Annotated in this window: 88 protein-coding genes, 1 pseudogene and 1 riboswitch (1 of these 90 running past the window's edge); of the genes and pseudogenes, 29 read left to right on the plus strand and 60 right to left on the minus strand. The window is 54.8% G+C overall.

The window, feature by feature from the left end:
* Nucleotides 1-381 precede the first annotated feature (381 nt).
* Complete coding sequence (locus DFP98_RS27890; protein WP_246016798.1) at nt 382-1,497, minus strand: chitinase; 1,116 nt, start codon at nt 1,495-1,497, stop codon at nt 382-384.
* Nucleotides 1,498-1,755: 258 nt separating this feature from the next.
* Between DFP98_RS27890 and DFP98_RS27895 the strand changes: the two genes are divergently transcribed.
* From DFP98_RS27895 to DFP98_RS27915, 5 genes are all read left to right on the plus strand, one after another.
* Nucleotides 1,756-3,579, plus strand: a complete 1,824-nt coding sequence (locus tag DFP98_RS27895; RefSeq protein ID WP_181917983.1) for a sensor histidine kinase — start codon at nt 1,756-1,758, stop codon at nt 3,577-3,579.
* Nucleotides 3,554-5,158, plus strand: a complete 1,605-nt coding sequence (locus DFP98_RS27900) for a response regulator transcription factor (protein WP_116063927.1) — start codon at nt 3,554-3,556, stop codon at nt 5,156-5,158. The genes DFP98_RS27895 and DFP98_RS27900 overlap by 26 nt, the downstream gene beginning before the upstream one ends.
* A 137-nt stretch (nt 5,159-5,295) precedes the next feature.
* Nucleotides 5,296-6,807, plus strand: coding sequence for an ABC transporter substrate-binding protein (locus DFP98_RS27905; protein WP_116063928.1), 1,512 nt, complete (start codon nt 5,296-5,298; stop codon nt 6,805-6,807).
* Between the two features lie 93 nt (nt 6,808-6,900).
* Nucleotides 6,901-7,782, plus strand: coding sequence for a carbohydrate ABC transporter permease (locus DFP98_RS27910; RefSeq protein WP_209074096.1), 882 nt, complete (start codon nt 6,901-6,903; stop codon nt 7,780-7,782).
* A gap of 19 nt (nt 7,783-7,801) precedes the next feature.
* Nucleotides 7,802-8,629: a carbohydrate ABC transporter permease gene (locus DFP98_RS27915; RefSeq protein WP_116063929.1), complete on the plus strand. Its 828-nt coding sequence runs from the start codon at nt 7,802-7,804 to the stop codon at nt 8,627-8,629.
* A gap of 150 nt (nt 8,630-8,779) precedes the next feature.
* Here the strand turns inward: DFP98_RS27915 and DFP98_RS27920 are convergent, their stop codons facing one another.
* The 8 genes from DFP98_RS27920 to DFP98_RS27955 all read right to left on the minus strand — a co-directional run bounded on the left by DFP98_RS27920 (nt 8,780) and on the right by DFP98_RS27955 (nt 20,625).
* Nucleotides 8,780-11,278, minus strand: a complete 2,499-nt coding sequence (locus DFP98_RS27920) for a discoidin domain-containing protein (RefSeq protein WP_220377181.1) — start codon at nt 11,276-11,278, stop codon at nt 8,780-8,782.
* 84 nt (nt 11,279-11,362) lie between these two features.
* On the minus strand, nt 11,363-12,439 hold the full coding sequence (locus DFP98_RS27925; protein WP_116063930.1) for a peptidyl-prolyl cis-trans isomerase: 1,077 nt from the start codon (nt 12,437-12,439) through the stop codon (nt 11,363-11,365).
* Entirely contained in the window at nt 12,424-13,698 is a 1,275-nt protein-coding gene (locus DFP98_RS27930) for a Gfo/Idh/MocA family protein (RefSeq protein ID WP_116063931.1), read from the minus strand. The genes DFP98_RS27925 and DFP98_RS27930 overlap by 16 nt, the downstream gene beginning before the upstream one ends.
* Before the next feature lie 32 nt (nt 13,699-13,730).
* On the minus strand, nt 13,731-14,621 hold the full coding sequence (locus tag DFP98_RS27935; protein WP_116063932.1) for a carbohydrate ABC transporter permease: 891 nt from the start codon (nt 14,619-14,621) through the stop codon (nt 13,731-13,733).
* 66 nt (nt 14,622-14,687) lie between these two features.
* Entirely contained in the window at nt 14,688-15,542 is an 855-nt protein-coding gene (locus DFP98_RS27940) for an ABC transporter permease (RefSeq protein WP_371822882.1), read from the minus strand.
* Between the two features lie 117 nt (nt 15,543-15,659).
* Nucleotides 15,660-17,420, minus strand: coding sequence for an extracellular solute-binding protein (locus DFP98_RS27945; RefSeq protein WP_116063934.1), 1,761 nt, complete (start codon nt 17,418-17,420; stop codon nt 15,660-15,662).
* A gap of 115 nt (nt 17,421-17,535) precedes the next feature.
* Nucleotides 17,536-18,879 (minus strand): response regulator transcription factor, encoded by a 1,344-nt coding sequence (locus DFP98_RS27950; RefSeq protein WP_116063935.1) that lies wholly within the window; start codon nt 18,877-18,879, stop codon nt 17,536-17,538.
* A 6-nt stretch (nt 18,880-18,885) separates the two neighbouring features.
* A complete protein-coding gene (locus DFP98_RS27955) occupies nt 18,886-20,625 on the minus strand; it encodes a sensor histidine kinase (RefSeq protein ID WP_116063936.1) in 1,740 nt (579 codons plus the stop codon).
* 199 nt (nt 20,626-20,824) lie between these two features.
* Between DFP98_RS27955 and DFP98_RS27960 the strand changes: the two genes are divergently transcribed.
* Entirely contained in the window at nt 20,825-21,886 is a 1,062-nt protein-coding gene (locus DFP98_RS27960; protein WP_281275167.1) for a LacI family DNA-binding transcriptional regulator, read from the plus strand.
* Between the two features lie 236 nt (nt 21,887-22,122).
* Here the strand turns inward: DFP98_RS27960 and DFP98_RS27965 are convergent, their stop codons facing one another.
* A complete protein-coding gene (locus DFP98_RS27965) occupies nt 22,123-24,267 on the minus strand; it encodes a DUF6259 domain-containing protein (RefSeq protein ID WP_116063937.1) in 2,145 nt (714 codons plus the stop codon).
* Between the two features lie 392 nt (nt 24,268-24,659).
* On the opposite strand from DFP98_RS27965, the gene DFP98_RS27970 reads away from it, so the two are divergent.
* The 4 genes from DFP98_RS27970 (at nt 24,660) to DFP98_RS27985 (ending at nt 28,945) form a co-directional block, all read left to right on the plus strand.
* Complete coding sequence (locus tag DFP98_RS27970; RefSeq protein ID WP_116063938.1) at nt 24,660-25,979, plus strand: ABC transporter substrate-binding protein; 1,320 nt, start codon at nt 24,660-24,662, stop codon at nt 25,977-25,979.
* Between the two features lie 72 nt (nt 25,980-26,051).
* The gene (locus tag DFP98_RS27975) at nt 26,052-26,960 is read left to right on the plus strand and encodes a carbohydrate ABC transporter permease (RefSeq protein ID WP_116063939.1); all 909 of its coding nucleotides are present in this window, start codon (nt 26,052-26,054) and stop codon (nt 26,958-26,960) included.
* A 9-nt stretch (nt 26,961-26,969) separates the two neighbouring features.
* Nucleotides 26,970-27,815, plus strand: a complete 846-nt coding sequence (locus tag DFP98_RS27980) for a carbohydrate ABC transporter permease (RefSeq protein WP_246016800.1) — start codon at nt 26,970-26,972, stop codon at nt 27,813-27,815.
* A 47-nt stretch (nt 27,816-27,862) separates the two neighbouring features.
* Nucleotides 27,863-28,945, plus strand: a complete 1,083-nt coding sequence (locus DFP98_RS27985) for a glycoside hydrolase family 172 protein (protein ID WP_116063940.1) — start codon at nt 27,863-27,865, stop codon at nt 28,943-28,945.
* A gap of 332 nt (nt 28,946-29,277) precedes the next feature.
* Here DFP98_RS27985 and DFP98_RS27990 read toward each other — a convergent pair whose 3' ends face one another.
* On the minus strand, nt 29,278-29,748 hold the full coding sequence (locus tag DFP98_RS27990; protein WP_116063941.1) for a hypothetical protein: 471 nt from the start codon (nt 29,746-29,748) through the stop codon (nt 29,278-29,280).
* A 15-nt stretch (nt 29,749-29,763) separates the two neighbouring features.
* Nucleotides 29,764-31,650 carry a peptidoglycan-binding domain-containing protein gene (locus tag DFP98_RS27995; RefSeq protein WP_116063942.1) on the minus strand — a complete coding sequence of 629 codons (1,887 nt, stop codon included), beginning with the start codon at nt 31,648-31,650 and terminating at the stop codon, nt 29,764-29,766.
* A gap of 20 nt (nt 31,651-31,670) precedes the next feature.
* On the opposite strand from DFP98_RS27995, the gene DFP98_RS40055 reads away from it, so the two are divergent.
* From DFP98_RS40055 to DFP98_RS38750, 3 genes are read left to right on the plus strand one after another with little or no spacing between them, the layout of a single operon-like run.
* Complete coding sequence (locus tag DFP98_RS40055) at nt 31,671-31,871, plus strand: hypothetical protein (protein ID WP_181917986.1); 201 nt, start codon at nt 31,671-31,673, stop codon at nt 31,869-31,871.
* A gap of 18 nt (nt 31,872-31,889) precedes the next feature.
* A complete protein-coding gene (locus DFP98_RS39265) occupies nt 31,890-32,057 on the plus strand; it encodes a hypothetical protein (protein WP_181917987.1) in 168 nt (55 codons plus the stop codon).
* Complete coding sequence (locus DFP98_RS38750) at nt 32,018-32,575, plus strand: hypothetical protein (protein WP_147310287.1); 558 nt, start codon at nt 32,018-32,020, stop codon at nt 32,573-32,575. The genes DFP98_RS39265 and DFP98_RS38750 overlap by 40 nt, the downstream gene beginning before the upstream one ends.
* A 27-nt stretch (nt 32,576-32,602) precedes the next feature.
* On the opposite strand, the gene DFP98_RS28010 is transcribed toward DFP98_RS38750, so the two are convergent.
* Complete coding sequence (locus DFP98_RS28010; RefSeq protein WP_116063945.1) at nt 32,603-33,433, minus strand: 2OG-Fe(II) oxygenase; 831 nt, start codon at nt 33,431-33,433, stop codon at nt 32,603-32,605.
* Nucleotides 33,434-33,636: 203 nt separating this feature from the next.
* Nucleotides 33,637-34,140: a YwhD family protein gene (locus DFP98_RS28015; RefSeq protein ID WP_116063946.1), complete on the minus strand. Its 504-nt coding sequence runs from the start codon at nt 34,138-34,140 to the stop codon at nt 33,637-33,639.
* Between the two features lie 396 nt (nt 34,141-34,536).
* Between DFP98_RS28015 and DFP98_RS28020 the strand changes: the two genes are divergently transcribed.
* Nucleotides 34,537-36,630, plus strand: a complete 2,094-nt coding sequence (locus DFP98_RS28020; protein WP_116063947.1) for a HelD family protein — start codon at nt 34,537-34,539, stop codon at nt 36,628-36,630.
* Between the two features lie 6 nt (nt 36,631-36,636).
* Here DFP98_RS28020 and DFP98_RS28025 read toward each other — a convergent pair whose 3' ends face one another.
* The gene (locus DFP98_RS28025) at nt 36,637-38,301 is read right to left on the minus strand and encodes a glycoside hydrolase family 13 protein (RefSeq protein WP_116063948.1); all 1,665 of its coding nucleotides are present in this window, start codon (nt 38,299-38,301) and stop codon (nt 36,637-36,639) included.
* A 200-nt stretch (nt 38,302-38,501) separates the two neighbouring features.
* Here DFP98_RS28025 and DFP98_RS28030 point away from each other — a divergent pair, with 200 nt between their 5' ends.
* The 3 genes from DFP98_RS28030 to DFP98_RS28040 all read left to right on the plus strand — a co-directional run bounded on the left by DFP98_RS28030 (nt 38,502) and on the right by DFP98_RS28040 (nt 42,189).
* Nucleotides 38,502-40,502, plus strand: coding sequence for a M1 family metallopeptidase (locus DFP98_RS28030; protein ID WP_116063949.1), 2,001 nt, complete (start codon nt 38,502-38,504; stop codon nt 40,500-40,502).
* A 16-nt stretch (nt 40,503-40,518) separates the two neighbouring features.
* Nucleotides 40,519-41,334, plus strand: a complete 816-nt coding sequence (locus tag DFP98_RS28035; protein ID WP_116063950.1) for a hypothetical protein — start codon at nt 40,519-40,521, stop codon at nt 41,332-41,334.
* 216 nt (nt 41,335-41,550) lie between these two features.
* Nucleotides 41,551-41,690, plus strand: a riboswitch (cyclic di-AMP (ydaO/yuaA leader).
* Nucleotides 41,691-41,694: 4 nt separating this feature from the next.
* Complete coding sequence (locus tag DFP98_RS28040) at nt 41,695-42,189, plus strand: C40 family peptidase (RefSeq protein ID WP_116063951.1); 495 nt, start codon at nt 41,695-41,697, stop codon at nt 42,187-42,189.
* 65 nt (nt 42,190-42,254) lie between these two features.
* Here DFP98_RS28040 and DFP98_RS28045 read toward each other — a convergent pair whose 3' ends face one another.
* The 7 genes from DFP98_RS28045 to DFP98_RS28075 all read right to left on the minus strand — a co-directional run bounded on the left by DFP98_RS28045 (nt 42,255) and on the right by DFP98_RS28075 (nt 53,133).
* Nucleotides 42,255-44,672 (minus strand): glycosyl hydrolase family 28-related protein, encoded by a 2,418-nt coding sequence (locus tag DFP98_RS28045; protein WP_116063952.1) that lies wholly within the window; start codon nt 44,670-44,672, stop codon nt 42,255-42,257.
* 27 nt (nt 44,673-44,699) lie between these two features.
* Nucleotides 44,700-45,581, minus strand: coding sequence for a carbohydrate ABC transporter permease (locus DFP98_RS28050; protein ID WP_116063953.1), 882 nt, complete (start codon nt 45,579-45,581; stop codon nt 44,700-44,702).
* An 11-nt stretch (nt 45,582-45,592) separates the two neighbouring features.
* Nucleotides 45,593-46,498 carry an ABC transporter permease gene (locus DFP98_RS28055; protein ID WP_181917988.1) on the minus strand — a complete coding sequence of 302 codons (906 nt, stop codon included), beginning with the start codon at nt 46,496-46,498 and terminating at the stop codon, nt 45,593-45,595.
* A 69-nt stretch (nt 46,499-46,567) separates the two neighbouring features.
* Nucleotides 46,568-48,277, minus strand: coding sequence for an extracellular solute-binding protein (locus DFP98_RS28060; RefSeq protein WP_116063954.1), 1,710 nt, complete (start codon nt 48,275-48,277; stop codon nt 46,568-46,570).
* Nucleotides 48,278-48,371: 94 nt separating this feature from the next.
* The gene (locus DFP98_RS28065; protein WP_116063955.1) at nt 48,372-50,045 is read right to left on the minus strand and encodes a response regulator transcription factor; all 1,674 of its coding nucleotides are present in this window, start codon (nt 50,043-50,045) and stop codon (nt 48,372-48,374) included.
* Nucleotides 50,017-51,792, minus strand: coding sequence for a sensor histidine kinase (locus DFP98_RS28070; protein ID WP_116063956.1), 1,776 nt, complete (start codon nt 51,790-51,792; stop codon nt 50,017-50,019). Before DFP98_RS28070 ends, DFP98_RS28065 begins: the two co-directional genes overlap by 29 nt.
* A 315-nt stretch (nt 51,793-52,107) precedes the next feature.
* Entirely contained in the window at nt 52,108-53,133 is a 1,026-nt protein-coding gene (locus DFP98_RS28075) for an RpnC/YadD family protein (RefSeq protein ID WP_116063957.1), read from the minus strand.
* Between the two features lie 237 nt (nt 53,134-53,370).
* Here DFP98_RS28075 and spoIIP point away from each other — a divergent pair, with 237 nt between their 5' ends.
* Together spoIIP and DFP98_RS28085 are read left to right on the plus strand one after the other, a co-directional pair.
* Nucleotides 53,371-54,555, plus strand: coding sequence for a stage II sporulation protein P (spoIIP, locus tag DFP98_RS28080; RefSeq protein ID WP_116063958.1), 1,185 nt, complete (start codon nt 53,371-53,373; stop codon nt 54,553-54,555).
* 63 nt (nt 54,556-54,618) lie between these two features.
* The gene (locus DFP98_RS28085) at nt 54,619-55,884 is read left to right on the plus strand and encodes an outer membrane protein assembly factor BamB family protein (protein WP_116063959.1); all 1,266 of its coding nucleotides are present in this window, start codon (nt 54,619-54,621) and stop codon (nt 55,882-55,884) included.
* 67 nt (nt 55,885-55,951) lie between these two features.
* On the opposite strand, the gene DFP98_RS28090 is transcribed toward DFP98_RS28085, so the two are convergent.
* The 8 genes from DFP98_RS28090 to DFP98_RS28125 all read right to left on the minus strand — a co-directional run bounded on the left by DFP98_RS28090 (nt 55,952) and on the right by DFP98_RS28125 (nt 66,992).
* Nucleotides 55,952-57,400 carry an alpha-L-fucosidase gene (locus tag DFP98_RS28090; protein ID WP_116063960.1) on the minus strand — a complete coding sequence of 483 codons (1,449 nt, stop codon included), beginning with the start codon at nt 57,398-57,400 and terminating at the stop codon, nt 55,952-55,954.
* A 21-nt stretch (nt 57,401-57,421) separates the two neighbouring features.
* Nucleotides 57,422-59,170, minus strand: coding sequence for a glycoside hydrolase family 35 protein (locus DFP98_RS28095; RefSeq protein WP_116063961.1), 1,749 nt, complete (start codon nt 59,168-59,170; stop codon nt 57,422-57,424).
* A gap of 81 nt (nt 59,171-59,251) precedes the next feature.
* Complete coding sequence (locus DFP98_RS28100; RefSeq protein WP_116063962.1) at nt 59,252-60,121, minus strand: carbohydrate ABC transporter permease; 870 nt, start codon at nt 60,119-60,121, stop codon at nt 59,252-59,254.
* Nucleotide 60,122: 1 nt separating this feature from the next.
* The gene (locus tag DFP98_RS28105; RefSeq protein ID WP_116063963.1) at nt 60,123-61,007 is read right to left on the minus strand and encodes a carbohydrate ABC transporter permease; all 885 of its coding nucleotides are present in this window, start codon (nt 61,005-61,007) and stop codon (nt 60,123-60,125) included.
* 98 nt (nt 61,008-61,105) lie between these two features.
* On the minus strand, nt 61,106-62,524 hold the full coding sequence (locus DFP98_RS28110; protein WP_116063964.1) for a carbohydrate ABC transporter substrate-binding protein: 1,419 nt from the start codon (nt 62,522-62,524) through the stop codon (nt 61,106-61,108).
* Between the two features lie 182 nt (nt 62,525-62,706).
* Complete coding sequence (locus DFP98_RS28115) at nt 62,707-64,281, minus strand: response regulator transcription factor (RefSeq protein ID WP_181917989.1); 1,575 nt, start codon at nt 64,279-64,281, stop codon at nt 62,707-62,709.
* A complete protein-coding gene (locus DFP98_RS28120; protein WP_116063966.1) occupies nt 64,274-66,088 on the minus strand; it encodes a sensor histidine kinase in 1,815 nt (604 codons plus the stop codon). The genes DFP98_RS28115 and DFP98_RS28120 overlap by 8 nt, the downstream gene beginning before the upstream one ends.
* Nucleotides 66,089-66,188: 100 nt before the next feature.
* Complete coding sequence (locus tag DFP98_RS28125) at nt 66,189-66,992, minus strand: alkaline phosphatase family protein (RefSeq protein WP_116063967.1); 804 nt, start codon at nt 66,990-66,992, stop codon at nt 66,189-66,191.
* Nucleotides 66,993-67,167: 175 nt separating this feature from the next.
* On the opposite strand from DFP98_RS28125, the gene DFP98_RS28130 reads away from it, so the two are divergent.
* Nucleotides 67,168-69,315: an ABC transporter transmembrane domain-containing protein gene (locus tag DFP98_RS28130; RefSeq protein ID WP_116063968.1), complete on the plus strand. Its 2,148-nt coding sequence runs from the start codon at nt 67,168-67,170 to the stop codon at nt 69,313-69,315.
* A 158-nt stretch (nt 69,316-69,473) separates the two neighbouring features.
* Here the strand turns inward: DFP98_RS28130 and DFP98_RS28135 are convergent, their stop codons facing one another.
* The 17 genes and pseudogenes from DFP98_RS28135 to DFP98_RS28210 all read right to left on the minus strand — a co-directional run bounded on the left by DFP98_RS28135 (nt 69,474) and on the right by DFP98_RS28210 (nt 90,912).
* Nucleotides 69,474-70,979: a sulfatase family protein gene (locus DFP98_RS28135; protein ID WP_116063969.1), complete on the minus strand. Its 1,506-nt coding sequence runs from the start codon at nt 70,977-70,979 to the stop codon at nt 69,474-69,476.
* Between the two features lie 80 nt (nt 70,980-71,059).
* A complete protein-coding gene (locus DFP98_RS28140; RefSeq protein WP_116063970.1) occupies nt 71,060-72,340 on the minus strand; it encodes a glycoside hydrolase family 125 protein in 1,281 nt (426 codons plus the stop codon).
* Nucleotides 72,337-73,752, minus strand: coding sequence for a sulfatase family protein (locus DFP98_RS28145; RefSeq protein WP_116063971.1), 1,416 nt, complete (start codon nt 73,750-73,752; stop codon nt 72,337-72,339). Before DFP98_RS28145 ends, DFP98_RS28140 begins: the two co-directional genes overlap by 4 nt.
* Complete coding sequence (locus DFP98_RS28150) at nt 73,752-74,609, minus strand: carbohydrate ABC transporter permease (protein ID WP_116064030.1); 858 nt, start codon at nt 74,607-74,609, stop codon at nt 73,752-73,754. Before DFP98_RS28150 ends, DFP98_RS28145 begins: the two co-directional genes overlap by 1 nt.
* Nucleotides 74,610-74,614: 5 nt before the next feature.
* Nucleotides 74,615-75,526 (minus strand): ABC transporter permease, encoded by a 912-nt coding sequence (locus DFP98_RS28155; protein ID WP_116063972.1) that lies wholly within the window; start codon nt 75,524-75,526, stop codon nt 74,615-74,617.
* 57 nt (nt 75,527-75,583) lie between these two features.
* Nucleotides 75,584-77,116 carry an extracellular solute-binding protein gene (locus DFP98_RS28160; RefSeq protein ID WP_116063973.1) on the minus strand — a complete coding sequence of 511 codons (1,533 nt, stop codon included), beginning with the start codon at nt 77,114-77,116 and terminating at the stop codon, nt 75,584-75,586.
* Between the two features lie 97 nt (nt 77,117-77,213).
* Complete coding sequence (locus DFP98_RS28165) at nt 77,214-79,025, minus strand: cache domain-containing sensor histidine kinase (protein ID WP_116063974.1); 1,812 nt, start codon at nt 79,023-79,025, stop codon at nt 77,214-77,216.
* On the minus strand, nt 79,022-80,044 hold the full coding sequence (locus DFP98_RS28170) for a response regulator transcription factor (RefSeq protein WP_181917990.1): 1,023 nt from the start codon (nt 80,042-80,044) through the stop codon (nt 79,022-79,024). The genes DFP98_RS28165 and DFP98_RS28170 overlap by 4 nt, the downstream gene beginning before the upstream one ends.
* A gap of 830 nt (nt 80,045-80,874) precedes the next feature.
* Nucleotides 80,875-82,149 carry a hypothetical protein gene (locus tag DFP98_RS28175; RefSeq protein WP_116063976.1) on the minus strand — a complete coding sequence of 425 codons (1,275 nt, stop codon included), beginning with the start codon at nt 82,147-82,149 and terminating at the stop codon, nt 80,875-80,877.
* On the minus strand, nt 82,146-83,246 hold the full coding sequence (locus DFP98_RS28180) for a DUF58 domain-containing protein (protein WP_116063977.1): 1,101 nt from the start codon (nt 83,244-83,246) through the stop codon (nt 82,146-82,148). Before DFP98_RS28180 ends, DFP98_RS28175 begins: the two co-directional genes overlap by 4 nt.
* 2 nt (nt 83,247-83,248) lie before the next feature.
* Nucleotides 83,249-84,211 carry an AAA family ATPase gene (locus DFP98_RS28185; protein WP_116063978.1) on the minus strand — a complete coding sequence of 321 codons (963 nt, stop codon included), beginning with the start codon at nt 84,209-84,211 and terminating at the stop codon, nt 83,249-83,251.
* A gap of 86 nt (nt 84,212-84,297) precedes the next feature.
* Nucleotides 84,298-85,155 carry an ABC transporter ATP-binding protein gene (locus DFP98_RS28190; protein WP_116063979.1) on the minus strand — a complete coding sequence of 286 codons (858 nt, stop codon included), beginning with the start codon at nt 85,153-85,155 and terminating at the stop codon, nt 84,298-84,300.
* A gap of 618 nt (nt 85,156-85,773) precedes the next feature.
* Nucleotides 85,774-86,814 carry a DUF2628 domain-containing protein gene (locus DFP98_RS28195; protein WP_246016803.1) on the minus strand — a complete coding sequence of 347 codons (1,041 nt, stop codon included), beginning with the start codon at nt 86,812-86,814 and terminating at the stop codon, nt 85,774-85,776.
* Between the two features lie 12 nt (nt 86,815-86,826).
* Nucleotides 86,827-86,889, minus strand: a pseudogene (locus DFP98_RS40325) (zinc-ribbon domain-containing protein); the annotation flags it as partial.
* Nucleotides 86,890-87,165: 276 nt separating this feature from the next.
* Entirely contained in the window at nt 87,166-87,507 is a 342-nt protein-coding gene (locus DFP98_RS28200) for a TFIIB-type zinc ribbon-containing protein (RefSeq protein WP_116063981.1), read from the minus strand.
* A gap of 86 nt (nt 87,508-87,593) precedes the next feature.
* Nucleotides 87,594-89,966, minus strand: coding sequence for an S-layer homology domain-containing protein (locus DFP98_RS28205; protein WP_116063982.1), 2,373 nt, complete (start codon nt 89,964-89,966; stop codon nt 87,594-87,596).
* Nucleotides 89,967-90,126: 160 nt separating this feature from the next.
* Nucleotides 90,127-90,912, minus strand: a complete 786-nt coding sequence (locus DFP98_RS28210) for a YheC/YheD family protein (protein WP_116063983.1) — start codon at nt 90,910-90,912, stop codon at nt 90,127-90,129.
* 173 nt (nt 90,913-91,085) lie between these two features.
* Between DFP98_RS28210 and DFP98_RS28215 the strand changes: the two genes are divergently transcribed.
* The 4 genes from DFP98_RS28215 (at nt 91,086) to DFP98_RS28230 (ending at nt 94,853) form a co-directional block, all read left to right on the plus strand.
* Entirely contained in the window at nt 91,086-92,318 is a 1,233-nt protein-coding gene (locus DFP98_RS28215; RefSeq protein ID WP_116063984.1) for a phenylacetate--CoA ligase family protein, read from the plus strand.
* Between the two features lie 58 nt (nt 92,319-92,376).
* Nucleotides 92,377-93,378, plus strand: a complete 1,002-nt coding sequence (gene sbnA, locus DFP98_RS28220; RefSeq protein ID WP_246016805.1) for a 2,3-diaminopropionate biosynthesis protein SbnA — start codon at nt 92,377-92,379, stop codon at nt 93,376-93,378.
* Nucleotides 93,379-93,414: 36 nt separating this feature from the next.
* A complete protein-coding gene (locus DFP98_RS28225) occupies nt 93,415-94,383 on the plus strand; it encodes a 2,3-diaminopropionate biosynthesis protein SbnB (protein ID WP_116063985.1) in 969 nt (322 codons plus the stop codon).
* 104 nt (nt 94,384-94,487) lie between these two features.
* Entirely contained in the window at nt 94,488-94,853 is a 366-nt protein-coding gene (locus tag DFP98_RS28230) for an antibiotic biosynthesis monooxygenase (protein ID WP_116063986.1), read from the plus strand.
* 796 nt (nt 94,854-95,649) lie between these two features.
* Here the strand turns inward: DFP98_RS28230 and DFP98_RS28240 are convergent.
* Nucleotides 95,650-97,599, minus strand: a complete 1,950-nt coding sequence (locus DFP98_RS28240; protein ID WP_116063988.1) for an ABC-F family ATP-binding cassette domain-containing protein — start codon at nt 97,597-97,599, stop codon at nt 95,650-95,652.
* A gap of 265 nt (nt 97,600-97,864) precedes the next feature.
* Here DFP98_RS28240 and DFP98_RS28245 point away from each other — a divergent pair, with 265 nt between their 5' ends.
* Nucleotides 97,865-98,296 carry a universal stress protein gene (locus DFP98_RS28245; RefSeq protein WP_181917992.1) on the plus strand — a complete coding sequence of 144 codons (432 nt, stop codon included), beginning with the start codon at nt 97,865-97,867 and terminating at the stop codon, nt 98,294-98,296.
* Nucleotides 98,297-98,302: 6 nt separating this feature from the next.
* Here DFP98_RS28245 and DFP98_RS28250 read toward each other — a convergent pair whose 3' ends face one another.
* From DFP98_RS28250 to DFP98_RS28260, 3 genes are read right to left on the minus strand one after another with little or no spacing between them, the layout of a single operon-like run.
* Nucleotides 98,303-99,823: a cellulase family glycosylhydrolase gene (locus DFP98_RS28250; protein WP_116063990.1), complete on the minus strand. Its 1,521-nt coding sequence runs from the start codon at nt 99,821-99,823 to the stop codon at nt 98,303-98,305.
* A 14-nt stretch (nt 99,824-99,837) separates the two neighbouring features.
* Nucleotides 99,838-100,665 carry a MerR family transcriptional regulator gene (locus tag DFP98_RS28255; protein ID WP_116063991.1) on the minus strand — a complete coding sequence of 276 codons (828 nt, stop codon included), beginning with the start codon at nt 100,663-100,665 and terminating at the stop codon, nt 99,838-99,840.
* Nucleotides 100,666-102,090 (minus strand): MFS transporter, encoded by a 1,425-nt coding sequence (locus DFP98_RS28260; RefSeq protein WP_116063992.1) that lies wholly within the window; start codon nt 102,088-102,090, stop codon nt 100,666-100,668.
* A gap of 148 nt (nt 102,091-102,238) precedes the next feature.
* Here DFP98_RS28260 and DFP98_RS28265 point away from each other — a divergent pair, with 148 nt between their 5' ends.
* Nucleotides 102,239-103,141, plus strand: coding sequence for an aminoglycoside 6-adenylyltransferase (locus DFP98_RS28265; protein ID WP_116063993.1), 903 nt, complete (start codon nt 102,239-102,241; stop codon nt 103,139-103,141).
* Between the two features lie 45 nt (nt 103,142-103,186).
* Here DFP98_RS28265 and DFP98_RS28270 read toward each other — a convergent pair whose 3' ends face one another.
* The 5 genes from DFP98_RS28270 to argH all read right to left on the minus strand — a co-directional run bounded on the left by DFP98_RS28270 (nt 103,187) and on the right by argH (nt 108,922).
* On the minus strand, nt 103,187-104,050 hold the full coding sequence (locus tag DFP98_RS28270) for a carbohydrate ABC transporter permease (protein ID WP_246016807.1): 864 nt from the start codon (nt 104,048-104,050) through the stop codon (nt 103,187-103,189).
* A gap of 31 nt (nt 104,051-104,081) precedes the next feature.
* On the minus strand, nt 104,082-105,014 hold the full coding sequence (locus tag DFP98_RS28275; RefSeq protein ID WP_116063994.1) for a carbohydrate ABC transporter permease: 933 nt from the start codon (nt 105,012-105,014) through the stop codon (nt 104,082-104,084).
* 65 nt (nt 105,015-105,079) lie between these two features.
* Complete coding sequence (locus tag DFP98_RS28280) at nt 105,080-106,453, minus strand: sugar ABC transporter substrate-binding protein (protein WP_116063995.1); 1,374 nt, start codon at nt 106,451-106,453, stop codon at nt 105,080-105,082.
* Nucleotides 106,450-107,400 carry an amidohydrolase family protein gene (locus DFP98_RS28285; RefSeq protein WP_116063996.1) on the minus strand — a complete coding sequence of 317 codons (951 nt, stop codon included), beginning with the start codon at nt 107,398-107,400 and terminating at the stop codon, nt 106,450-106,452. Before DFP98_RS28285 ends, DFP98_RS28280 begins: the two co-directional genes overlap by 4 nt.
* Nucleotides 107,401-107,416: 16 nt before the next feature.
* A complete protein-coding gene (gene argH / locus DFP98_RS28290) occupies nt 107,417-108,922 on the minus strand; it encodes an argininosuccinate lyase (protein WP_116063997.1) in 1,506 nt (501 codons plus the stop codon).
* Nucleotides 108,923-109,198: 276 nt separating this feature from the next.
* Between argH and DFP98_RS28295 the strand changes: the two genes are divergently transcribed.
* The 3 genes from DFP98_RS28295 to DFP98_RS28305 all read left to right on the plus strand — a co-directional run bounded on the left by DFP98_RS28295 (nt 109,199) and on the right by DFP98_RS28305 (nt 111,979).
* Nucleotides 109,199-110,329, plus strand: a complete 1,131-nt coding sequence (locus DFP98_RS28295) for a winged helix DNA-binding domain-containing protein (RefSeq protein ID WP_116063998.1) — start codon at nt 109,199-109,201, stop codon at nt 110,327-110,329.
* Between the two features lie 178 nt (nt 110,330-110,507).
* Nucleotides 110,508-111,290, plus strand: a complete 783-nt coding sequence (locus DFP98_RS28300; RefSeq protein WP_116063999.1) for a hypothetical protein — start codon at nt 110,508-110,510, stop codon at nt 111,288-111,290.
* Between the two features lie 17 nt (nt 111,291-111,307).
* A complete protein-coding gene (locus DFP98_RS28305) occupies nt 111,308-111,979 on the plus strand; it encodes a hypothetical protein (RefSeq protein WP_116064000.1) in 672 nt (223 codons plus the stop codon).
* A 37-nt stretch (nt 111,980-112,016) separates the two neighbouring features.
* Here the strand turns inward: DFP98_RS28305 and DFP98_RS28310 are convergent, their stop codons facing one another.
* From DFP98_RS28310 to DFP98_RS28325, 4 genes are all read right to left on the minus strand, one after another.
* Entirely contained in the window at nt 112,017-112,442 is a 426-nt protein-coding gene (locus DFP98_RS28310) for a DUF6157 family protein (protein ID WP_116064033.1), read from the minus strand.
* Between the two features lie 63 nt (nt 112,443-112,505).
* Entirely contained in the window at nt 112,506-113,075 is a 570-nt protein-coding gene (locus tag DFP98_RS28315) for a 5' nucleotidase, NT5C type (RefSeq protein WP_116064001.1), read from the minus strand.
* Nucleotides 113,076-113,186: 111 nt separating this feature from the next.
* Nucleotides 113,187-114,086 carry an alpha/beta hydrolase fold domain-containing protein gene (locus tag DFP98_RS28320; protein WP_116064002.1) on the minus strand — a complete coding sequence of 300 codons (900 nt, stop codon included), beginning with the start codon at nt 114,084-114,086 and terminating at the stop codon, nt 113,187-113,189.
* A gap of 239 nt (nt 114,087-114,325) precedes the next feature.
* A protein-coding gene (locus DFP98_RS28325; RefSeq protein ID WP_116064003.1) for a trans-sulfuration enzyme family protein crosses the window boundary here: on the minus strand, nt 114,326-115,343 show its 3' portion. The gene runs 173 nt beyond the window's last position; the window shows 1,018 of its 1,191 coding nt (coding positions 174-1,191); its start codon lies beyond the right edge, outside the window; it ends in the stop codon at nt 114,326-114,328.

Raw genomic sequence — 115,343 nt, forward strand, 5'->3', positions numbered from 1 at the left:
CAGAAGACGGATAGAGTCAAGCTTGTCGAGGAGAATCAGCGCGTCATACTACGTTAGGCAAAGATAAATGAATATCCAATTTTGTGGAAAATCGCATCTCCTGTTCCTGCTCTGATTTTTTGGCTTACTGGGAAGAAAATCAAATGGAAAAATATGAAACCAAATCACAATATTGGATTAGGCCTCACCCTTCGGCTATTATGTCAGGTTTGATGCATGACTAGTGCATAAAAGTGCCTCCACACCACTCCAGCCGCGGGCGAAGGCCATAAAAGTGCCTCCACGCCAACCAAGCGCGGAGCGAAGGCCAAAAATGTGCCATAATGGCCCGCGGGGGGCGCGTGTAGTGCGCATGGTTTCGGCGCTTCTCCCCCCTTCCAATCAGAACGGCCGCATGCCCAACGTATTCACTTTCTCGCCTTCGATTGAAACTCCCATCTGCGCAGCGATCTCCCGATAGAAAGCTACGCGGCGAGCGATGCGCCGATCGCTTTCGTCCAGATTGCCCTCCAGATTGCCGTTAATGATCATAATGGTAATCCCGAAGCCCGCCGGCGTTAGCCCCTTGGCCTTATTCGCTTCGGAAGGCGTCCAGTTGCCGACCATCACATCGTGAGCCGAAGGCTTCGGCGACTGGGGGGTCATCCAGAACAGAATAGCCGTCATAAAGCCCAGCTTGCCGTCTTCCACAATCAATTCGGGCTGTTGGAGCAGCGGATCCTTAGAGCCGTAAATAATTGCGCTGATCAATCCGTAATTGTAGTTCCAGCTCAGTTGGATCGGTCCGCGCCCGTGATAGGATTTCCCCTGAACCGGAGGGAAATGGTCGTTCTCCTCTACATATTTGGATCCGGTTGCGTTCCTGTAGGCGATCTCCTCATTCCAGTACAATCCCCATGCCCTCAGATCCCCCGACGACGTCGCCGTTCCTTCGCCCGTTTCGTGCGAAATATTCGCCAGGAACGCTGCCAGCTCGCGCTTGCGCTGCAAATCGGAGCCTTCCTTAATAAAGGAGCCGAAATCGACGGTCTGAGATACGATCGCCGCGATCGACGTCGTCGTGCCGGATGAAGAATAGAAATCGGCGGCTTGATAGATAAGCGTTTCCGTCCGGGCCTGTTTGTCCAATCGAAATATGCGCTTGCTTTCGGAATTGTCCTGCCTGTACTCCACCTTGTACTTGATGTTGGCGACCTCGGCCACGGCAGCCAGCAAGTTGGCGTAGGAATAATAATCGGTTTGATCTATTCTATAGTGGGACAAATGGACGGAAAATTCGTGCCACCCCTCCGACCCGATCCGATTAGGAAACAACCGCTCGTATTCGTCTTGCGGCAAGACGCTTTGAACGGCGTCTACGGCACGATCAGGCGCAAACAGCGGATCGATTCCCCCCCACAACGATTCGATGTCGGCATTGGTAAGCACTCGGCTTTGACCTACAGCCGGAGTCTTTGCTGTTTCGAACTTCGCCTCGAGCTTCTCTTCGCGTTCCATCCCGTTCTCCCCTTCTGATTGTTGTTCGAATGAAGCCTGCAATTCCAATTGTATTAGGCGCCGAAACGGTTTTCTATAGGAGGAAACCACGATTTTGTTATACAAAAGCCTGCAAAATAGCTTCGCCGGCTCGGAAGCCATCGCCTGAAGCTCCGGGAGAAACCGCTGTCATCGCCGCCATGTTCTGTTACAATGAACCTATCTGCCTGTCTGATAGATTCAGCTGCTATTGCCACTACCGGAAAAAGGATGGAGCCGATGAATCGATTTCTGACCTTTAAGCAAAAGCTCATTCTAACGTATATGGTTTTTATCGTGCTGCCCATGTCCGTTCTTGGATTAGGAGCCTACGGGCTGTATAGCGACGCTATGGAAAAAAAGGTGAGCGACTTTGCCCAGCAAGTCGCCGTCAGCACGGCCTCGAACATCGAGATGTATATCCGCGAGCTGGAGCAATTTACGCTGATGCCTTATTATGGCCGCGATTTTCAAGACACGCTGACCGACGACAGAGGAGCGGACCCCCTGTTAAGCATCGAGGTTAAAGAAACAATCGAGAAAAACTTCAGCTTCTGGCAGTCCCAGAGAGGCAGCGTCGAGAATATTTCCTACTTCAGCAAGCCCGGAGTCGGACAAGAGCGCATCTACAGTCTCGGTTATCTTCCTCCCGACCTGGAAGTCGGCAAGCTGCCTTGGTTCGAAACGTTCAGCGGCTCGGATGAAATCGTTACCTATCTCAGCCTGCATCAGCCCGCCTCGACCGACTTGATTCAGAACACGCCTCCGCCAAAAGTGTTTTCCCTGATTCGTAAAATTTATAAATCGTCCACTATTCTGATTACTTCGGGTTTCTTTCAGGTCGATTTCACGTTGGAAGACATCGAAAGAATCATGAGTCGAGTCAATCGCGAGAAGAACGGCTCCTTCCTGCTGATCGACCGGGATGGACAGATCGTCTATTCCGGCGATCCGGTAAACGAACAACTGCTGGCCCATATCGCCGAGCCGCCCTCGGATGGCCAAGATCGGCAAATCGTCAGTATGGGGAGCCAAAAAAACATCGTCGTCCATCATCCCGTGGGCAAAATGGGTTGGACGGTTGTCGGTTACGTCCCGGTTTCGCAGATCGTATCCGGAATTATGCAGGTGCGCAACTCCATGATTTTGATCGGAGTCGTCTGCATCGTGCTTGCACTTATCGTTTCCACAGGCATTTCCTATCAAATTACTAAACCGATCTATAAGCTGATCTCGCTGATCAAACGCGTCGAAACGGAAGACTTTCAAATTCAATACGACAATCCGCCACGCAACGAAATCGGACAGTTGATTCGCAGCTTCATCCGGATGAGCCGCAGATTGGACGAGACGATTCGCAATCTGTATCAGGCGGAAATCGTTCGCCAGGAAAGTGAGCTTCAGGCGCTCAAGTCGCAAATCAACCCTCATTTTCTCTTCAATACATTGGAAACGATCAAGATGAAGGCGGAGATCGATGAGGCCGACGCTACAGTCGATATGATCACTGCATTGGGCAAGCTGGTCAAAACGTCGCTGCATGCAGGCAACGACTTCAATACTTTTCGAGAGGAAAGAGAGTACCTCAACAATTATTTTTACATTCAAGATAATCGCTATGCTTCCCGATTCGATATGACGATTGACGTGGAAGAAGAGCTGATGGAGTGGTATATTCCCAAGCTGCTTATTCAACCGCTCGTCGAGAACGCCTTCTACCACGGGCTGGAGATGAAGCAGGGAAAAGGAAAGCTGAGCGTCGCAATCGGCAGGGAGGAATCGCATGTGAAGGTCGTCGTAACGGATGACGGGTTGGGCATGTCGCCGGAACGGCTGCTGCGCCTGCGACAAAGCCTCGACGACGGCAAACAGAGGCTCTCGCAAGACGAGAAAAGCATCGGTCTCGCAAACGTATTCGCCCGAATCGGATTGTATTTCGGCTCCCCCTACACGATGCACATCGACAGCCGTCCGGGAGAAGGTACAGAGATCGTTTTGCTGCTCCCCCCAATTAAGAGCGAAAGCGAGGTTAACATTTATGTTTCGCGTCATAATCGTGGATGACGAAGCCTACATTCGCCAAGGTCTTCGTAAAATATTGCAGCGTTTCGCCCCGCAATGGGAATTGGTAGGAGAAGCGGAGGATGGAGAGGCCGGACTGCGGCAAATTTTGCGACTGCAGCCGGATCTGGTCATTCTCGATTTTCGTATGCCGGGCCTGAACGGAATCGAGTGCTGCGAGCGGATTGCCGAGCGGGCTCCGCGCATTAGGCGCATTCTTCTCACCGCATATCAGGATTTTCAACTGGCGAAGCAGGCAATCAGCTGCGGCGTCACCGAGTTTATTACGAAGCCGCTGGATCGCGGAGAATTGCTAGAAACGCTTCGAAAGGTAGAGACGATGATCGAGAAGGAGCGCAACGAAGAAGCGCGCGTTCTTTCCCTGCAGCAGTCCGTCCAGAAAGTCGCCCCGCTTGCAACAAAGCTATATTACCAGCAATTCATCTTCGGACAGGACGACCGCGAGCTGGCGCAGTTTATCGTCGAGGCCGGCTACTCTCCCCCGCTCGACCGTGACAGCGACTCCCTCGTTCTTCTGGCGATCAGTCCCGACTGGATCGAGAACAACGCTTACAGCTCCTTCGACGTGGAACTGTTCCGGTACGCGTTGACGAAATTCGTTCAGGAGTGGTATGCGGAGCGCAACTCCGCCTATGTGCTGCAAGACCATATCGGTCAAGTAGTAGTTGTGCTGAACTACACTTCCGGAGAAGCTGCCGCTTCCCTAAGCGCTCGCGAATCGGCGAACAGACTGCAGCGGGACATCGACCGGACCTTCAAACGAACGGTCACGATCGGGCTCAGCGGCTTTCATCCATTGGCCGAGGCCTCCCAGGCCTACCAAGACGCCTCTCTTGCCGTCACCTACAGGCTGGTCTGCGGAGGAGGACAGATTCTATCCTTGCCCGCGCTGCCCGTAGATAGGAAGATATCGGCCTCGGAGCTGGAACACCTGGATGGTTCGCTTGAACAGCTGCTGCTAGGCAATGAACAAGCCGCCTTCTCGGCAATCGACAAGTTTGCCTTCTCCGAGCCCTTGATGCCCGCAGAGCTGAAGCGTTTAATCACCCATTATATTCTGCGAGTCGGCGCTCAATTGAAAATAATGGATCTGGATATGCGCCAAATTAGCGGCAAAACGCTTGAAGAGTGGCTTCATGAATTGGAGGGCATCGCTGTGCGCTCTTCCCTCATGTCCAGAATCGGCGAGCTGGTTCGGGATGTATGCCGAACCATCCGTCAGGAACGCAGCGCCCCCAATACGCCGTTGATCGAGAAGGTCAAACAGCACGTCTCGCAGGATTTAGCCGACGGCGTCAGCCTGCAGTCGGTAGCGGATCGCTTCGGTATGAACGCCAGCTATTTCAGCCGCTGGTTCAAGTTCGAAACCGGTCAGAACTTCGTCGCGTTCCTGAAGGAATGCCGGATCGAGAAAGCCCGGTCCCTTCTCTTGCAAAGCTCGCACAGCCTGCAGGAGATCAGCGAGCGGGTCGGATATGCCGACATCAAGCATTTCTGCCGGGTGTTCAAGGAATATACGTGCTATTCCCCGTCGGAGTATAAAAGAGCGCACTCCCGCTGAACCGTCAGAGCCAAGTCGCCAAAGTAAAGAAATTCATCCGAATGTAAAATCTGCCCCCCTATTGACTCCGACATTCGTGACTTAAGATAAAACAGAACCGAGGAATACGCTTACAAAAATGATTTGGGGGGATTTCAATGAGCTTCACCATGAACGCCAAAAAACTTCCCGCAATACTGCTCGGAACCGGACTTCTTCTCGGCGGCTGCAGCGGCAACAACTCCGACGGAGCTCCTTCGGAATCGGCGGCAGGCACCTCTTCCGCCAATCCAAGCGCAAGTACAAACTCCGGATGGCAGGGGACCATTACGATGTACGCTCAAGTGTACACGCCCAACTCCAAAAACATCGCCGGCTTGAAAAATCAGACGAAACTTCGCGAGGTGGCCGACGAGTACGAAGCCGCACATCCCGGCATTAAAATCGAATTCGTCGACGAAGAGTTCAAGGATTATACGCAGACAGTTCGGGTCAAGGCGGCGGCCGGAGAAATGTTCGACGTGTTCTGGGGACAATGGGCCGAACTAAACAATACGTTTCCGAAAGGCATCGCAGAGGATTTGACGGAGTACTTCAACAAGCCGAACCCTTACATTCCAGACAAAGCGACCTGGGCGGAAGCGATGAATACGACCGTCATCAGCGAGACGCGCTCCCCTGACAGCAAGAGCTATAACATTAACGGGGACTACGTCGCGACCGCCTTTTTCTACAATAAAGATTTGTTCGAGCAGGCCGGCATCGCGCAAGCGCCGACTAGCTGGTCGGAGCTGATCTCCGCCACGCAGCAATTGAAGGCGGCAGGCATTACGGCCATGTCTCAGGCTCCAGATTACGACTGGTTCCAGCGCCACTTCCTGTCGGACTTCTTCTCTAAAGAGTACGAGTCGATCTCCGCCTTCGACGAGAGCCCGGGCGTATCGTCGCTTGATCAGAGCATAGCCATTGTGAAAGGGATGCTGAATACTTCCGACGAGCGCTTTATGGGTTGGTGGCCGCTGTTCAAGTCGTTAACCGACAATTGGAAGCCCGATTACCTGTCGTCCGATCCCGGGGTTGTCGGCAGCAACGCGAGGAACGATTTCCTCGCCGGGAAAACCGCCATTTTCTACGACGGCAGCTGGTTGCCCGAGAACGCCAAGGACGCCAAAGTCACATTCGGGCTAGGCTCGTTTAACTTCCCCGTGCTTACGACGGCGGACACTCTGTACACGACCGGAGAAGACGTGTCGGGAGCGGTCGGCGGTCCGAACGCCGCCTTCCAGTTCGCCGTCTCCACCAAAGAGGCGAATGCAACCATGAAGGAGACAGGCAAGCAAGCGGCTGTTATCGATTGGCTGCAATTCCTGGGAACGCCGGCCAACGTAGAGAAAATCGTCAACGAGCACGGCACCTTCGTCCCGACCTGGCCGGATACGAAACCCGCCGAAAGCATGATCGAACTCGCCAACCAGGCTTCGAACAAGCTGAAGGCGCTCGGCGTAGGCGGATCTTCCCCGAACCTGGGCAAAAATATACAACGCATCTTCGGCCTGTACTTGAGCGGCAATATCGATTTCGACAAAGCGAAGGCCGATGTACAGAAAGAGCTCGATACGGCGATCAAGGAATACCAGTCCAAAAACAATGTCGACTTCAGTCAATACTAGAGCTGGCCGCGAATCGCATTAAAGAAGGGGGAGCCGCTGCCTCGAAGCGACTCCCCCCTTTCATTCTCCCTATCGAGAAAGGATGATCATCCGATGGCCGGCAAAGCCAAAATCAAGAGCGCGCTTACCGGGTACGGCTTTATTCTCCCTACCTTCGTCTTCCTGATCTGGTTCATGTACTACCCGGTCTATCAGGCGCTGAACGGCGCATTCACCGATTGGGACGGCTTTAACGCGCCGAACTATATCGGCTTGGACAATTTCACCCGGATGTTCAGCGACGAAGTGCTGCGGCAATCGGTCGTCAATGCCTTGATCTGGATCGCTCTGTCTATCGTGCTGGCGATCGTTCCGCCCTTCTTCGTGGCGGAGCTGATCTTCCACCTCAAAAAAGAGCGTGCCCAGTACATCTACCGAACCCTGTTCGTCGTACCGATCGTTATCCCCGGCATTGTCACTATTTTGCTATGGCGATTTCTGTATCAAGGGGACGGCGCATTAAATCAACTGTTGGACATCGTTGGACTCGGCTCCCTCAAGCAGCTTTGGCTGGGTGATCCTAATATCGCCCTGTATTCCATCATTCTGATGGGCTTTCCCTGGATCAGCGCGTTTAATCTGCTTATTTTCTATTCCGGGTTGCAGAGCATTTCTTCCGAGGTTATCGAAGCTGCCAAACTGGAAGGCGCTATCGGCTGGAAACGGGTGCGGTTGATCGACATTCCGCTGTCCGCCCCGCAATTGCGGCTAATCGTTATTCTGACGTTGATCGGGAGCTTGCAGAACATTATTCCTCCGCTGATCATGACGAACGGCGGTCCCGGATACTCCACCTACGTCCCGATTCTTCATATGTACAACGTGTCCACCGTGAACGGAGAATTCGGCTACGGCATGGCTATCGCGCTTGTCATGTTCGCCGTGATTTTGCTGCTTACGCTTATCAACATGAAGCTCATCAAATCCGAATCCTGATCCAGAGGAGGTCTCACCTATGCGTACCTTCCGGCTGCCTGGCGCGGGACAATGGTGTTTGCTGGCGCTGCTGCTGTTTAACCTGCTTCCGATCTATTTTATGTTCGAAAATTCCTTCAAGTCGCCGATCGCGTTCGCTTCCAGCACTTTGAACTTTCCGCAAGAGTTTCTGTGGAGCAATTACTCGACCGCCTGGGCTAAAATCAGCGAGCCGATTCTGAACTCCGCTCTCATTATCGCCATGAGCGTCGCAGCGATCGTGGTATTCGCCGCTATGAGCGCTTACGCGTTTTCCAGACTGCGTTTTCCGCTTCAAAACACGCTGTTCCTGCTCGTATTCGGGCTGCTGCTCATTCCCGGCTTTCTCACGCTGATCCCGCTTTACCTGCAAATCAAGAAGCTCGGCCTCTCCGACAGCTATTGGGCGCTGATCCTGCCTTATATCGCAGGGGGCCAAGCCTTCAGTATCTTCGTTCTGAAAACCTTCTTCGAGCAAATGCCCGACGAGCTCTTCGAAGCCGCTCGCATTGACGGAGCCGGGAATATCCGGATTTTCTCGACGATTGTGCTGCCGTTGTCCGTTCCCATCTGCACAACTGTCGCGATTATCAATATTACCGGCCTATGGAACGACTACTTGCTGCCTTCGCTGCTGCTGAATCGCTCCCATCAGACGGTGACGATGGCGCTTGTCTCCTTCGAAGCAGCCGCAGGTAATTACGGCCTGAGCGATTACGGAGGAATGATGGCCGCATACCTGCTCGCCTCCATCCCTCTGCTGCTCTTGTTCTCCCTATTGATGCGAAATTTCGTAGAAGGGATAGCTAGCGGCTCGATCAAAATGTAAGCAAAACGGGGCTGTTCCCTAAGGCGCGTATGCATACTCCGAGGATCGTAGATTTGGTGAAAGAAACCTCTGAGCGGGTTTGCATACACGCCCTAAGCGCTTCAAGCCGCTTTTTGGGACAGCCCCGTTTGGGCGCCTGCTAACATTCCGTCAATCCGACCAAACCTTCAGCTCGTTTATCGCAATATTGCCCCATTGACGGTTGCCGTTGTTCACCTTTAAGCGGATCGCACTGGCGGTAACCGGGTTGAACGAGATAACCCGTTCCTCCACCGTACTGTTATTTAGCGACCAGGTAATCGGCACGTTTGACGATGCTGTCGTCCATGCGGAGCCGTTGTAATATTCGACGTCGACGTTCGTAAGTCCCTGGCCGATGCCGAAATGGGTGAACAGACTGATTCTGCTCGTCGTGACGAAGCTGCCTCCGAAATCAAGCGAAACATACTGCGGGAATGCAATCGAGGTTCCGCTGGCCCACGACGTGGAAGTTTTGCCGTCGCTGATCGTGGAGATCGCGCCGGCGCTGCCCGTCGGGAACGTCGTGCTTGCCGCTGCTCCCTGCGCGGCGTTAACCGGCGCGGCGATCGGCGACTTGAACAGCTCCAGCTCGTTCACCGCGATATTGCCCCATTGGCGGTTGCCGTTGTTCACCTTCAGCCTGAGCTTGGAGAATGTCGTCTCCGCGAAGCCGACCGACTTAATCTCGTCGTCGCTAGTGTTGGAGCTCCAACTCAGCGCTATATTGGTCTGGATCGGCACCCATGACGAGCCGTCGAACGCCTCCAGATCGAAGTTCGTAATGCCCTGTCCTTGACCGAACCTTGTGTTGATTCTCAGCGTATCGGCCGTCACCGCTTCCGCTCCGAAATCGAGCGTAATGTAGTTCGGGAACGTCGGCGACTGATTGCTCGACCACGCGTATTCGTAGAAACGGTCGTTAATGTTGTCGATAACGGCCGTCGTTCCGTTCAAGGAGGCGAACGTCGTGCTGACCGCGGCACGCGGAGCCAGATCGCCCGTCGGCGATTGCGGAATCTGCGGATACGGAACTGCTGCCTTATTGGTAGAAGGAGGCACCGTGCCCTCGTATTCGTGAGCGCCGATGTCGGGATCGCCATTGTACAGCGCGTTGCCGTAATAGTCGCGGCCTCCGTGGTCGGCAATCGGAATCCCTGCGCCGATCAGCGGAGAACCCGCTTGCAGCTTGTAGCCGTCCACCGTGTTCATGCCGTTGCCGCCGCTTCCGGGGCTGACGAAGTTCGGATTGGCCGTGACCTTGTGCGGGTCGGAGGGGACCAGCGTCTTCCCGCCGAAGTACGCATTATAATCGAACATTTGGCCGGTCAGGTTCCAGCCCTTGTCCCCGACGCTGTAGTAGGCGTTGTTGTAGTTGCGAATGTTCGTCGGAGACCCCGAGGTTTTGGTAAAATAGTCGCTCATGACCGGATTGCCCGATGCGGCTCCGACATAGACGGTATTGTTGTGATTGGTGACATTTTTGATCGAGCCGCTGTAGCGGAAAATACTCTTCCTGTCGTTCTGGCTGATGTTGTACCGAACGACCGTATCGACCGTGTAGTACGTATCGTTCACGAATAGCATAAATCCTCCGGCGTTGTTATGGCTGTAATTATATTGGACGACGGAGCCGATATTCCCCGCATCCACGTCGAAGCCGTGGCCGTCCTCCTCGCCGTTTACGCTCTCGAACGACTCGTTGAACTGCACGAGATTGTTGTCGGCGTATGCCCACCAGATCGAAGCGTTCGTAGCCAGATAAGTCGCCTGCTGAACGGTGTTATGCTCCACGATCGCTCCGTCGGTCACGTTCCAAGCGATGCCGCCTGTTGCCGCTCTGATCACGGTATTGTTGGAGATTTTCACATCCGTTGAAGGCGTCCATGGCCCATACGGCTTCGGCACCCACGGCCACAAATCGCTCATGCCGTAACGCAGAATGCAGTTAGAGCCGATATAAATGCCGTAAGCGTCGACGTCGGTCAGGACGTTGCCGTCAATCCATATTCCATTAAAGGCGCTTGGAGTGACCGAGCCGACCGAATCGAAAATAATGCCGCCCGAGCGTGTCGTGTAGGCGCCGTCCACATCGTGAATGTTCAAGTTTTTCAGTTGAATGTGGTTAAGAATGCCGGCCTCTTCATTCAGAATGTAGACGCCTCTGCGCTGGCCCCGCGGATTCTGCCAATTGCGGTCGAAGGGCAGCGTCGAACGGTTCGTAATCTCCAGGTTGTTGATCTCCCAGTACTCCTGGTTTTTCAAATAGACGGCTTCCAGCTCGGACGTGACGCCCGCAATCAGAGGCTTGCTTCCCGAGCCGTACATGTCGATGACAATCGGACTTCCGAACGCTCCCGAGCCTTTCGGCCACAGTCTGCCGTTCCAGGTGCCGTCCGCCTTAAACAAAATTTGATCGCCGGGCGCGAACGTCGTGGCATTGACTTTGTCCAACGACTGCCATGCCGATCCCGGACTACTGCCGTCATTGCTGTCGCTTCCTCCAAGGTTGTCTACGTAATAGACGACTCCGGAAGCCTCCGCCTCTGTCGGAGCGATGCCGACAAAGCTGCAAATCATACTTGCAACTACCATTAAAGCCCCCAGTCTTTTGTGAATCCCTCTGCTCAAGCGATCATCCCTCTCCTTGAATATATGTAATGCTCCAACCGGGCCCTTGGTTAAAGCGCTTACAACAAGCGATGCAGGAACGGCTTACCTCCACAAGATTTCATCATTCGCTTCATTTATAATGACCTCGGCGGCGGACACCCGATTTTGGACGTAATCCGCGTACCTGGAATTCGCATAATCCATCAACACCTGCTCCTTGATCTCCGCAAAGTCGGCGAACTCAGAGCCCTTCCCTTGCTCAACCAGACGCTGCAGCACATACAAACGTCCGTTTTCTTCGATGACGCCGCTAATTTCTCCGGGAGCCAGATGACTCGCAGCTTGGGCGACGGGACTCCGCAAATTCATTCTGATATTGCCCTCGTTGACGCTTCGCTCCTCCAGCCGCACCTCGGCCCCCAGTCTGTCCGCAATTCCCGCGAAATCGGTTCCGGCGACGGCCAAAGCCAAAGCTTCGTCCATACGCTCCTGGGCCTGTCGTTTAAGCGTCTCGTCCGTCTCCTGATTCGCGTTCAGGAAAGCGACAGACAGTTGGCTGAACTTCACTGCTTCTCGCACCGCATACAGCTCTATCTTATTTGCCTCGTAAAACTGCCGCAGCACCCGTTCGTCCGGCTTCCACTCTCGCTCCAGCAATCGGCTCTTGACTTCCCGGATTGCATTGCTCATCGCATATTCCAAATAAACCTCTTCGCTATAGCGAACAGGACCGTATACGACCTTGCCTTCGGCGACAGCCTCCTGCCTTCTCCGGTTTTCCAGCTCCAGCTCCCGCAGGAATCCGGAATAGCTAATGTCTGTCAGAATGCCTTGCTCCTGCGCAATCTTCTGCGTCACTTTGAGCTTCACGCTGTCTTCCAAAGCTAATCTGCGGATAGCCTCGGAGGGAGTCTCCCCTCCGTAGGCCGTCGTCCAGAACTCCGTCGTCTGTTCGGCGCCATATTTGACGTAATACTCGTCTACCACGCGTGACTTGTTCGCCCGCAGAGCGCGTTCGAACTCGCCCCTGTGTACGGGCGCTCCGTCCACCCATGCAACGATCTTGCCTTCTTCCGACGGTCTGTCCCATGCGTGAGCAGCCGCCATCGCAATTCCGGATGCCGCAATCAGCACGGCGATTCCTCCCCATAACGGCCGACGAATCACCCTGCGGAGCATGACCGCAGCCCTCGCACGAACTCCGCCAACTCCAAAGTCTTCCCGGCTACCCGGGATTGCTCCGCCGCAAACGCGATCATATGGCTTTGTACCGAACGATCGGCCGACGTTAAGCCCTGCTGACCGCCATCCGCCTGCACCAGCCGCAGAAAATCGCGCATTAAGCCCCAGTCTCCGCCGCCATGACCGACATGGCCGCCGCGATCCTCGAAGACGATTCGCTCCGTTTTGCCGCTGCCGAAATGCAAAATTTCGATCTCGTTCTTCTCCATCGCTCCGCGAATTTCCCCCTTCGTCCCCATCAGCTTGATCGTACGGCTAATCTCTCTCGTAAACGCGCTCATCGTGAACGCCACCGTAACGGCATTGTCAAACTCGAGATTCACCACCTGATGATCGACGACATCGTTATCGCAGCGATACACGCATCGACCGTAAGGCCCTTCCTGCAACGCTTTGTATCGGGCTTCATAGCTGATATCGTCGCTGATCGCCGAAGTCGGCCAGTCGGTATTGTCCGTCAGGTACAGCTTAGGCGCGTAATAGAGACACTCTTCGGAGGCCGGACAACCGTCCAGACACCGCAGAGGCGCTCCTTCCGGCGCATTCTCGGACGTAAAGTGAGCCAGGGAGCCGAAGGAGGATACCCGCGTGCAGTCCGCCCCGGCCAGCCATAGCAGGATGTCCAGATCGTGACAGCTTTTGGCCAGAATCATCGGACTGGATTCGTCCTTGCGCCGCCAATTGCCGCGCACGAAGCTGTGCGCCTGATGCCAATAGCCGACGTTCTCGTTGTGCGTAATGGACATCAGCTTCCCGATCTTTCCTTGATCAAGCAGCCCTTTAATCGTGGAGAAAAAGTTCGTGTACCGCAGCACATGACAGATGGAGAATACGCGATTCATTCGAGCGGCCATGTCGCCCATCGCGAGGCATTCCTCGGGGCTGGACGACATCGGCTTCTCCAGCAGTACGTGATAGCCTGCTTCAAGCGCCTTCATTGTAGGCTCGAAATGCTGCTGATCCTGCGTGCAAATCATCACGGCATCGGCCAGCTTCGGCCCGGCAAACAGCTCGTCCCAATGCGCGAAGACCCGGTCCTCCGGCAGTCGGTGACGCTCCCGGAACGCCTCTCTCCGCGCGGCCGTTGGCTCCGCCACCGCCGCGATCTGCATCTCGTACGGATTTTGCAGCGCATACTCCGCGTAGTTAAAGCCCCGTTGTCCCGCTCCGATCAAAGCCACCGTTATTTTCTTCATCCCCGAGCTCCTCCCCATTGCGGACCGTCCGTTTATTCTTTAACGCTGCCGACCGTCATGCCGCGAACAAAGTATTTCTGCAGGAACGGATAAACAAGCATAATCGGCAGCGCGCCCATAAAGATCTGCGCCGTTTTCAGCGTTTTCTCGCTGAGATTTTCCAGCACCTTAAGCTGCTCTACGGATACCGAGGTCATCATGGAATTCATGGACATGATCAGAGTGGACAAGTACGTCTGCAGCGGATACTTATCCGGCGAGTTCAAGTAGAGAATGCCGTCGAACCAGGAATTCCAGTGCCCGACAATCGTGAACAAGCCGATGGTCGCGATCGAAGGCAGCGATACGGGAAGGAAAACCCTCCATAGAATGGTCCAATGTCCCGCTCCGTCGATCGTCGCCGCTTCCTCCAGCTCCTTCGGAATCGACCGGAAGAAGTTCAGCATCAGGATAACGTTCCATACGCTCAGCGCTCCGGGAAGAATCAGCGCCCAGATCGAATCGATCAGGCCGGTATTTTTGACAACCATAAAGGTTGGAATCAGCCCCCCGCCGAAGAACATCGTGACGGCAAAGAACCAGACGTACACCGTTCTGGAACCGAACTGCTCGTTCGATTTGGCCAGAGGATAGGCGGTCAGAAACACGAGCAGCATGTTGACGACCGTCCCGAGAGCGACTCGCTCCAGAGAAACCCATAACGCACGGAAAAATTCAACCTTTTCCCCCAAATAGATATAAGCGTCCCAAGAAAAGCCGACCGGCCATAGCTTGACCTCTCCCGCCATTGCCGCCGTATTCGAGCTTAAGGAAATCGACAGCAAGTGCAGAAACGGAACAATGCCGAGCAGGGTGACTCCGGTCAAAAACAACGCGTTAAATGTAGTAAACAGCTTTCTGCTCAATGAGATCTGGCCTCGCATAGCCGACTCACCTCCATACTGATGTTGTGGACTATCGTGATCAAAATTGGGCTTTTGGGCCTTCATCTAGAAGATTCGGTAGTTGTTGTATTTGTAGGCTGCATAGTAGGTTACCGAAACTAGCGCAAGCGAAATGACGGACTTGAACAGACCGACAGCCGCAGCAGGACCGAATTGCTGACTGAAAATACCCAAGCGATAAACGAATGTATCGATAATGTCCGAGCCTTCGTAAACGGTCGGATTATACATAATCAAAATTTGTTCAAAGCCGGCGTTCAATACGCCTCCAAGTCCCAATACGGCAAGCACAATGATCATCGGCGCTATGCCCGGCAGCGTAATATGGATCATCTGCTTCCATTTCCCCGCGCCATCCACCTCGGCCGCCTCGTACAGCGTGGCGTTAATGCCGGTAATGGCGGCGAGCATGATGATCATGTTGTAGCCCATGCCCTTCCATACATCCGAACCGATAATAATCGTTCTGAACCAACTGTTGTCGAGCATAAACATAATCGGTTCCAAGCCTAGCGACGATACTAGCGCGTTCACCGGGCCGTTCAAGGAAAACAGCTCGATCACAACGCCGCCAAGCACGGTCCACGACAGGAAAAACGGCAGGAAAACCGCAGATTGCACAAATCGCGAAAACCAGCTTTTCGTTACCTCGTTAAGCAGCAATGCCAGAACTAGAGGAACAAGCAGAAACAAAATCATTTTGCAGACCGCGATCAGCACTGTATTCCACAGCACTTGATTAAAGTCCGGAAGCTGAAACACGTATTTGAAGTTGTCGAGACCGATAAACTTCGACTTAAAGAAACCGGACAGCGGCTCGAACTCCTGGAAAGCCATAACCAGACCCGCCATCGGGCCGTAAGCGTAGATGATCGTAAAGAAGACTCCCGGCCACAGCATGAAATGCAACGGAAAATTTCTTTTTAGCTTTTTCACAGATGCCCCTCCGTTCTCTCCTATTGAAAAGCGGGAGGTTCGGTCGATTGTCCGACTCCGCCTCCCGCCTCCTCGTGCGGTTTATTTCACTGCTTGCGTATCGTACCATGCGTTAACTTCTTCGATAATCTTGTCGCCGCCGAGCGATTTCCAGCTGGCCACGAACTTATCGAACTCGTCAAGCGATGCGCCCATGATGATCTTCGTGAACGACTCCTGCATCAGCTTGTCGAGCTGACCGCCCTTGCTGACGATCGTCTCCGTAGGCAGACCGTAGAATTCGTTGTTGACGAATTGATTGCTTTCCTTGACCTTCTTCGTTGTGCCCCAGCCTCCGTCTTTAGCTGCGCGGCTGTAATATTGTCCCCAACTGATGCCCAGGGATTGACGGGAAGTATCTTTGGCCAAGTATTCCTTCGTCGCGCGGAAGACGGAGTCGACGTTGCTGAAGTTCTCGTCTTCCAGCGTAATCTCGGTTTGACCCGCATCCAGCGCCTTGTTGACCTCTGTATAGATGTTGTCGATATCGGCCGGGTTATAGATCCGCGGATTAAACCAGTTGTAGACGTAGCCTTTGGCAGCCTTCTCGTCGTCCTTGTACTTCTTGTAGCCCATCTCGATGTAGAAGTTCAGCATTTTGATGGCGGCTTCAGGATGCTTCATATCTTTGCTCACCGCGAACACTTTGCCGGCGCGAAGCTTCGGCACAAGCGATTTGCCCGGTCCGTCCAGACCCGGAATTTGCAGCGCGATCCATTCCGCCTTCGGATCCTTATCCATGTGGGAGTTAAGCGGCCAGTTCGGGTACCACCATTCTCCGTAAGAGATGCCCACCTTGCCTCCAACGATATCCTCGACAGCTTTGTTTTCGTCCTTCAGCGCAAACTCCTTGTTAATAATGCCGCGCTTATACCACGATTGCAGCATTTCCAATCCGGCTTTCATTTCCGGCTGAATCAGGCCGGGAGCCAGTTTGCCGTCGCTGCCCTTGATCCAGGCGGACTGCTTGTCGCCAACGGACGGATACGCTCCGAAGCCGTTGAAGAAACCTCTAAGATCGAAGCCCCAGAAAAACAATTCCTTCTGGAGAGAGACGCCGTAAGTATCATTCTTGTTATTGCGGTCCGGGTCTTGCGTAACGAATGCTTCGGCAACCTTGTCAAGCTCTGCCATCGTAGTCGGAGGCTGCATGCCCAGCGTGTCGAGCCAGTCTTTGCGAATCCACAGCAACTGCGTGGAGAGGAACGGGTCCTCGAAAGCCGGAATCGCCAGCTGCTTGCCGTCGGAGCTGAACGTCTTCATGGCGAAGCCGCCGTCCGACTCCATATACTTCCGCAGATCCGGGGAGGCGTATTGCTCGTACGCTTCCGTCAAATCTCCCAGCATGTTTTGGTTTTTCAGCTTCTCGAAGTTTTTCTGGTCGAGTTCCATGATGTCCGGCAGATCTCCCGATGCGAGAGCTAACGAGAACTTCTGCTCGTACTGGTTGTTCGGCACCATCCATTTGAACTTCACTTCGATGTTCGTCATTTCTTTCAAGTCTACGAGATATTTGTTCTGATCAGGCGTCATTCCGGAAGGCGTTCTTGGATCTTCCGGCGGATTGTAGCCGATCACCTCGGTCACCGTCACCGTCTCCGGATATTTGCCGAGCGGCTCGGGCTTGGTTGTCTCCGCGCTCGCTTCGCCGCTTTCCGAGGAAGCCGAAGGGGCTACGGACGCCGATGAGGACGGGGACGAAGACGCTCCTTCTTTGTTGCCGTCTTTGCTCGAACATGCCGCTGTCACGGAAAGCACAAGGGACAACGAGACGATTACACTCCAGGATTTATGCCATTTCATTTGCAAGCTTCCCCCTATATGATCGTTTGCCTGTCTTAGGAGCTCCTTGAATTCATTATAGGCCTCGCGGGAAAACGCTCGCAATTTTGAATCGTTTACAATCGTTTCAGATTTTTTACCTATGCGAATTTCGATACTGCATCGGAGACATTCCCGTCATCTTTTTGAAAAAGGTCGTGAAGTAAGAGTTGGAATCGAAACCGGTGCGTACGGCAATGTCGTTGAGCTTTAAAGAAGTATTCAGCATCAGGTCGATGGCTGCGTTTAATCGGATCGATTGAATGTAATCGAGCAAATTGCGGCCCGTCGCCTGCTTGTAGTATCGGGAAAGATAGGACGGGTTAAAATGAACCTCGCCCGCGATCGTCGTCAGCGACAAGTCGCCGCTCAGATTGTCCTGCACATACCGGTGGACCTGCTCGATCAGCCAGCCCCTCTGCTCCTCCGGCTCTTTGTCCTCGCCCGACCCCATGCCTTCCCAGAGAAGCGCCCCCGCTTTGCCGAAATCGATAATGGCTAGCGGATGGCCGAGTCGAGCACGGTCGCGAATGCCCGCAAGCATCGCTTCCAGCCGTGAATGCGCCGTCTCCCAGCTTTCGGCTACGTTGCCGGAAATGCCGAATATGACGGAGGTGTCCAAAGCCGCTTCGCATTCGTTCTGCACCTGCTCCAGTATGCCCTTCAAATACGCAACGACTCCTTCGCCGGCATCCCCGCCTCCAACAGTGTCGCCGAATCTGGCCGACAGCTCCGCGTCCGGCTGCAGCAGCCATACCTGAGCTTCCTCCTCGCAGATCGTCTGCTCGCAGGCGAGCGACGTCGGAAGCAGCTGTCCGAAAATGCGCTGCACCGCCTGCAGCGTCTTGCGCTTGGGCGGCTCGGCGCGTTCGACCCACCCGGCGACAAGATACGCCGGGCGATCCGCGGAAATGGTAAAGCTCAGGTCGGCGTAACGCTCGTCGGCTATAAGCGAGGGAAGCGGCTCTCCCTTCAGCAGCTCCGTCATCATTTCCTGCTTCAAATACGGCTCCGCCAGGTGCAAATGAAGCTGCGCCCTTTCCTGCTCCAGCCGCTGCCGGTTCTCCTCCTCCAGCTTGCGGATCGCCTGCTTGACAGCCTCGAAGATCGGGTCCATGCCTTCCGTTTTCAGAATATAGTTGTCTACATTTTTGCGCAGCGCTTGGTAGACGTATTCGAACTCGCTGTAGCCGGTCAGGAAAATAATCCGGCAAGTCGGCCAGTAATAAATGATGTCGTCGACCAGTTGCAGGCCGGTTTTGCCCGGCATGCGTATATCGCTGACCAGGATGTCCAGCTTCGTTCTCTTGGCGATTTCCAGCGCTTCGGCGGCAGAGTAGGCTTTGCACAGATCCAGCTCAAACTCCGGATTGCCTTGGAATAATTGCATTAATCCGTTTACGATAATCGGCTCGTCGTCTACGATCAACATCCGATACATAATCGTTTAATCCCCTTTTCCGCTCAATTTGATGACCAACTCGGCCCTTAATCCACCGTAAGAGCTGCGAGACAGGAACAGCCCGCTGCCTGCGCCGTATTTAAGCTCCAGACGGTTATGCACGTTAATCAGGCCTGTCGTCTCTTTCTGTCCGGATTTTCTGACCAAGCGATCCTGCAACTGCTCCAACCCCTCGTCCGTCAGCAATCCACCGTTATCCTCCACAATGATCTTTACGCATTCGTCCTCGTGCGCAACTCCGATCAACACCATTCCGTCGTCCGCCCCGTCTTCGAAGGCATGATCGAATACATTCTCCACAATAGGCTGAATGATGAGTCTCGGAACGTGAACGCCCTTTAACGAATCCGGAATCTCCTCGTAATCGTAGGAAATACGGTTGGAAAACCGGATGCACTGGATTTCGCAATAATCGAGAGCGTGCCGATACTCCTTCTCCAACAGCACCTCGTCCGAGCCGCTCCTCGTAATGTATTGATAATAGCTCCCAAGCCTTTGGGACAGTTCCGCTGCGCTCTCGGCGTCGTTAACCTTGCACAGCATGTAGATATTGAAGAAGCTATTATACAGAAAATGCGGATTGATCTGCGATTGGAGCTGCTTCAGCTCCGAGCGCTGCAGGGCAATCTTCTTCTCGTAGTTGTCCTCGATCGAACGCTTGAGACGGGTTACCATGCGGTTGAAGCTCTGGAACAGATAGTGGAATTCGTCCTTGGTCTTGGATTCGATGACCAGGTTCAAATTGTCCGTCTCGATCATTCGAAAAGCTTTAACCAGATTGGACAGCGGCCGGTGAATCATCACGTTGATCGAAAAAGCATACAGTACCAGCACAAGCGCGACGATGCCGAACAAAATATAAAACGACAGGTTGAATTGACTAAGAGGCCGCGTCAATTCGTTCTCGTTCACGTACATCGTCAGCGACAGCTTTAACGAACTGACCGGCTGATGCGTGATGAAATATCTCGTGCCGTCCACCTTGCGTACTTCGGGGCTGTCGTCTCCGACGACGGGCTCGCCCGGGATCAACAGGGGCTCCAGCTCGTCGGGCCGGTCGTCCTGCGCCGTAGACAGCACGCTGCCCAATTCGGGGCTGCCTAGAAACACTACCGATTCCCGGTACAGGAACGCAATCTCGCGCAGCTCCTCGGCCAGCTTCGTTTTGGAAATTTCGATATAAGACCAGATTCCCGCGTTGTTCTCGGTTTCGATAAAGAAAAGCCGCTCGCCCGCTTGATAAAAGGACGGCTTGGGCGATTGCTTCAGCAACTGGGAGATCAGCTCGTACTCGGGATTTGGAACATTCGTTATGCCGCTTGCGCCCGAGATCGTTTTGCCGATGGATTCTACATACACCCCTGCATTGACGACGTATTCGCTCGTGCCCGCAATCGGCATCAAGCTGGCTCTCACCTGCTCGATCAGCTCGACCTCCTCGTACTCGCCCAGCTTGCCTCCACGGAAGCTTAGCTTCTGAAGCTCCTGTTCGTTTAACAAGCGCAGCTGCTGGTTGCGAACGAAATACATCTCCTTGTCCAACTGCTTGGCGTAGAAGGCTGCGCTCGCGGTGGCGGAATCCAAAATCGTATTTTTCGAAAAGGACATCCCCCTGTAATTGATCCATATGTTCAAAATAATTAGAGGAACCATGAACACGATAAAAATGATGACGATCTTCTGATATACGTAAATTTTGGCTTTTCCGCTTACCCGCAGCTTCATAGCGCACCTCCGAATGTACTATTCATACCACAGGTGAAGAGTTTTTGAAAAGCGGAGGCAGGACCGATTCCGCTCTTCGTTAGTTTGTATTTTGCGTCATCGGAGATCCGATTAGACGTTAGAGTCAAGTTTGGATATACTATTACTTACAAGAGGAATTTACCGATAAAGTTCGGGGGCGTTATCCATTAAGAAGCGTGTGACACTCACTGATATAGCGAAGGTTGCCGGGGTTTCGAAGATGACCGTATCGTTAGCCTTGCGGGCGGATTCATCCATTAGCGCAGCCATGCAGCAGAAAATCAGGCAAATTGCAGCAGAACTCGACTATACGCCGAACCATATGGCCAAAGGTCTGATTCACGGAAAGTCGTACAATCTGACCATTATGATCGGCGGATTCCTGCACGACGATTACCAGCACCAATTTGTCAAAGGCGTTATTCCCTATGCCTTAAAGCGGGGATATATCGTGTCTATGGTACCGTTGGAACGCGATTTGGAGCTGGAACGAGCAATGATAGAGAAGTTTACTCGCATGCAGACGGAAGGCTTTCTCATTTTTCATTGCGGCGAGCCCTCAACCTATGCCGCCCTTCAGAAGCAAGGCGTGCCGTTCGTGCTGTACACCAAATATTTCGAAACTCTGGACAGCGACTACGTCGTGTGCGACGACTACAACGGCGCGTACGCCATGACGGAATATTTGATCGATCTGGGGCACAAGGACATCGCTTTCGTCTACGACAGCTATCTGGAGCAATCGTCCGAGGTCAAAGAACGCAGAATGGGGTATATTCAAGCGCTTCGCGACCGGGAGCTTCCTTACAAGGAAAACAATCTGATCTCCTTCAATCTGTTCTCTTCCAACGAATTTGTCGCGTCCGAGATTCTGGAGAACAACCGGACGTTTATCGACATTCTGACAGGTCCGAATCGCCCGACAGCCTTGTTCGCCTGCAACGACATTCTGGCCTCCTTCATCTACATTGCAGTCAAGAGACTCGGGCTGACCATCCCCGACGATATCTCCGTCGTCGGTTATGAAGGCGTCTATCTGGGCTCCGTGATCGACCCTCCGTTAACGACGGTAGCCACTCCGATTCAGGAGATGGGCAGAAAGGCATGTCAAGTCTTGCTGGACAAAATAGAAGGAATCCTACCACAATCGGAATATGTGAAAATCCGCCTTAAGCCCGAGTTGGTTATCCGGGAATCCGCTGCGGCATTGACGGATTCATCGCGCAACAGTAGCAAATGAATACGATAAGGGACTGTCCCATAAGCGCTACAAGTTGCTGTGAAAGATAATCGATACGAAATGTAAAAAGGGGTATGTACCTCCTTCCGATGCTATACGCTCCCGAAATCTGAATGGGGAAACCCGTGACAAGGTGATTTCAGGAGCGTATGAGGCTTCTACAGGAGGTACATACCCCTTCTTTTTTTATCGATCATCTTAAGCTGCTTGGCTTATGGGACAGCCCCTTTCACTTGTCAGAACGATATCTTAAGAGCTTTTACATCATTCGCCGGAATCGTGATCGTCAAGGATACAGAGTTGGCGCCCGTCGTGTAGGCAACGGCGGCTCCGCCTTCGATGTTGACGACCGAGCCCACCGTACTGCCCGCCAGTCCGAGCTTGGCGTAATCCAACGTCACGGTGACCGTCTGGGAGACAGAGCTTAAATTACGCAGTTGAATGCCCAGCCTGTCCTGATTTTCACCTACAATTGTTGTCCCCTTGATATTTGAGTTAGACAGCGATAGTCCCCGCTCGTCTTTGTACGTACCGTAAAAATAAATGGTCGGCTCGCTCTTGTAAATATCGGTATAGCGCGGGAACACATTCGCATTCGGCGTCACCGTGTCGACAAGCAGCGGATTGCCCATCGTGAACGCCCAAGCGTATTCGTCGAGACTGCCCTTGGCTTTGCCTGCCGTCGGCAATCCGAGAAACTTCGCCGGAATGGTATAACGCGTCACCTGAGGAGCCTGCTGCGGGACGTATCCGAGGCTTCTGCCCCACATCATTCCGTTCAAATCTACAAAATAACTGTAGTAATCGCTTACCCCCTCCATCGCAAACACATAATTCGTATTCGTGCCGTGGCTGCTGAAATCCCAATGGATCGCATCCATCATTTCCTTGTATCCCTCCGAGAAGGAGGTAGCTGGCGAAGAATGGCCTGCTGCGGAATTGTAATCCAGTACAGCGTCCATCTCCGCCATCTGATCCCACCAGATGCCGTCTGCGCCAATATCGCGCAAGAAGTTGGCTCGATCCTTCAATTGGTTAATCCATGCCGAGGAATGGGGCGACATCGCATAAAAGCTTCTTCCATTCCCGTAGCTCTCAGGGAAATAGGTGCCGTCCACCTTCTGCAAATTCGATACGCCGGCATTGCTGGCGTACCAGTCGCTGCCGATATCCGCGATGTGATTGTTAATGTAGAAGAAGATGTTGTCCCCGTTGGCATGAATGTCGGCGACCGCATCCTCTAGTCCGGTATCCCCGCCGGCCGCCGACAGGGTGTAATAATCGGGATAATAGCTGTCAAAGCCGTCGACATGCCATCCCGTTACCTCCAGATTATGAATGCCCTTGGAATCGACATTCTGAATATAACCGGGCAAATCGCTGTAATTCAGGTTAATCGAACCGTTATACGCTTTGACATTGCCCATATACCATGCGTCCAGCTCCATGGCTTTGGTCGGCTTGCCCTTCTCCCATTGAGCGGTATTGATCAGCCAATCCCGATAGCGATCGGCGCCCCAATACCAGCCGCCTTCGCTCGCTACGCCAATGTCGACCTGCGGAGAAATATAGCTGTCGTTCGTCTCGGCGAACGGCCATACGGTGGCGGACATCTGTCTGGGCGAGCCGGCCGAAGGGTCTAATCCGGCATCGTAGCCGAAGCGGAACTCCTTATAGGCAGCGGTCGTGTCAAGCACCGCATAATATAAGCCCTCATTGTTATTGTACAGATTCATCCACTGCATAGAAGCAGGGACGGGATATTGCATCATGCGCAGGAACGTGCCGGGATTGCTGAAAATCTCCCCTTCTTTATAGGGCCACATTAGCGACTCTCCGGAAAGCGCTTGCACTCCAGTGAGCTGAGGAGTGACTACCGCCGTGACGGTGGAGTTCGGTTCGTTGTTGACCACCTCCGTTGTCCAATGCGAAACAGGATCGTTGTCGTAGACGGTAACGTGCTGAATAACGGATATGTTTTTTCCGCCGACCCCGTGGAAGGCCAGATCGACTCGTATGCCGTTAGTTAAAGTGGTAGCGTTAACGCTGCTGAGATCGGCGTCGCGTCCCTTGAACATCGTTCCCAGCGAGGCGTTCCACTTGTTGGCCGTCGTCGTATTCGCGAATAACGTCCAGTTGCCGGCCAACGCACCGCCCAAATGCTGCGTACCGCTAGTTTTGTTCTTAAGTCCGATCAGCGTACCGTTTGTTGTTTTCCATTTTAATTCGATTAACGTGTTGGACAATGTTATTGTTCCGCCGCTGTTGGAATAGACAGTGCTGACAGCAGCAGAAGCCATCTTCGGCATCTGGAAACTCGACAAAAGCAAAACGGTCATTACCATAACGAGGAAAGTCGCCCGAATTGGGGTGTTGGTCAATGTAATTCCTCCTCAATTAATTTTACCGGTAAAGATGTATTTAAAATACTACAAACAATTCCGCTGAACAATCCTTTTTTCCTTAATTTTCATATCGATTTTTGAAGATTTTTCAAAGAAAAAGGGATTGTAATCGCTAACATGCTGTGATAGTATAGGTTTACCGGTAAAGTAAAATTGATTTTTACTTAAAGAATGGAGGGGGTGCTCAGGGCGTGTTTTCATACTCCGAGGACAGCAGATATGGCCGAATTTTCGTTCCATGCAAGTCAAGCAAAAGTGACGCAGCAGGGGAGGTTATAGATGCACCTGAGCGGGTTTGAAGACACCCCCTAGTCAAGTTTACGCTCATTATCGCTTGGTACAAATAAAAGGGAGGTACACCCATACCCATGAGAAAAACAACCATTTCGCTTTCCCTCATTTTATCGCTGCTTCTGACAACTGCGTGCGGCAATTCCAACGATTCCAAATCGCCGGCAGCGTCTTCGACAACAGGAAACAATACCTCGGAGACGAAAGAAGTGAACATCCGTTTCGCCTTCTGGGGAACTCCGGACGAGAAGCTCGTTCAGGAAAAAATAAAAGACGCGTTCGAAAAAGAGCACCCGAACATTAAAGTCACTCTCGATCATGTCAGTTCCGCCAATGACTTCCCGGCATCCGTCCTTACCCAGATCGCCGGCGGCAATGCCCCTGACGTTTTCTATATCGGCGAAGCGCTGGTCAGCAGCTTTGTCAAAAAAGACGTGCTGCTGGATATGCTTCCACTTGCCAAAGAGAACAATGTCGACTTCGACGACTTCTTCCCGGCGCTGCTTGATCCGATGGGCTATAACGACGGCCATATGTGGGCATTCCCTAAAGATGCGACGCCTTACATGATCTACTACAACAAAGAGCTGTTCGATAAAGCGAATGTCCCTTATCCGACCAATGAATGGACTTGGGACGACTTCGACAAGGCGGCCAAAGCGTTGACGTCGGAGGGCGACAGCAAATCGAAGCAGTACGGATTCGCGCAGGATTTGTGGTGGGGACCGCTGATGACATCGATCTACAAGAATGGCGGCAAGCTGCTTAGCGATGACGGTAAATCGATGATGCTCGACGATCCGAAAATCAGCGAAGCGCTGGACTGGTACAAGAGCTTGATGTATAAAGACGGCGGCGTGTCCCCGACACCGGACGGGTTGCAAGGGACAGGCATGAGCACCGTCGATATGTTCCTTGCCGGCAAAGCCGCTATGGTGTCCGGAGGCCGCTGGGTTTCTTATTCGCTGGAGCCGTTGGCCGGAAAATGGGGAGTCGTGCCGTTCCCGCAGAAGACGGAAAACTCCTCGCCGCTGCTTTTTGTCACACTGGCAATGCCTAAGAATACGGAGCATCCGAAGGAAGCGTTCGAGTTCATCAAGTTCTACGTCTCGCAAACGGCTCAGGAGATCAACTCTTCGACCGGTCTGGGCATGCCCGTGCTGAAGTCGGTAACGAACTCCGGGAAGTGGCTGCTTGAAGGAGAGCCGCAGGAGCATGTGCAAATCTTCTTCGATCAGTTGAGCAATGCCAAGAGTCTTCCGTTCCATCCTGTATGGTCCAAGACCATCGATGAGATTTTTATGCGGGAGATCGATCCGGCGCTTCGCAACCTGATCAGCGTTGAGGATGCTCTCGGCAGAGCGAAGACGGAAATCGACAAAGTCTTAAACCAATAGACAGGCAAGGAGTGGACTGGGGAGCGAACGATCCGTTCCCCAGTTGACGCTTTTAACGCAAAGGAGTCAGCCATGTCAAAATCAAAGGCTAATAATAAGAAGAAGAGTATGGCGGAATCTGCATACGGCTACTTATTTATCGCGCCCAACCTGCTCGGAATGCTGGTATTTGTAATTGTTCCGATCTTCACTTCTCTGCTGATGAGCTTCACCGATTGGGATTTGATCAATGCTCCCCGGTGGGTGGGCTTGAGTAATTTTACGGACAAGATGGTTCATGATCAGCAATTCTGGGTGTCTCTCAAAAACACATTCGTGTTTTCCTTATTGACCATTCCTCTTGGAATTGCTGCGGCTTTTGTTATCGCGTTGCTCCTGAACCAGTCGATCAAGGGAGTTAATCTCTATCGCGCCGCCATATTCCTGCCCGTCGGCATCTCCATGATCTCTATTTCGGTCATCTGGAGATGGATTTTGAACACTGATCTAGGCATTCTGAATTATGTGCTCAGCCTCGTGAATCTGCAAGGCGCAGGCTGGTTGTCCGATGAAAAATATGCCCTGTTCTCGGTGTCGGCCATCTCGATATGGAAAAGCGTGGGCTTCAATATGGTTATTCTGCTTGCAGGCTTGAAGGGGGTTCCCTCCCATCTGTATGAAGCCGCAACCATTGACGGAGCCGGCGCCTGGAGACGCATGACACGAATCACCCTGCCCTTGATCACGCCTTCTTTATTTTTCGTGTCGATCATGTCGGTCATCGGTTCCTTCCAAGTGTTCGACCTGATCTATTCCACAACAAGCGGCGGTCCCGGCGACTCCACGCGCGTAATCTATTACTGGGTTTATCAGAATGGGTTTAAGTTCTTTGAGATGGGATATGCCTCCGCTCTGGCTTGGGTCGTATTCATTATGTTGTTTGCAGTTACGCTGCTGCAGATGAAATTTTTCGGGAACAAAGTAAATTATGAGATGGACTAGGTGATAGATATGACCTCCTATACAATGAGCAATCGCGTGAAGCCGAAGTCGCTTCTCATTCATGCCGTTATGATCGTCTGTTGCATCCTGTTCATCTTTCCTTTTCTGTGGATGGCATTGACCTCGTTCAAGACTCCGCAGGAAATTTTCCAATGGCCGCCCCGTATGTTTCCTAAGGAATGGAGTTTCAGCAATTATCAAGAAGTATTGACGGCTGTGCCGCTGCTCCGAATGCTGCTCAACTCCTTATTTGTTGCGGTTGCTGTAACTGCAGGCACGCTGTTGTTCAGCTCGTTGGCCGCCTACTCATTCGCGCGGTTGCGCTTTAAGGGCAAGGATCTGCTGTTCAGCATGTATTTAGGCACGATGATGGTGCCTCTGATGGTGACCTTGATTCCGACGTTTGTGATTATGCGAAAGCTGGGAATGGTCGACACCTACTACGCGCTTATCGTTCCCGGTTTTTTCGGCAACGCCTTCGGAACCTTCTTGCTCCGCCAATTTTTCATGACCATACCGAGACAGCTTGACGAGGCGGCGCGGATAGACGGCTGCGGGTATTTCGGCATCTATTCGCGGATTCTGATGCCGTTAATGAAGCCGGCTCTCGCCTCTCTGTTCATCTTTACCTTCATGGGAGTATGGAATGATTTTCTGTGGCCGCTTGTCGTCATCCAGACGGAGAGCGTTAAAACGATCACGCTTGGCCTGGCTTCATTCCAAGGACTCTATACGACCAAGTACCACCTGCTAATGGCTGCTGCGATGATCTCTGTCCTTCCGGTTCTGGTCGCTTATATCAGCAGTCAGAGGTATTTTATAGAAGGAATCACTCTGACCGGTCTCAAGGGATGAGCTCAAGCACAACTGGACAACTATTAACATAATTAGGAGTGGGATTCTTGAATCTTTATAACGGACTAAATATGGGATTGGGCAATTTGGCGCGTCTGTCTGACGCTAAGACAAGATCGATCAGCCCCGAAAATTTTACTGGCGAGAAAGGCAAAGGAGGAATGGCGACGGAAGGAACGGGGGCGAACTGCGCGCGCGATCTGGGCATTGGCTGGAAAGTGTCTCCTTCCGTCGAGATCGAGCCTGGAGCTGTGTTTACAATGGGAGAAATTCAAGGGCCCGGCGCAATCCAGCATATGTGGATGACGTGCTTCCCGACATTCTGGAGAAATCTGATCTTCCGTATTTACTGGGACGGTGAAGAGGAAGCTTCCGTTGAAGTTCCGATCGGCGATTTCTTCTGCAATGGCTGGCAGGAGCGCAGCAATGTCAATTCATTGCCGATTGCGGTGAATCCGGCCGGGGGAATGAACAGCTATTGGCAGATGCCTTTTCGCCGCTCCGCCAAGTTGACGATGGAAAATAAATCTTCGGAGAAAGCCATACTGTACTATCAGATCGACTATACGTTGACGGACGTCCCGGAGGATGCGGCATATTTTCACGCCCAGTGGCGCCGCACGAACCCTGTGCCGTACAAGGATGTCTATACGATTATCGACGGCATCTCGGGCAAAGGCCATTATGTCGGAACCTATCTCGCCTGGCAGGTGAACAACACCGGCTGGTGGGGAGAAGGAGAAATCAAATTCTACATGGACGGAGACAAGGAATTCCCGACGATATGCGGAACGGGAACCGAGGATTACTTCGGAGGCGCATGGAATTGGGAGCAGCCGCAGGGCACGTACAGCACCTATTCCACCCCATACTTGGGAATGCACCAGGTAATTCGGCCGGACGGCTTGTATCGAAGCCAGACGCGCTTCGGCATGTACCGCTGGCATGTCATGGACCCGATTCGGTTCGAAAGCGACCTGCGGGTGACCATTCAAGACCTCGGATGGCGCTCCGGCGGGCGATACTTGCCGCAGCAAAGCGATATCGCTTCGACGGCCTTCTGGTATCAGTCAGAGCCGCATACTTCGTTCCCGGCGCTGCCGGACAATGATGAGCGGGAAGTCATTTAATTCAGCTTATGTTAATGCTCACGTACTTTGTCGGTGCCGCAGTCACCGTCAATGACGTGGGCTTTTGTGTGTCAGGCGCGTCATCAGCTTGAGTTGTCGCCCCCCAGAGTGAGAGGGGCTGCGATTGGGGGCATTCTGCGGCGGGTTGTCACGTAGACGACGTGGAGCGAGCGGCTATCGCCTTGCGGTAATTTTCCGGGGATAATCACTTGCTCTTCTAAGTTGGGTTTTTAAAAAAATAGGTTACATATGATATTAAATGAAAAATCCTTCGGCATTGGGCAGTCCGAATTTCGCCTTAATTCCCAATTCTTTTTGTAAATCATTTTATGTCAATAGAACTCATCGTTACAAAATTTCTCGTACCATCCATTTAAGGGAATATGCGCTCCGTTTACTATATCTAGAGCGTTTATTCTAAGAACAAACATCCCTCCTCTTTCGAAGATCTTGATTAATGGATCATATACACTCAAATACTTGTAAGCATCCGGATACTTTTCAGCATATTTAGCCAAATGTAAATAATACTCAATAGTATTTTTTATATATATATTTTCTCCTAAAAAATTGACAACTTCTGAGTTGCAATAATCTGAAATTTCAATTTCATCAGCGTCGCCAAGCAATCTTGCTATATCTGCAACTAGAGGTTTTATCGGTTTAACCCCTTCCTTCTTAAAAAAATTGGCTAATCTTCGCAAGAATTCACAAGCTAAATCAGCTTCTACTTTTGATGCACTGCTACCTACCAAATCCCAATTCACGCTATTAATTCTTACAATTGCTTCACTTAAATACACATTCTCACCTCAGTTTTAATAATCAATATCATTGTCTATATGTTTAATGTAATCTGAGCCAGAATCATATCCAGGGAATGGGTCTGTCGGATTTGGATCTGTTACATTTGCTTTATCATGTGCATTTTTTGAAGAATCGGGATCAAACCTTTTTGTATTTTGATTCCAAGTAGACTGATCCCTTAAAGGCATTCCTCCATCCATATATTCTTTTTCTTTAATCTCATGGTTTGCTAAATTCCTAAACCACTCTTTTTCCTTTTCCGTCAGTTCACCTTTCTGAGCCTTCTGCCACGCATATGCAATGTCTGGGTCAGCTTGAAAATATAATTCTTCGTACGGTTTTCCATCTACAGATAGCTGTTTTGTGTCTAAGAACAGATGCTTCTTCATCTTTAAGACCAGTTCTTCTGTCAAACCTGTATTCTTGGCTACTGTTGGAATATCTTCAATACCTTCTTTTCTTATATCAATATATTTCCTCTCAAGAAATGCCTGAAATCCATCCTCTGGTACGATGATATGTTTCTTCATTTCAAAAGGATCTGTTATAACCTTATTTTTACCCGCTCTCTCAATTACATCATCAACTTTATTGGCTGCATTTGCTCCAGTTACAGCCCCGCGCGTTCCTCCCGAAACTGCGCTATTCGCTAAAGCTGCGCCTCCAGCTGCAATACCTGCTAATCCTAGGCTATTCATCAAATGCTCTTTGGACAACGGATCTTCAGGGTTCAGCGCCCCCTTGACCGTATCCGGAAGCCCTACAAGCGCCCAGTTGAAAAAATCATAAGATGATTGATTCCATTTCGCTGCCCTCTCCTCTGCAGCTTTATAATTTCCCGATACGATCCCGGCACTTAGATAATCACCGAATGCACCTAGCGAGTCTAACCGGTGGGCCGCTCTGTCCTCTGCTGCCGCAGTAAGGTCTTGGCCGATTTCCACCAAGCTGTTCCACGCCTTATACAATGGATTAATCGCTGGGGCAGTTTCAGGCGCCGTCGGAGTACCGTATAGCGGCATTGGACCATAAACCTCATGACTTGCGTTAGATGCCTTCCCGTTACTTTCATTACTACGTTTCGCTTGTGCCAGCAACCTATCCCTTTCCTCAGAGAACTTCTTCTCATCGGTTTTGGTCAGAACCTGCGCGGGCCCAGGAATATCTCCTGCTTTCGCTTGTTTCGCGATATCAATAATCCTTTGCTGAGTTTCAGCGCTTTGTCCTTGTGCTGACAGTGCAGCTTGGAGCACATTTAACGTCTGATTTCCAACCACGCCATCCGCTTTCAACCCGTAATCTTTCTGAAACTGCGTGACGGCCGTTTGCGTTTGGGCACCGAATTTTCCATCTGTAGATACAGTATAACCCAGGTCTTTCAGTTTTTCCTGTACCGCACGCACTGAATTGCTCTCATCGCCGAAGTCGATCTTCTTGTTCGTTTCGGTAAGCGCAGCTTCGGCCTTCTTTGTTGCTTCTTGCATCGATGTTAACGCGGTTTGGCTTGCCTGATATCTCATCGTAGCTTCTAGCACACGCTGAGTATCTTTCCTCTCTGAGGGACTCAACGACGAAAGGTTATTCAAGACATTGACCACTTGTTGCGTTGGAGTTGGAGCTTGATTCTGTTTATGCAGATAGCTTTGATAAGCCTGCTGCCCCTGTGAAATAGCCACTTCCTTCGGTGTATTGCGCGTTACATTGTTGTCGCTTACTCGAATATCTATTGTGTTCTGGCCAGGTGATTTTGTTTGTAAGGCTTGCGGTATTGTTCCCGGCACTGCGATGATCATCGGCGCTGGTATTGGTGTTGGAGCAGGCACTGGCGTCGGCGCTGGCTTGGGTACCGGAGACGGAACCGGAGCAGGCGTCGGTGTAGGAGACGGCTTCGGCTGCATAGGTACAGGCGTTGTCCCCGGTGTTGGTACTGGCGTTGGTACTGGCGTTGGTGTTGGCGGCTTCGGCTGCAGGGCCGGCGGCAGCGTTCCCGACGGCGCTGACGTTGTGGGCGTCGGCGCTGGTATTGGTGTTGGAGCAGGCACTGGCGTCGGCGCTGGCTTGGGTACCGGAGACGGAACCGGAGCAGGCGTCGGTGTTGGTGACGGCTTCGGCTGCATAGGTACAGGCGTTGTCCCCGGTGTTGGTACTGGCGTCGGCGCTGGCGGCTTCGGCTGCAGAGCCGGCGGCAACGTTCCCGACGGCGCTGACGTTGTGGGCATCGGCGCTGGTATCGGTGTTGGAGCAGGCACTGGCGTCGGCGCTGGCTTGGGTACCGGAGACGGAACCGGAGCAGGCGTCGGTGTAGGAGACGGCTTCGGCTGCATAGGTACAGGCGTTGTCCCCGGTGTTGGTACTGGCGTCGGCGCTGGCGGCTTCGGCTGCAGAGCCGGCGGCAACGTTCCCGACGGCGCTGACGGCGTAGGCACCGGTGCTGGTTTGGGCGTTGGTACAGGCACCGGAGTCGGAGCTGGTTTTGGTGTTGGCGTAGGGGCTGGCTTGGGCGTCGGTGTAGGAGACGGCTTCGGCTGCAATGGTGCAGGCGTTGTCCCCGGCGCTGGTACTGGCGTAGGCGATGGCGGTTTAGGTTGCAAAGCCGGTGGCAGCGTTCCCGACGGCGCTGGTTTGGGCGTTGCTGCAGGCGCCGGCTTCGGTACCGGAGCCGGGGCTGGTTTTGGTGTAGGCGTCGGTGCCGGTTTGGGCGTTGGCGCAGGTGCCGGTTTCGGCGCGGGTGCCGGCGGCTTCGGCTGTAGAGCCGGCGGCAGCGTTCCCGACGGCATGGAAGAAATCCCTTTGACGGTCATACTTATTTCTACCTCCATCTAGATCATTAACTTGTTTCACAGGCTGCCGTTAACTGCTTGTATAGGCCCTCTGCCGCATCCACTTCGTAGCGATCCACTTCTCTCCCGCTTTCACCGGAGCTCCGCCATGCAGCGATAACCGATCTAACTGTCCGAGTTCATTGCCGTATTCAAAATACACAGCCGAGCCCTTGCGCGGTGCGACGCTCAAGCCGACCTCGGGAAATGTCGTTTCCCCACCGTCCCCTACATCGTTTAGATAGAGAACTAACGTGCTAACTCGCTGTCCTCCGCTGCCCAAATAATTGTCCAGTTCCGCCCCTTCAAAATAGTCAAAATGAGGCTTGTATTCAGCTCCGACTTGGTAATTCAGAATCTGCAGCCCCTCTCCGTTTTCCGCAGGACGACACATAATTTCGGAGATTCGTCTGTCCAGGCGGGAAATAAATGCATCCTCATTGACTTGAAAAAAGGTTCCCCAGCTCGTGCGTTCCTCCACGATCATGTCTTCACCCGTGCTGGGATTGACGGTCCGGGAACGTTCGAGCTTGTCTCGAGATAACGCGATTAAACGGTCGCACTCCTCGTCGGTAAGCACGTTGTCCATAACGATGATGAACGGCTTGTCCAAACGAGCCGAGATTCGAACCTTCTGGTCGGATGTTCGAATGGAATGACCTATATGCGCAAAATGAATCGTACCGTAGTCAAATGTCGAGCTTGTCGCTTTTTCCGACAGCTGTACTGCCGCTTCTGCAAAAGCCTGTTCAAAACCGCCTTCAACCATGGCTTCCACAACAGAATCCGGGGTGCATCCGTTCCCCAGATTGTGGCTAATCCACTGCATCCATTCCCCGTTCAGAACCTTTTGTTGGCCCATCGCCCCTAAACACTCCCTTTATTTAACTTTTATAAGGAATATCCTACCATTCAAGACCGAGGGCGAATAGGTATAATTTTACAAAAGAAGGGGATAAAAAATGATATAATCCGTTGTTCTTTTAAAACAAAAAATGGCGGTTCAGGGACATTCACACGTTCCTGAACTGCCATTTTTTATCTGTCCGATCTACAGCTGCATGCCTACACAAGCAAATCCTTCAACTCTTGAGGTGAATTGTTCCACCATTCTTCATTGTGCTCCGTTAGCAGCTTGCGAAGAGCCGCCTTCTCGTCCGGACCGATGTTGTCCAGCATGTACTTGCGCTTAAGCGCAGCGTCGAGCCGATTGACGTGATCGGGCAGCACCTTCCAGCCCTTCCGCGCCTCGGAATCGATCAGCATTTCGCACGAAGTTGCGCCCGCATAATACGAACCGCTCTCGTTGCGGTCGACAGCCACCCATACGATCCAGGCCGGACGGCCGTTCGGCACGAGGGACTTGTCGGGCGAAAATCTGATCCCCTTCTCGATCTTACTCTTGGCATGCATCGCGCCGACATCGATATACGCCACGCCCTCGTCGATCATGACGCAGGCGACCTGGCTCAGGTCGATCGATCCCGCGCCGAAGCCTTTATGTTGTTTATTGCTGACGACGTTAAGCGACAGCTTCTTCTTCTCCGTCGGTTGATTCGGATTATCCATGGTCAGCCTCCCGTAAATGCCGTTACATACGAAAAAACCGGGACCGAAACCCTCGAAAATTCGAGTCTCGCCCGCTTCTTATGCGACGTCTATTGACGCGAACGTTTGTTCCGTCTATTTTAGGTAATTCTGTACTCAACATCATAACAAAACGGAAAACATAAGTCTATTGTTTTTTACGAAAATGCGCCACAATAGGTAAAGCAAACGGAACGCCAGGGCGTGTCTGCATACTCCGAGGACAGCAGATATTGCCGAATTTTCGTTCCATGCAAGGAACTTTTGTGAAGGCGTACCGGGGGTACGTCAAGCAAAAGTGACGAAGCAGGGGGCGAAAAGGCGGTGAAAGATGCCCCTGAGCGGGTTTGTAGACACGCCTTGGGAGGATTGGCACTTATGGATACGCAAAGCCCGGTTTATCGGGAGGAACAACAACGGCTGCAGGATACCTTCCGGGAAATCGACCGACAGAGAGCCGGAATAGGCCCGGTCTACCGGGGACAGGATTTCACCGAGCAGCTGCTGGAAGAGAAGCGTGAGGAATATCGGCGCAGGCTCGATCTGCTCGGCAAGGAGCCTTACTTCGGCAGGCTGGATTTCAAGGAGAACGGCAAACCCATGCCGCTGCCACTGTATATCGGCAAGAGAGGGATGGATCTTCAAGAGACGGGAGAGCCGTACGTCATCGATTGGAGAGCGCCCGTCGCCAGCCTTTTCTACTCCTTTACCGGAGGCGAAGCGCCGGTCACCTATGACGCGCCGGACGGCACAATCCACGGAGAAATCTATCGCAAGCGCAACTTGTCGATCCGCGATCAGAAGCTGGGCCGCATCGTCGACAGCTACGAGCGGGGAGGCGACAACATCGGTTTGAACGACGAGTTCCTCCTCTACAAGCTCGGGGACAAGAAGGATAACAAGCTGCGGGACATCGTGTCCACGATTCAGGCCGAGCAGGACAGCATCATTCGCGCCCCGCGCCATAAAGCGCTGATCATCCAGGGGGCCGCCGGTTCGGGAAAAACGACGGTCGCGCTGCACCGGCTCGCTTTTCTGCTCTACCAGTATCAGCAGCAGATCCGCGCGGAAAGAATGGTGATTTTCGCTCCGAATACGATGTTCCTCGACTACATTTCCGGCGTGCTCCCTGAGCTTGGCGTCGGCAACGTCAAGCAGACGACATTCGCAGAATGGGCGCTGGAGCGGCTGAGCGGCAGCATCAAGCTGGTCAAAGACGCCACGGAGGGAGAGCTGTGGTTCTCACTCGAAGGCAAACGGCCGACGATCAACGACGAGACGCCGGGAAGATATAAAGGCTCGCTCGCCTTCAAAGCGCTATTAGACGAAAAGCTGAAGGGACTGGAAACGCATTTTCTCGATCCTCAGCCCTTTGAGCCATGGACGGGCCGCATTCTGCCCGCCGCTACAATTCGCGAATGGTTCGAGGTAGAATACCGTCACTACGCGCTCGCCCCGCGTCTGGAAAGACTGAAAGCCAGAATCAATCGCTGGTTGGAGATGCAGCTTGGAGAGATCGGAGACCCGAAAATTCGCAAGGAAAAATCCAAAACCGGCAAACAACGGTTTCGGACCTACACGAACAAATTGCCCAAAGCGGACGCCTTGAGCTTCTACCAGCGCTTGTTCTCCTCGGACGACTCGGCGGACATTCCGAAAAGCATTGTCCAAAGCACGAAAACCTATCTAAAAAAGAGCGAGGTTCGGCATGAAGACCTTCCCGCTCTTGTGTGGATTCACTATGTTTTGAACGGGGCGGAAAACCTTGTGTTCGACCACGTTGTCGTGGACGAAGCGCAGGACGTATCCCCGCTTCAAATCGCCCTGTTGAACCAATTCATGAACGAGCCTTCGTTCACCATTCTCGGAGATTTGGCTCAGGGCATTCATGCTTATCGCGGCGTACAGAGCTGGGAGGAGCTATCGGACGTATTCGCGGAGGAATACCGATCCTATCACGCCCTGCAGCAAAGCTATCGTTCAACGCTTGAAATCATCGAGTTCGCTAACCGCATTCTGCCGCATACCGGCACGGGACTGCCTCCCGCCGTCCCTGTATTCCGCAGCGGCGACCCGGTCGAGCTCGCTCACCTGTTTGACGAAGCAGATCGCCTTCCCCGTATCGAACGCTTCATCCAGGATAATCGGGAGCGCGGCATGCAGACGATCGCGATCGTCTGCCGTACAGACGACGATTGCGCACGGCTGGCCGATGAGCTCCGCGGCGCCGGCGTCGAAGCGAACCTGATCTCCGAGAATCAGACCCAGTATCGCGGCGGCATAACCGTCGTTCCTGTATATCTGGCCAAGGGCCTCGAGTTCGACGCCGTGCTTGTAGCCGACGCGGACGACCGCCGTTACGCGGCCGCGCCGCAGGACGCCAAGCTGCTGTATGTCGCCTGCACGCGCGCGCTTCACCGTCTGACTCTGATGTATCAAGGGCGGCAGAGCCCCCTGTTCGCCGAATCCTAAACGATACTAGACTAGCCGATACACTCTCGCTTCATAAGGAGCCATACGGAGATCGCGCAGGCTGCGGTCTCCCGAATCTCCGCTGATCAGCAGCAGTTCCGCCGAAGTATACGCAACGGAGTCCGGCAGGCTGCATTCGGCGGCTTCGCCCGAGAGGTTCGCCAGCACGAGCAGCCTGTCTTCGCCAAGCGTTCTGGTGTAGGCATAGATCTGCCGATGATCCGGCAGAACCAAATCGTACGCGCCGTAGACCGCCGTCGGATTGCTTTTGCGCAGGACGATCAGCTTCCGGTAATGATGATAGATCGAATTCGGCTCCTTCATCTCCTTCTCGACGTTGATCTCCTTATAGTTCGGATTCACCTTCAGCCAAGGCGTGCCCGTCGTGAAGCCCGCTTGTTCAGCGTCGCTCCACTGCATCGGCGTCCGGGAGTTGTCGCGGCCGCTTTTCCAGATGATCTTCATGATCTCTTCGTGGCTTTTGCCATTTTCTCGCTCGATGCGGTACATGTTCTTCATCGCTACGTCATCGTAGTCCTCAATAGAAGGAAACTGAACGTTCGTCATTCCGATTTCTTGGCCCTGGTAGATGAAAGGCGTTCCCTGCATGAGAAAATACATCGTCGCGAACGATTTGGCCGACTGCTCCCAATAGGCCCGGTCGTCCCCCCACGTCGATACCGATCTTGCCTGATCGTGATTTTCAAGGAATAGCGCGTTCCAGCCGACTCCCTCGAGTCCTTTCTGCCAGCGCGTGAGCGCCTTCTTGAGCGCCGGAACGTCCACGGAACCGTCCGCCGTCTTCTGCCACAGTCCCAAATGCTCGAACTGAAAAATCATATTAAAAGCGCCCTGCCGCTCTCCGACCCACAACTCTACGTCGTCCGCCGATACCCCGTTTGCTTCCCCCACCGTCATAATATTGTATTTATCGAATGTCTCGCGCTTCAGTTCCTGCAGGAAAACATGAATGCCTTCGCGGTTCATATGTCCGTCATACGAAGGCACGTAACGCAGCTTGTTCGGATTGGACATATCCGGGAAACCCGGAAGCTTCTTAATATGGGAGATCGCGTCCACGCGGAAGCCGTCGATGCCCTTGTCCAGCCACCAATTGACCGTCGCGTACAGCTCGCGGCGCACTAGCGGGTTCTCCCAATTCAAATCCGGCTGCTTCGTGGAAAAGACATGCATGTAATACTGATCGGTAGCCGCATCGTATTCCCAGGCAGAGCCGCTAAAGATGCTCTCCCAGTTGTTCGGCTCCGCTCCGTCCTTTCCGTCGGACCAAATATAGTAGTCTCGTTTCGGGTTGTCGCGGCTTGATCGGGATTCGATAAACCAGGGATGCTCGTCGGAAGTATGGTTAATGACCAGATCCAAGATCAACTTCATTCCCCGCGCATGAACCTCGTTCAGCAAACGGTCGAAATCCCCCATCGTGCCGAACTCGTCCATAATACCCTGATAATCGGAGATGTCGTAACCGTTATCGTCGTTGGGAGATTTATAGATCGGACAAATCCAGAGCACATCGACACCCAGCTCCTTCAAGTAATCCAACTTCGAAATTACGCCCGGCAAATCCCCGATTCCGTCTCCGTTGCCGTCCATAAAGCTGCGGGGGTAAATTTGATAAGCGACCGCTTCTTTCCACCATTTCCCGTTCATGCTGCCAGCTCCTTTATTCCCAATGTGCAAACGATTGCACTAATGACTATGCCTCATTTTAAGTCGGCCCGAATCCCCTGTCAACTGTTACCTTCATTCCCTCCGGACTCTCCCTAGCTTGGCCGCAAATCTCAAGATATAATCCGCGGACAACCCACATATATATCTCGTAGATGCTTGTCAACGGGAGGGTTATCCGTATGCCTAAGCGCCGTTCGCTGCGAATGCTGCTATTCGTCGCCGCCGCCGCCGTACTTGTTATGTCCGTCCGATTCGGGTTTGCCGACGCTTGGGTCGATCAGTACGCCCTGCCTGCGTCATCCTTGTCCGAGCTTGCCGTCGTCCCGCCCGCGATCGACGCCAAATCAGAGCCGGGGCCAGGTCCCGGACCGGACGCTCCGCAGAAACCGCAGGCCGCCGTGCTCAGCAATCGCATAACGGAATATCATATTGCCGTCTCGCTCGATGAGAATAGCGGGACTCTGCAAGGAGAACAGATTGTGACCTGGAAAAACCCGGGGCGCAAACTCGTCTCCGAAATGTACCTTCATCTATATCCCAACGCGTTCTCGCCCGGCAGCACGTTTTTGCGCGAATCGGGCGGCCAACTTAGAGGAGATAAAATGAAGGATGGCAGCTACGGCGGGATGGAGCTCACCGCTCTAACCACGGAAGAAGGAGAAACGCTGCTTCCCAGAGTCCATTATGCGCAGCCCGACGACGGCAATCGAACCGACCGCACCTTGGCGACCTTCAGACTGCCCGAGCCGGTCAAGCCCGGCGAGTCCGTCACCTTGCGCATGAAGTTCACGGTGCAGCTGCCCGACGTGTTCGCGCGCATGGGCAAAACCGGAAACTTCGTTATGGCGGGACAATGGTTTCCCAAAATCCCCGTCTACGAAACGGCAGGTACACGAGGGCGCTCCTCGGAAGGCTGGAATCTGCACCAGTATCACGGAGACTCCGAGTTTTATGCGGACTTCGGCATCTACAGCGTACGCATCAACGTTCCGGATGGCTACAAGGTGGCGGCTACCGGCTTCCTTACGAAGACTCCGGCGGTAACCGGCGGACGCAAAAGCTTCCAGTTCTACGCCGACGACGTGCACGATTTCGCTTGGTCGGCTTCTCCGGACTTCGTCTACGTGGAGGATTCGTTCTCCTCGCCCGGCATTCCCGGAGTGCGGATCAAGCTTTATCTAGACCCTCTTCATCAGCATTTGAAGGATCGTTACATGCATGCCGCCAAGTCTGCGTTGGCCAAGCTGGGTCAATGGTACGGAGAATATCCCTACTCCACGCTCTCCGTTGTCATTCCTCCGGCAAGCGGCAACGGCGCCGGCGGGATGGAATATCCCACTCTCGTTACCGGAGCGGCCGCACAAGACGACAATCCCGGCTACGAGTTGGAGCGAACGCTGGTCCATGAGATTGCGCATCAGTACTGGTACGGGCTTGTGGCCTCCAACGAATTCGAGGAGGCTTGGCTGGACGAAGGCTTTACGTCCTATACCGAGGATAAGCTGATGTCCAGCATTTACGGAGTGCTGCCCAACCTTCCGGTCGAAGCCAGCTATATGACTCATCCCGAGCCGCTGAACCTCTCTTCCTGGAAGTTCAGTTCCTCCGACAGATACGCCGAGAACGTCTACATGAGAGGCAAGCTCGTACTCTCCGCGCTGGAGCGTCAAGTGGGAGACAAAACGATGAGCAAGATTATGCGCACCTACTTCCAGAAGCACAAGTTCAAGCATCCGTCGTTTCAGGACTTCCAGAAAGTCGTAGAGACGGTTACGAAAGAAAAGTGGGACGATTTCTTCAGGGCGTATGTGCAAAAAGGAGAAATGGCGGATTTCTCGGTGGAAGCGATCCAGACAAGACGGACGGACAACGGCTACGAAAGCATCGTCCTGCTCCGGCGCAGCGGAGGCAGCCCCGAGCCCGTGTCGGTATGGTTGCAATTCCAGGACGGCCATTCGATGCGCAAAATATGGGACGGCGTTCAGACCCATGTGCAGCTTAAGCTGGAATCGGCCTCCCCGCTGCTCTATGCGGCGATCGATCCCGGCAATCATATCGTGCTCGACAATCGCAAAATCAACAATTATCTCAAAGCCGAGGTTCCGCCGCAGCAGCGTACCCGATATACAGCCGGCATCGCCCAAATCATAGAAGGCTTGTTCGGAGCTTTGGCTTGGTAGGGGGGAAAGGAAGAAAATGCGCAAACGACTAAAAATGGGATGGGACATGACCGTCCGGCATAAATATGTATTGGTTCTCCTGTTCCTGTACCGCTTGCTCTGGGGATTTTTCCTGTATCGGTTCGTCGATTCAATCGTAACGCCCGTAATCGCGCGTTATCCGGACGAACATCCGAACTCCGACGCCGCACACCTGTTTCTGATCGAAGCCCAGTTCCGCCTGCTGAAGACCGACCTCATCGACGATACGCTATGGCTGCTTGGCGGGCTGCTTCTCCTGAGAATGGTGTTGACCCCCCTGATCAATGCCGGTCTGTTCTACTCCTTCCGTCACTCCGCCGAGGAGGAAGGAACGCGGGTACTATCGGGAGTTCGCAGAGCATGGAAGCCGGTAACCCTGCTCTATTGGATGGAAAGCGCGCTTGTGGCTCTTCCTGCCGCATGGCTGCTGCCGATGGCCAAAAGCCGGTTTTTTGCAGAGCCCTCCTTGACGGATTGGCTGCTGGAACTGCTCCCTTACGCGGCCTGCTGGCTGCTATACGGCTTAGTCGTTCACCTGTTCTGTCTGTTCATGCAGTTCGGAGCGGCTGCGCAAGAAGGAGCGTTAAGCAGTCTGGGGCTGGCGCTGCGCCGAGCCTTCCCTCTGCTCGGCATCACGTTAATCATGGTCGGAATCGGTCTGGCCGTGTCCGCCGCAGCTTGGGCGGTCTCCTTGCTCTGGTCCGGTTTTCTGGCCGTGGCGCTGCATCAAGCTTTTCATTTCGTGCGCTCCTTGCTCAAGCTGTGGACTGCCGCCTCCCAGCATCAGGTATGGGGCGACGCGAAATCGTAAGCTTATCAGGTCCCGACAATCGACAATATTCCTCCCGGGACATTCCCCCGGTTGCGCCGCATTATGGCCGCGACCGGGGTTTGGCGTTATTATCGGCGAGATAAATCTGGGACGAAAGGAGGATATCCGCACGCGATGTCCGTCCCTAGATTAAGGAATTCTAATATAAAAGTTGCAGGAAATTCGTCAGGATAACCGAATATATAAAGCTGAAGAAATCTTAAAATGCCGAGTTCCCGTGAAACGGGGAACGGGGGAACCATCTTTTCGGGTGAGTTGGCTTTGCTTCAAAGGAGCCATAGGGGACCTTCTACCGAACCCTTAAGCTAACCTCGTAGGCATTGGAAGGAGTCGCCGGTTTTGCGTAAAGTGTCAGTTTTCTTGTTTGGTCTTGCACTGCTCTTGGCTTTTCAGGTCGGCAGCGTATTCGCGAGCTCCAAGCTCGACAATGCGATCGAGCCGCTGATCGGAACCGATTACAAGTACGGAGGAACGACCCCGAAGGGCTTCGATTGCTCCGGCTTCACCGGGTACGTCTTCGATCAACTCGGCATCGACCTGCCTCGCACTTCGCGGGATCTGTACGGCTGGGAGAAGAGCTCGAAGATTTCCGACGATGAATTGCGCGCAGGGGACCTCGTATTCTTCAATACGAGCGGTAGCGGCGTCTCTCACGTCGGAATCTACATCGGCAAGAACAAGTTTGCTCACGCCGCTTCCAAGGGCGTAACGATTACCTCTCTCGACGATAAGTACTACGCGAAACGTTATCTGGGCGCTCGCCGCTTCCTCAGCGACGATACCTATGAGAAGATCGCAACGGAAATCGAAGCCGAGGCAGTCGCAAAACAGTAATCCTGAACACGAGCATAAAAGAAGTACCGCCATCCTCTGGGTGGCGGTACTTCTTTTATCTTTCGTCAGGGGGCCGCGTTCAGCGAAATCCATGTCGAACCGTCCCAGAGGAGCAATTGACGCAAATTCGTATCGTAATAGGTCGTAACCCCAGCGATCATTCGGTGGAGCGGACGTTTGGCCGTCGTCCCGGCAAGCGGAAGCACTCCGAGCTTCAAAAATGAGATTCGGCCGTTAGGATCGACCGGGAACTGCGTATAGACGTTCCGGTCGTTCTGGAACGAATACCAGACGTAATTGTCGAGCTGAACCGAATACTCGCCCAGGGCGTTCGCCGCTCTGTCGAAGAAGACGAACCCGGCCGCATCCGCGCGGGCGAGGCCTCCTGTCTTCGCTCCATGCAATTGAGCGTTGGGGTCGTTCAGTCCTTTGACATGCAACGTTCCGATCCGCAAATACCCGACGGACTCCGGCTCGAAGGACGACATGCCCGTTCCGTAACGATTGTTGCCGACCCGGACGATGCTCACGCCGCTCTTCTCAATCGGGGAATAGTAGACCGAGAGGCTTTCGATTGAACCGGAGCTGTTATTGACCGTAACGTATCCCGTATTCGCATTTCGCAAGGTGACTCCTTCGATATGGAATGTCGAAGCCGCCAAAGCATAGACGCCTTCCAACAGTACAGCCGTGTTGACCTTCGTATGCTCGACGTTCAACTGATTGATGACCGTCTCGCTCTCTTCTCCGGTCAAGGCGAAGGGAACGTCGACGTTCGGACGATCCGACTTCAAATAAATGTTATTGAACACGTTGCCCGTACGGATCGTCGAACGGAAATCGATTCCCCGATACGAGAAGTTCTCGATTTCCAATGTATCGTAAGTGACCGAGAACGACTCGGCCCCTTCCCCGTTCGGGCTGTAGATGGCCGTTCCCACATTCTCGATCCTGACGTTGCGAACCGTCGAGCCCCGTTGCAGCGACCATTGCGCCGCCGTGTAGATGCCGACGCGGTCGCCCATCGCTTCATGATTCGTGATCAAGCCGCTGTCGAAACCTAAAGCAAGGTCCGCAACGACCGACGTTCTTCCCGCCTTCAGAATCGGAGCCTTCGGATTGGCGTTAGAGGCGATAAGTCGGGAGACGAACATGCCCGAGCCGACGAAGTTCTGATTCTGAATCTGCAGCGTCTCTTTAATATGATAGGTTCCCGCAGGTACGAAGACGCTCTTCCCGGTGGCGATCGCTTGTTTGAACGCCGCAGTGTCGTCCATTCCATCGTCCGGGATCGCTCCATAATCCGCCACGTTAGCATAGCCGATCCGGTACTCTCCGGAGGTTGGAATCGGAACGCTGCCGCGAGCGACTGAAATATCGTCGATGGCGATCCCGCCTCCCTTGCGAATGCCCCAGGTCAACGCATAATCGTCGGCCGCGCCCGTCGTGAAGGTCAGCCTCGCTACCCGGTATTGGCCGCGGTCGACAATCTGAGCATCCTCGGCCGCTACGTCCGAGCTTCGCCATAGTACATCATGTCCGCCGCTGAAGTTAAAGCCGGATACTGTCCCCGTCGATGCGGATTTTGCATACAAGTAGTAGAAGCCGTCCACGGGTTCCGCTGCGAACGCTTTGTACTTAAACGTTATCGTATACTGGGTATTCGCCGTCAGCTTCAGCTTCTCGGAATCCGAAGTCAGAAACTCCTTCCACTCCTCCGTCGTTCCCGCCGACGCTTTGACGACGTATTGTCCGTTAATTCGCTTGTCCGCATCGTTAGAGACCGCTCCGCCATTCAGCGTTGTCCACACGGTGCCGGTCGTTTGCCCGTTCTCGAATCCTTCCGGAGCAGCCGTGTCGACGGGTTCCGGCGGAAGCGCTTCTAATCCGCCTTCCCTTATTTTGATGTCGTCGACGACGAGAGCTCCGCCGTTGTGAATGCCGAATACCCAAGCATAGTCCCCGCTCCCCTTGGCGGTAAAGCTCATTTGCGCCAGCCGCTCGGAGGCTTGCCCGGTCACTCGGACGTGGTCGGTCGCAAGCTGCTCGGTCCGCCAGACGACCTCCCCTGCGCCGTTGAAGTTAAACCCTACCGTTTCGCCAGTGCCGTCCAGCTTTCCGTAGAGATAGAAGAACTCTCCCGCAGGCTCCGGGGTCAGAACGCGATACTTGAAGCTGACCGTATACGTTTTCTGCGGCGTAAGCGGAAGCTCCCCCTGTTCAAGCTTCAGAAACTCCGCCCATTGCTGGCCGTTCGCACTCGAGCCCTTGACGGAATATGCACCGGCCAGCTTCTCCGTCGCGGCGGACGTCAGACTGCCGTAGGGCGCTCCGAGCGTCAGCTTCGAGCCGGTCATCGTCCCGCTCTCGAAGCCCTCCGACAGCAGTACCGTTTCGGCCGCGGAGGCAACCCCGCTGCCGCGCAGCCCATAACCAGTCAACAGCAACGCCAAAACCGTAAACCAAATCGCGAACTTTTTCATTCGTTTCCCCTCGATTCTGGTAATTGGTTAACCTTTTACGCTTCCGAGCACGATTCCTTTTACGAAAAACCTTTGCAGGAACGGATAAACGAACACGATCGGCAGCGTCGCGATCAAAATTTGCGCCGATTTAATCGTGCGGTCCGATACGATCGCGAGCTCGGCTCGGCTTAAATGCTGGATGAACGTCATGTCCCGCTGCATAATGACCGTCTGCAGGTAGCTCTGCAACGGATAATGCTCAGGACGGTTCATGAGGATGAGCCCGTCAAACCAGCTGTTCCAATGCCAGACGACCGCAAACAACGATACGGTAGCCAGAGCGGGCAATGCGGCGGGCAAATAGATTTTCCACAACGTGGTCCAATGCCCGGCCCCGTCCATGAATGCCGCTTCCTCCAGCTCCTTGGGCAGTTGGCGGAAGAAGTTCAGCATCAGCACGACGTTGAAGACCGGCACGCCCGCCGGGAGCACTAGCGCCCAGATCGAATCCAGCAGCTCAAGCTGGCGGATAACCATGTACCACGGAATAAGCCCTCCGGAGAACAGCATCGTAAAAAAGAAAAACCAGGCATACCCGGTTCTCGAGCGGAATGTAGCCGACTCCTTCGATAACGGGTAGGCGATCAGAATCGTCAGCAGCAAATTCAATCCGCCGCCGAGAGCCACCCGCTGCAACGTCACCCACATGGAGCTCCAGATTTCCCCCCGTGTCATCACGAACCGATAAGAGTCCAGCGTAAAATCGACCGGCCAGAACCTCACCCACCCCGCGGTCACGGCCGAACTTGAGCTGAGCGATACGGCGGCGATATGGACGAGCGGCGCGATGCACAGCAGCGATAAGGCGATCAGGAAAACCGCATTAAGCGCGGAGAATAGCCTGGCGCCCGTCGATTGTCCAAGCACGTAGATTCCTCCTAGAAGATGCGGTAATCCGCCAATTTGTAAGCCGCGTAATACGCGACAGAGATGAACAGGAACGATACGACCGATTTGAACAACCCGACCGCGGTCGCAACGCCGTATTGGGCTTGCTGCAGCCCGAGCCGATAAACCAGCGTGTCGATGATATCGCCGCTCGCGTATACTTGGGCGCTGTACAGGTTCACGATCTGGTCGAAGCCGGCGTTCAGCACGTTCCCGAGGCTCAGCACAACCATCAGCACGATAATCATCCGCATGCCCGGCAGCGTAACGTGCCAAGTCTGCTTCCAAAGGCTCGCCCCATCGATGATTGCCGCCTCGTATTGCTGCGGATCGATGCCGGTCAATGCGGCCAAATATACGATCGTCGCGAAGCCGAATTCCTTCCAGACATCCGAAATCACCATCGTATAAGGAAACCAGTCGTTGCTGCCCAAGAAAAAGATCGGTTTGATGCCGAAAGCGCCAAGCGCTTGATTCACCAGTCCGGAGGAAGGAGACAGAAGGTCCACAAGCACTCCGCCCAAAATAATCCAGGATAGAAAATGAGGCAAATAAATGAGCGTCTGCACGCTTCGCTTGATCGCCTGGTTGCGAAGCTCGTTCAGCAGCAGCGCCACCGTAAGCGGTACGACGATGCCGGCGACCATTTTCATCACCGCGATGAATACGGTGTTCCACAGCACTTGAAAAATACCCGGCAGATCGAGCACATAGCGGAAGTTATCCCATCCGATCCAGGCCTGATCCCCGAAAAACCCTTTCGCGGGAATGAACTTCTGGAAAGCGATGTACGTGCCTAGAATAGGGACGTAGGAAAATATGAGCACGAGCAGCAGTCCGGGCAAAATCATCAGGTGAAGCGGCAGATTGCGCGACAGCGCTCTAGATTTGATCATCGTTGAAAGCCTCCTTCACGTTGCCAAAGAAAACAAGGGAAGGGAGGCGTCCCCTTCCCTGTGCCCGGATTACGACTTGCTCGCCCGATACCACTCGTTCGCTTCTTTTGTAATCTGCTCGCCGCCCAGCTTATTCCAATCCTGTACGAACGTATCGAATGCATCGATCGGAAGCTCTCCCAGAATGATCCGGGTGAACGTCTCGTTCGTCAGCTTGCCGAGCGTTGCGCTCTTCTCCGCCATCGTCTCGGTCGGCGCTCCGACGAACTTGTTCATCATGAAGCGGTCCGACTCCTTGTACTGCTTCATCACTCCGTATACGCCGTCGACGTCGTACCCCGCCGCCCAAGACCATAGCTTCTCGTTGCCGTTCTTGTACTCGGCGATTTTGTCTTGAATCACCTTCGCTTCTCCGGTCAGCTCCGCCAGTTTGCCGTTTGCCGCCGCCTCGGCGATCGCCAGATACGCGTCCAGGTTTTTGTTCGGCGGCTCCGGAGTGACGGGCGACAGCTTCCAAGTTCCTTCGGCGTCCCCCGGCAAGTAGTAGGTTCCGAATTCCGCCGTCTCTCCCCAGTTCTTCTCGATGTACGCATTAAACATCTTGAGCAGAGCTTCGGGATTTTTAGCGTCCTTGCGCACAGCCCAATACTGATAGGTTCCTAGACTGATCTCCGGGCGCGCCGGCTTATCGTCTGCGGAAAGAAGCGGATAGCCTTTCCATACCGCATTCGGATCGTTGTCGTGATTGGACTGGAACGGCCAAGCGCTCAGCCATTGCTGGCCGAAGGACACGCCTACCTTGCCGGCGGAAGCGGTCTCCGCCGTCTTGCCCCAATCCTTGACTCCGAACTCTTGATCCAGAAGCCCGTTCTTGAACATCCGCTGGAGTTCGGCGAGCGCGGCCTTCGTCTCCGGGCGGGTGCTTCCGTGCGCCAAGTTGCCCGATTCGTCTTCGACCCAGATCGTCGGGTAAGCGTGGAACCCGTTAAAGAAACCCTCCAGTCCGGCGAAGCCGCCGAACAGATCCTTCTGAAGCAGCAGACCGACGGTGTCCGCTTTGTTATTGCCGTCCGGATCTTGGGTCGCGAACGCTTCGGAGATCGCCACGACGTCCTGCAGCGTCTTCGGCTCCGGCAAATTCAGCTTCTGCAGCCAATCCGTTCGAATCCAGACGAACTGGGCCATATCAATAGACGAGCGAATATTGGGGATGCCCATCAGCATGCCGTCGATCGTCGCCGCGTCGAACGGCGCCTGTCCATCCTGCGTCAACACTTCCTTCGTCAAAGGAGCCGCGTTGCTCTCGTACACGTCCCGCAAATCCATGATCAAGTCAGCCTCTTGCAGTTGCTTCAGCTCGGTCGCATCGACCTGGATGAAATCCGGCACGTCTCCGGAAGCAAGGGAAACGTTCATTTTTTGCTTGAACTGATCCGGACCTTTGGCGATCCAGTCGTATTTGAAGGTAATGCCTAATTGATCTTCGTATAGCTTCGACCATCGGTTGTTCTCGAACGTCTCTCCGGACAGCTTGGCCAGCACGCCTTCAAGCGTGTCGTCCGTTACGCCTACCAAAGAGATCTCGATCGGCGGATCGTACTTGCCCGCCGCTCCGGCGGAAGGCTGAGCGTTCGAAGCGCTCCCGCTCGGAGAAGCCGACGGCGCGCTGGATGAACCGGCATTTCCTTTGCCATTGCCGTTCTCTCCTCCGCAAGCGCTGATCGTCAGCGTCGCGGTGCAGACGAATGCGATAAATGCTGCTCTAGTTCCTTTTCTCATGATCTCACTCCATGTTCGTATTCAGGGCCCTACAGCCATCGTAAAGCATCCGCTTGCTTCCGCGTAACGGGATTCTCATGACTTCGTTGACTTCTCATGACCTGTTGCCCAGAATGAATTCCTCCCGGTATTCCTGCGGCGTGCGACCCGTCATTTTCTTGAAAAACCTGGAGAAATACGCCGGAGAGTCGATGCCGACCGCGGCTGCGATATCGCCGATTTTGCAATTTTCGCGCAGCATCGCTACCGCCCTCTCTAAGCGTAGATCCGCCAAGTAAGCCGTAACGCTCCGACCTGTCGCTTCCTTGAATAGCCGAGAGAGATAGGAGGGATTGAAGTATACCGCCTCCGCTAGTTCGACGAGGGAAATCCCTTTATGCAAATGCTGCGAGATATACTCTCTCACATATTCGATCACTTTGTATTCCCCGTGCTCCCGTTTCTCCCCGAGACGGTCGAAGATCGCGTCCGCCTTCTCCCGGACAAAGGCGAAAGCTTCCTGCAAAGAGCTATGCCTCTCCGCGCTAGCCAGCTTCCCGACAAGCGATGCGTCCGAGCTAAGCTCCCGCATTTCCCAGCGGTTCATAGCGGATAGAAGCAGCAGAGAGAGATGCCCGAACGCTTCCAAACCGGCAGAGTCCTGCAAGCTTAGCTGCCCCCTTCTCGTCAATTGTTCGATTTCCTCCAACCCTCTCATAAAACGCTCTCGATTTCCTTTTTCCAGATCGGCTCGCAAAGCGTCCCATCTGTTGCGTTCGATAGCAACGTTGGCGACAGAGATGCCTTCTCCCGAAGTTTCCCGGCCTCGGTCCGCAAGCCCCCCTTCCAGCATGATGAATCCGCTTGCATAAAGCATTTGCCGAACAAGTCCTTGTTGGAGCTTCGGGTAGCGGAGTGCAAGTTCCGCCCATGACACTCCTCCTTCCGCCATGACGGTGGACAGCGACTGTCCCAAGCTCTCCCGGCAAACCGTGTGAGCCTCGTCCAACGTCTCCATAAGCAGCTTGGACGACACCGGTTCCTCCAGTCCCGCTCCGGAATCGAACTGAACCAGCCAGACCAAATCTCCGTCGACTGTCGCGTGCGCGAGCTTCGCGTTTCTCCCTTCCAACGTATCGCACACGCAGGCAACCGCGAGCCTGAGCGCGGACACTCTCGAGGTTTGCGTCCCGTCGCCGCCCTCTTGCCTGCGCTCATCCAATCGGGAGACCGCCGCCATAACGGGCTTTCCCGGATCCAAAGCGATTTCCAAATCCCGAAACATCGCTTCTCTATCTTCGAACGTGCCGGGTTCGCCTCGCAACAAAGCCGCCAAGCCTTCGTTGCGCAGCATGGGTATCGCCGCTTTGACCCGTTCTTCCGCTTGCCGCACCAGCCGTTCTTTTCGTTCGCTTTCCTCGATCTGGACAATCGCTTTGCGCACCGTCTCGACGATGACGTCGTCATCCTCGGTTTTCAGAATATATCCGACTGCCTCATTCTTAACGGCCTGGTAAGCAAATTCGAAGTCGGTGTACCCCGTCAAGAAAATGACTTTGCACTCCGGCCAACGCTCGCGGATTTTGCCGTGCAGTTCGAGTCCGGTCATTCCGGGCATGGCGATATCGGAGACGACGATATCCACTCTGCAGCGGTTCAGCCAAGCGAGCGCTTCCGTCACGGTTTCGGCTTTGTACACATCCAACTCGTGCCCGTCGAGTTCGCCAAGCAGCTCCGAAATCCAATCCAGCACGTGCCTCTCATCGTCCACCAGCAATATCCGATACATGCTTTTCCCCTCCAAAATCAATCGTCGCGCGCACCGTCAGACCGCCGCCCGGGGTGGTTTCGAATCCGAGGCCGCTATCCGGACCGAATTTGATCCGCAGTCGACGATGAATGTTGATCAGTGCAGTAATTTCCGTCTCTTGCCCTAGAGACTGCTCATCAAGGCTGCGTTCGAGCCGCCCTCTCGTCTCCTCGTCCATTCCCGTTCCGTTATCCTCGATCGCAACGACGAAGCGCTCCCCGTCTCTCCCGTACGAGATACGGATTCGGCCATCCTTCTCCTTGTTCCGCATGCCGTGTTCAATCGCGTTCTCAATGAGAGGCTGCAAAATCATCCGCGGCACATAGCAATGCTGAATCCACGCCGGAAGCGGTTCAATGTCGATCTGCAGTCGGCTGACGAAACGCATAGCCTGGATATCGGAGTAGATTCGGGCGTGCTCCGCTTCCTTAGTCAGCAAAATCTCGTCCTCGCTATTGCGCGTAACGAATTGGAAAAACTCTCCGAGCTTTTTGGAAAATACGACCGCCTTGGAGTTATCCTCCATCTTCACCATCCGGTGCAGCATGAAGAAGCTATTGTACAGAAAATGCGGATTGATCTGCGCCTGCAGCTGCTTGAGCTCGGCCCTTTGCGCCAATATCGTCTGCCTGTACGCTTGATCGATAGAGGAATTCAACTGTTCGACCGTCCGGTTGAAATGCGCGTACAAGTAGTTGAAATCGTCCTTGTTCCTGCGATGAATGCGCACCTTCAGGTCGCCCGCCTGCAGCTTGCCGAAAGCGCGAATCACCGTCACGAGCGGCTTATGGATGGAACGATACAGCGATACGGAGAAGAATAGCACGATCAGCAGTCCCGTCGCGAGGAAAAACCACAACCATTTCCGATAGGTTTGAGCCGGTCCCGTCACGGAATCGATCTCCACCGTTTTGACGAGGGTCATGTCCAGCTTCTTGGAGTAATGATAGACGGCGAAGACGCTCCTCCCTTCGACGTCGGCGAACGTTTTGCCGTCCGCTGCCGGAGGAAAAGGCGGCTCTCTCGTACTCATGGCAAAGCCGATCGTCCCCGTCCGCGCTCCCGCGACCCGTTCGCCGCTGGAAGCTCGAATCAATGCGGCATCTTCATCTTGTCCCGGTTGTATCAAATAGGAGAGAGATTTGTCCAACTGCTCTAGCGATAACGTCACTTCGACTAGAAACAGCGGCTTTCGATTTCTGGAGTTGGGAAACGGAGCCCTCAGCTTAAGGGTATCCCCATCCAGCTTGGGAGCGGTCGTGAACCGTTGGCCCGTTCGCCCGAGTAGTTTCAATCCTTCTTGTCCGATATTATCGTAACCGTAAACGCCCGAGACGAGCGTATCCGTACCGGGAATATAAGCCGCAACATCCTCGATCAGTTCGCTGCTGCTCTTGATCGCGAACAGCCGCTGCTGCAATCTCGTAATCGCGCTGCGGCGTTCGGAAATTTTCATAATCGGGGAGATCGTCGCTAGATTGTTGAGATTGTCGTCATTCAGGCTATCGAGTAGCAAAATCTTCATCTGTTCGACCTTCGTCTCCAGCTCGTTCAGGTAATACGCCGTCTGGGAGTCCATCGACTGATACACCTGCTCTTTCACCGCCTGAATCCCCCAGTTGTAGATCAACAGCCCAATGACATAGACGGGGGTCAGAATCGCGATAAAAAGCAGCAGCATTCTCATATAGACGGAGTTTCTCCATGGAATTCTGAATTTGTTCATCGTGGCGTCTCTCCCTGTCGAATGGCGATTCGTCTAACTTCTCATTATAGTCGCTTTCGCTTGGCACCGGATTAGCACTATGATGATTTGTTTGACTTTTTATGCGTAATATCGGCGCAAACAAGCAAAAACGCCTTCGGCGTCCTCTGGACGATGAAGGCGTTTTGTCGGAGACGATTCAGATAAGGATAGCGAATTTTATACTTTCTGAATCGTTCAAAAAAGCCTGTCCTTAGACAGACTTGAAGAGGGTAGTTCTAAATAACGATCGTGTCGTCACTCTCTAGCTTTCTCAGCCATACGATCATGCAGCCTTCATTTTTTCTCTTCCAGTCTTGTCACTTCCTCAGGAGTCAATTCGGTCGCTTCGACGATCGTATTCATATCGACTCCCAGCTTCAAGAGATTGCGCGCAACCTTGAGCTGACCTTTTTTTACTCCCTCCTTTAAGCCTTCTTTCAAACCTTCTTTCAAACCTTCTTTTTTACCTTCCTCCCTTCCTTTCTTCATTGCTTCGGGAATAAACGTTTTGATCATGTGGCTTACCTCCTCTTCCGTTTGTTTGTATTCGCCGTAATGTCGGTATAAGTAGTTTAGTATGTTCCCCAGCACCTGTAATATCCGATCCATGTCTCCAGTAGGTAACAGCCGCTGCCGATGTAGGTCCCGGATAACCGCCAGCGTCTCCTCGATCGTCGCCTTTAAACGAGAGAACTCCTCTGCGAATAACTGACGCTTCTCGTCGTCCGTGCGCGTGCTGGCGGCAATAAGCCGCATGTTCTTGCGAGAGCCAAACACTTGCAGAGGCAACAGCGCGAACAGACGCCGCTCCTGCAGGTCTCGGGGCGACAGCATCCAGTAACGCAGCACCGGTACCGTGTAGACCGTCTCCGTTCCGTCCGGTAGTCGCATGCGGAAGGCGAGTTCCTCGCCGATCGCTTCGTTTTCCTCCAGAAAAATAACGATTTGTTTGGGGAATGCGAGCAAGGGCAAACCATTGTCTTCTCTTCCCGCGGCCAGTTCCAACGCCTTCTCGAAGCCGTAGCGAAACATGCGTATAACCATCGACTGATCGTTAAGCGTCTGGAACTCGACATGATAATGAAACAGTCCGCGGCGCGTATCCAGCTTCAAGAACAAATCGCCGACGATCCGTTCGTACTCGTCCAAGATAAACTCGGCATTGCCGTAGTGGATCGCCTTTACGTCCTCCGTCGCAACCCGCTCCCCGAACAAGCCGTTGATCAGTTGCACCGTCAGCCGCTTGGACAACCGGAACAGCACACGCATCATTTGATCAAGCTTCAGCTTCTCCTTCTTACGTCGATCTGATAACTTCATTATACACCACATCCTCCCTCCGGCGACCTCCGCAAACGCGAAAAAAAGCACGCCCCGAGCGCCTTCAGGCGCTTATCGGAGTGTGCTTCACTCGCCGTTTATTCATCTTTTTTCATTATACCAAACATATGTTCTCGTGTAAAGAATGAGATATTTTTCCGACAAATAGCAGGCTTTTACTTCAACCTTGTCGAAAAAAGGTTAGGAACGAAATACCGAACAAGGAGAGAGGATGCTTTGATCTTTCGCCAAATCGCTTCTACCGCAGCCGTAGCCGTCCTGCTTCTATTCGTCGCTTTCATTCCTGTTTACGGAGCCTCCCCATCCGTCGCGCCTGCAGGCAATACTGATATGGCCAATAGCCGGATCATCGCCAACAATTCATCTTCAACAAAGGGAAGCGTCGTTAAAATCGTAGACGTTACCAATTTACGCAGCGGGCCGGGATTGGATTACGATATCGTGGGCAAGGCGGTCCCCGGCGTTACGCTGCCGATCGTCGATACGACAGGGGACTGGTACGTCGTACCGCTGCCTAGCGGGGAGCGCGCTTACGTCGCCAACTGGGTAGTCGAGACCGAAACGCCTCTGCGTTATGTCGTGTTTGTGGACAAGACTAACCTGCGCAGCGGCCCCGGACTGGAACACGACATCGTAGGCAAGGCCGCTTCGGGAGACACTTTGCCGATCGCCGGGGTCGAAGGCGACTGGTATATCGTTACGCTGTCGGGCGGAAAACAGGCCTATGTGGCCAATTGGGTCGTCCGGACGAACCTCGACGAACGCGAAGCGCCGAAGGTCTACATCTATCACACTCATAATCGGGAATCCTGGAAAAATGTCGCCCGTAACGTAACGGGCTCATCCGTCGACGATACGGAAATCAACATCACGTTGGTAGGCGGACATTTGGGAGAGAAGCTCACCAAGTCTGGAATCCGTTCTTTGGTAGAGACCGAGGATTTCATGGAACGGTTGAAGACGCAAAAGCTGGGCTTCTCCCAATCCTACGCGGAATCTCGCAAAGCCGTCACTAAAGCTATGAAAGCCAATCCGTCGCTGGCCTATTTCTTCGATATTCATAGAGATGCAGACGTTCCGCGCAAAAACACGACGGTTACGATTAAAGGAAAGAGCTACGCTCGCATCCTGTTCGTCATCGGAACGGCCCACCCCAACCATGCTGCCAACCAGAAGCTGGCCAACGAACTGGACAAACGGCTGAACAAAAAGTATCCCGGTCTGTCGCGCGGAGTCATCTCCAAGAGCGTTCACCAAGGCAACGGCGAATACAACCAATCGCTCTCCCCCGGCAGTCTGCTGCTGGAAATCGGCGGCGCCAACAATACACTGGAGGAAACTAAGCTGGCTGCGGAAGCCTTCTCCGATGTTTTCTCGGCATACTACAAGTCTCTCAAGTAACAAGTAGCATTGGCCCGTTCAGCTAATCGCCGTAACGCCACTCTATTATAAGGAGATTTCTTGATGCACAGAAAATGGATCGGCCTGATCGCCGGATTTGCTTTGCTGCTTGGATTTACCGGCGTCTCGCAAGCCTCTGCGGCAACGGACAAAGTAAAACTGCTCCCTTCCAATGATTATTTGGAGCTTCCCTATACCAACGACAGCGGCAAAAAAGTGCAGCTTCGAGGCTACCAAAACTTCGAGGTCGATTGGAGCGATGAAGCGAGTAGTGTGTGGCAATCTATGCTAGACGGAGACCGCCTACTGCTGCTCGACGGCACCTCTACGAAAGCGATTTCCAAATCGGATGGCCGCGAGCTGTGGACACACGACTACAGCGATTCGGATACAAACTTTCCGAAGGATTGGGGATTGTCGGCACAGGGAACTCTTTTCACCATCCGTCAGAATATTTTTGATAACACTGTCGATCACCGAATCGATCTGATCGACCGCAGCGGCAAAGTAAAATCGTCTTACACTCTCCCGCACGATCGATTTATATTGCCGGATTTTATCACGTACTCTGCGATGGACTCGCGGGACAACCTGGTTACGGTAGCCAGTGGAAACCTTATTTCCCTGTCACCCCAGGGCGAGCTGAACTGGGCTGTTCCGGACATAGGGGAGTGGACCGCCACGACTACGGAGGTAGCCGATTTCTCGTTTACCTGGCATAAAACCAGCCTAACGGAAGTAATTATAGACTCCCGAGATAACGTGCTTGCACTGACTGATTCGGATTATGCGTATTACTTGAGCAATACCGGCAAATTACTCTGGCAGAAGCAACTCGACCGCAGTACGAAGAGTTGGAGCGCGTCCGGATATATCCCGGCGACCGATCAATGGGTTCGCGCATACGGCAATCCGAATCCGCGCGTCGAAATTTTGGATCTGAAGAGCGGAAAGCTGACCAAAGTAAACAAACCGACAGCCGCCCAGCTCGATCTGGTGATGACGAAAGCCGGTAAGGGAAAATACTATGTGAAGGCCAAGCGCGGGATTGCCCAGATTGATGCCTCCGGCAAAACGCTATGGGAATATCCGCTGAGGCTGAACGGTTACTATACAGTAGGGGCCCTGCTGAGCGACAGCAAAGGAAACGTCTATATTAAGGATAACGGCGGCAGCGTTTTCTCGCTTGATCCTGCGGGGAATGAACGGTTCGTACTCATCGTCAAAAACAATAATTCGCTACATGATATTTTGGTCGATGGAAAAGGAACGCTTTACCTGATTGATTCTCACTTTGGAACTTTGACCATTAAGCCGAAACATAAATAAAGCGCAAAAAAGGTCGTGAGCAACGGAATTACCCGTGCTCACGACCTTTTTATTCAACCGCTATATGTTATCCCTCAACCGCCGTGCTCCGATAAACCCCGAAGCCGCTCAGAGTCGGGCTCCAACGCGATTCGTCGATCGTGAGGCGCAGACGGCGGGCAGTCGTCTCGGCCAAGCGGCATATTTTCTTGTATCCGACGACCGTACCTTCGTAGAGCGGCCGCCAATCCTCGTCGCCGGACGACGAGGACGACGCCTCCAGTCGGAAGCGCTCGATGCGCTGGCCCTCGCAAATGTTCTCCGCAAGCACGACCCGATCGAACGTCCGCTCGTCCCCTAGCTCGATGACGAGCTCCGCCTGCTCGACGCCTTCCGGAGCTTGCCAGAACGTCGAACGATCTCCGTCGGTTATGCGCTGCGCCCCGTGCGGCTCGTCCTTCTCGGCCGAGCCTCGAACGGCGGCTCCCGCAGCCAAATCGGTGCCGTACGTCCGTCTAATTCGCTCGCCAAGCTCTCTTAAGCGTGCGACATCGTTCTCGTGCAGCAGCCCTCTTGTATCGGGAGGCAGATTAAGCAGGAACGTCGAATTGCCTCCGACGGTACGCTCATACAGCTCCATCAACTGATCCGTCGTCTTGACGCGGTCGTCCTCCGCGGCATGGTAGAACCAACCCGGACGAATCGACGTATTCGTCTCCGCCGGATACCAGATCGCTTGGGCGGCCCTCGCCAACACATCGCGGCTGCCCAGGTCCTCATCCTCCGAGCTGACGCGCTTGGCGAACTCGCCGTCGTCGACCTGCTGCGAATTTTCATGAATCTTCTCGTTGTCCTGCATCGCCGCCGGGACGACGCTCCATTCCGATGTGCGGGTATGGCCCGCTTCGTTGCCGCACCAGCGTACATCGGGGCCGCATACGGAAATGACTGCATTCGGCTGAAGCTCGCGAATCAGGCTGTAATAAGCGTCCCAGTCGTACACCTGCCGCTTGCCGTTTGGCCCTTCGCCGCAGGCCCCGTCGAACCAGACGCTGAATACTTCGCCATAGTTGGTCAATAGCTCGCGCAGTTGATTGAGGAAGAAAGCATTGTAGGTTGGCGAATCTCCGTAGCTCCGCTCATGGCGATCCCATGGGGACAAGTAGACGCCGAATTTCAAGCCCGCTTTCCGGCAGGCGTCCGAAACCTCGCGAACGAGATCCCCTTGGCCGCCCCGCCAAGGGCTGCTCTTGACCGAATGCTCGGTATACGCGCTAGGCCACAAGCAGAAGCCGTCATGGTGCTTGCAGGTGAGAATAAGCCCCTTCATTCCCGCCGCTTGGCAGGCCGCAACCCATTGCTCCGCATCCAGCTCGGACGGTGCAAACAGAGAAGGGCTCTCGTCGCCCAGCCCCCATTCCATATCTGTAAACGTGTTTACCGTAAAATGAACGAACGCATAAAACTCAAGCCCCTGCCACGCCAATTGGCGCGGTGAAGGCGAAATCTTCGCCGCTTCTTGTATTGAGACTCCCATTCCGCTTCCTCCTCCCCTCGATTAGCCGAGATCAGCCTTATCCGTCAATTGAACGACCGGCGCCGACGTACCATGAAGCTCGAACACGATCAACTCGTTCTCGCCCTCCCGCAGCAGCGGCGCAGGAACGTACAACGTGCGCGTCGGACCGACTTCCCAATACCGACCGAGGTTAACGCCGTTCAGGAAAGCTACGCCCTTCGTCCAGCCGTCGAAGCGAACGAACGTATCGGCCTTCTCCTCCACTTTAAACGTTCCTCTATAGAAGGACGGAAGATCCCCTTCCGACGCCTCTGCCGCAGCAGCAAAGTCCAATTGATCCAGGTTGTCCAGCGGAAGCGTACGGATTGTCCAATCGTACAGAAATTGATTGCCCAGCCGAATCCCTTCCGTAACTCCCTTCGCGTCGCGCATAAGCGGACCGTAGTTGACGCGTCCCATATTTTCTACGAGCACATCCAAGCGCAGACCCTCAGCCGGAACCTCCAGCGGAAGCTCAACCGGATTCCATCGTTCCGTCGTGCCGACATACTTGCCGTTCGCAAATACGAGCGCACGGTCGCGTACTTCCTGCAAAACCAGGTTCATACCGCTTCTCGGTCCGGTTACATGCGTCGAGTACAGAATGAAACCGTAAGCCTGTCCGACTTTCTCCATCGGCTCCGGGCTTGTGCGCTGTACCGGCGAAGAAAGGCGATCCAACTGTCCGAACAACCCGGTCGTCTGCTCCAGCCGCACCTCTCCGTAGGCTCGCTTCGGAATCGGCGCAGGCAGCTTCGCCTCCGGCAGCTCCGCATACCGCTCCAGCACCTTGCGCACCGCCCAATATTTCTCCGTCGGCTCGCCAGATTCGTTCAGTAGCGTATCGTAATCGTAGCTGTTCACTGTAGGCTCGTATCTCTGTATATGGTTCGCTCCGTTATAGAAGCCGAAGTTTGTACCGCCGTGGAACATATAGAAGTTGACCGAACCGCCCTCGGCCAGCATCTCCTCCAACGCGTCCGCCACATCCGCCGCCGGACGGGACTGATGCTCCTCCATCCAGTGATCGAACCAGCCGTTCCAGAATTCCATGCACATGAGCGGGCCTTCCGGCTGATACTCCCGCAGCTTGCGGAACGCCTCTGCCGCACGGGAGCCGAAGTTGACCGTCTCCAGTACGCCTTCGACCATGCCTCCCTGAAGCATATGATCCTCAGGGCCGTCGGAGGTGAACAGCAGCACGTCCATGCCGCGCTTCTTCATCCCGTCGCGAATGTATCCCAAATACTTCTTGTCGTTACCGTAGCTGCCGTACTCGTTCTCGATCTGCATCGCGATAATCGGCCCGCCGTTCGTGCACAGCAGCGGCTTGAAGCGCGGCAGCAGCTCGTCAAAGTAGGCGTCGACTTTAGCCAGATACAGCTCCTCGTAGCTGCGCAGCCGCAAGTTGCTGTCCTTCAGCAGCCAGGCCGGCAGACCGCCGAACTCCCACTCCGCGCAGATGTACGGACTTGGACGAACGATAACGTGAAGCCCCAGCTCGCCCGCAAGCCGAACGAACTTTTCCACATCGGCAATGCCTTTGAAATTAAACTGGCCTTCCTTAGGCTCGTGAATGTTCCAGGCCACGTATGTCTCTACCGTATTGAAGCCGCATGCCTTCAGCTTCAGCAGACGGTCCTCCCAATATTCGGGCACGACCCGGAAATAATGGATCGCCCCCGATAAAATCCGAATCGGATTGCCTTCATATACAAAGTCGTTTCCTTGAATGCCGAACGTTGCCACCTGCGCGACAACCCCTCTCCAAAATTTGGATTCCCTTGGGATTCCCTTGGGTTCCCTGTTATCTTCGCCACAAACCGTCCATTATCCTTTTACTCCGCCAAGCATCATGCCTTCTGTCAGCTTTTTTTGCAGCAGTGCGTAGACAAGGATCGTCGGCACGAGCACGATAACAAGACCGGCGAACAACGAGCCCCAATCCGTAGCGAACTTCTGGATCTGCATCAGGTTGGCCAGGCCGATCGGGATCGTCTTCTTCGTATCGTCCGTTATCAAGGTCAACGCCAGCACGTACTCGTTCCAAAAGTCGAAGAAGCTGAACACGATCAGCGTAATGATCCCGGGACGCGCCATCGGTATAATCACGCGGAATAAAGTTCCGAAGTATCCGCAGCCGTCGATCATTGCCGCTTCTTCGAAGTCGTGCGGAATGGATTTCATGAAGCCCGTGAGCAGGAAAACCGAGAAAGGCAGCGTGCCTGTTGCATACAGCGCGCTCAGCCATAGACGGTTGTCCAGCATGTGCAGATCGTTCATCATAATGAAGAGCGGTACGATAATGTATACGCCGCCGATAAACAGCCCCGCCATATAGAAGTTGGACAGGAAGGCGCGTCCGCGAAATTTCATGCGCCCGAGCACGTATGCGGTCGGTACCGCCATGCACAGCAGCATCACCATCGATAGGACGACGACCAGCACCGAGTTGATCATATAGTCGCCGATTTTGGCCGTCGTGAAGGCGCGCACGTAGTTGTCCCAGTTCAGTGCCGCCGGCAAAGACCACGGGCTTTCCATGACCTCGGTGCTCGTCTTGAACGAAGCCAGCAGGTTCCAAACCAAAGGATACAAAACAATCAACGTCTGGACGAACAGGAAAATCCGAACGGCAAGATTGCCCCACAATTTGGAGAGAATTCCGCCGGATTTTGCGGCATGGGTATAAGCCGACATGTTAATGCGCCTCCTTGTCCGTTAATTTGTTGCTGATTAGCGCCAGCAGCATCGAGATGATAAAAATAAACACGCCGATCGCCATCGCATAGCCGAAGTTGGAATTCGTAAACGCCTGCCCGTACAGGTAGGTCATCAGGACCTCCGAATGTCTGTCAGGCCCGCCGGCCGTCATGACGGACACGATAATAAAGCTGATGGACAGCACGCCGTTAATACTGAAGACGATCGTGATTCGAATAATCTCCCACAGCATCGGGATCGTAATGTAGAAAAATTGCTGGATCCGCGTTGCGCCGTCCAGGCTCGCCGCTTCATAGAGCTCCGGCGAAATGCCGTCGATGCCCGCCATGTACATCACCATGTAATAACCTGCGGCCTGCCAGATCATCGTGACAGCCAGCGCCCACAGCACCGTCCGCTCGTCTCCCAGCCAAGACATGGCCAAGTTATCCAAACCGAGCAGTTCAAGTCCCGAATTGACGAAGCCGATTGTCGGATGATAGATGAAGGACCACAAAATTGCGATAACGACGAAGGACAGAATGCTGGGGAAGAAGAAGACCGTCCGGTACAAGCCCTTCTCCTTGAGCTTCGATTGCGTCAGCAGCGAGGCGTTGACCAGCGCAAGCAGCAGCGTCACGACCGGAACGATCAGCATCAGGAATCCCGTGTTGCGAAGCGCCAGCAGAAATACGTCATCGTGGAACATATCCACGAAGTTTTGCAGACCGATGAATTTCGGTTCGTCGCTAACTCCCGTCCATAAATAAAGAGATTTCTGAAAGATCTGGATGGTCGGATATACCTTAAACAGGAGGAAAAAGGCCAGACCCGGAAGCAGACAGGCCGCGATAAAGAACCCCCGTTTTGTTTTCATATTCATAGTCAGGCTCTTCCTTTCGCTTCTTGAGATAGAGAAAACCTGCCGGGTTCATCCAAACGCGCGGCAGGTTTTCCGGAAGCAGAAGCACATTTACTCGCTTACTCTTGTGCTCCGTTCTCTTTCAATTCTTTCTGAATGTTGGTGAAAATTCCGTACAGCTTGTCTCCGTATTCAGCCACAGTCATTTGTTTGTTCATCAGAGAGGAAATTGGCTTGTAAATATCGTCGCTCGGGTTGTACTTGCTGCCTTTGGCAACGGAAATGAATTTGCCGTTAACCGTAACGATTCCGTTGTCTACAGCTTTATATACGTTGTACGTCGATTCCGGAATAAACTCTTTCACCAAGTCCGGAGCGCCTTTGACGGCCATAATGCCTTTAGCCTTCTCGCCGTTCAGCTTCACGCCTTTTTCCGTGTACAGATACTTCAAGAACTCTTTGGCCAGCTCCGGATTTTTCGCCTTCGCCGGAATAACGAGACGCTGCACATCCGTCAAAGCCATCATCGGCTTGCCCGTCTCGAAGGAAGGAACGCCCAGGAAGCCGAATTGGAAGCCCTCTTCGCGAGGCGAATCCTTCATTTCGTCTTCGAACCATGTGCCGTTCGGAATGAACATCGCTTTGCCCTGCATGAACGCCGTCTGAGCTTGCGTGTGATTCAAAGCGATCGTGCCTTTCATCAACGCGTTGTCTTCGTTGGCGATCTTGTCGAGGAAGCCCCATACCTTAGTAAACGTTTCGCTCTTCCAGAATTCCGGATCGAGATTGTAGAACTGATCAAGCGCCTCTTGTCCGCCTACGTTAAAGATGGCCGGAACGATCATTTCCTCCAGGTAGCCCGGGTACAGCCCTTGATAGGTGAACAGCGAGCGACCGTTGTCCTTCGCCGTCGCTCCCAGCGCGAAAAACTCGTCCCAAGTCGTCGGAAGGGCGATGCCCTTGTCGTCAAACAGCTTCTTGTTATACCACAAGCCCATAACGTCAAAATTATAAGGTGCGAGATAAACCTTGCCGTCCCCGTAAGGCGAACTGGAACGGGACTCGAGTACGCCCGGAAGAATTTTATCCTTGAGCGGCGCTCCTTCGGAGGCTTCGTTGAAAATGTCGGTCAAATCGAGCAGCGCCTTGTCCTTGATCAGACCGTCGATGATCGGCATATTGTCGCTGCCGGCCACGTACATGAAGTCGGGCGGATTTCCCGCGACGATCTTCGGACGTACGAGCTCGGCGATTTTCGGGCTAGCCGTAATATTGATCTTCGTTCCCGGGTAATCCTTCATGAATTCATCGGCGATCGAATCCCAGTACTCCCGTCCGTAACCGCCTTGGAATACAGCTACGTTCAATTCCATATTTTCGAACTGCTTGCCCCCTTCGGAAGCGCTGCTGCTTGCGGATGGGTTGGCGCTTGCCGAAGGCGAAGCTCCTTTGGAATCATTGTTGGAGCCGCAGCCCGCAAGTACGGATACCGCCACTACAGAGGCAGCGACCGTCGTTAACCATTTTCTCTGCTTCATTGTGAAACCCCCTTGATCGGATCTGCTCTCATTATAAGTTAGGGAGAAGCTCGGCCAAATGAACAATAAGCAGGAAGCGCATGGACGATTTTATCGAATTGTCCGTATGCTCTTGGCAAGCTGGACAATTTTCAGTCAATGGATCTTAAAATCGTCCAGGTTTAGCTAATACTCAGTCGCGATCATGGGGTTTTCACATTTTTCGGGGAAAATCCGAAGCGCTTCTTGAATAGACGGTTAAAATAAAACGGATCGGGAATCCCCACCTCGATCGCGGCCTGCTTGACTAAATAACGGCCGGAAGCCAACATCTCGTAGGCTTTGGACATCCGAATCTCATTCAGATAAGTCAGAATGCTTTGACCCGTGTCGGCTTTGAACACCTGGCACAGGTATGGCTCCGACAATCCCACGTGATGGGCTACATCGGCAATGGCGACTCGCTCAGGGTAGCGCTCCTCCAGGTAACGCATCGCTTGCAGCACCTCTTCCCGAGCGGCGATCTGCGGACTCGCGGTATCGGAGGAACGATTTTCGATCTCCTTAGACAGCTCTCGGATCGTTTCTTTGAGCTGCGCATCCGTCTCCGCCGCCTCGACCTGTTCGAGCCATCTCTTCTCGTCCCATTGAATTGGAGTTGCCGGATCATCCGAATTGGCGATGCTCCATATCCCGCCGCTGACGGCTCTTTTTAGCTGCCTCGGATTGACCCGCTGCTCCGCGGCAAGCCCGATTAGCTCAAGCGCGCTCTCCGACCATAGGACGAGCGAACCGGAATTCGGCTTGCGCATGCTGTCGCGGAGCCTAGTCTCCGCTGCTTTGAACGCCTCGTTTCCTTCTTGAATCGTCTCGCGATTCGATAAGCACCCTGTCGGCGGACGAGTGTAGAACAGCAGTTCCTCAGCCAGTCGGCTTAGTCTAAGCTCGGCAGCCAGCTCATCTTCGTCCGATGCGGCGCTCGCATAGATCGCTTTAATCCGAACGTTGTAATACAAGGAAGCCAGACTTATCATACGCAGCGCCAGCTCCTCCGGGCTTGAGAAGGATGTCCCGGAAGCATACGCGACCGCAAGCAAAAACCGCCTCGCCCCCGTACGGATAACGACTGTCCACCGACTGCCCGTAAAGAGTCCGTCCGCCAGCTTAACCAGAGTATCCTGAAATTCCCCGGATTGACGAAGTCCTTGTTCGTCTCCCTGCAGACGAATCACGAAGGAATAAACCGTTTCATCCGCGCCAATAAATCGCTCCCCTTCCCAAGGCTCGGAATCGGCAGTGAGCTCATTGAGCTTGCGAATCGCGGCGGCGATGCGGGGGGTTATTTCCTCAAGACGAGGAACTGCTGCATCCGATGCAGGAGCCGAAGCTGCGCCGTTCCTCGCATCCAGCTTCGCGGCGATCTCCTCCAGCGTCTGCATGAAGCTTTCCGTCTTGAGAGTCAGCTTGAGCATGTAATCGTAAGCGCCGCACTTCAGCGCCTCTCGCACCAGCTCGAAGTCGTCGTAGTTGCTCAGCACGAGCACCTCTCCGGAGAAGCCCGAAGCCGTTAGTCTTTTGATAAGCTCCAGCCCGTCCATCTCCGGCATTTTAATATCGGTAATGACGATGTCCGCGCCCGTCTCCTGAATCCGATTAAGCGCCGCCGCTCCGTTAGCCGCCGCCCCGACGTATTCGAAACGGCTTCCCTCCCAACGAATCAGCGTTTTGACCGCATGGCGCACGATCATCTCATCGTCGACGATCAGAATCTTATACATCGGACCGTTCCTCCTTCGCCAGGATCGGCAGCTTAATCTCCGTCTCCGTCCCTTCATTCGGAGCGCTGCGGGTCACAAGACCGTAGGCCGCGCCGAAGTGGAGGCGGATTCTCTCGTCGACGTTGCCGATGCCTATGCCGGACAGCTTGGCGTGCGAAGACGATTTCCGGTTCTGGGCGTCGTTCATATCGAAGCCTTTGCCGTCGTCGGCAATGACGATTTTCAAAGTCGCGCCTTCCCTGACGCCCTCTACGCGAATGCCGACTCTCCGTCCATCTTCATTGCCGGCATGGAGAATCGAATTTTCCACGATCGGCTGTAAAATAAATTTCGGCACTAGGCACGCATACAGCTCGTCGTCGCTCATAGCGCAGCTCAGCTTAAACGAATCTCCGTAACGAATCCGCTGAATCGTCGCATAATGAAGCAGGTTGTCGATCTCCATCTCAAGAGGAATAAGCTCCTCCTTGACCAGAATCGTATTGCGCAGCAGCTCGGACAGCGATTCTATGCCCTGTCGGACTGTTTCGTTGCCGCTCATCATCGCGCTCCATTTCAAGGAATTCAGCGTATTGAAGAGGAAGTGGGGATTGATCTGGGCCTGCAGCATTTTCAGCTCCGCGTCCCGTTTGGCCTGCTGCTCGGATTCTACCTGAAAAATAAGCAGCTTAAGCTGCTCGACCATTTTGTCGATTGTTTCCGTTAGTTTGCCCATTTCATCCGGATACGAATTGCCGATTTTGGTTTCGAGTTGGCCTAGGCGGATTTGATTGGCATATTGCAGCAGCAGTCTCATCGGACTGTGAATGCTGAAATAAATCCACATAGCCAGCCCCCCGGACAGCATGAGCGTCAGTAAACAAATAAAGACGATGTTGCCGCGCATCTCCTTAAGCTCCGACACGAGGAAGGAATGCGGCACAAGCCCAATCAACTCCCAGTCCGCGGAGCGAATGTACGAGCTGACGACAAGCGTCTTGCGGTCGTTCACCTGGGTGTAGAAAGCTTCGTTCTTATGCTCCTTGTTCAGCTTGGCGAAAATCTCATTTTGCCCGTAGTCCGAACCTTGCTCGATCTCGGGCGCGACGGAGGAGACAACGAAGCCGTTCTTGTCCGCCACGTAGATTCTGCTGCCCTGCCCCAGCTCGACATGGCTGTACGTATTGCGCGAAAAAACCTTTTCATCGATCAGAATCATGATGTAGCCCAGTTTGCGATTCAAGTTGTCCTCGGCATACACCGCGCGGGTCAGCGCGATCCTGTTCGCGCCCCGATAGGTGCGAAGATATGTCCAGCTCGCATTGCCCGAGGAGGATTCAACCGAATCCGTTAACTGGTCCAGACGAATATCCGGATACCATTCGAATCCGAGATCGAAAATCGGCTGCCCTTCATTCGTAAAGATTACGACGTTCGCGATATTGCTTAACCGGAAAATCTGCTGGGCAAGCTCCTCGCTTAGCGTCGATCTCAAGTTATTTTTCTGAAAATCCGTCATTTCCTCAAACTTAGGAAGCGCGCCCTGGATCGATTTATTGATAATGATCGCCTCGCTCAGCGTCTCGTACTGCTCCAGCTCCCGCATCATGTTTTGGGCAAGCTCGTTCAGCACCTGCTGCGTGGATGCGCTGATTTTTTCCGTAATGGAATTTTCATATTTGTAATTGGAGTAGAAAGCAACGAAAAGCACGGGCAGAAGCGAGGTAATCAGAAACGCGGCCAACAGCCGGTTCTTGATCGAGATGCGCCGGAGAATCGGCGATGCGCTCCCGAGCCTGGAGCGGAAAAAGTTATTGCCGTTGAACATATGTCGGACGCCTCCTGTCGGAGTATAGTTTATCACAAAAGAAAAAGCCGTTCCCCAGACTTAACTGGAGGAACAGCCTCTCGCTTCAACTCTCGAACGATTATACGCCCTTAGGGAGACGACCTTCCCAATCGCTTCTCTCCGGGAGCCCCAATGCTCGCGCGGCAACGACCGCCGTATCCATAATGCTTACCGGCCCGTCGATCGCTCCGGCTTGCACGCCGTATCCGGCGGCTCCCCATGTAATCGTCATATCCATCGGATGGTCGCTGCCGTGATCGTTAGGATGAGTTCCTCCGCCGCCATGGTCCGACACCAGAATGACCAGCGTATCCTCCAGCAGACCTTCCTCGCGCAGCGCATCTTCGATCATGCCGATATACGGGTCCGTCTGCTCGATCTGTTTGATCTGCCCCGGCGTGCCGAAACCGTGGGCGTGTCCGGCCGCATCCGGCAGATCAAACTGAATAAACATGAGCTTAAATTCAGGGGTCGAGCGAATATACGCAACGATATCCTTGGCCAGTTCCGGGTCGGTTTTGGATACGCAGTGAACGTCAAGATTAGCTTCGATAATGCCTGTATTGATCGGTTCCCAGCAGCTAAAGGCCGCCAGCGGAGCTTCCGGCCATTGCGCGCGGGACAATCCGAATAGGGAGCTATAAGGAAAATTAGATGGAACCGTCTCGCGACTCGCCTTGTCGTTGTTAATGCCGTGCTTATCCGGACCTACCCCGTACAGCAGCGAGCCCCAGCATTCTGCGCTGATGCTCGGAAAAACGGTTTGGGCCTCGTAGGAATACGCTCCTCTTTCCAGCAGCGCGTGGATACGCGGAGTTTCCGCATCCTTAATAAAGTTGCCCGCTCCGTCAATGCCAATGATAATGACCCTGTTCGCTTTCATCTTCTTCCTCCTCCATCACCAATGACCGTTTTGTTGTTTTTTATTGCAATTAGTTGGTTTTATTCTCATCCTAATGAAATTATGCACGGCCGTCAATATGAAAAGGTAGTTTTTTAGAGCGGCGCTCACTATTATTAAAGGAGAAGAGATCCAATCCTAAGGCAGGCGATAGATTTTGCACTTTATTCGAACGATGATGAGGCATTTCGCTAGGCATAAGCCGCTGCTCGTCTTCTTCCTGATCGGTCTGCTTTTTGAGGTCGCCTACGCGGTCGGCGCCCCGGTGAGCCTAAAATATCTGGTCGACGAAGCTTTCGGTCCCAAGGACGTCCAAGCTTTCTATTTGATTTTCTCGCTTCTGCTCTGCGGCGGACTGCTCAGCCTCGCGGCGGGCTTGGTCGGCGAATATGCGCTGAACAAGCTGAGCGGACGGGTCGTTCAGAAGCTGCGCAGCGACCTTTACGTACATATCCAGAAGCAATCCGCTCCATTTTTTCAGCGCTTTCGAGTAGGCGACATTGTCGCTCGCTTCTCCTCGGATATGGCCTCTGTCGAACGAGTCGCCACCTTCTCGCTGCCTTTTTTTCTGAAAGAGGCTTTAAGCGTCGCGCTTGGCCTTGCCATGCTGATCTCGCTAGAGTGGAAGCTGACGCTTGTCATGGTATTCGGTTCGCTGCTGATGATGGCCGGTCCCCGACTGCTTCAAGGACGTGCGGAATCCGCCAACCTCCGCTACAAGGAGGCACAGGAGCGCTTCACCAACCTGATCGACGAGACGGTGAAGGGTCATCGCACCGTTCACGCCTATCACCGCCAAAGCTTGTTGTTGGAAAGGGCTCGTTCGCATATCCAGTCGCTCCTGACGCTTGGCTTGAAAATGCACGTCACCAACTCCTTGCTGGAACGTCTGCCGCTTACGGTTTTGCTTCTGCTCAACGGCGCGATGATCGGATTCGGAGGTTACTTGATCTTCCAGGATCAGCTCTCCATTGGGGGATTCATGGCCTTCTTCACCTTGTTTATGAGCGTCGGACAGGCCGCCTCCAACTTAACGCTGGTCATTCCCGGCCTGATCGATTCCGGGAGCAGTTTTAAGCGGATTGCGGAGGTTCTTGACTATGAGCCGGATTTGCGGGAGGTCGAGCGTCCAATCGAGCTGCCTCCAATTGTCGAAGGACTTACAATGGACGAGGTCACGTTCGGGTACACCGAAGATAGCGATCAACTCAAGGCGGTTAGCCTGCGCATACCTGCCGGAAGCTATGCGGCGTTCGTCGGTCCGAGCGGCTCGGGCAAAAGTACGGCCCTTCAACTGCTGGCCCGCTTCTATGATCCGAGGCAAGGCACGGTATCGATCGATGGACAGAATCTGCGCGACGTTAGCGAAGCCTCCTTACGGCAAAGAACCGCCGTTGTCACGCAGGAATCGTTCCTGTTCAACACGACTATCCGGGATAACCTCTTACTGGGGCGCCCAGATGCGAATGAGACGGAGATCGTCGAGGCGGCCAAGCTCGCGCATATCCACGATACGATTGCAGCGTGGCCGGGGGGCTATGACACGCCCGTTCACCATGAGGGGGCTTCGTTGTCCGGCGGGCAGCGTCAACGCGTCTCCATAGCAAGAGCGCTGTTGAAGAAGCCGGAAGTTCTTCTGCTCGACGAGGTAACGTCCGCGCTTGATCCGGGTTCCGAAGCCGGGGTCAACGATAGCATTCGGCGTCTTCGCGGCAGCGCGACGGTCGTCTCGGTCACGCACCGGCTCGACTCCGTCGTACAAGCGGATCTGATTTTCGTATTCCAGGACGGGCGGGTCGTCGAAGCCGGCACTCATGAGGAATTGCTGCGGCGCGGCGGATTGTATCGCGAAATGTGGAACAAACAGCACGGGTTCGTGCTGTCGCAGGACGGACTGCATGTGAGCGTCGACGCGGACCGGTTGGCCCAGTTGCCCTTCTTCAAAGGCGTCGAGTCCGAGCAGCTTCGCGAGCTTGCCGATCTGTTTGCGACGGAAACGTTGCAGGAAGGCGACTCTGTCGTCCGCGAGGGAGATTCAGGAGATAAGTTCTATCTAATCGTGCGCGGAAAATTCGAGGTAGTAAAGCGCGGTTCCGATGAGGAAGATCGCAGGGTTGCGGTCTTGCAGGACGGCGATCATTTCGGGGAGATCGCCTTGCTCAAGGGGATACCGCGAACGGCTACGGTCCGGGCGCTTGGGCCTGCCGTCGTCATCTCCATGAGAAGGGACGCCTTCTTGGCGCTTACGGCCAAATCCCCCCACATTCTTCAGGCGGTGGAACAGACGCTTCGGGCTCGGCTATGAGCGGACTGTTTTGAGACTGTTTTGGGAAGATTCACAACCCTAGTCGGCCTTGATCTTCAAATGGGGATAAACAAAGCTGCAAGCCCGCTTATGGGCTTGCAGCTTTTCTTATTTCGCCGATAGGACCGCCTCGCGTGCTTACTGCATGCGGATTCTCTCTACGCCAGTCGAAGACGAGTGTACTGCTTCAGCAATCCGTCCTCATGCTTTTTCATCCAATTCACAAGAGCCTGTCGCATGTCGTCCGCAGCAGCCAAGTATTCGCTGCCATTAATCACATTGCGCAGCTCGTGCGGGTCGCGAGCGAGATCGTACAGTTCGTCCGTGTCTCCGCAGTTAAACACATACTTGAAGTCGCCTTTGCGGATCATCCGCTGCGTGTACATAACGCTCTCCAAGCCGGCTCCTTCCGTCACGATGCTATCCGGCCAGTCCTCGATCGCTTTGTTCTCCAGCATCGGCGCGAACGATCTGCCGTCGCTGCCTTGCTCCGGCTCTCCAGCTCCCGCCAGATCCAGAATCGTTGCGTGAATGTCGCATGTTCCGACCATACTCGCTTCCCGGCCCGGCTTGCCCGTTCCGGCTGCGGGCTTGACCAGAAGCGGAATGCGGCATGTTTCTTCATACATGTAAAAAGACTTGTCGCATAGCCCTCCGTGGATGCCAAGCGACTCGCCGTGGTCCGCGGAGAACAGAATGATCGTATTGTCGTACAACCCGTTTTCCTTCAAATAATCGAGCAAACGGCCGATCTGCTCGTCTATGCTGCTCATGAACGCGTAGTAATGACGAATGTGCGGAACGAAGTCCTCCCAGGATTTACTCCCCTGCTTGATGCGATGAATGGAAGGCTTGCCGGTTCCGTCGTCGTCAAAATTCGGCCACGGCGGAATCTCGACGTCCCGGTACATATCCAGATGCTTCGTCGGCGCGATGTACGGCTCGTGCGGGCCCCAGAAATTCAAAGAGAAGAAAAACGGTTTATCCCGCTCGCGGAAACGATCGATATGCTCGATAGCCCGATCGACCAAATAGTATTCGACCGTCCCTTCAACCGGCGTCGTCAGCTCGGCCGAGAAGTGGCCCTCGAAGTGGCCGGACAGCTTGTTGATCAGATTCCATTCCAGTCCTCTGTCCTGCAAGTAGGCCTTAAACGCCGCGTAATACATACCGCCCAGACCATGCCCCCCGAAGTCGTCGCCTTCATAGCCGACATCGGTCGGCAAGGAGCGCATTCCTGCCGCCAGCTCGGGAAAACGAACATAGCCCAGATTGCCGTTCGCATACCGCTCCTCCGGCCCCGACGTTCCCAAATGCCATTTGCCCGTATAGCCGAGACTATAATCGGTTTCCTCCAAACGGCGGCTCAGCAGCCGCGATGTATCGGGAAGCTCCTGCACCATGCTTCCCATCCCATACCCGTTCGTCTGCATGCCGTGCTTAAACGGGTACAAGCCGGTTTGGATCGAGGCGCGCGCAGGCGTACATACCGGACAGCTTGTGTACGCATTGTCGAACACGATGCTTTCCTCTGCCAGTTGGTCCAGATGAGGCGTCTGACAGATGCTTCCTCCATATACGGATAACGTATCCGTTCTCTGCTGATCGGTCTGGATGAACAAAATATTCGGGCGACCCGAAGCCGCCTTACTCACCTCTGTCATCTTCGTCATCTCCTTTCGGTGCAGTCTATCATCCTAATTTAACATTTTTTCGTCAGTAGATTGCGAACAGCGCGGCAAACCTATAACCGCCCCTCCAACATCAATCTGTGAACCGCTTCGGCGAACAGGCTGTTCGACCAGGCAAACCAAGGTCGAGTAAAAAGACTAGGATCGTCGGCGTCGAAGCCTTCGTGCATAAAGCCGGTCCCTGCATCCGTCAACAGCAGCATTTCCAGCAGCGTTGCCCGCTCGGCGTCGTTGTCAGCCGTCATCAATTGCATGCTGAGCGCAATATGCCAGATGTAGCGATGACGCGTATGCGGACTGCCAATTCCTTGCGCCGCTTGACCGCGATAGAAATAAGGGTTGGCTTCGCTGAGAATAAAACGACGGGTATTGCGATAGGTTTCATCATCCGCCGGTTTGTACCCGAGATACGGAATAGACAGCAGGCTCGGCACATTGGCGTCGTCCATCAGGTTGTAGTTGCCGAGGCCGTCGGTCTCGTAGGCGTAAATGCGGCCGTACTGCGGATGAATCGTCACTCCGTACGTTTCGATTCCATACTCGATCTCTTCCTTAAGCTTTAGGGCTTGCGCTGCCAGCTCCTCGTCGCGGTATACGTCGGCCGCGATTTCCGCGACGCCGCCCAGAGCGACTGCCGCGAACATATTGGAAGGGATCAAATAGCCGAACTTGCAGGCATCGTCGCTCGGTCGGAAACCCGACCAAGTCATGCCCGTATAATTGACCGGCATGCCCATCCGATCATTGCGCAACGTATCCGACTTCGGCCCCGTATGGCGTGCAAAACGGTAAGGCGACTGTTCAAAATGCCGCTGCTCCGTCGTCCAGAGAGCGATAATCTGCCGAGCCGTCTCGCGAAACGTGTCGTCGAATACCGCCGTTCTCCCGGTCTCTTTCCAGTAAAGATAGGCCAGATGAAGCGGATAACAGAGCGAGTCGACCTCGTACTTGCGCTCCCATATCCACGGATTCAGCTCGGTCTCGTCCCAATCGAGCCGGTTATCGTTGGCCGCCTCGTTAAACGCATTGGCATACGGATCGATGCCGATAAAATGAAGCTGACGACGAAGCAGGCCTTCAATTAACTCTTGAAGCTGAGGGTCGTTCGCCGCAAGCGGCAAGTAGTGGCGCACCTGCGCGCTCGAGTCGCGCAGCCACATGGCGGGAATGTCGCCGGTAAATACAAACGTCGTGCCGTCTTCCAGCACCTTGGTCGTCGTCTCCAGCGTGTTGACGAAGCAAGCTTTAAACATCTCCAGCAGCTTCGGGCGATCCGCCAGTTTGACGTCGGCCTCGGCCAACAGCCGGACGACGGAATCGGGCATTGCTATCATACAGAGTCACCTCCGGGAATTGTCGGGCCCAATATAGGCACATGGCGCAAAATATCGTCGTGGCGGTCCATCCAGGTCTGCAGCAGCTGCGCCAGCCGCTCCAGCTCTTTCCGGTTGGCCGTTTCCCCGCTAACATCGCGGGTTTCCCACGGATCGGCTTCCATATCGAACAACTGAATGCGATCGATACCCGCTCCGCTTGCCGGACTGCGGTAATAGCGAATCAGCTTCCAGCGGCGATCCTTTACCATCCGCTGCAAGTCTTGGTAGGCCGTACATACATGCGTTCTCAGCGGCAGCGGCTCATTTGCACCCGCACTAATGCCACCGCCGCGCAGCAGCCCGGCAAAGCTGACGCCGTCGGCGTTCGGCTGCTCCGGCAAACCGGCAAGCTCGGCAACGGTCGGCGCAATGTCGATGTTGCTGAGCAGCCCCGGCGGCTTTGCGCCCGCTTCGACGCCCGGCCCGCGCAGCAGCAGCGGAATCCGTACGCTGTGATCGTACACGTTCTGCTTGCCCATCAGACCGTGCTGCCCGATGGATAAGCCGTGATCTGCCGTATAGACGAGCAAGGTGTCGTCGTACAGCCCTTTAGCTTTAAGGCAGTCGACGATGCGTCCCACCTGTGCGTCCAGATGAGCGATCATTGCATAATAGTCGGCCAGATGCCGCTTGATTTCCTCTTCGCGGCGCGGCATGGAGGCCAAACGCTCGTCTCTCACGCCCAAGTCGCCGTTATCGAACGGATGCTCCTCGGCAAAATTGGGCGGCAACGACAGTTCCTCCGGCTGGAACATCGAAGCGTACGGCTCGGGAGCCGTACGGGGGTCGTGCGGCGCAGTGAAGGCAACATACAGGAAAAACGGCTGTTCGCCGTCCTGACGCTCCAGGAAATCGATCGCCGCATCCGCGAATACTTCGGAAGAATGTCGCGTTTCCACGTATTCGCGTTCCTTTCCGTACTTGCCCTCCGGGTCGAACGATTGCACCGGAACGTGCCAATGATCGCTCATACCATAAAAGAAAAGCTTATCCCCACCCTCGAAGCTGCGGGCGAAGCTCGCCTTGTCATTGTGCCATTTGCCAACCGCATAGGTTTGATACCCCGCGTCGCGCAGACGTTCGGGAAGCAGCGGCACCTCCGGGCGAATATCGGTGGAATGAGTCCACTCCGCCGGATCGCAGCCGATCATCGAGCGGAAGATCGACTGCCCCGTCAGCACGCACGCGCGGCTCGGGGCGCATACCGCGCCCGTCAAGCCGCCGAAAATGTGAGTGCCTTGCATCGCCGCGCCGCCGGCAGCCAGCTCATCCAAAACTGGCGTGCGCACAATCTGGTTGCCCGAAGAACCTAGCGCTTCATACCGATGATCATCGGCGATCAGAAAGACGATTGAAGGCCGTTTACTCATCAGCCTTTCACCGATCCTAACAGCATGCCTTGATTAAAGTGCTTCTGGAAGAACGGATAAATGACCAACAAGGGCACCGCCGTTACTACGACCGTCGCCATTTTGACCGGCGGACCGAATTCGAAGCCTTCGATTTCCAGCGTCATCGAAGAATCCGCAGCTTCGATCAGCATCTGCCGCAGAAACACTTGCAGAGGCCATTTCGCCGAATCGTTCAAGTAAAGCAAAGCGTTAAAGTACGTGTTCCAGTTTTGTACCAGATAGAACAGCGTGAACGTCGCGATCGCCGGCATCGACAGAGGAAGAACGATTTTACGGAACAGATACAGCTCTCCGCAGCCGTCGATGCGCGACGCCTCCTCCAGCTCCGAAGGGAAGCTTTGGAAGAAGCCCCTCATTACGATCAAGTTAAACGGGGCAATCGCGGCCGTCAGCCAGATCGACCAGTAGCTATCCAGCAAACCGAATTGGTTCACCACGAGATAAGTCGGGATAATACCGCCGTTAAACAACATTGTGAACAACACGAGCATGTTCATCGTTTTGCGTCCGACCACCCACGACTTCGACAAGCCGTAAGCCATCATACTGGTCAGTGCGATGTTGACGAATGTACCGATTAACGTAATCCACAGAGAATTGCGGAAGGAAAGCAGGAAATTGCGCTCCCGGAACAAGTATTGATAAGAGTCAAGCGACCACGTTTTCGGAACAAGGAAGAACCCACGGGACAGCACCTCCGCTTTAGTCGCGAACGAGACGATGACGACGTATAGAAACGGAAGGGCGACGACAAGCGTAGCCACGATGAGCACCGCGTACACGACCGCCATGAAAGTGCGGTCCGATCCTGACATTCGGTTCAATAGACTCCCTCCTCGCCTTTACGCTTGGCCCAACCGTTCGCCGCGACGATCAGGACAAGCCCGATGACCGACTTGAACAGTCCGACTGCCGTCGTGTAGCTGTATTCGCCCGTCAGAACGCCGTTCCGATAGACGTACGTGTCGAACACGTCCGACACATCCAGATTAAGCGAGTTCTGCATGAGCAGCACTTGCTCGAAACCGGTCTCCATCGTCTGTCCCAGCCGCAAAATAAACAGAATGATGATGACGTTGCGCAAGGCGGGCAGACTGACATGAAGCATCGTTTTCCACCGGCTGGCGCCGTCCATGACCGCGGCTTCGTACAGCGTAGGATCGATGGAAGCCAGCGCCGCGAGAAAAATAATCGCGCTCCAGCCCGATTCCTTCCAAATGTTCATCAGCACGTATAGCGGACGGAAGTAGCTCGAATCGGTCAACAGCTCGATCCGCCCCCAACCGTTAGAGGCTAACAGTTGATTAATCGCGCCCTCCTGCGTAGAGAACAGCAGCACGGAAATGCCGACAACGACAACCCAGGAGAGAAAATGCGGCATATATGTGATCGTCTGTACTGCCCGACGAAACATGCGGATGCGCGCTTCGTTAAGCAGCAATGCGAGAATGATCGGCGCCGGGAAGAAAATAAACAGGTTAAGCGCGCTCAGCACGAGCGTGTTGCGAAACAGCATCCAAAAATCCGCATCTCCGAACAGGCGTACAAAATGGTCGAAGCCTACCCACGAACTGTTCATAAAGCCGTCGAACGGTTCAAAATCCTGAAACGCGATCAGAATACCGCCCATCGGCAAGTAACGGAACAACAGGAAGAAGAGCGCCCCCGGCAAAATGAGAGCATAGAGCGGTAGGCCGCGGCGCAGTCTTCCACGAATATCTGACGTCGGCATCGTTGCACCTCCAATGAGAAGAGGGAGAGAGCTGATGCGACTCTCCCTCCTCCGGCCTTATTTCAATTCAGCGTACAGGGCGTTCGTTTCTTCGATGATCTTGTCTCCGCCGCCGTCTCTCCATGCCTTCACCGCGTCGTCGATCGATTCCACCGGCGCGCTTCCGGTAATGACTTTGACGATGGCCGCAGAAAACTTCTGGTCCAGCTGGATGCCGCTCTTCGAGAACGTCTCGGAGATCAATCCAGCGGCAGGGTTCGTCCAAGCGTACGGCTCGGTTTTCTCGAACCAGGCCAAAACTTTGTCCACGTAGGTTTTATCGTCCCAGAGGCGGATTTGAATGCCCGGATCGAAGCGGCGGATGAACCAGGTAGACAAAATTTGCGGACGGTCGTTGTCGAAGGCGTCCAGCTTTTCGTAGGTGTCGCCGTTCTTCGTATAGTGAATGCCTTCAATGCCGTTTTTCGACCAAATATAGCCTTCATCGGAGAACATGAAATCGATGACCTGCAAAATACGCTTCTGCTTCTCTTCGTCGAGCTTGGCGTTCAACACGATTTTCGTCGTGCTCGTGATCGTGTTCGCGAATCGCAGCCCAGTCGGTCCGGCAGGCGGATCGAGCTGAACGATGTCGGCCTCGGGAGCCAGCTTCTGAAGCGTCGGCACCGACTGCTTATACACTTCGTTCGGATTGACCTCGGCAATGCCGTTCGTATTGCCTTCAAGCTTGTTCCACGGATCGCGCTCCTTGTTCACCGGGAAATCCTTGTCCAGTATTCCCTCCGAGTAAGCTTGGCGTAAATATGTCGCCAGCGCTTTCCACTCTTCGGCCTGCGTCTGCATAGCCACCAAGGTGCCGTTGTCGTCCTTCCAGCGGTTAGCCAAGCCGAAAGCGCCCTTCAAGTAATCGATGCCCAGAATATCGCCGCTATTGGATACCGACATACTGAAGCCGATCGTATCCGGTCTGCCGTTGCCGTCCGGATCCTTCGTCGCAAACGCTTTGGCGACTTCATAGAATTCGTCGACCGTTCCCGGCGTCTTCAAGCCGAGCTTGTCCAGCCAATCCTGACGGATCGACAGGTTGCTGCGGAAGGCGGGAGCGTACATCGGGAGTCCGAATACTTTTCCCTTCGGGTTCATCATCGTCATCGCTTCCTCGGTCACGTTGCCGACGAGGTTAGGGTAGTCTGCAAGCAAAGGCTGCAAGTCGAGAAACACGCCTTTTTGCATCCACTTGCTGTAGGTTGAAGCATCCCAGATTTGGAAGAGGTCCGGGAAATTGTTCGATGCGGCGAGTACGTTCAGCTTCTCGTTGTAGCTGTCTCCCGGCACCCATTGGAACTTCAAGTCGATATTGAATTTGTCGTTCAAATATTTCACCATCGGGTGATCGTCGGTCCATCCGCCTCCGGCCGCCGTACTGACCATCATCGTCAGCGTCAGCTTCTTCGATGTGTCGTCCGACTGCGAGGCTCCGCTCGACGATGAGGACGCTGCGGGAGACGCGCCTCCTCCTTTATCGCCGCAGCCTGCAAGAACCAGGGCAAACGCGGTGAACGCGCAAAGCAGCAAACTGAATTTTTTCATTTCGACTCCTCCTTGGGACTATTCTTTGTTTGTTCCCCAAGTATAAATAAGACGGTCTGCGACCGCCTTATCCGGATTCTTGATTTCTTACTCAATTTCACGAAGTTGAGACGATTGGCCGCTTGAACGGAATGCGAACCGTAACGACGGTTCCTTGTCCGACAAACGAATCAAGCCGCACGCCGTATTCCCGGCCATAGCGGAGAACGAGCCGCGCGTGCACATTAGGCAGTCCGAGCGAGCCTTCCCCGCTTGACGCTTTGTCCGGCTCTTCCGTCGCCTGCTTCAGCATGGCCCGCAGTTCGTCCAGCTGTTCCTGCGGCATTCCCTTGCCGTTATCGGCAATTTCGACAAGCAGATCCTCTCCCTCGTCGTAGGCGCTTACGATGACCGCGCCGTCTCCGCCGCGCGGCTCGATGCCGTACTTCACCGCGTTTTCGACGATCGGCTGAAGCGTCAGCTTCATACACGGGCTGGACAGAAACTTGTCCGGGATAGAAAGCATGCTGGTAAAGCTGGATGGAAAACGCAGACGCACGATCTCCAAATACTTCGAGACGATGTCCAGCTCGTCGCGGAGCGTCACCTCTTCGTTCTCGAAACGCGCCGTATAGCGGTAGACGTCCGCCAAGCTGCGGGCGATTTTCTCGATTTTCGGCATATTTTCCAGGTACGCCATACTCTTAATAATGCCAAGCGTATTGTAGAGCAAGTGAGGGTTAATCTGGTTCTGCAGCGAACGAATGACCGCTTCCTTCTGACGGATCGACAGCTGCATCTCCTTGAGCTGAAGCTCGTACACCTCGCCCACCAGCTTCTGCAGCCGATCCATCATCTGATTAAACCCGCGATACAAGTAATGGATTTCGTCCGGCCTGTCGTTGACTTCTGCGCGAACGTCCAGATCTCCTGTAGCTGCTTTGGCCATGACATTCTTAAGCACGACGATCCGCTTGGTGAAGCGGTTCGCCAGCAAAGGAACGATAATCAGAATAAGCAAGGAAACGATGACGAACGTCCAAATGATCGACATCCGCACGGCCTGCAGGCCGGACTCCATCTCTGCGGACGGAACGATCGAGAAAATATTCCAGTTCATCCGGTTCGAGCGGTTGACGGAGACGTACCATTCCTCGCCTTCCCAGCTTACCTTACTAGCCGTATCGGACAGCGCATATTGAAGCTTCTCCAGCGGAGTCTCCGACATCGACCTGCCGATCCATTCCCTGTTCGGATGGTAGACGACGATGCCGTCCGACGATGCCACGAAGTGATAGCCCGTGCGGCCCAGACCGGTCTCGCCGAACTTGTTGATCACCTTCTCCGGCATAATGTCCAGCACGAAATGTCCGGCCACCTCCACCGTCTCGACGTCGAAGATCGGAAGGATGACCGAGAATACCGGGAACGGCGCCTGATTCGGATACTTCGTATAGTGGGTCGGGTACAGTTCTATTCTTTCCCCGAACGGAAGAGAAAACCAGGGTTCGTTCGAGTAGAAGTTGGATTGCGAATAATAATAGCTGAAAATCGAAATCAGCTTGTCGTGCTTGGACATCAGAAACATGCCGGCGATCTCGGGGCGATTGGTGGCCACGTATTTGCGCAGCTCCTTCTCGATCGCTTCCGTCTCTTCCGGCTTGGCGGCCGCACTCTCCCGCAGGAAATGCTGAAGCTGCTCCCCGGCGGCGAGCGGAGCGGCGGATTCGGCAAGCTGCTCCACGTACGAATCGATATCGTAGTTAAAACGCGCAGCAGCTTCGCTGGACAGCTGCCGCACGTCCCGCCCGATAACGCGGCCGACCTGGCGGTCGGCAATCGTCAGCGCGACGATCAGCGCCAGCATAATCACGAGCAGAAAACCGATGGTCATTCGCGTCCGATAGGAAGTCAAAAACTTGATGTTCATTTCAAACCCATGCCTTTGCGATAGTCGTTCGGAGTTTTGCCGGTCAGCGATTTAAACATCCGGTTAAAATGGGGGAGCGAGACGAAGCCGACCATCTCGGCCGCTTCGTAGATTTTGATGTCCTCTTCCAGCAGCAGCGTTTTCGCTTTATCGATGCGCACATTATTCAAGTATGCGATGAACGAAACGCCCGCATACTGCTTAAACAGCTGACCGAAATAAGAAGGGCTTAAATTGGCCCGCTGCGCCATTTGGCCAAGCGTGAGCGGCTGCATGTAATGCCGGTCGATATAGTCGCAAGCGCGGACCATCGCCTGTCTGGTTTCCTGCCCGGATTGCGATACGCTGACAAACGACCAGCTTTCCAGCAGCTTGCGGAACGTTTCCGCAGTCTCTGCCCGCTCGTTCCAGCCGCCGCCGGTACCTGCCGCTTGGAACGAAGGATCCATCCCTTGAATCAATTCGATCCACTTGCGTTCAAATATGGAGAAAATGGAGCCGCGGCTTCGCGTATGCGCGGTAGGCGTGTTCCAAATATGACGGAGCAGGTCGTCAAGCTCGCTCTGTCTGCTTCGGGAATCCAGAGTCGGAACGGCGTCCAGAAACGTATTGATCCGCTTCAGACATCCGTTCAACTCGCCCAGCATCGTCATGCGGGTGAGAGACCGCTTCAGCGCATCCTGCAGTTCCTCCTGGAGCACGGGCTTCATCAGATACTCGGAGACGCCGTAACGAACCGCTTGCTGCGCGTAAGTAAACTCGTCGTAACCGCTAATGATGATCGGCACGATCGGCATTCCGGTCTCATCGATTTCCTTGATCAGCTGCAGCCCGTCCATCCTCGGCATCCGAATGTCCGTCAGCAGGATGGACGGCCACAGCTCGTTCAACATATGCCAAGCGTCTTCTCCGTCCACCGCTTCTCCGACGACGGCAAATTCCCCGCCGATGCGCGAAACCATCTCGACGAGTTCGCTGCGCAGCCAATGCTCGTCTTCCGCGATGACGATCGTATACATATTGTTCATCTCCCGGTAGCTTTTGATGTCTGTTGGATGTTCTGAATAGTTTACCCGATTCCGTTACGATCGGCCAGTCTATGCAGAATATCACCGTAACTCGTCCGGGAAAATGTAGATGGCTTCTTGGAATGGGCTGACGGCTCAGTTTCTTGATTACAAGGCTATCGGAGCAACAATAATAAATCTAATGCGCGCGAGCCATGTTTGGCGACGTACTTCCTTATTCGACATGAGGCAACCTCCCGTTTCTTACGTTTGCCTCATTCTCTCATAGGTTTCGCCGCTGCTGAAGGTGGGGCAGGTTTGACGCTTACTCTAAAAGTGTCATCGCATGAGCTTATTGGCTTAATCTCGGGTGGAGTGGGGCGGATAAGTCCCTCTCGCGGCCTTATGCACCCGTTCCCGGAACGAATGTGGCGGATAAGTCCCTCCTGCGGTCTTATGCCCCCGACCCCAAGACGAATCTAGCGGATAAGTCCCTCCCGCGGTCTTATGCACCCGTTCCCGGAACGAATGTAGCGGATAAGTCCCTCCTGCGGTCTTATGCCCCCGACCCAAGACGGATGTAGCGGATAAGTCCCTCCCGCGGTCTTATGCACCCGTTCCCGGAACGAATGTGGCGGATAAGTCCCTCCTGCGGTCTTATGCACCCGCTTCCGGAACGAATGTGGCGGATAAGTCCCTCCTGCGGTCTTATGCACCCGTTTCCGGAGCCGCATGTTCTTACCGGCACCTGCATCCTGACAGCACCAACTTTAGCCGAATCTCCAAATAGACCGGCGGTCACAGCTTCCTTCGCTGTGACCGCCGGTCTGAATATTGCTTCTTTAGGTGCGCAGCTCCTCAACCTCTTCGGAGGAAATATCGTGCGAGCTGTATCTGGCTTTGCCGTACAGGTCGGCTAAGCCTCTGCGAACGCGGCGAAGCCAGCTCCCATCGTCGACTTGGCGATCCTTGGTTGGGCGGCGGCTTTTGTCCGGCGCGGTCGACCGCTGCGACTGCCAGCTCTCGAGCGACTCCAGCGTTTCGCCGGGCGTATCCGCAGACCGAAAAGCGTAGCCCTGCCGAATGCCCGTCTCCACCGCGTCCTCGTATAATCGCCGCACCTTCTCGGAATTGCTGAGCTTATCCCAATCCGTGCGGGAGCGTTTGCCGCGCAGCAGCGATGCCAGCCCTCCCTGCCTCGCTTTCTTCTCGTTGCGTAGACTGCGCCGCTCTTCGACGTACGGGAGCGGCTCCGCGACGCGCTGCTCTTTCGTAAACCAGTCTCTAATCTTCTGGAGCAAGCCGCGCCAGGTCCATGTCCGATCCCTCCACAGCAGTCTGACGAACCAGGCCAGGCCAATTAAGGCAAACCCCGAAAACACCCAGAACAGGTAATCCCAAATCGGGCTTGGCTTTCCGGCCTCCTTCATTCCTTCCAGCGGAAACTGAGGCTGCATCTGCGCGGGCGGCTCCAGCTCCACCCCGATGTCCTCCAGGATCGGAGACATGTTGACTTTTTTCGGAGTCAACCACTTCTCGCCATAGCCGACGGTCACGGCGATCGCCAGCACGCCCAGTGCCGTAAACACGATTGCGTATTTGCGACTGGACAGAAGCACCGTTCGGGTAACGATGCCGTTGTCGAGACCCGCCTTCTCGATCAAGCTGCGGTTAAATGAGACGAACCAGCCGATCATCCATAGCACGCTCAACACAACGGTGACCGTTCGGTAGCCGACCCAGGCTTCATTTATCGCAATCGCCAACAGCGTCAAGCAGCATATGCCGAATGCGAACGCGTACTGCCAGTAATCGAAACGCCGAAACCGCCCTCTCCAGAGAGCGGCGCATAGCAGGATCAGCAGCGGAAGCTGATCCGTGAACCATACTATTCCTACAGCGACTAATGCCAGAGAGATCGTCAGCAGCGCAAGCTTATGCCACAGCGAAGGCAGGCGGGCGACGATAAGTCCGGCAACGATGCAGAACAGCGCGATCGCAGCCGTTCCAAGTTTGTCCGGCAGGCTCATCCTCGCAGTAAGCAGCAGCAGAGCGGGCAGCCACAGCACGGCTTCCAGCAAAATTCTCATCCCGAGCTTCCCGGCTTTCCCGGTCATCGACCGACTCCTCCTTTCACCGCGAACAGCAACTGAACCGTATTTCCCTGATTTCTCAGTCGACGAACCAGTTCCTCCTGCTTGCCGTCGATAAATGCAGTAACGAGCAAGTAATTTTGCCCCCGCGTACGTTCCTCGACCAACTGCTCCAGCAAGAAGCTCAGTCCCAACGCCGTAACCGGGCGGAAGCTCGCCATTGCTTCGAGCAGGCTGTCCATATGCGCGGCACCGCCCCTGACCGGAGCTCTGTAGACGCCAGCCTCTTCCCCGACTCGGATCCCGTTAAAAATAAAACCGGCCTTCCCTCCGCCCGAAATGACATATTGTGCGGCGGAAGCCGCATAGCTAAGCGCGCTCTCGAAATCCTCCGGCTCGATGCGCCGATTGCCGGTCTGGTCGAGCAGCTCCGCATTTAAAATGACGATCAGGTCGTTGTCCCGCATGCTCTCCCGCTTGTGGACCAGCAGTTGCCCCGTTTTGGCCGAGGCGCTCCAGTTGACCATACGCATAGAGTCCCCTTCCCGGTATGGCCGAATGCCGGAGACGTCGGGGTGATCCTCCATGATCGGGCTCGCCATGCTTCTGACGCTCTGCAGATACTTCCTCGCGTCCAGCGGAAAATCGCGAAGATCTCTCAGCGCCGGATAGACGATCAGCTCGCATTCCGACTTCCCCTGCGACGACTTGCCCGGAATCCCGACCCAGTCGCCCAGCGTGACGGTATAGCTGTCTACTTTATATTTACCTCGGTGCGTGCATATAATTTCGTGCTTGCGCACAATCTCCGTATAAGAGGGAACGCTGAACAAGCTGGCATGGTTTTGCAGCCGATCTCCCCGGTGAATCGACGTATCCGCCTCGCGCTGCTTAAATTCAAGCTGGCCGGGCAGCATCGTCTCCACGCGCATCCACGGAAGCGGCATGCGCTTGCGGTTCGCGATCGTCTCGCTCATCCACACCGACTGTCCCGCATGCAGCCTAAACGCGCTGAAGGAACGGGAGTACGACAGACCCCGAAACCCGAAAAAATTAAACAGGACCCTCTGCGCCATATAAAGCACGAACATCAGCAGTACGATCCAGATGATCGCCGACATCTCTACCTCGACTCCAGTCCGGCTTCCGTCGGAACGGGAATGCCCGCCAGCAAGCTGTCCAGCAGCGGATGAGCCCGGTTGGTTTCGCCTCTGAACGTATCCTTCAGAATGAGCCGATGAGCGAATACCGGCTTCACCAGGGATTTGACATCATCGGGAAGCACATATTCCCTTCCTCTCAGCAGCGCGCGAGCCTGCGCAGCCTTCAACAGCTGCAAGCTGCCGCGCGGGCTGACGCCGAAGGAGATGTCCGAATGACTTCGCGTCGCAGCGACGATGGCCAGCAAATAGTCGTAGACGGCGTCGGAAACGTGAACCTTCGGCACCTGAGCCTGCAACTCCCGGATTTCGTCGCGACCTAGAACCGCTTGCAGCTCGTCCAGCGGATTGTCGGACGTAAAACGCTTCAAGATCGCGAGTTCCTCATCGCCCGACGGGTAGCCCATCGAGAGGCAGAGCATAAAGCGGTCCAGTTGGGCTTCCGGCAGCGGGAACGTGCCATGGTTATCGATCGGGTTCTGCGTGGCGACAACGATAAAAGGAGAATCCAGCGGATAAGTCGCGCCGTCTATTGTAACCTGGCGCTCCTCCATACATTCCAGCAGACTCGATTGGGTGCGTGGAGTGGCTCGATTCAATTCGTCCGCCAGCAAAATATTGGCGAAGACGGGGCCGCGGCGAAGCTCGAATTGCGCGGTCTGCTGATTAAATACGTTAATTCCGGTCACATCCGAAGGGAGCAGATCGGCCGTAAATTGTATGCGCTTCATTTCGCAGGCGAGCGAACGGGCCAGCGACTTGGCCAGCAGCGTCTTGCCCGTTCCCGGGACGTCCTCCAGAATGACGTGCCCCGGCGCGAGAAGCGCGATCAGCAAATGCTCAAGAACGGATTCCTTCCCTACGACGACAGAGCTGACATTGGCGATAACAGACGATAATTTATGCTCGACGGTTTGCTTGTTCACGACGCAAAAACACCCTCCTCCGTTTCCTATATTCTAGCATAGCGGAGAAGGGTGTGAAGTCGAGAATTCACAACTATTCGGTTAACTTACGCCATCGCCTGCACTCTGCGGTCTTCGTACGCTTCCTTCGCGGAATCCTCGACATGACGATCGGCCGGATCCTCCGCCAGGCCATAAGGCAGACACATCGGAGCTCCCGTGCGCGGGTCCGGGATGACATCGGCGTCGATATTGAACACGTCGCGCAGCATCTGCGGAGTCATGACGACTTCCGGGTGGCCTTCATACAGTACGGTGCCGCTCTTCAGCGCCACAAGATGCTGGGCGTATCGGGCCGCATGATTAAGATCGTGCACCACCATAATAATCGTGCGTTTCTGCTCTTTGTTCAGCTTCTCCAGCAGAATCATGACCTCCATCTGGTGGGCCATGTCCAGGAACGTCGTCGGCTCGTCGAGCAGCAGCACCTCCGTGCCTTGCGCCAAAGCCATGGCGATCCAGGCGCGCTGACGCTGACCGCCGGACAGATGGTCGACCGGACGGCTGGAGAACGTCGACATGCCGGTCGCCTGCAGCGCCCAATCGATCATCCGATTGTCTTCCGAGGAAAGTACGCCGAACCCTTTCTGGTGCGGATAACGACCGAACGAAACCAGTTCTCGGACCGTCAAGCCTTCCGGAGAGGTCGGGTTTTGCGGCAGAATGGCCAGATTCTTGGCCACCTCCTTCGTCGGCTGACGATGGATGAGCTTGCCGTCCAGATAGACGCCTCCTTGCGCAGGCGTTAGAATACGCGCCATCGACTTGAGGATCGTCGATTTGCCCGACCCGTTCGCTCCTACGAGCGCCGTAATCAGACCGTCCGGTACATGCAAGTTCAGTTCCTCTACAATACTCCGGCTGCCGTAGGCCAGCGACAAGTGACTCGTGCTTAATCGGGACATCTCTCATCCACCCTTTTATATGTTGAAAACGATTCTCATTAAACATCTATGCTATGAATGATAATCGTTCTCACTTCCATTGTCAATGGAAATCGGCAAATTGAACGCTGAAGGCGCTTGCCGTCGGCAACGTCTTGTCCGGTCGAATTGGCAACATTGGCTTATTAAGCTCGCAAGTAAAAAACGCCTTCTGTGTCCTTGAGGCTGAAGCAGCCTTGCAGAGACACACAAAAGTTGAGGCAGGGAAGTTTTACAACACAGCTCGAATAAGGCTTAAATGGCAAACATTTGATCGAAAAAACGTACAAAGCCGCTCTGCTCAGGCTCAAACGACGGACGTTTGTATGAAAAACCGTATAAATCAATCAAGATCAGGGACTCCATATCACTAAGGCGTCTTCGACGAGTATATGGATAACTTACGACCCTGCTTATGAGACAGCCCCTTCCGTTTGCAGTTGTCCGGTCAACCTCTGTACAGCGGCACGCTTCCCTGCCTGGGGCCGGACGGCGGGAGCAGCCGATCGACTGGCGAGAAGCCCGACGCTTTGATTGCTATACAGCCTCGGCCAGACTCCCGCCCACGAACAATCTCCCGGTACCCTGCCGATTGTTATATCAGGCCAATCGTCCCTTCACTGAAAATTTCCCTTTGGAAATGACTCTATCGTCCATAACGATCTTAAGCGTATAGTCTCCCGGTTTAGGAGCGTCGAAGCGGTGAATTACCCCCGGCCAATCCGAAGGAACCTTAAGCTCCCAGCGATCTACGACTTTGCTGTCCGAACCTTGGCGAATTTCAAGAATGACTTCGATATCTCCGGCTTTCCCCGGGAATCCGAAGCCATAATGGATTGACTCGTTTTCCTCGAATACGCTGGTCTGATCTGTGATGGCGCTGCCGGATTCGGAACGCCCGAACTGGATATCCGTCTTGCCGAAATTGGGAAAAAGAACAAATAAATTAATTATGATATACACGGTCAGCAGTCCAATCGCCATAAACACGCTTATAAAGCTCGTTCCTCCCTTTTGAGACAACGCTTTGAGTTTGAGGGAGCGTTCCAGCGGATAGCGATTGATTTTATCGATCTGTTTGGTCGTATGCTTGTAATATAAGGCATTGGCGCCCAGTGCGATACCTACTGAACAAAATAAGCCGGAGCCTACGTTGTTCACCTCGAGATCGAAGGCAATATTAACAATGTCGATGGCTATCCAAACACCTAATAATAGGAGTACGATTCCGTATTGCTTGCGGTACGCCAGCCAGAAGTAGGAAAGGAAAAACGCGGCCCAGTTCCAGCCGATATCCTTCGCGGGCGTGGCGCTCTTGCTCCACTTGCGCAAGTAGTAGCCGGAATTCCGCTGCACGAACGCCGATACTTGCTCGTCGAAGTCATCGGCCGGATAATCGGGGGGCGCCGCGAATGACGGACGTTCCTCTAATCGATCCGCTATCCGTTCCGTCGAATGATTGGCAGGCCGATCTATCGTTTGATCTGCGGATTCGTCTTTCAACTGCGTCGCTTGCGGCTCCGGCGACCTCTCCTCCGACGGATTCCCGTGATGCTCCGGCAGCCTTCCCGCCATCGGCTTCTCCAGACTCACCGTCGGCTTCTCCACAGGCGGATTCGCTTGCGGTTCCGCAGTCCCCACATCAACCTTACCCCCGCACCGGCTGCAAAACCGGGCATGCTCAGGCAAGCTTTGTCCGCACTGAGTACAAAACAATGTCTACACAACCTTTGCTTTTTCGTTTGATTCCTCCCTTTTTCGACAATAGTTGTGGAAAACCCTTCCTTTACCGGCAGCTCCCCCCTTCGTTCATAAACAATGGGCAATCCCCCAAGCAAGGTATACAAGACTATCCATGCAAAATAAGGTATCTATCCCCTCTCGATCGGAGGGAGATAGATACCCGCTACATTCGTCCTGCGATAATCACTCGGAACGATTTTGCTTATTTATGGGATAGACAGCCCCTATACAACGGATGCCTTCCGTTGCTTAATCGAACAAGTCGCCGAAGAGATCCATAACGCTTTTTTTCTTTTTCTTGTGCGGGTAATGACCATGTTGCGGATACTGTTGCTTCGGATACGGTTGCTGTTGCTGCGGAGGCGCGTACTGTTGAGGAGGGTAGTTCCCCTTCTGCTGCTCGTAGCCCTCCGAAGAATCGCCGTAATACCAGTCATTATAGTCTTGACGCACCTCTCTGACGTCTTGCATCAGCTTCTCCAGCTCTCCGCGGTCCAGCCACACCCCTTTGCATGTTGGGCATACGTCGATGAGAATCCCGTTTCTCTCCACTTCCCTCATTCGGCTGTCGTTGCATACCGGGCAGTTCATAATCTTAACCTCCTTGTTTTGGGTCCTCCTCCTTCTACGTCGGTTGTCCTAGAACGGTTTCTTCCAAAAAGATATGTTCTTGTCCGTTATTTTTGAGCTATGGCCGCCAGCGTCTTCAACAGAACCGTTGCCGCTTCCGCCCTCGTCGCAGGATCCTTCGGGAAGAAGCCATTGTCTCCTTTCCCTCGCATTATGTCCAGCTTCTTCATCTCGGCCGCGGCCCCGACGGCCCAGTCCGGAATGTCCCGATCGTCCGCGAATCCTGCTGAGCGAGCATCCGCCGCCAAGCTTAACGCCCTTGCCACCATCACGGCCATCTCCGCCCTCGTAATCAGGGCGTCCGGACGAAAGTTGCCGTTCGCATCGCCTTGGATAAGTCCCGCTCCTGCGGCTTGCGCAACGGCTGCCCGGGCCCACTGTCCAATTCGGTCCGCGTCCTTGAAGCTTAGAATCGTCCCTTGGTTTGAGAGCTTTAACGCGTTCGTCAGCATCACTGCGAATTCCGCGCGCGTCACGGTGCGATTGGGGCGGTATGAGCCGTCCGGATAACCCTCCACAATCCCTTTCCTTGCCGCATCCAGGATATCGGCTTCCCCCCAATGACCCGCGATATCGGTAAAGGCAGGCTTAGGCTCCTCAATGTCCGGCGAGCTCGAAGGATCAGCCGGATCTTCGACGGTTACCGGCTTGGCGCCGGCCCCCGAACTTCCTCCTCCAGAGCCGCCTCCGTTTCCGCCGTTGGAACGCGCATTGACGCGCACGGCAACCGTTGCCGCCACGGCAGGATTCGCGCGCAAAGCGGCCGTTATCGTAACGTCTCCGGCAGAGGACGGCGCCGTAAAGAGAGCGCTGAACCGGCCGTTCGCGTCCGTCATCGCGCTCGCGCTTCCGAAGCTGCCCGACGAAGCCGCGAGGTCGACCCCCACGCCGGAGACTGGAAGACCGCCAACGCCGTAGACGACTCCCGTGACCGATACACTGTCTCCGGTCAATACTTGGGCGGGCGTCGCTCCAACTGCGATATGGTCGGGCACAAGGAAGTTCAGCCCGCTAGCGGCCGATGCAACAACGATGTCCTGACTTGTGGACACCGTAAAATTTTCAGAGCCGTAGCTGCCCGCAGGAGGATTGGCAACGCCTCGTATCGCAACGGACACCCGGCTATTCGCCGACACGTTTTGCGGTAACGTAATCGTCGCCTCTTCGGCGGCGTTCTGGATTAACGCGGACGAGGCTGTGCCGTTAATCGTGTAATTCAGGTTTGAAGCCGGAAGAGTTGTACCGGACGGTACATGCAGAGTAAGGGTGTCCGAGCCCCCCTCCAGAGCTCCGTAAGCGCCTGTATCGAACTCGACGATCCAGTCCGCCGCGGCCTCTCCTGCATTGGATCCGCTCGCAACGCCGACGTTCGATACGGCTGATATTCGATGCGTCCACGTTTTCTCGAACAGATAGTCTTCGCTGTAACCGCTGAACAGAACGGATTGCCCTCTCCCGCTATCGAAGACCATATTGGATAAACTGAGCTGCGGCAAATTCGCCTCCGTCTGCTCCGTCCAATTCATTCCGTCCCAGAACCATACGTCGTCTTTGGGGATGTACCCCGCTTCGCCACCGACCAGGATGACTTTTTCGAGATTCGAATCGTAGGCCATGCTTGCGAAGACTCGCGGAGCAGGCGAAGCAGCCGGCGCCCGAAGATTCCACTTCAGACCATCCCATATCCACGTCGTATTCGAAACATAAGGGAAATTGCTCGTATATCCGCCGAAAAGCACAACTTGATCGTTTTTCTTGTCATACGCGATGCTTGTCCGATTAATCGTCGTCGGAGAATCGTTCGGATCGGCCGGTGTGGCGTCTCTCCAGCTTGTTCCGTTCCATATCCAGGTATCCTTCAGATCCCCGTTCTCTCCCCACCCGCCATACAGAAGAACCTCGCCGTCTCCGATGTACGTCATGCTGAACTCGATCCGCCCCGGAGGATAGTTCGCGCTCGTATCCGCAGGGGTTACGTTGCTCCATTTTGTTCCGTCCCATAACCACGTTTCGTTAAAAATGCCGGCAGCATCGTTTCCTCCGAAGAGCAAAATGCCTTTGCCTGGACCCGCGTAAGCCATCTCTCCGTAAATACGCGTTGACGGTGAATCGCTGGGATCTGCGGGAGTTACGTCCGTCCACCTCTGGCCGTCCCACATCCAGGTATCGTCCAGATCATCGTAGTTGATATCCACACCGCCGAAAAGCAAGGTACTACCGCTATCCTCGTCGAAGGCCATCGCCGAAGCGAATCGCGCGACCGGTCCGGGCGACGATTGATCAACCTCCTTCCAAGGGGGTTGGCTATAGCCGCCTCCACCCACGGCTGCTCCCGCGAAAGGAGGCAAAGAAACACCGAACAAACCTATGATCAGCGTCACGATCCAGCATTTCCTAGCATTTGCGAACAACTTGTCCATTCCCGTTCACCTCTTGAAATAAGATCAGCTCACTTTCATTTTAGTTAACGCCAATAAAAGAATAATAAATAACTCCGCGCCAAAAACCCCGAAAACCGCGCGGGGAAAGAGCTCGCACGGTTTTCGGGTAAATTTCGTTTGTCGGCGATTAATCGCTGCATTATCCGCCGCCCCGTCTTGCTTTCGTGCAGTTCAAGGCGTACGTACGTCCGTATCCTCGCGCGTATCGGATGATGCGCCGCAGCATGGAGCGGTCGTCCAGCCTTGTGAACGGACAAGGATCGGGCCGCGTATTCACCTCGATAATCCATGCCCGCTTGCGCCGATCGACCGCTATGTCCAACCCAAGCTCTTTCATCCGGGGGTACGATCGCTCGAAACGCTTTGCGGTCGCATGCGCCATGCTGCCGAACCTGCTCAGCAGCTTCTTCGCCTGCTTCTTCCCCGCCGTGCGCCGCAGCAGGCTGCGCGCGGCGTAAATGCTCCCTCCCTGGCTGCCGTTCGTCACCGCTTTGCGAGGAGAAGCTACCCGCGCGGCCACGCCGGTTACCTTCCAGCCGTTTTTGCGCCCCTTCTGGACCACGACTCGATAATCGATCGGTCTTCCTCTTAGCCTCAACACATGAATGCCGCGCTGCACCAAATACGGCTTCCGGCCTATTCGCTTGCGCACCCATCCGAACAAATTGGCACGGCTGGCGAACACACGGCGCTTCGCGCCATCGCGTACAGCCCATCCGCCGCGCGCCCTCTCTATTCTCATAACGCCTACGCCGCAAGATCCAAACACCGGTTTGATGTATACCATCCCGTATCGGCTAAGCATCCTACCGAGCGATGAGGACGTCAGACGCCGCGTTGCCGGGATATGCCGGACCAATGCGGCGGAACCTTCCAGCAGCTTCGTCTTGATCCATTTGCTCGATTCCGTCGTCCGCTTGCTCATTTTCCTCGTCAGCTCCCTTCCTTTTCCCTTCAAGGGTATCGCTTTACGATCAAAGTATGGACAGCAGACCCGAAACGGCAGGGCCGACGCCTAGCTCCGCAAGGAAGAACGCGAGACGCTCGCGCACATATATATAATTATCGGCCTTTGAAGGCGGAAGCGGAGGAATCGCCATGAGTTTATCGCCTTTTCACGCCAAGATCGATAGGACCGTTCGTCTGTTTCCTTGGTACGGACAGCTTCTCTCGGATGCGGGCATCGACCGGTTCGCGGTTCGTTCGATCGAACGGCTTCCCTTAATGACGTCTGAGCTGCTGGAGCGTTACTACTACAGCCGCGAGCTGCCGTATGCCGAGGATGGCGTTGTCGGACGGACGACGTCATATCGAACGTCGGGAACGAGTACGAACCGGCGGAAAACGATTTTCTATTCTGCCGAGGACGAAAATCATTATATTCGCATCAAAGCGGAGCTGTTTCGACGGATTATCGAGCCTGCCGGCGCTTCGACTGCGCTCTCGGATATGGGAACGGGCCATGCGGCAGGCACCGCTCTGGACGTATTTGCGAGAATCGGCGTTGCGGCGGATTCTATCTCGTTCGAACAGCCGATCGGTCGTCATCTGGAACGGCTCGGAACGCTGCGGCCACACGTTCTCTATACGATGCCGTCGATTCTCGATCGCCTTCTGGCCGCGGCCGAGGACGACCCTGCCGGTTACGGACTCCGCAGCGTCCTCCTGGTCGGCGAGATCGCCGCCCCCTCCTGGCGTCGCAGCGTAGCGGAGAGACTCGGACTGCATGAGGAACGTATCACCGACACATACGGCTCGATTGAGATCGGCACAATCGCGAGCTACTCGCATGAACATGGACGTTATTTGTTTGCCGAAGGCATTAAGGCCGAGGGAATATCGGCGGAGGCTCTGGGCGGCGGATGGGAGCCGCTGCAGGATGGGGAATCCGTACTTGTGCTGACCTCGCATGTTCGCGAGCTTTTTCCCGCCTTGCGTTTCGTCACCTATGACGTTGTCCGGGATTTGCGACCGATTCGAGTGGATGGGAAGTGGCGGCAGAGCTTCGAGGCACTCGTGCGCCGGATCGGGCCGGAGCTGAAGCACGGAGAGAAGATCAGCGTGTACGATATCGAAAACGTCGTCTATCGCCATTTGAGAGAGGCCCATGTCGCCATCCATGTGCGCGGGAACAAGCTGACGGTGCATATCGGCAGCCGCAGCCCTGTGGGCGCCGCTGTTTGCGAGAGCATCGAGCGAGAGCTGGCCGAGCGCATTCCCGAGATCGGGGCTATGATCCGCGGCGGGATTTTGGAGGCAATTCGAGTCGTGCCCGAGGAGGCAGCATATGACGGACCGGCGATTAAGCGGAAAAAGGTCTTCTATGATTGAGGGGGGGATGACGGGGAATGGCGATGATGCCGGGAGAAACATCAGGAGACAGCTGCGATTGAGGAAAGGGGCGGGGCGGATGGGTGATCTCGATCCGGGTTTGATGGACGCAACGGAAGCGCTGGACGGCATCGGAAGCGCGATTGGCAGGACGCCCCTCGTTACTTTGAGCCGACTATTTCGGGAAGAGACGTTCCGCGTATACGGAAAGCTGGAGATGATGAATCCGGGCGGCAGCGCCAAGGATCGCCCTGCGCTTCGCATCATACGCGAAGCGATTCGTTCGGGGGACATTCGCCGGGGGACGACGGTTATCGAATCGAGCTCGGGAAATATGGCGGTTAGCTTGGCGCAAATTTGCCGAGGACTGGGGCTTCGGTTTATTTGCGTCGTAGATCCCCGTACGACCGAGAGCCATCTGCGCCTCATTCGGCTACTGGGGGGAGAGGTCGAGCTGGTCTCTTCGCCGGACCCGGTTAGCGGAGACTATTTGCCGGCGCGGATTGAGCGAGTGAAGCAGCTGCAGCGACAGATCGGCAATGGCTATTGGACAAACCAGTACGGCAACCCGAACAATTATTTGGCCCACTACGAGACGACGATGCCGGAGATGATGGAGGCGCTGCCGCGCATCGATTATTTGTTTTGCGGGGTCAGCTCCTGCGGAACGATACGAGGCTGCGCCGAACGGTTGAAGGACGGCGGGCTGCCAACGACGATTGTTGCGGTAGACGCGGCGGGCAGCGTGATTTTTGGCGGAGCGAAGGGGACGCGAAAATTTCCCGGACTGGGGGCGGCGATGGTGCCTCCGATCGCCCGAGCGGAGCTGATCGACCGAATCGTATATGCGACGGAACGGGAGTGCGTGGATATGTGCCGAGAGCTGCTGCGCTCGGAGGGGATTCTCGCCGGCGCTTCCTCCGGCGGCGTTCTGGCGGCGATTCGCTCTCTTCGGGACGACATTCCGCCGGGTTCCGTCTGCGCTGCGATACTGCCCGATCGCGGGGACCGCTACTTGGACACCGTGTACAACGATGAATGGGTCGCAAACAACGTGTGAGTCCGAACAACAAATAGGGAGGAGGTTCTACGCAACATGATCTACCTGAATGACGGACATATCCGGCAGCTTGGTGCGGATTGGCCTTTGTTAGCGGGACTGATTGCGCAGACGACGGCTTTGCTTGGCACTTCGGAGACGGTTCAACCGTTGAAGCCTTACTTGCGGTTCCGGGAGCCGGGCAATCGGATCATCGCCATGCCTGCCTTCGTCGGAGGCGAGACGGAGATGAGCGGCATCAAGTGGATCGCCAGCTTTCCGGGCAACACCAAGCTCGGGCTCCCCCGGGCGCATGGCTCGATCGTCCTGAACGATCCGACTACCGGCGCTCCCGTAGCGTTCCTGTGCGGCGGCTTGCTTAACGAATTGCGAACGGCGGCGGTAAGTGCGGCGATGCTTAGCGCTTATTTTCAATTAGGGCGTCGCGAACGCTATCGGATCGGAATTATCGGTTGGGGACCGATCGGTAAAAGACATTATGATATGATCGCGACGATGTTCGGAGAAAAAGTGGAAGGCATGAAGCTGTTCGACATTCGAGGAATCGATCCCGCCTCAGTCGGCACGGGGGTTCGGCAGACCAAGGCGACCGTATGCGATAATTGGCAGGAAGTTTACCGGGAGAGCGATGTAGTTGTGACCTGCACAGTCTCGCCCACTCGTTACATCGACGAGCCCCCCGTGCCGGGATCGCTGCTGGTGAACGTTTCCCTGCGGGACTACGAGCCAAGGTGTGTACGCGGGACACAGGTTATCGTCGACAGCTGGCAAGAGGTTTGCCGAGAAAATACAGATATCGAGCAGTTGCACCTGCACGAAGGATTAGCGGAACAGGATACGATGACGTTCCGGGACGCGATCCGAGGAGACCGACTTTGTTCGCTAATGCCGGATGTTCCGATCTTTTTTAATCCAATGGGCATGGCCGCCTTCGATATTGCAGTTGCAGCTTACTATTGGCGGGAAGCGGTCCTCAAGAGCGTTGGCGTCCATTTGGATGCATAGCGGGGTATAGCCACGCGGCATAGACGCTCAGCCGGAGATGCAAGCGACGCGATGCGAGATTTGGTACACTTAAACTGTACTTAATCTCAAAGGGGGTTACGATCATGATCGTTGCCATCAATACGATTCGCATCAAATCCGGCCATGTCGGGGAGGTAGCTGAGAGGTTCAAAAATCCGAAAGGCGTTCAGCACGCTCCCGGCTTTATCCGCATGGAGCTGCTGTCCGAGTCGCTGGAGGAACACGACGAACTGAAAGTATGCACAACTTGGGAAAATCGCGAGGCTTTCGACGGCTGGGTAAACAGCGACGCTTTTAAGCAGGCTCATGCCCACTCGCGCCCGAAGCCTGAGAACAACCCGACCGACGGACAAGCCAGCCACGGCGAACAGCCTAAGCCCGGCGCAGGCATCATGCTCGGCGCCAAGCTCAGCGTCCACGAGGTCTTGTTCTCTTACCCCGACGCATAGCCTTTTTCGCCAAGTCCACACAGGCGGAACGGTCAGGGGGAAATAAGGCATATTAAGCCTTCTTCCTCCTGAACGCTAATGGCCTCGCAGACCGCTACACACGCAAACTCACTCTCTTCCCTGACTCTAACGGTCCCGCAGACCGCTACACACGCAAACTCACTCTCTTCCCTGACTCTAACGGCCTCGCAAGCCATTATACGCTTCAACCGCCCATGCCCCTGGGGCTAAAGGCCAAAAAAGTGCCTACACGCTACCCATGCCCCGGAGCGAAGGCCAAGAAAGTGCCTACACGCTACCCGAGCCACGGAGCGAAGGCCAAGAAAGTGCCTACACGCTACCCGAGCCCTGGAGCGAAGGCCAAAAAAGTGCCTACACGCTACCCGAGACCCGGAGCGAAGGCCAAAAAAGTGCCTACACGCCACCCGAGCCCCGGAGTGAAGGCCAAAAAAGTGCCTACACGCTACCCGAGACCCGGAGTGAAGGCCAAAAAAGTGCCTACACGCTACCCATGCCCCCGAGCGAAGGCCAAGAAAGTGCCTACACGCTACCCAAGACCCGGAGCGAAGGCCAAAAAAGTGCCTACACGCTACCCAAGCTCCAGAGTGAAGGCCAAGAAAGTGCCTCCACGCTACCCATGCCCCGGAGCGAAGGCCAAGAAAGTGCCTCCACGCTACCCAAGCCCCGGGGCGAAGGCCCAAAAAGTGCCTACACGCTACCCAAGCCCCGGAGCAAAGGCCAAAACGGCCGTGAGCGCGCATAGCGCACAGCACACAGACTGCTGACAATATTGGCCTTATCCCCGCGCGCTCTTGTTAGCCGCGATCTGCTCGGCCAGCTCGTTCAGCTCCGTCCACCGCTCCAATAGCGCGTCGAGCTTCGCTTCCAGCGCCGTCTGCTCCTCCATCAGTTGCTGCAACCGTCCGGGGTCACTCGCAGCTTCTTCCATGCGGGAAGCAACAGCGGCAAGCGCCTCTTCGGCCTCGGCAATCCAGCCGTCGATCTGCTCGAAATCCTTCTGGTCCTTATACGACATTTTTAGTTGAGGCCGCTCCTTGCGTTCCTGCACAGCAGCAGCCGCAGCCGGCCCCGCCGTCGATGCCCCGGAAGCTTTCGCCGGAGCACCCGCGGCCTGCTTCTCCGCTTCCTGCCGCTCGGCATATGTCTGATAATCCGAATAGTTGCCCGTATGCTCGGCAACGACGCCATCCCCCTCAAACGCGAGAATGCGATCCACCGTCCGGTCAAGGAAATACCGATCGTGCGATACGACGATCACTACGCCAGGGAATTCGTCCAAGTAATCCTCCAGCACCGTGAGCGTAGCGATGTCCAGATCGTTGGTCGGCTCGTCCAGCAGCAGCACGTTAGGCGCGTTCAACAGTACCCGCAAAAGCTGCAGACGCCGTTTCTCCCCGCCGGACAACTTGGAAATGACCGACCACTGCACCGCAGGAGCAAACAGAAACCGCTCCAGCATCTGTCCCGCGGAGATCGTCGTTCCGTCCGCGGTCTTCACCTGCTCGGCCCCTTCGCGGATATACTCCATCACCCGAAGCGACTCGTCCATCTCCTCGTGCTCCTGGCTGAACCAGCCTAGCTTCACCGTCGGACCCAGCTCCACGCGCCCCGCGTCCGGCTGCAGCTTCCCGGCGATCAGCTTAAGCAGCGTCGACTTCCCGCTTCCGTTGCGCCCGACGATGCCCACGCGATCCTCCGGCACCGCGATATAGCTCAGATCGCGAATCAACTCTCGGCCTCCGAGGCTTTTCCGCAAATTCTCGATCTCCAGAATCTTCTTGCCAAGCCTCGTCGAGGCTACCGACACGTCCATCTTGCCGGAGGCGCCTTTTGGCCCCTGCGTCTTCAGCGCCTCGTAGCGGTCAATCCTTGCCTTCTGCTTCGTCGAACGAGCCTGCGCTCCGCGCCGGATCCAGGCCAGCTCGTTGCGCAGCAGATTTTGCCGCTTGGCCTCCGAAGCGGCCTCGCGCTCCTCCCGCTCCAGCTTCAGCTCCAGAAACCGGCTGTAGTTCGCTTCATAGAAATACGCCGAGCCGCGATCCAGCTCGATCACCCGGTTGCTGACCCGGTCCAGGAAATACCGGTCGTGCGTAATCATCAGCAGCGCGCCTTTGCGCTTCTGCAGCATCCCTTCGAGCCAGGCGACGGAATCGTTGTCGATGTGGTTCGTCGGCTCGTCCAGAATAAGCACATCGGACGGCTGCAGCAGCGCCGCCGCCATGGCCACGCGTTTGCGCTGCCCGCCCGAGAAGGTCGCTACTTTGCCAAATACGTCGACAATGCCGAGCTTCGTCAGCGCGGTCTTCGCCTCGCTTTCCAACGACCATGCGTTCAACTCGTCCATTCTCGCATTGACGGCGATCAGCCGTTCCTGCAAACCGGAATCGTCCGGACGCCGCTCCAGCTCTTCCAGCACCGCGCTATGCTCGCGCACAACCCGAAGCTGCGGCGAATCTCCCCCGAGCACATGCTCCAGCGCGGTTTCCTCCGGCCCAAACGTCGGGTCCTGGGCCAACATGCGCAGCACGACGGAGCGCCCGGTCGTCACCTGGCCCGAATCGGGCGGCTCCACACCCGCGATTACCTTCAGCAGCGTCGATTTGCCCGTGCCGTTCACGCCGATAATGCCGACTTTATCCCCGGTCTCGACGCCGAACGTCACGTTTTCGAACAATATTTTGTCGCTATAGCTCTTGGAAATATTCTCAACGGACATCAGATGCATGCCCACATCAACTCTCTTCGTAGATAAGATAAAATACGCTAACCGTATCATATCATAGTTCTGCGCGAGTTCCGCCAGGCGACGTCCGTTCTCCTCTCTTTTTTCCTGTGGAAACGCGACTTGCCGCCCATTAATACAGCCCTCCGATCCTGCGCATTCGCACAAGGCCGGAAGGCTGTCATTCATGCCGCAGGGCATGGGGAATTTGACTATTGCTTCTCATCGGAGTAACTTGGACAGTATAAACGATCAAGGAGGACTGTATATGATCTTCAACCATATTCTCGTTCCTTATGACGGCTCCGAGCCGGCGGGCAGAGCGCTCGACAAAGCGATTCAACTCGCTCGGAAGGATGCCGGAACGCGACTCACCGTAGCGCATGTCATCAACTTACAGCCTGTCGCGATCGGCGATATGACTTTCACTCAACCTGAATCCTATCAGGAAGAAGTCAAGAAACACGGAGAAAAGATTATCGACAGCGTGAAGCAAAAAATCGGCGACCTGTCCGATACGGATGTCGTGATTTTGGCCGGGTCGCCGGCTTCGGCCATTCTCGACTACGCGGACGGCTCAGACTGCGATCTGATCATCATCGGCAGCAGAGGGCTCGGCGCGTTCCGGGAGCTGATGGTCGGAAGCGTCAGCCATAACGTCATCCTGCATTCGGGCATCCCGGTCATGGTCATGAAATAAGCCGGCTCACCCTCCGATCCGCACGGATACGGAAGCATCTCCCTTCGGAGCGCGCACGGTCACCAGACCGCCCTGCGCGCCTCCGTCGGGCCGACTTTCCCCTTGACGATTTTCCATGCCTCTGTAAGGTCGAATCTCCACCTGACAGCCTTCCGCACCGGTAATGACGACAGCCCCCTCACCCAGACGAGCGGCATGCGGATGATAGATTACCGTCTCTCCTCCGTCCGATACATACTCCATTTCGAGCCTTCCGGCATCGTAGTCGTAGCGGTATCGCAACAGCTCGCCCCCGGTCGCTTGCGGATACGCCCGATTCAACCCTGCCGCGTAAGGCGCCTCCTTAAAACCGTCCGTCCAACACCAATACGTGCTGCTCCACAAGTATTCCTCGAACAAAGCAACGATCGCCTTCGTCAAGCCGTAGGTGGCCGGATGGTCGTTATACGCCCCCCATTCCCCGATCAGCGCAGGAACATTCAAGCGCTGCTGTACGCGACGATGAACGGAGAAGATCAGATCGACGCGATCCTGATTGTACGCCTCGTAGTGATTCGTATCGACGACCAAGTCGTAGCCGTGCGGCGCATACAGCATACCCGCATCCCGATTTCCCGACCTGTCCGTCAACGGCTGAAGCCCGGACTCAATGCCCATATTGGCAAAATAGCTCGTTTCCAGCAGCATTAGCCGCTCCGGATCAACCTCACGGATCGTGCCAGCCGTCCGATTAAAGAACCCCGCCAGCTTCTCCCGCTCAAAACGTTGAGACGCTTCCGTCGCACTCTCGACGAGCGGCCGATAGATTTCCATTTTCGCCATGCCTGCCAGCACTTCCAGCTTCTTCTCCTCGTCGAACCACAGCTCCGCGAGCTGCCCGGGATCGGCATCCGTCAGCCCTAGCACCGTCTCCGCGTAAGCGGCGATAATCGCGCCCAGCACCTCCTGTCCGTCCGTGCCCGGGTACGGCTCGTTCATCAGATCGTAGCCGATCAGATTCGGACAATCGGAGAAAAACTCCGCCACATGCCGCCACATCGCCGCATACCGCTCCTGCAAGCCAACGCCTCCCGGCCCCGCAGCATTGTCCCAGAAACGATCCAACGCCCGGTTCACGGCCGGACTTTCCAAATAAGCGTCGCTCCACAGCTGCCCCTCCACATGAGGCAAATCGTCGGTGAGCGTTGCCCAAGCCGGCGCCCCGTCCCCATACAAAACGCTATACAAATCCTGATGCATGTCGAGAAACACATAAATGCCGTTCTGTTCCGCCCAGGCGGCCTGCTGCTTGATCTTGCCGAGATAGATGTCGTCGTACTCGCCCGGCTCCGGCTCCACGCCGTCCCAGATCAGCCCCAATCTCACAACGTTGTAGCCTTGTTCGCGAAACCAGGCAAACAGCCCCTCGTCGCACGGCTCCACATACCCTTTCTTTTTCTCCTTACAGACCAGGTTGACGCCGTGAAGAATGACGTGCGCTCCGTCCTCGTTAACGATACGCTGTCCTTGGGCTCTGAGTTTTTTCATAGCTATGTCCTCCTTTATGTCTCCGCGATCGGAATATGCATTTCGATATAGTGACGGTCGTACTGGTTATACAGATTGATTTCCAGCGAATCGCCGGCAACCCGGAAGCCGCGCCTAGCAATAAAAGCCCGCATAAGCTCATAGTGTTCGTCCAGCTTGGAATAGTCGTCCTTGCCGATGACCACGTATTTTCTCGCGCAATAAAACGGTTCAAGCTTACGAAAAATATCGCCCTCTCCCGCCAGCGGATGCGTGGACAAAATGCCGTTGTTCAGATAATTGTGATAGCGGCCTGCCAGCAAATTGTCCTGCGACACGATGGATATAATGTGGCAGAAGGCGATCCACTCCTTCGGCTCGCGGATGCGGCGCACCTGCTCCTGAACCCGGCTTCCAAGCTTGCGGTCCCCGCTTTCCATTATCGAGTCGGTCAACAATACCCAGGCAGGCTCTGTCTTGACCAGCTCGATTGTATTCGTGTCCTCAAACCTTCGAAGCTTCCCATGCAGTGTTTCGAGCTTGCCGGACAATTGGGTCAAATACGCCAGCCGACGGTCGATTTCGGACCGTTTCTCTCTGAGCAATCCGCGAATTCCGGCCAACTCCCGCTCCTTCAGCAGCTCCTGAATACGTTCGATCGGAACCTCCATCGCTCTGAGCATGCGGATCGTGATCAACGCGTCGAACTGCTCAAGATCGTAATACCTGTATTTGTTCGTATCCCGGATATGGGGGGCCAGCAGCCCGATTTTGTCATAGTAGCGCAACGTATCGACGGGAATATCCAGGATTTGCGACACTTCCCCGATCGTAAAACTAAGCCTTAACGAATGCTCGCTCATCTATGCCCCTTCTCCTCTTCGCGCCCGATTGCTGAACGCCGAAATTTCCTCTTCCTTTTTCTTATCGAACGGATAGAACGAAATTGGAAGAAGCCCCAGCAAAACAGCCGCCAGAGGGATGATGCCCGCAGCCAGCCGTATGCCGAACAAAGCCGAATCCGTCTGAAAATCCGCTGTCCCGTCGTATCCGTAGGAGCCGATCACATTGATGAAGACCACCGTCTGTATACTTGAGAAAGCAACGGTAAACACCGAGAACAAGCCGTTGAACAGCCCCGTTTTCCGCACGCCGGTCGTTCGTTCATTCTCGTCGATGATCAGCGCGCCCATAGGCGCCGCCGCGGTGCGAATGTAGTTGACCGTAAACACGACCAGCGTATAGGAGATCGCGGCAATCCAGAGATTAGGGGCCAGAAAAATGCCGAGATAACCGAGCAGCGCGGTGAGCGTTCCCCAGTAAACGCTGATTTTCGTGCCGTTTTTCTTGATGAAATAGCCTGCGACGGGAAGGACGAGCAGAACGGCCACATGTGTGCTCACGTCGACGATCGTTGCGGTGGCACCGCTTACATTCATAACATCGTCCATATAGTATAGGAAAGGCGTGAAGTAAAAGCCGATCGGCCCGACGGTAATAATGGAAAACAGAATGTACGAGAGAAAAGGCCGGGATTTGATAATCTGCCAAGATTCCTTCCATATGTCCCGCAGGTCGAGATGCTGGTTTTCCAGACTTTCGTACATTTTGGCGTCGTCCCTCAGTCCCCTTAGCGCCAAGGTGAAAAAGATCGATTCGGCCAATATGACCAAGGTGAAGATCGGAAGGATGACCTCTCTCTTCCCGTCCCCTACCAGCAGCATCGTCGGAATCATCGTCACCAGAAAAGACATCCCTTGGGAGACATAGTTCTGGATAATGTTCACGTCAACGCGCTCTTCCTTCGTCGGTGCGGCGACCAGCGTGTAGGATTGATAGGCGATGCTGTAGGCTGTTGCCGCCGTGTCGTAGATGAACAGCTCCACCGTATACAGCAGAAAAATCGTCCACTCGTTCCAGGAAGGACTCGACAGCATCATCGCGAACGAAGAAAGAATCATGAACGGGACCGTGACGCGCATGACATAGACGTATTTTCCCCGCCTCGGCTTGTGCCTCATCTTATCGATCCAGACGCCGATGAACGGATCGTTGATCGCATTCCAGATGTTGTAGATGATGTACACCCAGCCGACCATCGTCGGACTGAGGCCGATAATGTCGGTGTAATACTTGATGAAGACGTTGTGGATCAGCACGCCTCCGACCGACAGAATCGGACCGGGGAGCGCGAGTCTCCATTTCTCTTTCAAAGACAGCCCCGTACTCGTAAAACGAAACGCATTTCTCGCATTGCCCGCTACCCTTCTTAGAAATTGCATCTCCATCTTCTCCTCCCCAGTTGGGCCGCAGGATTAGGTTAGGCGTATCTTGCCTCTATCTTAAACTATGGAGTAACTCCAGAGTAAAGCGGTTGTTGGAAAATAAAACGCGTTCCGGTAGACTGGAGAAAATACGGAAGGTGCGGAGGTTGCGATGAGGCGGGAAGAGGAAGTTTTCGGACAACTGTTAAGCTTGGCTGGACGGGATTCGCGGGTACGCGTCGTTCTGTTGAACGGCTCCCGCGTTAACCCGAACGTTGAGAAGGACGAGCTGCGGGACTACGACGTCATTTACGGAGTGACGGACATCGATTCGTTCGTGCGGGATCAGAGCTGGATCGCAGCCGAGTTCGGCGAGCTGATGATTATGCAGCACAATCGGTCTGAGGAAGAGGAGAACGAGGACGAGACGTGGGAGATATTTCTGATGCAGTTTATGGATGGGGTTCGCATCGACCTGTCCTTCCGCTTCGCGGACAAGATGTCAGGGCTGGACGACAGCTTGACGAAGGTGCTGCTGGACAAAGACGGAAGAATGGGCGAGGTTCCGCCTCCGAGCGATCGCTCCTATGTCACGACGCAGCCTGATCGGCGCGAAATCGAAGAGGCGTTTAACGAGATATGGTGGTGCTCGACGAACGTGGCGAAAGGATTGAGAAGAGGCGAGCTTCCGTACGCCAAGTTTATGCTCGATGTGGTCGTGCGAGGCGCGTTGGTGAAGGTGCTGAGCTGGCACGTCGGCATGAACAACCGCTGGTCGGTGAACGTCGGCAAGGCGGGACGGTGGCTTGAGCGTTTGATGCCGGAGGAGCTGTGGGCGTCCTACGCCCGTACTTACGCAGATGGCGACTCGGAGCGCATCTGGGACGCGCTGTTCGAGACCGGGCGGCTTACTCGGGCCGTTGGCCTGGCTCTGGCGGACAAGCTCGGCTGCTCGTATCCGTTGGAGGAAGACCGAAAGGTGACGGAATATATGCGACGGATGCGGGAGATGGGTCGGATAGCCGGGAGGCCGTTGTTGGAGTCGTCTACCCCGATGGACGGCCCGCTCCCTTGATCCGCTCCGGCTAACGCTGGCGAGGATCCGATAGTCGAACGCCTCTCACTTCATACCGCTCAGGGCAATTCCCCGAATGATCTGCTTCTGGAACACGAGAAACAAAGCGATTAGCGGAAGGATCGAGACTGTCGCTCCGGTCATGATCAGAATCCAACTGCTGGAATCCTTCAGCTCGCTGGAAAAGTACAAAATACCTACCGGAAGCGTAAACCGCTCCTCCGACTGAAGCACGATAAGGGGCCAGGTAAACTGGTTCCAATTGCTGATGAACGTCAGAATCGTCAAGGCGGCAATGGCCGGCTTGACCAGCGGGACCGCGATTCGGGCCATGATTCTCCATTCGTTCAGGCCGTCGATGCGGGCCGCGTCCAGCAGCTCGGACGGCAAGCCCTCCATGAACTGCCGCATCAGGAAGATGCCGAAGGCAGTAATGATGCCGGGAAACAACACTCCCCAGTACGTATCCGACCACCCCAGCTCCGTCGCGATCAGATACCAAGGGATGATGAGCATCTCGATGGGCACCATTAGCGTGCTAATAATCAGCAGAAAAATAACGCTTTTTCCGACAAAGGAAAATTTCGCGAGCACATAGCCGACCATCGTGTCGAAGACGAGGACTGTCGTCACCGTAATGAGCGCAAGCAGAACCGTGTTGCCGATCCAGGAGAAAAACGGGGCTTTCTCGAAAATTTCGGCGTAATTGCCGAGCGTCGCTGTTTCCGGAATAAGCCGCAGGCTGTATAAGTCCTGGGGCAGCTTAAACGATGTGGCGACCATCCAAAGAAAAGGAAAAATGACGACAAGCGTGCCCAGCGTTAACAAAACGTAGCTGGCGAGCGAGCCCAGTCGGCTTCCCGAAGGACTGCCTCGCGCGGAAATTCGGTGAATGTGCTGCGTGCTCAATTCATCGGCCTCCTTCTTCTTCGAATCGCGATTAGTATTCGACCTTGCGTCCGACAAGCTTGAATTGAAGCAGCGTCAACGCCAGAATCATGACGAACAAAATGACGGTCGCAGCGGCGGCGCTGCCCATCTGAAAGCGCTGGAACGCAAGCGCGTAGACGTGGAGCACGATCGTTCTCGTCGAGTTGAGCGGCTCGCCGTTGGTCATGCTCAGCACTTGCCCGAACGTCTGCAAATACGAGATCGCGCCGATAACGACGGAGAAGACGATGGCCGGGTTGAGCAGCGGCAGCGTCACGTGGCGGAACCGGCGCCAGGAACCGGCGCCGTCTATCGCCGCGGCATCGTAATACATGCGGGGCACGCCTTCCAGGCCGGTAAGGAACACGAGCATTTGGAAGCCGATGCTCTGCCAGATAATCGTCAGGATGACAAGATAGATCGCCTGCCGATGAGACTGCAGGAACAGCTGCGGCTCCAGCCCCAAACTCAACAGCGTCTGATTCAGCCAGCCGTTGCGCATCAGAATCCAGCGGAACACCCAGCTGACGGCGACCGCGCTCGTTACGTAAGGAATAAAATAGATTGTGCGGAACAAGCCCCGAAAACGCCGAATCCGATGGATGAGCAGCGCCACCGCGAGGCCGACGGCAAGCTGCCCGGGAACGCCGACTCCCACGTAAATCAGCGTATTCACGATCGACTTGCGAAACACCTCATCGCCGAACAGCGCCGCGAAATTGTCGAAGCCCACGTACGGCTTCTCCGGCGAAAGCAGGTCCCACTCCCGAACGCTCACGTTAAAGGCGTAGAGAATCGGCAGCAGCCTGGTCCCCAGAAAATAAAACAGAGGAAACGCCAGCACCAGATAGATGAAGACGTAACGCTGCGCCCGGTATGGCAAACGGAAACCCAGCAGAGCTCGGCTCTTGCGGGCGGTCAGTCGAATAGCCTGCGCGATCATCGCAGATGATCCCTCCGTTGGGCGGAAGCCGGCTCCGGCAACCTGCCCGGGCCGGCGCTCCCGCGTTATTTTTTATCCTGCTTAGCCCAATAGTCGTCGTAGATTTTTTGGGTTTTGGCGACAAGATCCTTGAATGCCTGTTCCACGGGCACATTGTTGAGCAGCACCTCGTTCGTCGCGTTCACGATCAGCGTGCGCTCCTGGTTCTCGTCGATGAAGAAGTGCGCCTTGCTGTTGTCGAGCTGCCGAATGAACGGCCCGAGCTTCTCGTCGTTTACGTATTTGTCCTGGGAACCGACGGCTTTCTGAGCCGGCAGCTCCCCGACCCGTTCCACCCATTTCTCCTGTACTTCCTTGCTCGTCAGGAATTTCAGAAATTCCTTGGCCGCCTCCAGCTTGGCGCCCTGGACGTTCTTCGGAATGGCGTTCGCCCAGAAGGAAGCCGGAGCGGACTTCTCTTTGTAGGACGGGAGCGGCGCGATGCCGTAGACGAGATCGGGAGCGTCGTTCTTAAGCGCGCCGAGCCGGAACGATCCGTCAATGTTGATCGCGGCATGCCCCGTCTTGAAGGCGTTGATATCGTCGTTATAAAATCCGTTAATGCCCGTCTTGTGCGTAATCGCAAAATCGAGCAAGTATTGGAACGCTTCGAGACCGGCGGGGGTTTCGTCCCATAGCACCTTCCTGCGGTCGTCGCTCAGATCCTGCGCGCCCGCCTGCGGCAGCAAGCCGTCGCGGAACCAGTGATGGAGCTGCGCTCCCGGCTCCCAAGCGAAGCCTTCGACGACGAATTGCCCTTTGTCGTCCTTCTCCGTCAGCTTCTTGGCCGCGTCGACAAGCTCCTCCCATGTCGTCGGCGGCTCCGCGATCTGCGCTTTGGCGAACAAGTCCTTGTTATAGAACAGCGCCAGCGTGCGTACGGCCGTCGGAATGGCATAATAGGCTCCGTCCAGCTTGGCGGCGCTGACGAGCGGATAGTAGTCGCTCTCGATCTGCGTCGGCGGGAAAGCATCTTCCGGGAGGGGCTGCAGGTATCCGGAAGCTACGTATTGCGGCAGCCAGCCGTAGTACAGGTTGATGACGTCCGGTCCTTTGCCGGCCGGAACGAGCGTCGCGACCTTCTGGCTGTATTGGTCGTACGGAAAGTTCGTCTGCTTGACGGTAATGTTGGGATGAAGCGTCTGAAACTCCTGGATGAGCTCGTCGATCAACTCGACTTTGGCCGGAAACTCGTACTGCCAGTATTCGATCGTCACCTTCTCCGCGCTTGCGGAAGAGGGAGCCTCCCCCGCCGATGCCTGCGGCGATGCCGCCGCGTTCGAAGACGCCGGCGAGGCGTCTCCCCCTTTGCCATTGTCTCCTCCGCAAGCCGTCAATACGACCAGAAGGGCGGCGAGGGCCGACGCTAGCTTTATACCGTAACGCAAGGGTTGATTCATTTTCTTGTCCTCTCCTCTTGATCCGAAATGGTCAATGCACTCGGCAGGTTCAGCAGCTTTCTTGCATTGTTGCCGAAGATCGCCTCTATTTCTTCCTCCGCAAAGCGCAGCTCGCGAACGACGCGAACCTGATCCTGCAAATAACGATAGTGATATCCTCTGGGAAACCCCATCGAATCGGTTCCGAAAACAATCCGTTCCGCGCCGATCAGCTCGCGGGTTTTGCGGAACAGAATTTCGAGATTCAACTCGTACGGCATCCACCTTGTCCACTGATTGGAGCCCGACGTGTCTACATACACGTTCGGGCAGCTCCAGCACAGATGGAGCAGCTCGCGGAAGTAGCCGCACCCGAAATGCGGGATGACGAACGGAATGTCGGTATACTCACGCGCGACGTTAAAGATGGCGAGCGGGTTAATATTCCGGTGCTCGACAATGCCGCCGGCGTGCCCCAGCATTCCGAAATGGATCAGCACCGGCAGCCCCCGTTCCGCCAGGAACGCCCAGATCGGGCGAAGCGACGGATCGTCGTATGAGATTAGCGTCAGCGGTCCGAACTGCTTGTAGCCCTTCAGTCCGAGCTCGTCGACTGCCCTTTGCAGCTCGGATAGCGCGTCCGGCCCTTCGATCGGATGCGATGCGAAGCCCGTAAACCGATCGGGAGCTCTTGAGATTTGCTCGGCCAACTCGTCGTTCGTGGGACCGGTCAGAAAATTCATGCCCCCGATGCCGTATTTGTCCAGCTCGTCTTTCCAGCGATCGGCCAGCGGTCTCGCTTGCTCCGCCGGATTCTCCTTGGCCGAGCCGAAATCCCAAGTCAGCCTCATCCGCTCGGCCCGCTCCCTGCCGTACTCTGCAATCTGCTCGTGCGCTTCATACAGCCTCGGAAAAGGATAGGGCATGTGACCGTGAATATCGAACACTTTGAATCCCTCTCTGAACATCGGCCATTCCTCCTTCCTATCCGCGCGGCCGCAACCAGGCGACCAGTATTTCGTCCAACTCGGCGGCTCTGCTCTTCTGAAGCTCCCGCTCCCGATCAAGCCGCGTCCTCTCGCCGTCCAGCCTCTCCCACTGCCCGCGCAGCGCCCGCTCAACCTCCTTCGGGCTCGGCCCTCCCCGCAGTTGGCGCACGGAGACGAAATGCCCGGGATCGAGCGCTTCCGCCAGTTCGTCCGCGGTTAGGCGAAGCGGACGGCCCAGAACGGCCTCCGCTGCGGCGTTCAACCGTTCCGGCGTCAGCTCGCGAACGGCCAACCCTTCGGCGTCCGCATCTCGTATCAGCCTCGACACGATGCTATGGCTGACCCGGAACGCAAGCCCCTCCCTGCGCACCAGCGTATCCGCCAGTTCTGTCGTCGCAGCGAAGCTTGCTTCGGCCCGAGAGCGCAGCGCGTCCGCGTTCACCTCCAAGGTGGCGATGATGCCAGCGAGTAGGCGATAGACCGTCTCGAGCGTACGCAGACATCTCCAGGCGTAAGGCTGAAGATCGTCTTCCGTGTCGACGATATCTCCGAACGGCGTATTGTGGATCATCGTCAATACCGTAGCGGCATCCCCCGCGCAGCTCGACAGCAAGGAGCGCGCGTGCTCGATCGATACGGGATTGCGTTTCTGCGGCATGATCGAGCTGATCTGCACGAACGGATCGGCTACCCGGATCGCTGCGAATTCCTGCGTGCACCAGAGCAGCAGCTCCTGCGCGAATCGTCCCAGATTAACCGCAGCCAGCGACGTCGCGGTCGCCGCCTCGCCGACGTAGTCGGCCCCGCTGACCGCGTCGTACGTATTTTCAATGACCTCGCCGAAGCCGAGCAGCTCCGCCGTACGCAATCGATCAATCGCGAAGCCCGAGCCGGTTAGAGCAGCGGCGCCCATGCTGCTGCGGTTGCAATTGGCATAGGCTGCCTTCAACCGGCAGAAGTCGCGGGCGAGCGAATCGGATACGGCCAAGGCGTAATGCGCCATCGTTGTCGGCTGAGCCTGCTGCGTGTGCGTGTATCCAAGCATCAGCGTGTCGACGTGCTTTTCGGCAAACTCGATCAACCGGCTTCTCAGCTCGAGGCCGGCATCCAGCGTTCGCAGCAGCTTCTCCCGAAGCGCGATCCGGTAGACGGCGATGCCCATATCGTTCCGGCTTCTGGCCAGATGCAAACTGCCCGCGGCCTCTCCCGCCGCCTTCGTCAGCTCATGCTCGACCTCGAAGAACAAATCTTCAAATCGTCCCGTATACCGGCTCGTTGCGAGCTTTGCCAGATCGAGGCCGAGCAGCGCCTTCGCGATTGCTTGAGCCTCCTCCTCCCCGATCAGCCCTTGCTCCGCCAGCATAATCAGATGCGCCTTGTTAACGGCGTTCACCGGGGCCAGCAACTGCTCCTGAGCCTGCCGATAGATCGGCTCCAGAATCGCCTTCGCGTAGAACCCGCCGGCGTTCTCCTCCCCTTCTTTCTTTTCCGGCTCTCCCACTCGCTTGCCATCACCTGCTCTCTCTGCCAATCGGATTTACATAAACAAAAAAAGACCAAACCTCTAGCTTGTTTGGTCTCCAGTGGTCTGGTCGATACATATATATTCCGATTGGATTAGTCGTGTTTATAATGTCTTATTCTAGACCTTGACGTTTGTGATGTCAATATGGAATTTGGAAAATAAGGCTCGTTCCGGTAGACTGGAGAAAATACGAGAGTTGCTAGTTTCCCTACCGTCCAAAGTCGTCATGAACACCGAAAGGAAGGTCTCCCGATGGCACATCCTTCTTCTACGGACACGAGCCCAGAGTCCGTTCTAAGCCGTCGACAGCTTAATCGCGCGCTGCTGGAACGTCAGATGCTCATCCGCCGACAAAATCTTTCCGCTTTGGAAACGATAGAACATCTTGTAGGCATGCAATCGCAGGCTCCCGCTCCGCCTTACTTCGGCTTATGGACCAGGCTCGAAAACTTTCGGCAAGACGAGCTGGCGGAGCTGATTCGATCCCGTCAGGCGGTGCGGATCGCGCTGATGCGCTCGACGATTCATCTCGTCTCCGCCCGCGATGCTTTAGCGCTTCGCCCGCTCATTCAGCCGGCTATGGAAAGAGGGTACAGGTCGAACCATGGCAAACGTCTCGAAGGAGCCGACGAAGCCGAACTAGCAGCGGCAGCTCGCAGACTAGTCGAGGAAAGTCCGATGACTTTTCAGGAAATCGGCGAGCGCTTAGCGGCGGACGAGCGCTGGCAAGGGCGCGACATCGCCGCTTTAGGCGTTGCCGCGCGCACGCTGCTGTCGCTCGTGCAGGTGCCTCCGCGAGGACTGTGGGGCGAAAGCGGCGCGGCCGCTCATACGACGACAGAGGCATGGCTGGGGCTGGATAACGCCCCGCCAAGCTCGCCGGAATGGATGCTTGAACGCTATTTGGCTGCCTTCGGTCCTGCGACGGTTCAAGATATGCAGGCCTGGTGCGGCCTAACGCGATTGAACGAAGTCGTTCGGAGAATGCGTTCCCGCTTGCGGGTTTTCCGCGACGAGCAGGGGCGCGAGCTGTTTGATATCCCCGACGCTCCGCTCCCCGACGAGAACTTGCCGGTTGCTCCGCGATATGTCGCCGAATTTGACAATGTGCTGCTGTCGCATGCCGATCGGACGCGAATCATCTCCGAGGACGATCGCAAACGCGTCTTCACGATCAACGGAATTATTCGCCCGACGTTTCTGATCGACGGATTCGTCGCCGGAATTTGGAGCATTGTGCGAGAACGCGCGGCTGCGGCGCTCGTTATCGAGCCTTTTCGTCCGCTGAGCCGGGAAGATCAAGACAGTCTAATCGCAGAAGGGGAGCATTTGCTGCAATTCGCCGCCCCCGAATGCGAACAAAGAGAAATTCGTTTTATCTAGGGTTAAACCCGCGAATAGCCTTCCGAAAGGGAGCGGTTATGTCGGCCTGATCAGCAGACAAAACCGCTCCTTTTCTCATGACAACCACATCATTTGCAGCTTCTGGAAGGAAACTGCCGAAATTCGTCGAACTCACAAATGGCAGAGAACTTTTTACCAGGAATGGAATGAACAGAGAATGGAAGCGCCAATCGTACTCAAACGGCGGATTCGTCCGGAATACGTCATCGTTAGCTTGCTGCTGCTCATCCCGATGGGAGTGGCAATTATCTGCTTTTTGCCGCGTTATGCCACTTTCTCCGCACCTGGCGACATTCCGTCGGTGCAGGAGCTTGGCGTAAACGGAAGCGTTCGTTTCTGTTACGTCCAGGAAGGCGTCGTCCATAATCTGTACGAGCGATGGAGTGTAAATAAGGCATACCCTGAAGCGGAATTCGTATCTGCCGACAGCTCGGCGATGGAAGAAATGGAAGAAATGATGGAGATCGGAGAAAGTCTGCGAGACGAGACCCTTCTCCATGCGATCACGACCGTCGAAGCAGCGGCAGAGGTAGCGCTTGACGAGGAAGAGAGATCAAGCCGCCTGGAAGAGCTGATCGAGCTGGCGGGCGAATACTACGGCGATTCCTTGGGACTGATGCTTGCGATCGGCCTGTTTGAGGAGTCTCGCAATGAGGACTTCTCCGACGGCGGACGGTACGTTATCGCCGGAACCGGAACGATGGAGGCGGATCATCTAGTAGGCTCGGTAGGCGCGATTCGGGAGAAGCTTCTTACCGCGGAGAAGTTCGGTGCCGACTATTTCTTCGTTCCCGGCGATAGGGACAGGTTTTATTATGAAGGAATCAGCAACGAGGAAGAAGCCCTGCATTGGGCGGACGAGTTGGAGCTGAGTCTTGAGGTCGTACCCGTGGATACGTTGGAAGAGGCTGTCGATTTTCTGCAAAAATTAAAGGAATAAGGAGAGGCTGCGTACGTATGAAAAAGCTGTATTCCGAGGTTTTATCGAATGTATTCAAGATTTTGCTTACGATTCTCGTCTCGCTATCCGCAATTAATTTGCTTAGCACAGTCGTATATTCCGTGAACGAAACGGCCTATTTCGATTATGCCTACGAACTGGACTCGTTCGTTTCTCTCTTCGGAACGGTCCTATTCTATATCGTGCTGGTCGTCTATCTGGTCTGGATTTACCGTATACATATGGATTTGCAAAGCCTGTTCCCGTTCTACTCCCGTTCTCCGGGCATGGCACTGGCCTGCAATATGATTCCAATCTTCAACATATACGGGATCCCTTCGGTATTTCTCCGCATCGGCCGACAATTCGACGGTACGCCCTCCACTTCCAGGCAGGGCCAGTTCATCATTGGCATGGTAGCGCCGCTTATCCTTCTGTACCTTCTGGACAATTCCGTTAGCCGGTATTTGGCCAGACTCGATACCGAACCAAGCGCCACTCTCCTTATCGTGTCCGGCGTATTGACTACGGCGCTGTATACCTGTTACTTGACGCTCTGTGTCCAAATTTCCAGGGCTCTGGCTCGGTCGGCTCAACAAGCCGCCTCGTCCTCGCCCGATCTCGACGCAGCTTCCGGTATCGCTCCAGAACGCTCCGCCGTTCCGCAGCACGCTTACCGCTTGAAGTGATCGTATCGGGCCGGCTGCCACTCCTTTGCCAGTGCGATCACTTCCGGCTATTCCGCATTGCGGCCAACACCTTTACCCCCGGCTCGCCTCCGCTGGCGAGTCGGTCGTATTCCGCCGATTCTCTCGGAACCAACGCAAGTCTGCCCTGCGAATCAAAGTGCAGCCCCCAGCCATACTTCTTCGGCAGCATCGACGCGCGCAAACAAGCCATCGACTTGGAGAAAAACGCGCTGCGCAGTTCCTCCTCCCGAGCCTCCAACTCCTCCTGCGGAATCTCCTTGTGCAGGACATACGTCTGAAACAACAGCTCTTCTTGCGTATACTTATACGGATTATCCGCGACAAGGTCGTACTCGATGCCCGGCTTTGACCTGCCGCCCTTCTTCTCCGGCGGAATGATCCCGCGCTCCGCGGGGCAATCCGGAGACGCCGTAATGAACGTATTGTAGTAGTTCCAATCCATAGCTTTAATGCCGCCTCCTTCTTTGTTTCCTCCATTATAGCGGACAATCACTGACAGATCCGGTCAGCAATTGTCCTCCTGCAACAGATTAAGCAGCTCCTGCCAGCCGACGATTCTCGGCATATCCATATGGCGGTTGTAGGCATTATCCTTCACATACGTAACGGCCTTCAGCCCGCTTAACGTCTCGAGCACCTTAGGCTTATCGTCAAAATAATAGTCCAGTTCCAGCTCTCGGATAATGTGGACTTTGTCTAAGTCGTCCATTCCGCAGTAAAAGCGTTCTTCCGCGACCGGGAACCCCGCTTTAATCAGCGCCTTCTTCGTGCGCTCGCAATACTCGGCTTTTCTGGCCGTCACGTAGTACACCTCGTGCCCGCGCCGTTCAAGCTCCTGCAGCACCTCGACGGCATCGGCGAACGGGGGAGCCGAATAATAGATTTCGTCCCGGTGGGTATTCCACATCTCCCGTCCTTCATCGGCCGTCAATCCGAACGCCTCGTGAATCGGAATACAGGTCAGAGCATGGAACACTTCGATGTCTACCTGCCGGTTTAATTTCGCGTTGTAAGTCCGGAATGCGTGCTCCCGCAAATTAAGCAAAGTGTCGTCGATGTCGAATCCGAACCTCATAGGCACTGTTCTCCTTTATGTTAGTCCGCAATGAGATTATATCATGATCCCCGGTATGGAAAGCATTCAAACCTCCTGACGCGCCAAAAGAGACTGTTCCATTTCCCTTACTCATACTGCCGCAAAAAAAGCTTGCAGCTCCCGCACCAAATATTTTTCGCAATCTTTGCAATATGCCTCCTGCTCGGGATTCTGGCGGGCATCGCCTGCCGGATAATCCGAACGGTTTACTTCCAGAAAACCGTGTAACGCCTCCGGGTATTCCTTTATTTTTACAGGGACTGCCCGATCTATCAGGCGCTTTGCGTAGGCTATTCCCATTGGCTTTAATTCATCCGGCCCGCACAAAACAAATAGGGCCGGACTCAGTCCCGACAGTTCTTCATCCTTCGCACGCAATGGCGAAATGTATCTATGTTCGTTTCCGCCTTTCGGAAAGAAAAGGCGCGTGATTACGCTCATCAGATCGTCCGGCTTATCCGGATCTGCCGTTATATCCGTACAAGGATAGACTAACATCTGGCAAGCCAATTTGATGCCATCCTCTTTTAACATCATAGCTGCCCCTGCCGCCAGATGAGCGCCTGCGCTATGTCCCCCAACGGCCATTTTTTCGGGATCTATGCCATACTGATCCGCATTCGTAACAAAGTACTTTACGGTATCCGACACCTCTTCCGTAGCATAAGGAAAAGGCTCTTCGTCGGCTTTTGTATAATTCACGTTGACTACGAAAGCCGGAATTTCATTCGCAATCATCTGACAAAAGCTCTCCATGAACACAGCATCGCCGCCAACCCATGCACCGCCATGCATATTAAACAGAACAGGCAATTTATCCGGTACCGTATTCGTTAACGGTCGATACAAAATCGTATGTATCCCCTTCTTTTGCGAGCGGGGGACTACAAACCTTTCCCCGATCGTTTTCTGCATCGCATATTCCCTACGCGCTGCCCGAGCGGCTTCGATACTCCGTGCGAATGCATCTTCGAAAGATGATTGCTGCATCTACGTTCCTCCTTAAGATTCTATCCAAAGCTATCCCTGCATTTTCATTTCTATCATAGCGTAGCGACCCGGGGCAAGTACCCGTCTTCGAACATTGCCAAGCTCGTTCAAATAACATACCGATAATGCGCAATAACGCTCGCGGCAAGCACCGCGAGCGTTATTGCGTTTTTCCGTATCATCGATTACTTACGAGACAGTCCCTTGCATTATACGACGATGTTTGCTGCGCACTTCATTCACAGCTCGTTCAACGCGCGCTGCAAATCTTCCATTAGATCGTCGATATCCTCTAACCCGACGGATATGCGAATCGTTCGTTCAAGTCTCGTTTCCCATTCGGTTCGAGTGGTCTGCTCCGGATGGATGCTTAGACCCGGGGAATAAATCAAGCTCTCGAAGCCGCCCCAGCTCACGCCGATCTGGAATAGCCGCAGACTGTTCATCAAGCGCTTGACCGCTGCCGCGCCTCCGTGCATTTCGAAGCTGAACAGCCCCGTCATATCGCTGAACTGTCGCACGGCCAGCTCATGCTGTTCATGCTGTTCGAGCAGCGGCAAATTGACACGGGCCACCTGAGGATGCTGGTTTAGCATAAGAGCGATCCGGCCGGCCGATTCGGCATGCTGCTTCATTCGAACGCCGAACGTCTTTAGCCCTCGCGTCAGCAGCCAGGATTCAAGCGGGGCCAAGGAAGCGCCAAGCAGCACGGCGTCGTTTTTCGACAGCTCGTCGATCCATGCTTGGGTCGAAATCACAACGCCGGCGGTTACGTCGCTGTGGCCGGACAAATATTTGGATGCGGAATGAATGACGATATCGATGCCCCACTCGATCGGCCGCAGCGTGGCCGGCGTCGCGCAGGTGTTGTCCATGATTGTCAGCAACCCGTGTTCTTTGGCGATCTCGACGACAGCGGGAATATCGAATACGTCCATAAAAAACGTAGAATAACCCTCGCAGTACAGCAGCTTCGTGTTCGGTTTGATGGCGGCGCGAACTTGATCAAGCTGCCTGAAATCGACAAAGTCGGCCGTTATGCCAAACTTGATCAGAAACGTCTGAAACAGCTGGTACGTTCCGTTATAGATCGGGTAGCCGCATACGACATGATCGCCTTGGCGCAAGCAATGCAGCAGCGTGGAGGAAATCGCCGCCATGCCGGAAGCGAACAGCTTCGCCGCTTCGCCTTTCTCCAAAGCGGCGAGCTTCTTCTCCGCGATTTGCTGCGTGGGATTGGATACTCGCGAGTAATAA

The sequence above is a fragment of the Cohnella phaseoli genome (genome assembly GCF_003386235.1).
Lineage (GTDB): Bacteria > Bacillota > Bacilli > Paenibacillales > Paenibacillaceae > Cohnella > Cohnella phaseoli.

What these genes read in the sequence shown, in the direction of transcription:
- DFP98_RS28140 (WP_116063970.1), bottom strand. Translation starts at nt 72,340, where the DNA reads ATGATAGCAATGCCCGATTCCGTCGTCCGGCTGTTGGCCGAGGCCGAC.
- DFP98_RS28090 (WP_116063960.1), bottom strand. Translation starts at nt 57,400, where the DNA reads ATGGGAGTCTCAATACAAGAAGCGGCGAAGATTTCGCCTTCACCGCGC.
- DFP98_RS28030 (WP_116063949.1), top strand. Translation starts at nt 38,502, where the DNA reads ATGCCTAAGCGCCGTTCGCTGCGAATGCTGCTATTCGTCGCCGCCGCC.
- DFP98_RS27905 (WP_116063928.1), top strand. Translation starts at nt 5,296, where the DNA reads ATGAGCTTCACCATGAACGCCAAAAAACTTCCCGCAATACTGCTCGGA.
- DFP98_RS28065 (WP_116063955.1), bottom strand. Translation starts at nt 50,045, where the DNA reads ATGTATCGGATATTGCTGGTGGACGATGAGAGGCACGTGCTGGATTGG.
- DFP98_RS27915 (WP_116063929.1), top strand. Translation starts at nt 7,802, where the DNA reads ATGCGTACCTTCCGGCTGCCTGGCGCGGGACAATGGTGTTTGCTGGCG.
- DFP98_RS28150 (WP_116064030.1), bottom strand. Translation starts at nt 74,609, where the DNA reads ATGTCAGGATCGGACCGCACTTTCATGGCGGTCGTGTACGCGGTGCTC.
- DFP98_RS27930 (WP_116063931.1), bottom strand. Translation starts at nt 13,698, where the DNA reads ATGAAGAAAATAACGGTGGCTTTGATCGGAGCGGGACAACGGGGCTTT.
- DFP98_RS28245 (WP_181917992.1), top strand. Translation starts at nt 97,865, where the DNA reads ATGATCTTCAACCATATTCTCGTTCCTTATGACGGCTCCGAGCCGGCG.
- DFP98_RS27950 (WP_116063935.1), bottom strand. Translation starts at nt 18,879, where the DNA reads ATGTATCGGATGTTGATCGTAGACGACGAGCCGATTATCGTAAACGGA.
- DFP98_RS28120 (WP_116063966.1), bottom strand. Translation starts at nt 66,088, where the DNA reads ATGTTCAACGGCAATAACTTTTTCCGCTCCAGGCTCGGGAGCGCATCG.
- DFP98_RS27925 (WP_116063930.1), bottom strand. Translation starts at nt 12,439, where the DNA reads ATGCTCCGCAGGGTGATTCGTCGGCCGTTATGGGGAGGAATCGCCGTG.
- DFP98_RS28020 (WP_116063947.1), top strand. Translation starts at nt 34,537, where the DNA reads ATGGATACGCAAAGCCCGGTTTATCGGGAGGAACAACAACGGCTGCAG.
- DFP98_RS28015 (WP_116063946.1), bottom strand. Translation starts at nt 34,140, where the DNA reads ATGGATAATCCGAATCAACCGACGGAGAAGAAGAAGCTGTCGCTTAAC.
- DFP98_RS28205 (WP_116063982.1), bottom strand. Translation starts at nt 89,966, where the DNA reads ATGGACAAGTTGTTCGCAAATGCTAGGAAATGCTGGATCGTGACGCTG.
- DFP98_RS28075 (WP_116063957.1), bottom strand. Translation starts at nt 53,133, where the DNA reads ATGAAGTTATCAGATCGACGTAAGAAGGAGAAGCTGAAGCTTGATCAA.
- DFP98_RS27995 (WP_116063942.1), bottom strand. Translation starts at nt 31,650, where the DNA reads ATGCAGCCGAAGCCGTCTCCTACACCGACGCCTGCTCCGGTTCCGTCT.
- DFP98_RS28125 (WP_116063967.1), bottom strand. Translation starts at nt 66,992, where the DNA reads ATGAAAGCGAACAGGGTCATTATCATTGGCATTGACGGAGCGGGCAAC.
- DFP98_RS28180 (WP_116063977.1), bottom strand. Translation starts at nt 83,246, where the DNA reads ATGTCGGCGATCATCTGGATCGTACTGCTGATGTTCGTGCTTTATATG.
- DFP98_RS28300 (WP_116063999.1), top strand. Translation starts at nt 110,508, where the DNA reads ATGGAAGCGCCAATCGTACTCAAACGGCGGATTCGTCCGGAATACGTC.
- DFP98_RS28060 (WP_116063954.1), bottom strand. Translation starts at nt 48,277, where the DNA reads ATGAGAAAAGGAACTAGAGCAGCATTTATCGCATTCGTCTGCACCGCG.
- DFP98_RS27940 (WP_371822882.1), bottom strand. Translation starts at nt 15,542, where the DNA reads ATGCTGTGGCCGGGAGTCTTCTTTACGATCATCTACGCTTACGGCCCG.
- DFP98_RS28055 (WP_181917988.1), bottom strand. Translation starts at nt 46,498, where the DNA reads ATGATCAAATCTAGAGCGCTGTCGCGCAATCTGCCGCTTCACCTGATG.
- DFP98_RS28025 (WP_116063948.1), bottom strand. Translation starts at nt 38,301, where the DNA reads ATGAACGGGAAATGGTGGAAAGAAGCGGTCGCTTATCAAATTTACCCC.
- DFP98_RS28275 (WP_116063994.1), bottom strand. Translation starts at nt 105,014, where the DNA reads ATGATCGCGCAGGCTATTCGACTGACCGCCCGCAAGAGCCGAGCTCTG.
- DFP98_RS28230 (WP_116063986.1), top strand. Translation starts at nt 94,488, where the DNA reads ATGATCGTTGCCATCAATACGATTCGCATCAAATCCGGCCATGTCGGG.
- DFP98_RS27975 (WP_116063939.1), top strand. Translation starts at nt 26,052, where the DNA reads ATGTCAAAATCAAAGGCTAATAATAAGAAGAAGAGTATGGCGGAATCT.
- DFP98_RS28165 (WP_116063974.1), bottom strand. Translation starts at nt 79,025, where the DNA reads ATGAACATCAAGTTTTTGACTTCCTATCGGACGCGAATGACCATCGGT.
- DFP98_RS28280 (WP_116063995.1), bottom strand. Translation starts at nt 106,453, where the DNA reads ATGAATCAACCCTTGCGTTACGGTATAAAGCTAGCGTCGGCCCTCGCC.
- DFP98_RS27970 (WP_116063938.1), top strand. Translation starts at nt 24,660, where the DNA reads ATGAGAAAAACAACCATTTCGCTTTCCCTCATTTTATCGCTGCTTCTG.
- DFP98_RS28155 (WP_116063972.1), bottom strand. Translation starts at nt 75,526, where the DNA reads ATGCCGACGTCAGATATTCGTGGAAGACTGCGCCGCGGCCTACCGCTC.
- DFP98_RS28240 (WP_116063988.1), bottom strand. Translation starts at nt 97,599, where the DNA reads ATGCATCTGATGTCCGTTGAGAATATTTCCAAGAGCTATAGCGACAAA.
- DFP98_RS28285 (WP_116063996.1), bottom strand. Translation starts at nt 107,400, where the DNA reads ATGTTCAGAGAGGGATTCAAAGTGTTCGATATTCACGGTCACATGCCC.
- DFP98_RS28315 (WP_116064001.1), bottom strand. Translation starts at nt 113,075, where the DNA reads ATGAGGTTCGGATTCGACATCGACGACACTTTGCTTAATTTGCGGGAG.
- DFP98_RS28260 (WP_116063992.1), bottom strand. Translation starts at nt 102,090, where the DNA reads ATGGAGATGCAATTTCTAAGAAGGGTAGCGGGCAATGCGAGAAATGCG.
- DFP98_RS27980 (WP_246016800.1), top strand. Translation starts at nt 26,970, where the DNA reads ATGACCTCCTATACAATGAGCAATCGCGTGAAGCCGAAGTCGCTTCTC.
- DFP98_RS28135 (WP_116063969.1), bottom strand. Translation starts at nt 70,979, where the DNA reads ATGACAGAGGTGAGTAAGGCGGCTTCGGGTCGCCCGAATATTTTGTTC.
- DFP98_RS28110 (WP_116063964.1), bottom strand. Translation starts at nt 62,524, where the DNA reads ATGAAGCAGAGAAAATGGTTAACGACGGTCGCTGCCTCTGTAGTGGCG.
- DFP98_RS27945 (WP_116063934.1), bottom strand. Translation starts at nt 17,420, where the DNA reads ATGAAATGGCATAAATCCTGGAGTGTAATCGTCTCGTTGTCCCTTGTG.
- DFP98_RS28295 (WP_116063998.1), top strand. Translation starts at nt 109,199, where the DNA reads ATGGCACATCCTTCTTCTACGGACACGAGCCCAGAGTCCGTTCTAAGC.
- DFP98_RS27955 (WP_116063936.1), bottom strand. Translation starts at nt 20,625, where the DNA reads ATGAAGCTGCGGGTAAGCGGAAAAGCCAAAATTTACGTATATCAGAAG.
- DFP98_RS28100 (WP_116063962.1), bottom strand. Translation starts at nt 60,121, where the DNA reads ATGTCGGCTTATACCCATGCCGCAAAATCCGGCGGAATTCTCTCCAAA.
- DFP98_RS28305 (WP_116064000.1), top strand. Translation starts at nt 111,308, where the DNA reads ATGAAAAAGCTGTATTCCGAGGTTTTATCGAATGTATTCAAGATTTTG.
- DFP98_RS27895 (WP_181917983.1), top strand. Translation starts at nt 1,756, where the DNA reads ATGAATCGATTTCTGACCTTTAAGCAAAAGCTCATTCTAACGTATATG.
- DFP98_RS28310 (WP_116064033.1), bottom strand. Translation starts at nt 112,442, where the DNA reads ATGGATTGGAACTACTACAATACGTTCATTACGGCGTCTCCGGATTGC.
- DFP98_RS28010 (WP_116063945.1), bottom strand. Translation starts at nt 33,433, where the DNA reads ATGGGCCAACAAAAGGTTCTGAACGGGGAATGGATGCAGTGGATTAGC.
- DFP98_RS28265 (WP_116063993.1), top strand. Translation starts at nt 102,239, where the DNA reads ATGAGGCGGGAAGAGGAAGTTTTCGGACAACTGTTAAGCTTGGCTGGA.
- DFP98_RS28175 (WP_116063976.1), bottom strand. Translation starts at nt 82,149, where the DNA reads ATGACCGGGAAAGCCGGGAAGCTCGGGATGAGAATTTTGCTGGAAGCC.
- DFP98_RS28070 (WP_116063956.1), bottom strand. Translation starts at nt 51,792, where the DNA reads ATGAACAAATTCAGAATTCCATGGAGAAACTCCGTCTATATGAGAATG.
- DFP98_RS28105 (WP_116063963.1), bottom strand. Translation starts at nt 61,007, where the DNA reads ATGAATATGAAAACAAAACGGGGGTTCTTTATCGCGGCCTGTCTGCTT.
- DFP98_RS27890 (WP_246016798.1), bottom strand. Translation starts at nt 1,497, where the DNA reads ATGGAACGCGAAGAGAAGCTCGAGGCGAAGTTCGAAACAGCAAAGACT.
- DFP98_RS28200 (WP_116063981.1), bottom strand. Translation starts at nt 87,507, where the DNA reads ATGAACTGCCCGGTATGCAACGACAGCCGAATGAGGGAAGTGGAGAGA.
- DFP98_RS27910 (WP_209074096.1), top strand. Translation starts at nt 6,901, where the DNA reads ATGGCCGGCAAAGCCAAAATCAAGAGCGCGCTTACCGGGTACGGCTTT.
- DFP98_RS28250 (WP_116063990.1), bottom strand. Translation starts at nt 99,823, where the DNA reads ATGAAAAAACTCAGAGCCCAAGGACAGCGTATCGTTAACGAGGACGGA.
- DFP98_RS28170 (WP_181917990.1), bottom strand. Translation starts at nt 80,044, where the DNA reads ATGTATACGATCGTCATCGCGGAAGACGAGCATTGGCTGCGCAGCGAA.
- DFP98_RS28160 (WP_116063973.1), bottom strand. Translation starts at nt 77,116, where the DNA reads ATGAAAAAATTCAGTTTGCTGCTTTGCGCGTTCACCGCGTTTGCCCTG.
- DFP98_RS27935 (WP_116063932.1), bottom strand. Translation starts at nt 14,621, where the DNA reads ATGCGAGGCCAGATCTCATTGAGCAGAAAGCTGTTTACTACATTTAAC.
- DFP98_RS28225 (WP_116063985.1), top strand. Translation starts at nt 93,415, where the DNA reads ATGATCTACCTGAATGACGGACATATCCGGCAGCTTGGTGCGGATTGG.
- DFP98_RS28035 (WP_116063950.1), top strand. Translation starts at nt 40,519, where the DNA reads ATGCGCAAACGACTAAAAATGGGATGGGACATGACCGTCCGGCATAAA.
- DFP98_RS28145 (WP_116063971.1), bottom strand. Translation starts at nt 73,752, where the DNA reads ATGAGTAAACGGCCTTCAATCGTCTTTCTGATCGCCGATGATCATCGG.
- DFP98_RS28255 (WP_116063991.1), bottom strand. Translation starts at nt 100,665, where the DNA reads ATGAGCGAGCATTCGTTAAGGCTTAGTTTTACGATCGGGGAAGTGTCG.
- DFP98_RS28115 (WP_181917989.1), bottom strand. Translation starts at nt 64,281, where the DNA reads ATGTATAAGATTCTGATCGTCGACGATGAGATGATCGTGCGCCATGCG.
- DFP98_RS28190 (WP_116063979.1), bottom strand. Translation starts at nt 85,155, where the DNA reads ATGTCCCGATTAAGCACGAGTCACTTGTCGCTGGCCTACGGCAGCCGG.
- DFP98_RS28085 (WP_116063959.1), top strand. Translation starts at nt 54,619, where the DNA reads ATGCACAGAAAATGGATCGGCCTGATCGCCGGATTTGCTTTGCTGCTT.
- DFP98_RS27900 (WP_116063927.1), top strand. Translation starts at nt 3,554, where the DNA reads ATGTTTCGCGTCATAATCGTGGATGACGAAGCCTACATTCGCCAAGGT.
- DFP98_RS28210 (WP_116063983.1), bottom strand. Translation starts at nt 90,912, where the DNA reads ATGAGCAAGCGGACGACGGAATCGAGCAAATGGATCAAGACGAAGCTG.
- DFP98_RS28320 (WP_116064002.1), bottom strand. Translation starts at nt 114,086, where the DNA reads ATGCAGCAATCATCTTTCGAAGATGCATTCGCACGGAGTATCGAAGCC.
- DFP98_RS28215 (WP_116063984.1), top strand. Translation starts at nt 91,086, where the DNA reads ATGAGTTTATCGCCTTTTCACGCCAAGATCGATAGGACCGTTCGTCTG.
- DFP98_RS28045 (WP_116063952.1), bottom strand. Translation starts at nt 44,672, where the DNA reads ATGAAAAAGTTCGCGATTTGGTTTACGGTTTTGGCGTTGCTGTTGACT.